General features: G+C 71.8%; 82 protein-coding genes, 1 tRNA gene and 1 pseudogene. 61 read left to right on the top strand and 23 right to left on the bottom strand.

What is annotated here, in order from left to right:
* Positions 1–71: 71 nt before the first annotated feature.
* On the bottom strand, positions 72–917 hold the full coding sequence (locus tag EUA94_RS18975) for a DUF1028 domain-containing protein (RefSeq protein ID WP_129428457.1): 846 nt from the start codon (positions 915–917) through the stop codon (positions 72–74).
* Between the two features lie 176 nt (positions 918–1,093).
* Between EUA94_RS18975 and EUA94_RS18970 the strand changes: the two genes are divergently transcribed.
* Positions 1,094–2,338 carry an MFS transporter gene (locus tag EUA94_RS18970; RefSeq protein ID WP_207210632.1) on the top strand — a complete coding sequence of 415 codons (1,245 nt, stop codon included), beginning with the start codon at positions 1,094–1,096 and terminating at the stop codon, positions 2,336–2,338.
* 9 nt (positions 2,339–2,347) lie between these two features.
* On the opposite strand, the gene EUA94_RS18965 is transcribed toward EUA94_RS18970, so the two are convergent.
* Positions 2,348–3,544 (bottom strand): pyrophosphate--fructose-6-phosphate 1-phosphotransferase, encoded by a 1,197-nt coding sequence (locus EUA94_RS18965; protein WP_129428456.1) that lies wholly within the window; start codon positions 3,542–3,544, stop codon positions 2,348–2,350.
* A gap of 197 nt (positions 3,545–3,741) precedes the next feature.
* Here EUA94_RS18965 and EUA94_RS18960 point away from each other — a divergent pair, with 197 nt between their 5' ends.
* The 4 genes from EUA94_RS18960 (at position 3,742) to EUA94_RS18945 (ending at position 9,212) form a co-directional block, all read left to right on the top strand.
* Complete coding sequence (locus tag EUA94_RS18960) at positions 3,742–5,187, top strand: APC family permease (protein ID WP_129428455.1); 1,446 nt, start codon at positions 3,742–3,744, stop codon at positions 5,185–5,187.
* A 68-nt stretch (positions 5,188–5,255) separates the two neighbouring features.
* A complete protein-coding gene (locus EUA94_RS18955) occupies positions 5,256–6,617 on the top strand; it encodes a metallophosphoesterase family protein (protein ID WP_129428454.1) in 1,362 nt (453 codons plus the stop codon).
* Positions 6,618–6,690: 73 nt separating this feature from the next.
* Positions 6,691–8,028 carry a class II 3-deoxy-7-phosphoheptulonate synthase gene (locus EUA94_RS18950; protein ID WP_129428453.1) on the top strand — a complete coding sequence of 446 codons (1,338 nt, stop codon included), beginning with the start codon at positions 6,691–6,693 and terminating at the stop codon, positions 8,026–8,028.
* 182 nt (positions 8,029–8,210) lie between these two features.
* The gene (locus EUA94_RS18945) at positions 8,211–9,212 is read left to right on the top strand and encodes a threonine aldolase family protein (protein WP_129428452.1); all 1,002 of its coding nucleotides are present in this window, start codon (positions 8,211–8,213) and stop codon (positions 9,210–9,212) included.
* On the opposite strand, the gene EUA94_RS18940 is transcribed toward EUA94_RS18945, so the two are convergent.
* From EUA94_RS18940 to EUA94_RS18920, 6 genes and pseudogenes are all read right to left on the bottom strand, one after another.
* Complete coding sequence (locus EUA94_RS18940) at positions 9,190–10,245, bottom strand: NADase-type glycan-binding domain-containing protein (RefSeq protein WP_129428451.1); 1,056 nt, start codon at positions 10,243–10,245, stop codon at positions 9,190–9,192. The two genes, EUA94_RS18945 and EUA94_RS18940, sit on opposite strands and share 23 nt — an antisense overlap.
* Before the next feature lie 49 nt (positions 10,246–10,294).
* Entirely contained in the window at positions 10,295–11,194 is a 900-nt protein-coding gene (locus EUA94_RS18935) for a DMT family transporter (protein ID WP_129428450.1), read from the bottom strand.
* Positions 11,195–11,212: 18 nt separating this feature from the next.
* Positions 11,213–12,235: a Stk1 family PASTA domain-containing Ser/Thr kinase gene (locus tag EUA94_RS23215; RefSeq protein WP_479724698.1), complete on the bottom strand. Its 1,023-nt coding sequence runs from the start codon at positions 12,233–12,235 to the stop codon at positions 11,213–11,215.
* A gap of 219 nt (positions 12,236–12,454) precedes the next feature.
* Positions 12,455–13,336: pseudogene (locus EUA94_RS23210) on the bottom strand (protein kinase domain-containing protein); the annotation flags it as partial.
* Positions 13,337–13,513: 177 nt separating this feature from the next.
* Positions 13,514–14,305 (bottom strand): lytic transglycosylase domain-containing protein, encoded by a 792-nt coding sequence (locus EUA94_RS18925; RefSeq protein WP_165357041.1) that lies wholly within the window; start codon positions 14,303–14,305, stop codon positions 13,514–13,516.
* A 152-nt stretch (positions 14,306–14,457) separates the two neighbouring features.
* Entirely contained in the window at positions 14,458–15,258 is an 801-nt protein-coding gene (locus EUA94_RS18920) for a glycoside hydrolase family 16 protein (RefSeq protein ID WP_129428448.1), read from the bottom strand.
* 74 nt (positions 15,259–15,332) lie between these two features.
* On the opposite strand from EUA94_RS18920, the gene EUA94_RS18915 reads away from it, so the two are divergent.
* From EUA94_RS18915 to EUA94_RS18905, 3 genes are all read left to right on the top strand, one after another.
* Positions 15,333–15,704, top strand: a complete 372-nt coding sequence (locus EUA94_RS18915) for an Rv2175c family DNA-binding protein (RefSeq protein WP_129428447.1) — start codon at positions 15,333–15,335, stop codon at positions 15,702–15,704.
* Complete coding sequence (locus EUA94_RS18910) at positions 15,704–16,231, top strand: guanyl-specific ribonuclease (protein WP_207210630.1); 528 nt, start codon at positions 15,704–15,706, stop codon at positions 16,229–16,231. Before EUA94_RS18915 ends, EUA94_RS18910 begins: the two co-directional genes overlap by 1 nt.
* A 64-nt stretch (positions 16,232–16,295) precedes the next feature.
* A complete protein-coding gene (locus EUA94_RS18905) occupies positions 16,296–16,730 on the top strand; it encodes a barstar family protein (RefSeq protein ID WP_129428446.1) in 435 nt (144 codons plus the stop codon).
* 33 nt (positions 16,731–16,763) lie between these two features.
* On the opposite strand, the gene EUA94_RS18900 is transcribed toward EUA94_RS18905, so the two are convergent.
* Entirely contained in the window at positions 16,764–17,828 is a 1,065-nt protein-coding gene (locus tag EUA94_RS18900; RefSeq protein WP_242494990.1) for a polyprenyl synthetase family protein, read from the bottom strand.
* A 64-nt stretch (positions 17,829–17,892) separates the two neighbouring features.
* Here EUA94_RS18900 and metF point away from each other — a divergent pair, with 64 nt between their 5' ends.
* Positions 17,893–18,783 carry a methylenetetrahydrofolate reductase [NAD(P)H] gene (gene metF / locus EUA94_RS18895; protein WP_129428444.1) on the top strand — a complete coding sequence of 297 codons (891 nt, stop codon included), beginning with the start codon at positions 17,893–17,895 and terminating at the stop codon, positions 18,781–18,783.
* Here metF and EUA94_RS18890 read toward each other — a convergent pair.
* Positions 18,773–19,117, bottom strand: a complete 345-nt coding sequence (locus EUA94_RS18890; RefSeq protein WP_242494989.1) for a DinB family protein — start codon at positions 19,115–19,117, stop codon at positions 18,773–18,775. The genes metF and EUA94_RS18890 overlap by 11 nt on opposite strands.
* Before the next feature lie 164 nt (positions 19,118–19,281).
* Between EUA94_RS18890 and EUA94_RS18885 the strand changes: the two genes are divergently transcribed.
* Positions 19,282–19,890 (top strand): SIMPL domain-containing protein, encoded by a 609-nt coding sequence (locus EUA94_RS18885; RefSeq protein WP_129428443.1) that lies wholly within the window; start codon positions 19,282–19,284, stop codon positions 19,888–19,890.
* A gap of 15 nt (positions 19,891–19,905) precedes the next feature.
* Here EUA94_RS18885 and EUA94_RS18880 read toward each other — a convergent pair whose 3' ends face one another.
* Genes EUA94_RS18880 through EUA94_RS18870 form a run of 3 tightly spaced genes read right to left on the bottom strand, consistent with a single transcriptional unit; the run spans position 19,906 to position 22,321 of the window.
* A complete protein-coding gene (locus EUA94_RS18880; RefSeq protein WP_129428442.1) occupies positions 19,906–21,207 on the bottom strand; it encodes a phytoene desaturase family protein in 1,302 nt (433 codons plus the stop codon).
* A gap of 25 nt (positions 21,208–21,232) precedes the next feature.
* Positions 21,233–21,823, bottom strand: a complete 591-nt coding sequence (locus EUA94_RS18875) for a DUF4126 domain-containing protein (RefSeq protein WP_129428441.1) — start codon at positions 21,821–21,823, stop codon at positions 21,233–21,235.
* Between the two features lie 12 nt (positions 21,824–21,835).
* A complete protein-coding gene (locus tag EUA94_RS18870) occupies positions 21,836–22,321 on the bottom strand; it encodes a YbaK/EbsC family protein (RefSeq protein ID WP_129428440.1) in 486 nt (161 codons plus the stop codon).
* 47 nt (positions 22,322–22,368) lie between these two features.
* Here EUA94_RS18870 and EUA94_RS18865 point away from each other — a divergent pair, with 47 nt between their 5' ends.
* From EUA94_RS18865 to EUA94_RS18840, 7 genes are all read left to right on the top strand, one after another.
* Positions 22,369–22,836, top strand: a complete 468-nt coding sequence (locus tag EUA94_RS18865) for a hypothetical protein (RefSeq protein WP_129428439.1) — start codon at positions 22,369–22,371, stop codon at positions 22,834–22,836.
* A 176-nt stretch (positions 22,837–23,012) separates the two neighbouring features.
* Positions 23,013–23,330 carry a DUF6504 family protein gene (locus tag EUA94_RS18860; protein WP_129428438.1) on the top strand — a complete coding sequence of 106 codons (318 nt, stop codon included), beginning with the start codon at positions 23,013–23,015 and terminating at the stop codon, positions 23,328–23,330.
* A gap of 12 nt (positions 23,331–23,342) precedes the next feature.
* On the top strand, positions 23,343–23,744 hold the full coding sequence (locus EUA94_RS22460; RefSeq protein WP_207210638.1) for an SAV_6107 family HEPN domain-containing protein: 402 nt from the start codon (positions 23,343–23,345) through the stop codon (positions 23,742–23,744).
* The gene (locus EUA94_RS18855; protein ID WP_207210628.1) at positions 23,734–27,519 is read left to right on the top strand and encodes a DNA polymerase III subunit alpha; all 3,786 of its coding nucleotides are present in this window, start codon (positions 23,734–23,736) and stop codon (positions 27,517–27,519) included. The genes EUA94_RS22460 and EUA94_RS18855 overlap by 11 nt, the downstream gene beginning before the upstream one ends.
* Before the next feature lie 37 nt (positions 27,520–27,556).
* Complete coding sequence (locus tag EUA94_RS18850; RefSeq protein ID WP_129428436.1) at positions 27,557–28,321, top strand: class I SAM-dependent methyltransferase; 765 nt, start codon at positions 27,557–27,559, stop codon at positions 28,319–28,321.
* A gap of 21 nt (positions 28,322–28,342) precedes the next feature.
* Positions 28,343–29,545, top strand: a complete 1,203-nt coding sequence (dinB, locus tag EUA94_RS18845) for a DNA polymerase IV (RefSeq protein ID WP_129428435.1) — start codon at positions 28,343–28,345, stop codon at positions 29,543–29,545.
* A gap of 116 nt (positions 29,546–29,661) precedes the next feature.
* Positions 29,662–30,108 carry a DUF3040 domain-containing protein gene (locus tag EUA94_RS18840; RefSeq protein ID WP_129428434.1) on the top strand — a complete coding sequence of 149 codons (447 nt, stop codon included), beginning with the start codon at positions 29,662–29,664 and terminating at the stop codon, positions 30,106–30,108.
* 250 nt (positions 30,109–30,358) lie between these two features.
* On the opposite strand, the gene EUA94_RS18835 is transcribed toward EUA94_RS18840, so the two are convergent.
* The 3 genes from EUA94_RS18835 to EUA94_RS18825 are packed head-to-tail and all read right to left on the bottom strand — an operon-like array spanning position 30,359 to position 34,992.
* On the bottom strand, positions 30,359–32,725 hold the full coding sequence (locus EUA94_RS18835) for a transglutaminase TgpA family protein (RefSeq protein ID WP_129428433.1): 2,367 nt from the start codon (positions 32,723–32,725) through the stop codon (positions 30,359–30,361).
* Positions 32,726–32,735: 10 nt separating this feature from the next.
* A complete protein-coding gene (locus EUA94_RS18830; RefSeq protein WP_129428432.1) occupies positions 32,736–34,004 on the bottom strand; it encodes a DUF58 domain-containing protein in 1,269 nt (422 codons plus the stop codon).
* Complete coding sequence (locus EUA94_RS18825) at positions 33,997–34,992, bottom strand: AAA family ATPase (RefSeq protein WP_129428431.1); 996 nt, start codon at positions 34,990–34,992, stop codon at positions 33,997–33,999. Before EUA94_RS18825 ends, EUA94_RS18830 begins: the two co-directional genes overlap by 8 nt.
* A 385-nt stretch (positions 34,993–35,377) precedes the next feature.
* Between EUA94_RS18825 and mraZ the strand changes: the two genes are divergently transcribed.
* The 28 genes from mraZ to EUA94_RS18690 all read left to right on the top strand — a co-directional run bounded on the left by mraZ (position 35,378) and on the right by EUA94_RS18690 (position 65,281).
* A complete protein-coding gene (gene mraZ, locus EUA94_RS18820; protein ID WP_129428430.1) occupies positions 35,378–35,806 on the top strand; it encodes a division/cell wall cluster transcriptional repressor MraZ in 429 nt (142 codons plus the stop codon).
* Positions 35,807–36,088: 282 nt separating this feature from the next.
* Positions 36,089–36,247, top strand: coding sequence for a hypothetical protein (locus EUA94_RS22275; protein ID WP_165357039.1), 159 nt, complete (start codon positions 36,089–36,091; stop codon positions 36,245–36,247).
* A gap of 15 nt (positions 36,248–36,262) precedes the next feature.
* Positions 36,263–37,288, top strand: coding sequence for a 16S rRNA (cytosine(1402)-N(4))-methyltransferase RsmH (gene rsmH, locus EUA94_RS18815; RefSeq protein WP_129428429.1), 1,026 nt, complete (start codon positions 36,263–36,265; stop codon positions 37,286–37,288).
* Complete coding sequence (gene ftsL / locus EUA94_RS18810) at positions 37,285–37,884, top strand: cell division protein FtsL (RefSeq protein WP_129428428.1); 600 nt, start codon at positions 37,285–37,287, stop codon at positions 37,882–37,884. Before rsmH ends, ftsL begins: the two co-directional genes overlap by 4 nt.
* Before the next feature lie 91 nt (positions 37,885–37,975).
* The gene (locus tag EUA94_RS18805) at positions 37,976–39,766 is read left to right on the top strand and encodes a peptidoglycan D,D-transpeptidase FtsI family protein (protein ID WP_242494988.1); all 1,791 of its coding nucleotides are present in this window, start codon (positions 37,976–37,978) and stop codon (positions 39,764–39,766) included.
* Positions 39,767–39,783: 17 nt separating this feature from the next.
* Positions 39,784–41,325, top strand: a complete 1,542-nt coding sequence (locus EUA94_RS18800) for a UDP-N-acetylmuramoyl-L-alanyl-D-glutamate--2,6-diaminopimelate ligase (protein WP_242494985.1) — start codon at positions 39,784–39,786, stop codon at positions 41,323–41,325.
* Positions 41,326–41,330: 5 nt separating this feature from the next.
* Positions 41,331–42,722 carry a UDP-N-acetylmuramoyl-tripeptide--D-alanyl-D-alanine ligase gene (locus tag EUA94_RS18795; protein WP_242494992.1) on the top strand — a complete coding sequence of 464 codons (1,392 nt, stop codon included), beginning with the start codon at positions 41,331–41,333 and terminating at the stop codon, positions 42,720–42,722.
* Positions 42,719–43,831, top strand: a complete 1,113-nt coding sequence (gene mraY / locus EUA94_RS18790; protein ID WP_129428426.1) for a phospho-N-acetylmuramoyl-pentapeptide-transferase — start codon at positions 42,719–42,721, stop codon at positions 43,829–43,831. The genes EUA94_RS18795 and mraY overlap by 4 nt, the downstream gene beginning before the upstream one ends.
* Positions 43,824–45,308 (top strand): UDP-N-acetylmuramoyl-L-alanine--D-glutamate ligase, encoded by a 1,485-nt coding sequence (gene murD, locus EUA94_RS18785; RefSeq protein WP_422879908.1) that lies wholly within the window; start codon positions 43,824–43,826, stop codon positions 45,306–45,308. Before mraY ends, murD begins: the two co-directional genes overlap by 8 nt.
* Before the next feature lie 28 nt (positions 45,309–45,336).
* On the top strand, positions 45,337–46,605 hold the full coding sequence (gene ftsW, locus EUA94_RS18780; RefSeq protein ID WP_165357037.1) for a putative lipid II flippase FtsW: 1,269 nt from the start codon (positions 45,337–45,339) through the stop codon (positions 46,603–46,605).
* An 11-nt stretch (positions 46,606–46,616) separates the two neighbouring features.
* Entirely contained in the window at positions 46,617–47,711 is a 1,095-nt protein-coding gene (murG, locus tag EUA94_RS18775; RefSeq protein WP_129428425.1) for an undecaprenyldiphospho-muramoylpentapeptide beta-N-acetylglucosaminyltransferase, read from the top strand.
* Entirely contained in the window at positions 47,708–49,126 is a 1,419-nt protein-coding gene (gene murC / locus EUA94_RS18770) for a UDP-N-acetylmuramate--L-alanine ligase (RefSeq protein ID WP_129428424.1), read from the top strand. Before murG ends, murC begins: the two co-directional genes overlap by 4 nt.
* Positions 49,127–49,876, top strand: a complete 750-nt coding sequence (locus EUA94_RS18765; RefSeq protein ID WP_129428423.1) for a cell division protein FtsQ/DivIB — start codon at positions 49,127–49,129, stop codon at positions 49,874–49,876. It begins immediately after the preceding gene.
* Positions 49,877–50,175: 299 nt separating this feature from the next.
* Positions 50,176–51,375, top strand: a complete 1,200-nt coding sequence (ftsZ, locus tag EUA94_RS18760; protein WP_129428422.1) for a cell division protein FtsZ — start codon at positions 50,176–50,178, stop codon at positions 51,373–51,375.
* Positions 51,372–52,085: a purine nucleoside phosphorylase YfiH/LACC1 family protein gene (locus EUA94_RS18755; protein ID WP_242494983.1), complete on the top strand. Its 714-nt coding sequence runs from the start codon at positions 51,372–51,374 to the stop codon at positions 52,083–52,085. Before ftsZ ends, EUA94_RS18755 begins: the two co-directional genes overlap by 4 nt.
* The gene (locus EUA94_RS18750; protein WP_129428421.1) at positions 52,082–52,786 is read left to right on the top strand and encodes a YggS family pyridoxal phosphate-dependent enzyme; all 705 of its coding nucleotides are present in this window, start codon (positions 52,082–52,084) and stop codon (positions 52,784–52,786) included. Before EUA94_RS18755 ends, EUA94_RS18750 begins: the two co-directional genes overlap by 4 nt.
* Before the next feature lie 61 nt (positions 52,787–52,847).
* Positions 52,848–53,333, top strand: a complete 486-nt coding sequence (locus EUA94_RS18745) for a cell division protein SepF (protein WP_129428420.1) — start codon at positions 52,848–52,850, stop codon at positions 53,331–53,333.
* A gap of 14 nt (positions 53,334–53,347) precedes the next feature.
* A complete protein-coding gene (locus EUA94_RS18740; protein ID WP_242494980.1) occupies positions 53,348–53,638 on the top strand; it encodes a YggT family protein in 291 nt (96 codons plus the stop codon).
* A 118-nt stretch (positions 53,639–53,756) separates the two neighbouring features.
* Entirely contained in the window at positions 53,757–54,494 is a 738-nt protein-coding gene (locus EUA94_RS18735) for a DivIVA domain-containing protein (RefSeq protein WP_129428419.1), read from the top strand.
* Between the two features lie 165 nt (positions 54,495–54,659).
* On the top strand, positions 54,660–55,628 hold the full coding sequence (locus EUA94_RS22785; protein WP_129428418.1) for a TraR/DksA family transcriptional regulator: 969 nt from the start codon (positions 54,660–54,662) through the stop codon (positions 55,626–55,628).
* Positions 55,601–56,200, top strand: coding sequence for a signal peptidase II (gene lspA / locus EUA94_RS18725; protein WP_129428417.1), 600 nt, complete (start codon positions 55,601–55,603; stop codon positions 56,198–56,200). The genes EUA94_RS22785 and lspA overlap by 28 nt, the downstream gene beginning before the upstream one ends.
* Entirely contained in the window at positions 56,200–57,138 is a 939-nt protein-coding gene (locus EUA94_RS18720; protein ID WP_129428416.1) for an RluA family pseudouridine synthase, read from the top strand. The genes lspA and EUA94_RS18720 overlap by 1 nt, the downstream gene beginning before the upstream one ends.
* Entirely contained in the window at positions 57,128–57,826 is a 699-nt protein-coding gene (locus EUA94_RS18715) for a GNAT family N-acetyltransferase (RefSeq protein ID WP_129428415.1), read from the top strand. Before EUA94_RS18720 ends, EUA94_RS18715 begins: the two co-directional genes overlap by 11 nt.
* The gene (locus EUA94_RS18710; protein ID WP_129428414.1) at positions 57,826–58,350 is read left to right on the top strand and encodes a DUF6886 family protein; all 525 of its coding nucleotides are present in this window, start codon (positions 57,826–57,828) and stop codon (positions 58,348–58,350) included. Before EUA94_RS18715 ends, EUA94_RS18710 begins: the two co-directional genes overlap by 1 nt.
* Positions 58,351–58,363: 13 nt before the next feature.
* Positions 58,364–59,326, top strand: coding sequence for a DUF2332 domain-containing protein (locus EUA94_RS18705; RefSeq protein WP_129428413.1), 963 nt, complete (start codon positions 58,364–58,366; stop codon positions 59,324–59,326).
* Positions 59,327–59,504: 178 nt separating this feature from the next.
* Positions 59,505–63,074 carry a DNA polymerase III subunit alpha gene (dnaE, locus tag EUA94_RS18700; protein ID WP_129428412.1) on the top strand — a complete coding sequence of 1,190 codons (3,570 nt, stop codon included), beginning with the start codon at positions 59,505–59,507 and terminating at the stop codon, positions 63,072–63,074.
* A gap of 5 nt (positions 63,075–63,079) precedes the next feature.
* Positions 63,080–63,592 carry a hypothetical protein gene (locus EUA94_RS18695; protein WP_129428411.1) on the top strand — a complete coding sequence of 171 codons (513 nt, stop codon included), beginning with the start codon at positions 63,080–63,082 and terminating at the stop codon, positions 63,590–63,592.
* Between the two features lie 69 nt (positions 63,593–63,661).
* Complete coding sequence (locus EUA94_RS18690) at positions 63,662–65,281, top strand: DUF3352 domain-containing protein (RefSeq protein WP_129428410.1); 1,620 nt, start codon at positions 63,662–63,664, stop codon at positions 65,279–65,281.
* A gap of 3 nt (positions 65,282–65,284) precedes the next feature.
* On the opposite strand, the gene ybaK is transcribed toward EUA94_RS18690, so the two are convergent.
* Complete coding sequence (gene ybaK, locus EUA94_RS18685; protein ID WP_129428409.1) at positions 65,285–65,776, bottom strand: Cys-tRNA(Pro) deacylase; 492 nt, start codon at positions 65,774–65,776, stop codon at positions 65,285–65,287.
* 14 nt (positions 65,777–65,790) lie between these two features.
* Positions 65,791–66,456 carry an LON peptidase substrate-binding domain-containing protein gene (locus EUA94_RS18680; RefSeq protein ID WP_129428408.1) on the bottom strand — a complete coding sequence of 222 codons (666 nt, stop codon included), beginning with the start codon at positions 66,454–66,456 and terminating at the stop codon, positions 65,791–65,793.
* Positions 66,457–66,539: 83 nt separating this feature from the next.
* On the opposite strand from EUA94_RS18680, the gene hisD reads away from it, so the two are divergent.
* Genes hisD through hisH form a run of 4 tightly spaced genes read left to right on the top strand, consistent with a single transcriptional unit; the run spans position 66,540 to position 70,241 of the window.
* Positions 66,540–67,856 (top strand): histidinol dehydrogenase, encoded by a 1,317-nt coding sequence (gene hisD / locus EUA94_RS18675; RefSeq protein ID WP_129428460.1) that lies wholly within the window; start codon positions 66,540–66,542, stop codon positions 67,854–67,856.
* Entirely contained in the window at positions 67,853–68,989 is a 1,137-nt protein-coding gene (locus tag EUA94_RS18670; protein WP_129428407.1) for a histidinol-phosphate transaminase, read from the top strand. Before hisD ends, EUA94_RS18670 begins: the two co-directional genes overlap by 4 nt.
* Positions 68,986–69,594 (top strand): imidazoleglycerol-phosphate dehydratase HisB, encoded by a 609-nt coding sequence (gene hisB, locus EUA94_RS18665; protein WP_129428406.1) that lies wholly within the window; start codon positions 68,986–68,988, stop codon positions 69,592–69,594. The genes EUA94_RS18670 and hisB overlap by 4 nt, the downstream gene beginning before the upstream one ends.
* On the top strand, positions 69,591–70,241 hold the full coding sequence (gene hisH / locus EUA94_RS18660) for an imidazole glycerol phosphate synthase subunit HisH (RefSeq protein WP_422879907.1): 651 nt from the start codon (positions 69,591–69,593) through the stop codon (positions 70,239–70,241). Before hisB ends, hisH begins: the two co-directional genes overlap by 4 nt.
* 49 nt (positions 70,242–70,290) lie before the next feature.
* Here hisH and EUA94_RS18655 read toward each other — a convergent pair whose 3' ends face one another.
* Positions 70,291–70,791 (bottom strand): polyketide cyclase, encoded by a 501-nt coding sequence (locus tag EUA94_RS18655; protein WP_129428405.1) that lies wholly within the window; start codon positions 70,789–70,791, stop codon positions 70,291–70,293.
* Between the two features lie 185 nt (positions 70,792–70,976).
* On the opposite strand from EUA94_RS18655, the gene EUA94_RS18650 reads away from it, so the two are divergent.
* Positions 70,977–72,371 carry an HNH endonuclease signature motif containing protein gene (locus EUA94_RS18650; protein ID WP_165357035.1) on the top strand — a complete coding sequence of 465 codons (1,395 nt, stop codon included), beginning with the start codon at positions 70,977–70,979 and terminating at the stop codon, positions 72,369–72,371.
* A 101-nt stretch (positions 72,372–72,472) separates the two neighbouring features.
* Here the strand turns inward: EUA94_RS18650 and lepB are convergent, their stop codons facing one another.
* Together lepB and EUA94_RS18640 are read right to left on the bottom strand one after the other, a co-directional pair.
* A complete protein-coding gene (lepB, locus tag EUA94_RS18645; protein WP_165357033.1) occupies positions 72,473–73,186 on the bottom strand; it encodes a signal peptidase I in 714 nt (237 codons plus the stop codon).
* 23 nt (positions 73,187–73,209) lie between these two features.
* Positions 73,210–73,773 carry an RNA polymerase sigma factor gene (locus EUA94_RS18640; protein ID WP_129428402.1) on the bottom strand — a complete coding sequence of 188 codons (564 nt, stop codon included), beginning with the start codon at positions 73,771–73,773 and terminating at the stop codon, positions 73,210–73,212.
* 118 nt (positions 73,774–73,891) lie between these two features.
* On the opposite strand from EUA94_RS18640, the gene priA reads away from it, so the two are divergent.
* Genes priA through EUA94_RS18600 form a run of 8 tightly spaced genes read left to right on the top strand, consistent with a single transcriptional unit; the run spans position 73,892 to position 82,056 of the window.
* Positions 73,892–74,638 carry a bifunctional 1-(5-phosphoribosyl)-5-((5-phosphoribosylamino)methylideneamino)imidazole-4-carboxamide isomerase/phosphoribosylanthranilate isomerase PriA gene (gene priA / locus EUA94_RS18635; RefSeq protein ID WP_129428401.1) on the top strand — a complete coding sequence of 249 codons (747 nt, stop codon included), beginning with the start codon at positions 73,892–73,894 and terminating at the stop codon, positions 74,636–74,638.
* Entirely contained in the window at positions 74,635–75,087 is a 453-nt protein-coding gene (locus tag EUA94_RS18630; protein WP_129428400.1) for an NUDIX hydrolase, read from the top strand. The genes priA and EUA94_RS18630 overlap by 4 nt, the downstream gene beginning before the upstream one ends.
* Positions 75,084–75,875 carry an imidazole glycerol phosphate synthase subunit HisF gene (gene hisF / locus EUA94_RS18625; RefSeq protein ID WP_129428458.1) on the top strand — a complete coding sequence of 264 codons (792 nt, stop codon included), beginning with the start codon at positions 75,084–75,086 and terminating at the stop codon, positions 75,873–75,875. Before EUA94_RS18630 ends, hisF begins: the two co-directional genes overlap by 4 nt.
* 9 nt (positions 75,876–75,884) lie before the next feature.
* Positions 75,885–76,778, top strand: coding sequence for an ABC transporter substrate-binding protein (locus EUA94_RS18620; RefSeq protein WP_129428399.1), 894 nt, complete (start codon positions 75,885–75,887; stop codon positions 76,776–76,778).
* Positions 76,778–77,662, top strand: a complete 885-nt coding sequence (locus EUA94_RS18615) for an amino acid ABC transporter permease (protein WP_129428398.1) — start codon at positions 76,778–76,780, stop codon at positions 77,660–77,662. The genes EUA94_RS18620 and EUA94_RS18615 overlap by 1 nt, the downstream gene beginning before the upstream one ends.
* The gene (locus EUA94_RS18610) at positions 77,659–78,393 is read left to right on the top strand and encodes an amino acid ABC transporter ATP-binding protein (RefSeq protein ID WP_129428397.1); all 735 of its coding nucleotides are present in this window, start codon (positions 77,659–77,661) and stop codon (positions 78,391–78,393) included. The genes EUA94_RS18615 and EUA94_RS18610 overlap by 4 nt, the downstream gene beginning before the upstream one ends.
* A 37-nt stretch (positions 78,394–78,430) precedes the next feature.
* Positions 78,431–80,245, top strand: coding sequence for an ABC transporter ATP-binding protein (locus EUA94_RS18605; protein ID WP_129428396.1), 1,815 nt, complete (start codon positions 78,431–78,433; stop codon positions 80,243–80,245).
* Positions 80,242–82,056 (top strand): ABC transporter ATP-binding protein, encoded by a 1,815-nt coding sequence (locus EUA94_RS18600; protein WP_129428395.1) that lies wholly within the window; start codon positions 80,242–80,244, stop codon positions 82,054–82,056. The genes EUA94_RS18605 and EUA94_RS18600 overlap by 4 nt, the downstream gene beginning before the upstream one ends.
* Before the next feature lie 31 nt (positions 82,057–82,087).
* Here the strand turns inward: EUA94_RS18600 and EUA94_RS22270 are convergent, their stop codons facing one another.
* Complete coding sequence (locus EUA94_RS22270; protein ID WP_165357031.1) at positions 82,088–82,522, bottom strand: SsgA family sporulation/cell division regulator; 435 nt, start codon at positions 82,520–82,522, stop codon at positions 82,088–82,090.
* A 208-nt stretch (positions 82,523–82,730) separates the two neighbouring features.
* Here EUA94_RS22270 and EUA94_RS18590 point away from each other — a divergent pair, with 208 nt between their 5' ends.
* Both EUA94_RS18590 and EUA94_RS18585 read left to right on the top strand, forming a co-directional pair.
* A complete protein-coding gene (locus EUA94_RS18590) occupies positions 82,731–83,207 on the top strand; it encodes a PGPGW domain-containing protein (RefSeq protein WP_129428393.1) in 477 nt (158 codons plus the stop codon).
* Positions 83,208–83,265: 58 nt separating this feature from the next.
* A tRNA-Val gene (locus EUA94_RS18585) sits at positions 83,266–83,337 on the top strand.
* 53 nt (positions 83,338–83,390) lie between these two features.
* Here the strand turns inward: EUA94_RS18585 and EUA94_RS18580 are convergent.
* Positions 83,391–84,032: a response regulator gene (locus EUA94_RS18580; RefSeq protein WP_129428392.1), complete on the bottom strand. Its 642-nt coding sequence runs from the start codon at positions 84,030–84,032 to the stop codon at positions 83,391–83,393.
* 207 nt (positions 84,033–84,239) lie between these two features.
* Between EUA94_RS18580 and EUA94_RS23180 the strand changes: the two genes are divergently transcribed.
* Complete coding sequence (locus EUA94_RS23180) at positions 84,240–84,431, top strand: hypothetical protein (RefSeq protein ID WP_207210626.1); 192 nt, start codon at positions 84,240–84,242, stop codon at positions 84,429–84,431.
* Positions 84,432–84,488: the final 57 nt, after the last annotated feature.

Genomic DNA, 84,488 nt, shown 5'->3' with positions numbered 1-84,488 from the left:
GCGCTCCAAAACGTCCTCAACAACACCACCGAGAAAGCGGCCTGAACGGTCAGGGGTAGACACAGGGCAACTCATGCCCCCGCCCCCTCGCCCCGGATGATCGCCAGGATCCGCCGGTCGATCCACTCCGGCCTCGCCCCCGGACCCACACGCATCTCGTAGTTCTCCGAGCCCACCCACATGTGGAAGCTGTCCTTGCCGTCGGCCTTCGCCAGCGTCTCGAGCTCGATCAGGAGCGCGTCGTCGACGGGCACCTGCTCCTCGGGAGTCGAGACGGTGAGGTAGAGCTCGTTGAGGTCGACCAGGCGGGCCAGCTCGGTGACCGGGTCGGCGTGGTCGTCGACGCGGAGGTCCACGGCCACGTCGTCGTGCCCGCCGTAGCCCGCCCCGTCGCGTACGACGAGCAGGGCCGCCGACTGCCGGCCCCGGCTGTCGCCACCAGCGGCGTCGCCGGCCGCGAGGGCCGCGAGCAGGCGCCGTTCGACCGGCTGGTCGACGCCGTCGAGCCAGGCCTTCTCCATCGCCTCGACGACCTCCGGGCCGGTGAGGATGTTGCCCTGGATGGCGTACCCGCCGCTCTCGCCGCTGCGCCCGGTGACGCCACCGGCCCAGGCGAAGCACTCGGCGCCGGTCCACGTCGCCGCGTTGCCGTCGGAGTCGACGATCCCGGCCTGGCGGTGCTCGCGCCCGTCGTCCTCCTCGACCAGCCGGTCGAGCGCGACCTGGGCCGTCGCGCCGTCGTCGAGGTGGGCGAGGCCGAGGTACTTGTAGGCCAGGTTGGCGTCGGCCTGGCTGGCGATCGCGCCGACGCCGGCCGCCGCGGCCGGGACGGCGGAGCCGACCGCTAGGAACTTGGAGGCGACGGCGACGCCCCACGACTCGCCGTCGTCGGACCGGGCCACGATCGAGAACGTCATGAGCCGAAACATAGCGGCAGCGAGGAACGAGCGGTTGCTAGGTGGAAGGCCAGGTCGAGTGGCCCCACGACCGAGCTCGCGAGGTCGTGACGGGCTGTATCGAGACCGCGATCCTTGTGTGCGAGACCGCAGGAACTGGGAGGCGAGGCGTCGTACCCGCGTCCTAGGGTGGCTGCGTGCTCACCCGTCTCGGATTCCCCAGCGTCGGGGAGCACCGCAGGTTCGTCGCGGCGATCGTCGCCGACACCGTCGGCAGTGGGCTCTTCATGCCGATCACGTTGCTCTACTTCATCGCGATGACCGACCTGTCCCTCGTGCAGGTCGGCTCGGCGTTGTCGCTGTCGGCGCTGCTGAGCATGCCCGCGGCGTTCGTCATCGGCACGCTCGTCGACCGCTTCGGCCCGCGCAAGATGATGCTCGCGGGCAACCTCGTGCAGGCGGCCGGGATGATCGCCTACCTCTGGGCCGACTCGCTCCTCGCCGTGGCGCTGTGGACCGCGCTGCTCAACCTGGGCCGCCAGTCGTTCTGGGGGTCCTTCGGCAACGTCGTGACCGCGATCTCGGCGCCGGGGGAGCGCGAGCTCTGGTTCGGTTTCCTGCAGGCGGTGCGCAACCTGGGCTTCTCGGTGGGTGGCGTGCTGGCCGGCGTCGCGCTGCAGATCGGGACCGACGCGGCGTACCAATCGGTCGTGGTGGTCAACGCCGTGACGTTCGTGCTCGCCTTCGTGCTGCTCCTCGACGTGCCCGACCACCGTGTGGCCCAAGCCCACGACGCGCCGGTCGAGGGCTGGGGTGTCGTCCTGCGCGACCGGGCCTACCTCCGGCTCGTGGTCGGACAGTTCGGCTTCGTGGTCGGGATGATGGTGCTCAACTTCGCCCTGCCGGTCTACGTCGCCGAGACGATCGACCTGCCCGGCTGGGTCGTCGGCGCGATCTTCACGCTGAACACCGCGCTCGTCGGGCTCGGCCAGGGACTCGTCGTACGCCGCATGACCGGGCGTGTCCGCGGCCGGATGATGGCGCTCGCCCAGCTGGTCTTCGCCGCCGGCTACCTCCTGTTCGTCCTCGCCGGCTGGCTGCCCGTGTGGCTCGCCGTCGTGGTGATGCTCGTCGGTGCCGCCGTCTACACGGGCGGCGAGCTGGTCGGCGGCCCCGTCTTCAGCGCGACGGCCGCCGAGGCAGCGCCCGACCACCTCCGCGGCCGCTACCTCGGGCTGTTCCAGCTCAGCTGGGGGATCGGCGGCGCGGTGACGCCGATCGCGTTCACGTGGCTGCTCGCCCACGGGCAGTCCACGCTGTGGTGGGTGCTGACCGTGGTGGCGCTCGCCACCGCGGCGTACCTCCGGACGCTGCCGCGCGTCCTGCCGGCCGCTGCCCTGCGGGTCACCCAGCGTACGGAGCCGGTGCCGGCCCCGGAGTGACGGTGCCGGTCAGGCCTGGCCGGTGCCGCGCAGCAGCTCGGTGAACCAGGCCTGCTCGGGGTCGAACGGCTTGTGCCCGGCGATCCGCTCGAACTCGATCGCGCGCAGCTCGTCGCCGCGGTCCTCGTCGTGGCCGATGACGCCCGGCGTGCCCGCGAGCGCGCACGTCACCGCGAGCTCGGCCATCTCCCGGATGAGCGCGAGGTCGGTCTCGTTGGCCGGAGCCGAGCGGGAGTAGTAGCCGGACTTCTGCACCATCCGCTTCTCCGCGCCGATCGCCTCGGAGAACCGGTCGGCGAAGTAGCGACCCGGGTTGACCAGGTCGATCTTCACGTGGCCGAACGGGTCGCGCCCGACCGTCTCCCCGGCCGCCTCGAGGGCCGTGACGATGTCGTCGATCCCCGCGCCCTCGGCGAGGAAGATGTTGACGCAGCCGACCTCGTCCATGACCGTACGCAGCCGGTCGGCCTCGGCGGCGAGGTCGATGCCGCGCTCAGGGACGTAGATTGCGTGGATCGCCCAGCGGCGCGGGTCGAGGCCGATGCCGGGGAGCCACTGCTGCTCGCCGTGCCAGGCCATGTAGTCGCGCGCGGCAGCGGCCGTCAGCCAGCCACTGGCCCGGCCCATCACCTCGTGCACGATCAGCATCCGCGGGTTGGAGCCGTGCTCGGCGAGGACGTGCTGGGCGAAGCGGGACGCCTCCTGCGCGGCGGTCTGCGCGCCGAGGCTCTGCCGGATCGGCACGATGTCGTTGTCGATGGTCTTCGGCAGCCCGACGACGGTGAGCTCCGAGCCCTGCGTACGGAGGTACGCCGCCAGGTCGGCCGCCGCCGTGTTGGTGTCGTCGCCGCCGATGGTGTGCAGGATGTCGACGCCGTCGGCCTGCAGCCGTGCGGCGGCCACGGCCAGTGCGGTCTCGTCCTCGCCGATGAGACCGCGCTTGCGGCAGTCGGCGTCGTTGGTGAGCTTCACGCGGCTGTTGCCGATCGGGCTCCCGCCGAAGCGGTGCAGGAGTGCCGCGCCGGCACGCTCCTCGGGACCGATCACGAGGCTGTTGCCGGTGAGCAGGCCGTGGTAGCCGTGCTTGTAGGCGATCAGCTCGATGTCGGGATCGGTGGCGTCGTAGGTCTCGATCAGGGCACCTACGGCGGAGGACAGGCACGGGGCATAGCCACCGGCGGTCAGGAGCGCAACGCGAGTCGGCATGGGCAGCAGGGTAGTGAGGAAACGGTCCGAGAGCGGAAGGGCGACCGCACTGCGGTCACTCACCCGACCGTGGGCCCGACAGTGACGAAGTGCGTTCGACCCCGTTGTAGGGGTGGGTCGATGGTTGCCCAGTCCCGAAGACAAAGGCCATTGTGAGGCAACGCCGTGCGGTGCACGGACCGACGAGGGGAGTCTCGATGAGCACGACAGAAGCCACACAACCGGATGTCAACGGCCCGGAGGACGCCGACCTCAAGCGCGTCCTCGGACCCAAGCTCCTGCTGCTGTTCATCGTCGGCGACATCCTCGGCGCGGGCGTGTACGCCGTCACCGGCAAGCTGGCCGGGCAGGTCGGCGGCATCGCCTGGCTGCCGTTCCTGGTGGCCTTCGCCGTCGCGACGGTGACCGCCTTCTCCTACCTCGAGCTCGTGACGAAGTACCCGCAGGCCGCCGGGGCCGCGCTCTACACGCACAAGGCGTTCGGCATCCACTTCATCACCTTCCTCGTGGCCTTCACGGTCGTGTGCTCGGGCATCACCAGCGCGTCGACGTCGTCCAACCTGCTCGCCGCGAACCTGCTGATCGGCTTCGGCAACGAGGACCCGAGCACGACGACGACCCTCGTGACCGCCCTCGTCTTCATGCTCATCCTCGCCGCGATCAACCTCCGCGGTGTCGGCGAGAGCGTGAAGTTCAACGTCATCCTCACCATCGTCGAGATGACCGCGCTGGCCATCGTGATCGGCATCGGCGTCTGGGTGATCGGGCGCGGCGACGGCGACCTGAGCCGGATCACCGTCTTCGAGAGCCCGGACGACAAGGGCCTCTTCATGGCCGTCACCATCGCCACCGCGATCGCGTTCTTCTCGATGGTGGGCTTCGAGGACTCGGTCAACATGGTCGAGGAGACCCAGGACCCGCTGAAGATCTTCCCGCGCGTGATGCTCACCGGGCTCGGGATCGCGGTCGTGATCTACATGCTGGTCGCGATCTCCGTCGTCGCGGTCATCCCGGCCGGCCAGATCGCCGAGCCCACCAACGCCGAGGCGGGCATTCTGCTCGACGTGGTGAAGACCGGTGCGCCCGACCTGCCCATCGACAAGCTCTTCCCGTTCCTCACCGTCTTCGCGGTCGCCAACACCGCGCTCATCAACATGCTGATGGCCAGCCGGCTGATCTACGGCATGGCGCAGCAGGACGTGCTGCCGCGCTCGCTTGGCAAGGTGCTGCCGGGTCGCCGGTCGCCGTGGACCGCGATCCTCTTCACCACGCTGCTGGCGCTGGGCCTGATCAGCGTCGTCACCCTCGACGCTGAGTCGTCGGTGGTGGCCGCGCTGTCCGGCACGACGGCCCTCCTGCTGCTGGCCGTCTTCACCATCGTCAACATCGCCTGCCTCGTGCTGCGCCGCGACCCGACCCCGGAACGGGCGTTCCGCGCCCCGACCGTGCTGCCGGTGATCGGCGCCATCTGCTGCGGCTACCTGCTCGGCCCGTGGGCCCGGCTCGAGGCCGACATGGTCCAGTACAAGATCGCCGGCGGACTGCTCGCCATCGGCGTCGTGCTCTGGGCGCTCACCTGGGCCACCAACCGCGGGGTCCGGGCCAAGAAGACCGGCTTCCGCGACATCGACCACCTCGAGTAGCGCACGGCCGGGACGTCCCGGCCGTGTCGAGGACGGCCCGATCGGGATGGCCGTCTACGGTGGGCCGAGTGACACGACGACCTCTCGGAATGCTGTTGGGGCTGCTGATCGCTTCGGCGCTCGGCTGCACCTCGGTCGCCCCCTCGTCGCCCTCGGCGAGCGCCACGCCGGGCGGCGAGTACCCCGCTCCGACGACCTCGCCGACTGCCGACGGAGGCCCGGAGGGAGCCCTGCCCCGAGGTGGCCCGCGCGACCGACCGGCGGTGCCGGCCGCCCCCGAGCTGCGGCGCGCGTACCGGTTCGTCTCGGCCCCCGACTTCCTCAACCAGGACGTCGCCGACCTGACCGCCGACGGGCGCAAGGAGTTCATCGACCCGCGCACGGGGGAGGTCGCCAACTCCACCAACGCCGAGTACGACGCCGGGCTCGACCACGTGATGAGCGAGATGGCGTCGCACGGCACCCGCGACGTGCTCGTCGCGGGTGACCTCGTCGAGGGTCGCTGGGGCCGCGACGACTCTCGCAGCGGCGTCTTCGGACCGGTCCGTACGGAGGCGCAGCGGATGCGCGCGTGGCGCCGGGCGGCCGCGGTCTACTACCCGGCCTATCGCGAGCGCTTCGCCAGCCACGACCTGCGCACCTTCCCCGCGGTGGGCGACCACGAGATCGGCGACGACCCGTGGCGCGCGCCGCGTGACGCCTGGATCGACTTCAAGCGCCGCCACGTGCCGGAGTTCAAGCGGATCTTCGCCGACGAGATGCTGGCGGGTGCCGGCGGACGGTCCCGCTTCTCGAAGCACCCACCCACCGGTCCGGCCCGGCGCACCGCGTACGCCGTCCGCCTCGACGAGGACGTGCTGCTGGTGACCCTCGACGTGTTCGAGCGTCGCGGGGGCGACGTGCACATGTCCGTCGACCCGGCCCAGCTCGCGTGGCTCGAGCGGGTGCTGCGCCAGGCCCGCCGCGACGACGTGCCGTGGGTGATGGTGCAGGGGCACGTCCCGATGACCGGTGACGTCCGCGCGCGCAACTCGAGCCACCTGTCGTACGAGAAGGGGGTGCGCTCCGACCTGTGGCGGGCGATGGTCGACGGCGGCGTCGACGTCTACCTCAGCGGCGAGGTGCACGACCAGACGGTCCACCAGCGCGACGGGATCCTCGAGGTCTCCCACGGGTCGCTGTTCTACCGGGGCGAGGCGTCGTACGTGGTCGGCCAGGCCACTGCCGACCGGCTGGTCCTGGAGAACCACCAGTTCCGCGGTGAGATCGGCTTCGAGGACCGGCTCTGGACCACCTCGCGCCAGGGCGCGCCCGGCCACATCAGCTATCCCGACGCCTCCCTCGTCACCGGCACGCTCGAGGCCAGCCGCACCCGGTCCGGCGGGCTGCGGGTGGACGACGCCGACGGCGTGCTCGCTCCCCGGCCCTGACGGTCCGGCCGGCGTCCGCCCACCGGGCGGTCACGGTTCGGGTCGGGCGGGCGCGGCGCCGTACCCTTGCAGGGTGACCGCCATCCCCACCCTCGAGGAGCTCCACGCGCTCGGGCCCCTGCAGCAGCCGACCTACCCCGACGCGGGAGCAGTCGACACTGCCGTCGCTCGGTTGAGGACCGTGCCGCCGCTCGTCTTTGCGGGTGAGTGTGACGACCTGACCGAGAAGATCGCCGCCGTGACCCGCGGCGAGGCGTTCCTCCTGCAGGGTGGCGACTGCGCCGAGACCTTCTCCGGCGTCACCGCCGACAACGTGCGCAACAAGCTGCGGGTGCTGCTCCAGATGGCCGTCGTCCTGACGTACGCCGCCTCGGTGCCCGTGGTGAAGCTCGGCCGGCTCGCGGGGCAGTACGCCAAGCCGCGGAGCTCGGACCTCGAGACCCGCGACGGCGTGACGCTGCCGGCCTACCGCGGAGACGCCGTCAACGGCTACGACTTCACCCCCGAGTCCCGCATCCCCGACCCGCAGCGGCTGGTCGACGTCTACAACTCGTCCGCGGCGACCCTCAACCTGGTCCGCGCGTTCGTCACCGGCGGCTACGCCGACCTGCGCCAGGTGCACACCTGGAACACCGACTTCGTGCAGAGCTCGCCGTTCGGCCAGCGCTACGAGGCGATGGCCGACGAGATCGAGCGCGCCCTCACCTTCATGAAGGCGATCGGCGCCGACCCCGACGAGTTCCACCGCGTCGACTTCCACTCCAGCCACGAAGCCCTGCTGCTGGAGTACGAGCAGTCGCTGACGCGCATCGACTCGCGCACCGACCTGCCCTACAACGTGTCGGCCCACTTCGTGTGGATCGGCGAGCGCACCCGCCAGCTCGACGGAGCCCACATCGAGCTCCTCTCGCGCATCCAGAACCCGATCGGCATCAAGCTCGGCCCGACGACGACCCCGGACGACGCACTGGCCTACGCCGCGCGCCTCAACCCGGACAACACGCCCGGGCGCCTCACCTTCATCACCCGCTTCGGCGCCCACAAGATCCGCGACGGCCTCCCGGCGCTCGTCGAGAAGGTCACGGCCGAGGGCGTCCAGGTCGCGTGGGTCTGCGACCCGATGCACGGCAACACCTTCGAGGCGTCCTCGGGCTACAAGACCCGTCGCTTCGACGACGTCATCGAGGAGGTCCAGGGCTTCTTCGACGTGCACCGCAGCCTCGGCACCTGGCCCGGCGGCGTTCACGTCGAGCTCACCGGCGACGACGTCACCGAGTGCATCGGCGGCGGCGAGGAGATCGACGAGGCCGGGCTGGCCAACCGCTACGAGTCCGTCTGCGACCCCCGCCTCAACCGGGTCCAGTCCCTCGAGCTCTCGTTCCTGGTCGCGGAGATGCTCCGGAAGGCCTGATCCCTGCTCGAGCGGTGGTCCAGCCACCTTTCCTCGGCCGGAAGTGTGGCTCCACCACCGCCCACGCGCGTGTCGTACGCGGCGCGCCGCCGAGCGGTGGCCCAGCCACATTCGCCTCGCGCGGAGTGTGGGTGGGCCACCGCTCGCCGGAGGACGGGACGGCCCCCGGTAGGTTCGCCACCGTGATCGACCTGCGTTCCGACACCCTGACCCGGCCGACCGAGGCGATGCGCGAGGCGATGGCACGCGCGGAGGTCGGGGACGACGTGTACGGCGAGGACCCGACGGTCCTGGCGTTGCAGGAGCGGGTCGCGGGGATGTTCGGCCACGAGGCCGCGCTGTTCACGCCGACCGGGTCGATGGCCAACGTGCTCGCCGTCGCGTCGGTCGTCTCGCCGGGCGAGGAGGTGCTGTGCGACTCCTCGGCACACATCGCCCGCGCCGAGCTCGGCGCCCACGGGGCGATCAGCGGCATCACCATGCGCACCTGGACCGGCGAGCGCGGTCAGGTCGACCTGGCGGCCATCGAGTCGATGTACGCCCCGGACATGGGCCCGTTCTTCGTCCGGACCGCGGCCGTCTCGGTCGAGAACACCCACAACTTCGCCGGCGGCACCGTCCTGCCGATCGACGACCTGCGCGACCTCCGGGCCTGGGCCGACACCACGGGGACCAAGCTCCACCTCGACGGCGCGCGCCTCTGGAACGCCCACGTCGCGACCGGTACGCCGCTGGCGGACTACGGACGGATCGCCGACGTGCTCGCCGTCTGCCTCTCCAAGGGCCTCGGGGCACCCATCGGCTCGCTGATGATCGGCTCGGCCGACGCCATCGACCTGGCGCGCGTACGACGCAAGCGGATGGGCGGCGGGATGCGCCAGGTCGGCGTGCTCGCGGCAGCAGGGGCGTACGCCCTGGACCACCACGTCGACCGGCTGGCCGACGACCACGTCCACGCGCGGTTGCTCGGCGAGGCGCTCGGCCTCGACCCAGCGACGGTCGACACCAACATCGTCGTGGTGGACCGTCCCGACGCGGCGTCGTTCGTGGCTGCCGCCGCCGACGAGGGCGTACGGATCGCCACGGTCGGACCGCGGGCGGTGCGACTCGTCACGCACCTCGACGTCACGCCGGCCGACGCGGACCGCGCGGCCGTGGTGCTCAGCCGGCTCGCCGCCCGATGACCGCGACCTCGCTGATCGCGGTGTAGTCGCGCCCGAGGTTGCCACTGCCGGGCGGCGTCACCGCCGTGATGGTGATCGTGATCGTCGACGTCTCCACCGGCGGCACCTTCAGCCGCTGCATCCCGGGTCGCTCGGAGAAGGTCTGCTCCACCGACGTGCCGTCGTCGAAGCCCCAGGTGACCGACAGGATCCGCCGGTTGTTGGGGTACCAGTCGACTCCGGCGACCTGCTTGGTGTAGCCGTTGACCAGCCCGACGCGGGAGACGACGCCCGGCTCCGGCAGGGTGATCGTCACGGCCTGACCGGACGCGTCGCCGGCCGTACGCCACGTGGTGCTCAGGTTGCCGTCCTGCATCTGGCTCGCCTCGTACGCCACCAGGTTGCCGTCGAAGTCGGTCGTGGGCGGGGCGGTGCCCGGAACCTCGAAGGTGGCCTGGCCTGCCAGGTTGACGAGCTTGCCGACGCCCTTCGGCGCCTCCTCCGCCTCTTCGTCGGGCTCGGTCGACTCGCCGTCACCGGTGTCATTCGGCGCCGTCGAGGCGCTCGACGTCGGGTCGGACGCTGTGGTGCCGTCCTCGTCGGTCGCGAAGGCCTCGAGCAGGACGACGACCAGGCCGACGAGCAGCACCGCTCCGAGCACCCAGAAGATCCACGCCCGACCCCGCACCGGGTCGTCGGTGTGGAGCGCGTCGACCTCCTCGTACGGGAGCAGGTCCCGCTCGGGGTCCCAGGCGGAGCGGGCAGGAGCCGGTGCCGTGGGCGCCGGGGTCCGCGGGGGAGGAGCAGGCGCCACGGGTGCCACCGGATCGGCCAGAGGATCGGCCACCGGGGCGACGGGTGTCGGGTCGGCTGCCTGGACCGGGAACGCGGTCGGCTCGGGCGGTGCGTCGGCCGGTGCGGGAGGCGGGCCGGGGTCCACCGCGACCGGGGGCGGCGGTGCAGCGACCGGCGCCGGCTCGCCGATGGGGTGCCCGCAGTTCAGGCAGAACCGGCCCACGCCGAGGTCTGCCCCGCACCGCACACAGGTGTCCACGGGGCCACGATAGGGGGAGGAGCCCATCCCGTCCTCCCGTCCCGGGGTCTCAGACCGCGATGTGCGGGACCTCGCCCTCGACCACGCGGCGGGGCGCGAGCTCGACGATGAGCATGGCGCCCAGCACCATCGAGCCTCCGAGGAGCAGGCGGTTCGTGACGTCCTCGCCGCCGAGCCAGACGGCGAAGAGCGACGCGAAGACCGGCTCCATGCTCATGATGAGCGCGGTGCGGGTGGGTGGCAGGTGGGCCTGCGCCCACGTCTGTCCGAGCAGCCCCATGGCCCCGACGATCACGGCCATGTACGCCACCGACACCCAGTCGCTCGTACGCGCCGGCAGGACGATCCCGTCGGGCACGGTCGCGAGGGTGCAGACGAGGGCGATCACCATCACCTGCAGGATCGTCATGCCGACTGCGTCCTGCGCGGTCGACCACGCGCCGAGCCCGACGATGTGGAGGGCGTAGAGCACCGCCGAGGCCAGCGTGATCAGCTCGCCGTAGCCGGTGCTGAAGCCGCGCAGCGCCAGCACGCCGAGGCCGATCGTGGCGAGCACGACGGCGACCCACGTGATCGGCGGGATGCGGGTGTGCAGGATCGCGGCTGCGAGCAGCGGCGTGAAGACGACGTACAGGCCGGTGACGAAGCCGCTGACGCTCGCCGGCGTGTGTGCGAGACCGGTCGTCTGGAGGATCTGGGCGACGCCGTAGAGCAGGCCGAGCACGACGGCGTGCCTGCGGACGGTGGGGGACAGCCGACCCAGCGCCCGGGGTGCGACGAGGAGCAGCGCGGCGGACGCGATGGTGAAGCGGAGCGCCAGGAAGTCGAGGGTCGGCACCCGGTCGAGCAGGTCCTTGATGAGGAAGAACGTCGATCCCCAGCAGGCAGCCAGCGCCAGCAGCACAGCCGCGGCCAGCAGCGTCGTACGACGGGACGGCTCGTGACTCACCGGAGGAAGGCTAGGTCCTCAGACCACCGACAACGTGATCGTCGAGCCCTTCGCGACGCGCTCGCCCTCACCCGGGTCGGAGCTCGAGACGTAGCCGAGGCCGAGGTAGATCTGGGCCTGCTGGGTCTCGACCTCGAACCCGAGTCCTTCCAGCAGCTCGGTGGCTGCCTCGACGCCCATCGCCTCGACGTTCGGCACCTCGACGAGCTCGGGTCCGAGCGAGACCGTGAACGACACCGTGTCGCCGCGGTAGAGCGTCCCCGTCGTGGGGTCCTGCGAGATGACGTCGCCCTCGGCGACGGTGTCGCTGTGGACCTCGCTGGTCACGCTGACCTCGAGGCCGCGTCGCTCCAGGGCCACCTTGGCGTTCGCGAGGGGCTTGCCCGTCCAGTCCTTGATGGTGATCGGCTTGCGTCCGCGGCTCAGCACGAGGTCAACCGTGGCACCGGGCTTGAGGGTCGTCCCGGCCTTCGGCGAGGTGCGGATGACCTGGCCCTCCGGCACGGTCTCGCTCCACCTGCCCGCGCTGGTGCCGAAGGCGAGGTTGGTCGCGGCGAGCGCGTCCTGCGCCTGGTCCTCGGTCTGGCCTGCCAGCTCCGGCACGTCGTAGCGCTCGGGTCCCAGCGACAGCACCAGCGTGACGGTGCCGCCGTCGAGGACCTTGCCGCCGGGCTCCGGGTCGCTGTCGATGACCAGGCCGGCCGCCACGTTCTCGGAGTACGCCGGCTCGCCGGCCTCGGCCTCGAGTCCGGCGTCCTCGAGCTCGGCGCTCGCCGCCGCCTCGTCGAGCCCGAGCACCCCGGGGGTGGTCGTGTAGCGCTCCCAGCCGAACCACCAGGCGCCGAGGGCGATGCCGGCGACGAGCAGGATCGCCAGCAGCAGGGCGACCGGTCCCTTCACCGAGCGGCGGCGGGCGGTCGTGGCGACGGGGGCGGCCTTGGTCGGCGCCCGACCGGGGGCGCGGCCTGGCGCGGAGCGGGACGCCGGGGGAGTCGCTGCGGCGGCAGCCGGTGCCGCGGCCGCAATGGGTGCCGCGACCATCATCGGCTCGGTCATCGGTGCCACCGGCGTCGTGTGGGCCGGCACCGGGTGCCGCTCGATCGCGGTGGTGCGGTCGGGGCTGCCGTCGGCGACGAGGCCCGAGTCGCGGGGGTCGACCTCGGTGAGCAGCGCAAGGGCGCCCGCGTCGAAGGGCTCGGGGGTGGTGTCGTTGCCGGGCTCCGGGACGTCGTCCGCGGGTGTACGGCGGGGGAGCAGGTCGGCGGCCAGCTCGGGGTCGGAGTCGAGCCCCTCGCGCAACGCCTGCTCGACGCGGTGGAGGTGGTGCAGCAGGACGGTGGCGTCGGCGGGCCGGTGGTCGCGGTCGCGGGAGGTGGCGCGGGCGACGAGCGCGTCGACATAGTCGGGGATGCCGGGCTGCACCAGCGAGGGCATCGGGACGTCGTGGTGAACGTGGCGGTACGCCACCTGGATCGGCGACTCGCCCTCGTGGGGCTTGGCGCCGGTCAGCAGCTCGTAGAGGACGACGCCGACGGCGTACACGTCCGCGCGGGCGTCGGCCCGGCCGTCGACGACCAGCTCGGGCGCGAGGTAGGACACGGTGCCGATCAGCACCCCACCGGTCGCGGTGTGCTGGGTGTCGGCGCTGACGGCCTTGGCGAGGCCGAAGTCGGCGACCTTGATCCGACCACCGTGCGCCTCGTCGGCGATCAGCACGTTCTCCGGCTTCACGTCGCGGTGGATCAGCCCGGCACGGTGGGCGGCGCCGAGCGCCGAGACGACCGGCTCGAGGAGCGCGAGCGCGCGCCGGGGCGGCATCGGCGCCTCCTTGCGCACGACGTCGCGCAGCGTGTGGCCGGGGACGTACTCCATGACCAGGAAGACGGTGTCCTGGCCGTCGGAGGTGTCGTCGCCCTGGTCGTACACGCCGACGACGTGCGGGTGGTTGAGCCGGGCAGCGGCACGGGCCTCGCGGACGAAGCGCTCGGCGAACTCCTGGTCGTCACCGAGCCCGGGGTGCATCACCTTCACCGCGACGGTGCGGTCCAGGCGGGTGTCGGTGGCTTCGTAGACACTGGCCATGCCGCCGCGCGCGATGCGGGGGCCGATGCGATAGCGACGCTCGAGCAGACGCCCGACCATGGGGTCGCCAGAGACGCCGGGCGCGGCTGCGCGGGCGTGCTCAGGCTCCACTGTCGACCTCCGCGCCGGATCTTGGAGGGGCACACGGGGAAGGATCCGGCACCCCCACTCTACGAAAGCCGCCGCCTGCGGCGCCGCTCAGGCGTGGTTCCGGCGTGGCGCGCGCTCACGATTCGCTCACGAGGGAGGTCGGCCGTCCTCCAGCCGTCGCTTGATCGCGACCACGTTGCCGACGTACGCCCGGGTCTCCTCGTACAGCCCGTGCTCCCGGACGGCGCCGAGACCCTGGTAGTAGGCGCCGATCTTGTGCGTACGCCGCTGGGTGTGGTGCGAGAGCACGCGGAGCAGCAGGACGCCGGCCCTAGCGTTGTCGCCGAGCGTGTGCAGGCGCAGCCGGCGCCCGGCGTAGTGCTCCATCCAGCGCGCCGTCGCGGGCAGCACCTGCATCGCCCCGATGGCGTTCGCGCTCGACACCACGCCCATCTGCCAGCCCGACTCCTGCCACGCGATCGCGAGCGCGAGCTGCGGGTCGACGTCGTGGTGGCGCGCGGCCCCCGCGATCACCCGTCGCACCTTCTCGCGGTCGCGGTCGGGGTGCTGCCACATCGTCGTCGTACGGCCCTTGCCGCCCTGCTTGCCGCCCTGCTTCGTGCCACCGTCGCCCGACCGGTCGCCCGTGTGCACCACCGGGATGACGATCCGGTCGCCGACGTGCAGGGTGCCGCTCCGGCCGAGGTGGTTGGAGGACACGATCTCCGCCGTCCACGCGTGGAACCGCACCGCGAGTCCCGACGCGGTGTCACCCGGGCGGACGACGTACGACACGAGCGTGCGTCCGTCGGGCGCATCGGCGTGGTCCGCGTGCGCGGGTGCGACGAGCGCGGTCGAGAGCGGGACGGAGAGGCTCGCGGCCAGCACCAGGGCGGTGAGGAAGCGGTAGCGATCAGGTCGGGACACGGGTCGGGACACGGGAGGCACTCCTGCCTCGTCGGCTGCGCCCGAGGACCTGGGGCCCTGCGGGAGGGAAGCGCGCCGAACGAGCATTCGACGGTAGCGAGACCGAGGGGCCCCTCGCGAGGCGAAGGGCCCCTCGGGCGTGTCGCGGAGGCTGGAGCCGAGCCTCAGCAGGCGCCGTTGTAGGTGCTGAGCTCGAGCTGGGGAGCCTTGATGGACTTCTCGTTGGGGGCGCGCATCGACCAGTAGCGCATCCAGTCCATCTGCATCCGGGCCGGGTGCATCTTCTTGCCGCCCGTGGCGCGCAGCTCGAACTTCAGCTGCCGCGAGACCGGGTCGAGGGCCTCGGTGCGGCGCTCGGTGTGGATGACGTGAGCGTCGACGAACCACGACACGTGGTCCGGGGCGACCTCGACGGCGTACGTGTGCCACCGGTCGTTGCGCAGGTGACGGCCCAGGAAGCCGCGGTAGGAGCTGTTGGGCAGCGTGTGGATGTAGGACTTCACCGTGTTGCGGCCGAGGGTGAAGTTCTCCAGGGCGATGTCGCGGCCGCCGCAGTGCTGGTCGCGGGTGCCGCCGGGGACGAGCTCGGTGACGACCTTGAAGGGCTTGCCGCCCTTCACCTTGGACATCGTGCGGGCCCGCATGCGGATCTCCCAGCGGCCGTACGTGTGGCCCTTCAGGTCGAGCGTGGCCGACACGCTGCCCCGCTGGGTGCTCATCAGCGTGAGCATGCCGTTCTGGGTGCGGACGATGCCGCGACCCTTCTGCTTCCAGAAGGCCGGCTTGGGGCCGACGAACTCCTGGCGGAAGGCGCCGAACTGGTACCACCCGAACGTGTTGCCGGCGTGGACGGGCCCCGGGGCGCCGTCGTAGTGGTCGGCCGACGCAGGGGCGACGACCGGGGACAGGGTGAGCGCCAGCAGGCCGACCAGGGCCGCGGCGAGTGCGGAGCGGAGGGGGTGCATCCGCAACACGCTACGGATGCCGTGCGCCCGCGACAACTTCGCGTGGGCCAGCGTCCGCGCCCTAGGCTGCGGTCATGAGTTTCGTACCGCTGGCCGACCGTGACCTGGCCGCCCTGGTCCCCGAGTGGCTCGACTGGAGCCAGGCCGCCGCACTGCTGGGCGTGACGCCCGCCAAGGTGCGCACCATGGTCCGCGACCACGAGCTCGCCGAGGCGGTCTCCGCGCCCGGAGCCGGTCCGCGCGTGCCGGCCGACTTCATCCAGGACGGCCTCGTCGTCAAGGGACTGTCCGGGCTCCTCATGCTGCTCCACGACCACCGCTTCAACGACCGCGAGTGCATCGCCTGGCTCTTCACCGACGACGACCTCCCGGGTCGCCCCATCGACGCGCTGCGCGAGAACCGCGGCAGCGAGGTCAAGCGTCGCGCGCAGGTGCTGGAGTACTGATGGCCTCGCGAGCGGGAGCCGGCCGGGATCGCTACCGGTGGCTGCTGCTGCTCGTCGCCGCCGCGATGCTCGTCGCGTGGCTGGTGACCGGGGGAGGACAGGAGCCCGAGCCCGGCGGGTCGACCGCCACCGAGCCGACGTCCTCGCCGTCCTCGTCGCCGTCGCACGAGTTCACCGAGACCAACACCCCGAGCGCCGAGCCCTCGGCCACGCCGTCGCCCGGTACGGACCCTGAGAGCGGGCTGCCGTACGTCGACGAGGCGAGCCTGCCCGCCGAGGCTCGGGACGTGCTCGACCGCATCGACGCCGGCGGCCCGTTCAAGTACCCCGACAACGATGACGTGACGTTCGAGAATCGCGAGGAGCTGCTGCCCGACCATCCCGAGGGCTACTACCGCGAGTACACCGTCGAGACCGCCCCGCGGGTGCGGGGGCCTCGCCGGATCGTCACCGGTGACGCCGGCGAGTACTACTGGACCGACGACCACTACGACTCCTTCTCACGCATCCAGAGGACGACCGAATGAGGATCACCCCACGACGTTCCTCTCCGCCGCTTCGCTCCCCCGAGCAACGCCGCGGGGACCCCGAATGAGCGGACTGGCGGCCGTCCTGGCCGGGCACGAGGGACCGGGGATCCACCTGTGGCACGGCGCGTTCGACGCCGCCGACGTACGCCACACGGTCGAGCACGCCGGCTGGGGGTTCGGGTACGTCGACGGCTGGACGCGCGCCGACTCCAGGTCCGCGTTCCTAGCGGCGGTGGGCGAGACGCTCGGCTTCCCCGACTACTACGGGCAGAACTTCGATGCGCTCGCCGACTGCCTGCACGACATCGGCGCCGGCACCGACGGGGTCGTGCTGCTGTGGGACGGGTGGGCGACCCTGGCCCGGGCCGACGAGAAGGCCTTCAGCATCGCCCTGAGCGTGCTGGGCTCGCGCGTCAACGCCGACCGCGGCGTGCCGTTCTCCGTGCTGCTCCGCGGTGACGGTCCGCCCGTCCCAGGGATCGCCAGCCTCGACTGACGGTGATCCTCGTACGCCGGGCGGCTGGACCGCTCAGACGGTGCGCTGGGTGGCGGCCGCGGCCAGCTCGGTGAGCACCACGCGGGCCTCCCCGTCGACGTCGGCTGCCCGCAGGGCCTCGACCGCGCGCTCGGCGAGGGAGGCGATGACCTCCTCCACCTGGGCGCGGGCGCCGGAGGAGTCGATGATCGCGCGCAGCTCGTCGACGTCGGCGTCGCGCAACGGCGTACCGAGGGCGTTGTCGAGCCGCTCGGCGTCCGCACGCGGGGCGGAGTCGAGGGCGAGGGCGACCAGGACGGTCCGCTTGCCCTCGACCAGGTCGTCGCCCGCGGGCTTGCCGGTCTCGGCCGGGTCGCCGAAGACGCCGAGCAGGTCGTCGCGGAGCTGGAAGGCCTCGCCGAGGGGCAGGCCGAAGCGGCTGAGGTGCTCGATCCGGGCCTGGTCGGCACCGGCGAGGGCGGCGCCGATGTGCAGCGGCCGCTCGATCGAGTACTTGGCGGACTTGTAGCGCAGCACCGTCATCGCGGTGTCGACGTCGGCGTGCCCGCGGGCCTGGACCGAGACGTCGAGGAACTGTCCGCCGATCACCTCGGTGCGGCACCGCTCGAACAGGTCGAGACCGGGGGCGACCTCGTCCGCGCCGAAGCCGGAGTGGCGGAGCAGGTCGCCGGCCCAGCCCAGCAGCAGGTCGCCGAGCAGGATCGCGGCGGCCGCGCCGTACTGCTCGGGATCACCGCGCCAGCCGGCCGCGCGGTGCTCGGCCCCGAACGCCCGGTGGGTCGCCGGGCGGCCCCGGCGCGTGTCGGAGGCGTCCATGTAGTCGTCGTGGACGAGGGCGCTCGCGTGCAGCATCTCCAGCGACGCGCAGGCGCGGGCCAGCGCCGCGGGGTCCGTCGGCTCCGGTCGGATCGCCCGGTGACCCCAGTGGCAGAAGGCGGCGCGGAACCGCTTGCCCCCGCTCACCGACGTACGCGCCTCGGCGATCAGCCGGCCGGCGTCGGGGCCGAGCGGGGCGAGCTCGGCCTCGCGCTCGTCGAGGAAGGCGTCGAGCACCTGCTGGACCTGGTCGCGGAAGGGTGCGGGATCCCAGGTCGTCACGTCGGCGAGCCTAGTCAGTGGACAGTGCGCCGAGGACATCGTGGTCGTCCGTAGGCTGTTGCGCATGACGCACGGACGGGACCTGAGCATGAGCGAGCGCCTCGCCCGAGGCGACCGTTCCTTCTCCTTCGAGTTCTTCCCGCCCAAGGACGAGGCCGGTGAGGAACAGCTCTGGCGGGCGATCACCGAGCTCGAGCCCTTCGGCCCGACCTTCGTGTCGGTCACCTACGGCGCGGGCGGCACGACCCGCGACCGCACCGTTGCGATCACCGAGCGCATCGCCCGCGACACCAGCATGCTGCCGGTCGCGCACCTCACCTGCGTCGGTCACACGACCGACGAGATCACCTCGATCCTCGACGACCTCCGTGCGGCCGGCGTCACCCACGTGATGGCCCTGCGCGGCGACCCGCCGACCGGTCCGGGCACCCCGTGGACGCCGACCGAGGGCGGCCTGACGTACGCCAACGAGCTGGTGGCCCTGATCCACGAGCGCGACGACATGCGCATCGGCGTCGCAGCCTTCCCCGAGGGCCACGTCGACGCCGCCGACCTCGACACCGACGCGCGCGTGCTGCGGGCCAAGTACGACGCGGGGGCCGAGTTCGCCGTGACCGACATGGTGCTGCGGGCGAGCGACTACGTCGGGCTGGTCGAGCGGGCCAAGGCCGTCGGCGCCGACCTGCCGATCATCCCGGGCATCATGCCGATCCTGAACCTCCGCTCGATGGAGCGGATGGTGGAGTTCTCCCGCCGGCAGCTCCCGCAGGAGATCACCGATCGGCTCTCGCCGCTGGCCGAGGACCCCGCCGCGCTGCGGGCCGAGGGCATCGCGATCGCCACAGAGCTCTGCGAGGCCCTGCTCGACGCGGGCGCGCCGGGGCTGCACTTCTACACGCTGAACCGGTCCAAGGCGACCCGCGAGATCTTCGCGAACCTCCGCATCACCGTCTGAGCTCCGCCGACCCCACCCAGAGGTCCCGCAGCAGGCAGACCTCGGCGCCGTGGTGGATCAGCTCGACGCTCGTGTAGAGCACGACCCTCGCCACGGGCGCGTCCGCGAACGCGGGCGGGCTCCGGTCGCCCTGCGGCTCGGCGAGTCCCGCCTCGCCCAGGCCGCGCACGCCGGCGACCCAGGCGGCGTACTCCTCGTCGAGCCGCGCGAGCGTCGTCGCGGCGGAGCCGGTGTCGTACGTGTCCGGGTCCACCCGCGGACCGCCGAAGTAGACGCCGTTCATGGACGCGAGTCCCTCGACCAGGTGGCCCAGCCGCCAGGCGATCGTGGTCACTCCCGGGGCCGGCTCCTAGACGAGCTCCTCGTCGGTGAGCCCTTCCAGCCGGGGACGCAGCTGCTCGTCCCAGTGGGTCCGGACCTGGTCGAGCACCTCTGCGTTCCAGTCGACGGCCATCGGGCGAGGGTAGTCCCGGGTGGGCGTTGGCTAGGTTGGCTCTCATGTTCACCGTCACCGTGACCGGGACCGGCACGAGCAAGGTCGCGCCGGACAGCGCCGTCGTACGTCTCGCGGCCGTCGGCCGTGGAGCAGGCGTCGCCGAGGCGTACGCCGCCATGACCGCGGCGGCGACCACCCTGGTCGAGGTGGCCGGGCGCCACGTCGAGGAGCGTCGGGTCGGCTCGACCGGCATCACCGTGTGGCCGACGCACGACCGGGAGGGCAGGCCCGACGGGTTCGAGGCCCGCCACTCGTTCGCGATCGGGTGCGACGACCTCGCGGGTGCCGGCACGCTGCTCTCCGAGCTGGCGGGCGAGGTCGGCGACGGGCTGGTGATCGACAGCGTCGGGCTCGAGGTGACCGAGGACCACGGCGCGGACGCGCAGGCCCGCGAGGCCGCGTTCCACGACGCCCGCGAGCGCGCGGCCGCGCTGGCGCGGATGGCGGGGGCCGGCCTCGGCACCGTCCAGACGATCGTCGAGGGCACCGGTGGCGACGGTCCGTCCCCGATGCCCAAGCTCGCGATGATGCGCGACTCGGGTGGTGGGATCGAGCCGGGGGAGGCCTCGGTGAGCTGCTCGGTCACCGTCGTGTGGGAGATCGTCTACTGACGACCTGCTCCGGTGTCACGCCCGGCCGACGACCTCCGCCACCAGCGCGGCACTGAGTCCGGCGAAGGGCAGACCGGAGCCGGTCGTGGCGTGCGCACCGGCCGTGAGCACCCCATCGATCGGGGTGCGCGGACCCAGCCGCGTGCGCGCCGTGCGCGGACCCTGCCAGAGCACGCCGTGCGGCGACCCGCCCCACCGTTCCACCAGGTCGCGCGGGCTGCGGTCGACCCGCGCGACGACCTTCTTCCGGACGTCGAGGCCCTGGCGGGCGAGGGCGGTCAGCACGTCCTCGGCGATCCGGCCCCGCCCCAGCACCGTCCAGGCGGCGGCGCCGTCGGGCGCGCGGCCACCCGTACGCACCACGAGCAGCGGGTCGCCGTGGAGCACGACCTCGTGCGGCAGGTCGGGGACGTCGCCCTCCAGCCCGACGTGGCACACGACCGGCGGGAACGCGGGCATCGTCCGCCGGACGTACGACGCCAGCGCGGGCAGCCGGCGCGGGTCGATCGCGACGACGACGTGGTCGGCGGGCACCTCGCCCTGGTCGGTTCGCACCGCGGCCACGCGCCCGCCGGTCACGACGAGGTCGGTCGCGGCGGTGGAGGTCAGCACGGTGACCCCGCGCAGCACCAGCCGCTCGGCCATGGCCGTCCCGAGGGTGGCGAGCCCGCCCGGCACGGTCCAGGCACCGAACCGCTGCTCGAGGTAGATGTCGACGCCCGCGAACACCGGCACGTCGCGGAGCACGTGGCCGTCCATCACGAGTCGGTGCCCCGCGACGAGGCGCAGCCGCTCGTCGCGGAACGTACGCCGCAGCCGCTTGTCGAGCGACTCGCGGCGCCCGAGGAGCGAGGTGAGCTCGGCCGGCGCGACGACGTCGTCGAAGGGCCGCTCGAACCACTCCTTGCGCAACAGCTCCCACGTCTCGCCGTACGTCGCGACGTGGTCGACCCACTGCTGGCCGAGGCCCGTGCCGAGGCCGTCGACGGCGGCGAGCTGGGCGGCTCGCGAGGCGCCGGGCAACTGGAGGGAGGTGCCGTCGGCGAACCGGTGCTCACGCACGAGGTCGAGCGGCTGGAGGTCGACCTCGCGCTCGAGCGGGCGGCCGGACTTGCGGAAGAGGTCGCGGATCACCGCAGGCAGGAGCGTGCTCGTGGGGCCGGCGTCCCAGGCGAACTCGTCGAGCTCGACCGTCGTCAGTGCGCCACCGAGCTGCGCCGAGCGCTCGAGGAGCGTCACGTCGTGGCCGAGCTTGGCGAGCCGGGCCGCGGCGGCCATGCCGCCGAAGCCGCCACCGATCACCACGACACGAGCCACGGGGGAACCCTAGGTCCCGCGGTGGTCAGGCCGTCTGGTGGATCGGGCCCTTCTTCTTCCAGCGCCGCCAGCCGCGACGGACCAGCCGCCCGACGAAGAACAGCATCACCAGGCCGAGGAGGAGCAGCACCCCGGCGATCGCGGCGGCGGCCTCCGGGTGGTCGAGGGCGAACCACACGACCCCGAGGACAGCCGCGTCCTCGGTCAGGCTGGCCACGATGTTGCTCGCCGGCTCCGGCGAGGAGTTGATGGCGAGGCGTCCGCCGGCCTTGACCAGGTGGCTCAGCAGCGCTGTGCCGCCGCCCACGACCCCGAGCACCGCCTGGTCGAGCGAGGAGGCGTCGCCGGCGAGCAGGACGCCGATGACGGCGCCGGCCGTCGGCCGGATCGCCGTCGAGATCGCGTCCCAGGTCGAGTCGATGAACGGGATCTTGTCGGCGATGAATTCCATCGAGTACAGCAAGGCGGCCACCGCCAGCACGTCCCAGCGCGCGAGCACGTCGGGGACGTCGGTGAACGAGCCGAACCTGTCGGCGAGGCCCATGACGAGGACGACGAGGTAGGCGTTGATGCCGCTCGCCCAGCCGCTGGAGAAGGTGAGTGCCAGTGCGTCCACGGGGTGATCCTCTCAGTCGGCCTTGGGGCCGACCTCGACCTCGACGGCGCCGGTCATCGCGACCAGCTCGTCGTACGTCGTGGAGAAGACCGCGGCCGGGTGGCCGGCGGCGGCCCAGACGACGGGGTGCTGTCGCAGCCACGGGTCGATCCAGGTGCGGACCGGGGCGGGATGGTCGAGGGGGGAGACGCCGCCGATGACCTGCCCGGTGTGCCGGCGTACGAACTCGGGGTCCGCGCGCTTCAACCTGCCCACGCCGATGCGCTCGGCAGCGGCCGCGGTGTCGACCCGGTGGGCGCCCGAGGTGAGGATCAGGACCGGCTCGCCGCCGGCGTCGAAGAGCAGGCTGTTGGCGATCGCACCGACCTCGCAGCCCAGCGCGGCCGCGGCAAGTGCGGCGGTGTGGGCGCTGTCGGGCAGGATGACCACGTCACCCGTCCCACCGCGGCGGGTGAGCTCGCCTCGAAATGAGGTGATGGATGCGTGCTCGGTCGGCATGATGCGAGCCTAGCGACGACAACCGACGATCCTCAGGGAGTGCAGGAATGGCGCGTGATGTGCCCGGGTCCGTGGTCAACAGCGTGCGCATGCTGGGCCTGATCGTCGCCACCTCCGGCGTGATCGCGGTGCTGATCTGGCTGCTGCTCGACGAGGTCGTCCTCGGCTGGGCCGAGGGCAACCCGTCGGCCCAGGAGATCCTGGCCCAGGGCGGCATCGACCAGCTCCGGGACAGCCCGATCGTCCCCGGCTTCGTGGCCCTGGCGATCGTCGCCTTCGTCGGCTTCGGCCTGCTCGCGATGGTCCTCGCCTCGTTCTTCCTCGGCGGCCACGGCTGGACCCGGCTGGTGCTCACCGCCACCGCGGGCGTCGGCGTGCTGGTCGGCGCAGTCTGCATCGACGCCCACCTGCCGGCGGTCTTCGTGGTGCTGTCCGCCCTCATCATCATCGAGGGCCTGGTGCTCTCGTTCTTCCTCTGGCAGCGCGAGACCACGGCCTACCTGCGCGACGTCTGAGCCGCACCCAGCCGCACTTCTCCACATCCGGCCGCCAGCCCTTGACGCGCTGTCGGTAGTCGGTAGTAACGTTCGTGCTGTTCGAACAGATGTTCGATGCGACCCGGGTGGCGGTGACCTCGACCCCCATCCCCGCCCGGGTCGGCCCGGGGTCGGTGATGTGTCGAGGAGGCGCGATGAGGCAGTACGACGACCCCGTCGAGGTGCGACGAGGCGAGGCGGAGGACCCCGACCAGTTCCTGTGGCGGGGCCGACTGTGGAAGGTGCGTGCCGTGGTCGCGCACTGGGTGGAGACCGGCCCGTGGTGGCAGGGCACTGGCACCGACAGCGGGTCCGCCCGCGACGGTGCTGCCGCCGACCTGGTCGCGGAGCGTGAGCTGTGGCGCGTCGAGGCAGGGCGCGGGATCCAGGTCGTCGACACCGAGACCTACGGCGTCTTCGACCTGTCCTTCGACTGGACCGACGGGTGGCAGCTCGTCGGCTGCCAGGACTGAGGGAGTGACGTGATGGGACCCCACATGCTCCCGGCCACCGCCCACTCCTACCTCGAGCGGTCCGCGACCTCGCTGCGCGATGCGATCACGGCGCGCGACGTGCCCACCCGCTATGCCTGCGCCCACGTCGCGGCGCTGTGCGCGGCGGCTGCCCTGCTCGCCGCCCGGGCGCGGCCCGCACCCCGGGGCCGACGCCAGAAGAACGCGTGGGTGCTCCTCGCCGAGGTCGCCCCCGAGCTCTCCGAGTGGGCGAGCTTCTTCGCCGCCGGTGCGGCCAAGCGCGCGGCTGCGGAGGCCGGCTCGACCCGCGCGGTCAGCGAGCGCGAGGCCGACGACCTGGTTCGCGACGCCGATCGGTTCCTGGCCGTCATCGAGCAGGCGCTCGGGCTGGTGCCCCACGCCAGTGTCGCCTGACCCGTTCGTCCATCTCCATGTCGCCTCGGGCTACTCCCTCCAGTACGGCGCGTCCCACCCGCACGCGCTGGTGGAGCGGGCCGCCGAGCAGGAGATGGACACGCTCGCGCTCACCGACCGCGACGGCACCTATGGTGCCGTGAGGTTCGTGCGCGCGGCGCGGCGAGTCGGGATCCGGCCGGTGCTGGGCGTCGACCTGGCGCTGGCGCCGGGTGGCTCCGGACCCGCGCCGGCCCAGCGTCGTACGCCCGTGCGGGGTGGCGCGGTCCGCGAGCCTGCGGACCAGCGGGTGACGTTCCTGGCCAGCGGGAAGGCGGGCTGGGCCGCGCTGTGCCGGATGGTCTCGTCCGTCCACCTCGCGGGCGAGCGCGGGCGTCCGGTCGCCACGGTCGACCTGCTGGCGCCGCACCTGGGCGGTGGCGACGTCGTGGTGCTGCTGGGACCGTCGTCGGATCTCGGCTCGGCCGCGACCCGGCGACGCGACGACCTGGGCCTGGCCGCGATCGCCCCGTGGCTCGAGGTGCTGCCCCGCGACAACCTCGTCGTCGAGCTCGTGTCACACCGGCTCGGCGGCCGGGCGGGGGACTGGGGGCCGGGCACCTCGCCGCACGCCGCCCGGATGGCCGGCATCGCCCGGACGGCGGGGGTGACCACGGTCCTGACCAACAGCGTGCGCTACGCCGACCGGCTCGACGCCCCGACCGTCGACGTCCTCGACGCAGCCCGGCGGCTGGTGCCGCTCGGCTCCTCCCACCTGCGCGATGTGGGTCCCGGCGGGAGTCGGGGCAACGCGGAGGGCTTCCTCAAGTCCGGCAAGCAGATGCACGAGGTCGCCGAGGAGATCTGCCGGCTGGCCGGCCTCGGCGACGGCGAGGTGGAGGCGAGGAGGCTGCTCGCCCGCACCCGGGTGGTGGCCGACCGGTGCGCGCTCGACCCGCGCACCGACCTCGGCATCGGCGAGGTGCACTTCCCCGAGTTCGCCCTCTCCGACACCCGTGCCCCGACCGCCGACCTCGCGCTGCGCGGTCGCTGCGAGGCCGCGATCGGGGCGCGCTACGGCAACGGTCCGATGGCGGTGGTCTGGAAGCGCCTCGACGACGAGCTCGAGACGATCCGCATCCTGGGCTACGCGTCCTACTTCCTCACCGTCGCCGACGTCACCGACCTGATCGGCCGGATGGGCATCCGCCGGGCGGCGCGCGGGTCGGGCGCCGGCAGCCTGGTCAACTACCTGCTCGCCATCTCCGGGGTCGACCCGATCCGCCACGGCCTGCTGATGGAGCGCTTCCTGTCCGTACGCCGCGCCTCGCTGCCCGACATCGACGTCGACGTCGAGTCCGCGCGGCGCGAGGAGGTCTACCGCGCGATCCTCGACCGCTACGGCGGCGAGCGGTGCGCGGCCGTGTCGATGATGGACACCTACCGCGTCCGCCACGCCGTCCGCGACGTCGGCGCCGCGCTGGGCATGCCGCCGGGCGAGATCGACGCCATCGCCAAGGCGTTCCCGCACATCCGCGCCCGCGACGCCCGGCTGGCGCTGCGCGACCTGCCCGAGCTGCGCGTCACCGGCCTCGGCGACGGCGAGCTCGACACCTTCTTCGGCCTGGTCGAGCGGCTCGACGGGCTGCCGCGCCACATCGCGATGCACCCCTGCGGGGTGCTGCTGTCCGACGACACGCTCCTCGACCGCACGCCGGTCGAGGCGTCGTGGGCCGGCTTCCCGATGAGCCAGTTCGACAAGGACGACGTCGAGGAGCTCGGCCTGCTCAAGCTCGACGTGCTCGGCATCCGGATGCAGTCGGCGATGGCCCACGCCGTCGCCGAGGTCGAGCGGGTCGACGGCGTGCGCCTCGACCTCGACGACGAGGCGCAGGTGCCCTTCGACGACCCGACGACCTACGCCATGATCAGCAGTGCGAAGACGCTCGGCGTCTTCCAGATCGAGTCGCCCGGCCAGCGCGAGCTCGTCGGCAAGTCCGGTATCGAGAGCTTCGACGACATCATCACCGACATCTCGCTCTTCCGGCCCGGCCCGGTGAAGAGCGACATGATCACCCCCTATCTCGAGGTCAAGCAGGGGTGGACCACCGCCCACTACCTCCACGACGACCTCCGCCCGATCCTCGAGCAGACCCGTGGCGTGGTGGTCTTCCACGAGCAGGTCATCGAGATGATCGCCTGCTTCGGCGGTGTCTCCTACGCCGAGGGCGACGAGCGGCGGCGCGCGCTCGGCGACACCGAGGGGATGGCGACGACCCGGGCGTGGTTCTTCCCGCGTGCCCTGGCGCAGGGCTACGACCTCGCGCTCGTCGAGCAGGTCTGGAAGGTGCTCGAGGCCTTCGCCTCGTTCGGCTTCTGCAAGGCCCACGCCGCCGCCTTCGCCCTCCCGACCTTCCAGTCGGCGTGGCTCAAGGCGCACTGGCCGGCTCACTTCCTCTCCGGCGTCCTCACCCACGACCCCGGCATGTATCCCAAGCGCCTGATCCTCGACGACGCGCGACAGTTCGGGGTCGGGGTGCTCGGTCTCGACGTCAACGCCAGCGCGGCGTCGTACGTCGTGGAGCGCGGGGAGCGCGAGGAGGCCCACGCGATCCGGCTCTCGCTCACCGACGTCAAGGGCATCAGCGGGGCCGAGGTCGCGCGGATCGTCGAGGCGCGCGGCGGCGGGCCCTACGTCTCGCTCTCCGACTTCTTCCACCGCGCCCGCGTCTCACGGCCGGTGCTCGAGCGGCTGGTGCTCGCCGGCGGGTTCGACGGTGTGTACGCGATCGGGTCGGGCGACCAGGCGGTGCACCGGCGCGGTCGGGTCACCCGGCGCGACCTGCTGCTGCAGGTGGCCGAGCTCGACCTGCTCGCGCGCTCGGTCGACCGCACCTCGCGCGGCCGCGGGCGCGGGCTCTCGAGTCGTCGTACGCCGCTGCCGGCCGCGGCGACTGCCACCGACGCCGCTGCCCGCAACAGCTCCGACCCGGCCGTCCGGTCGGGTTCCGAGCCGACCGAGCGCCACTCCCGGGCCGACGGGGGAGTGTGGGCGCGGGCGGCCGCGCAGTCGCGGGCCGCGCGCCCGGTGGCCGCGGCCGAGTCGGTGCAGCTCACCCTCCGGCTGGGCGACGAGCCCGGCGAGCCGGGGGAGCGTCCCTCCGGCCTCCCCGAGATGACCACCCTGGAGCGGATGCGCGCCGAGCTCGAGATCCTCGGCCTCGACGTGAGTCAGCACGGCATCACCTCCTACGACCCGTTCCTCGACGCACTCGGCGTGACCCGCAGCCGCGACCTCCTGCGCCGCCGCAGCCGGTCCGAGCTGCTGGTGGCAGGGGTGAAGGTCGCGACCCAGACGCCACCGATCAAGTCCGGCCGCCGCGTCGTGTTCCTCACCCTCGACGACGGCACCGGCCCGGTCGACGCGACGTTCTTCGAGGACGCGCAGGGGCCGTACGCCTCGACGGTCTTCTCGTCCTGGCTGCTGGTGGTGCGCGGCGAGCTGCGGCGCACCGGTCCGCGAGGCGTCTCGCTGCGAGCCACCGGCGCCTGGGAGCTGCCCGCCCTGTACACGCTGTGGCAGCGGGGCCGCACCGACGACGAGGGCCTCGAGCTGGTCCGTGCCGAGCTGGCAACGGTGCGCGAGCCCGCCGGGGATCAGCCCGAGCGGCGGCGCGTGCTCGTCCACACCAGCGGGTTCCAGATGTCGCCCTACTCCGACATCAAGCCGGCAGGCGACCCGGCCAAGGACGTCGCCCGCAAGCTGTGGCACCGCAGTCCGGGGAGTCCGGGATGAGACAGGCCTGCCCGCCCCGCCCACTAGGGTTGCTGCCATGTCGCAGACCCCTGCCAGCCCTCCTGCCAGCGAGCGCCGCCAGTCCGTCCGCACGGGCGTGGCGTGGGACGGCGTACGCCGGCTGCTGGACGAGCCCGGCGCCTTCGACGAGCAGGCCCGCATCGTCGACATCGGTGGCGGCACGGGTGGGTTCGCGGTGCCGCTGGCCGAGCTCGGCCACACGGTCCAGGTCATCGACCCCAGCCCCGATGCGCTCGCCTCCCTCGACCGCCGCGCCCGCGAGCGCGGCGTCGCCGACCGGGTCACCGGTCAGCAGGGCGACCTGTCCGACCTGCCCGGTCTGGTCGACCAGGCCGACCTGGTGCTCTGCCACGGCGTGCTCGAGATGGTCGACGACCCCGCGGCCTCGCTGGCGGCCATCGCCGGCGTGCTACGCCCCGGTGGGCACCTCAGCCTGCTCGTCGCCCAGCGGCACGCGGCCGTGGTGGCGCGCGCGATGGCCGGTCACTTCCAGGCCGCCCGCGAGCTCCTCGACGGCGACTCGACCACCGGCTCGCCCGGCACCACCGGCCGGGGCGGACGCCGCTTCACGCACGACGAGGTCGTCGACCTCCTCGCCGCGGCCGGGCTGCAGCCCGCGTCCGTCCAGGGCGTACGCGTCTTCGCCGACCTCGTGCCTGGCAACCTCCTCGACCTCGAGCCGGGGGCGTCCGCTGCCCTCGTCGAGCTCGAGCGAGCCGTGGCCACCCGCCCCGAGTACCTCCCGCTCGCCGCGCAGCTGCACGTCATCGCCCGCCGCTGACCTCCGTCGCGGCGCGCCGCGATGACCGACGACCGGGTCGTCACACCGATCCTGCACGTCGACATGGACGCGTTCTACGCCTCCGTCGCGCTGCGCGAACGTCCCGACCTCGTCGACCAGCCCGTGGTGGTCGGGGGGAGCGGGCGGGGGGTGGTGCTGGCCGCCAACTACATCGCCCGCCGCTACGGCGTCCGCTCGGCGCTGCCGATGACGCGAGTACGCAGGTTGTGCCCGCACGTCGTCGTCCTCGAGCCCGACTACGCGACGTTCACGAGCGTGTCCGCCTCGGTGATGGAGACCTTCCGAGAGGTCACTCCTCTCGTGGAGGCGATCTCGCTGGACGAGGCATTCCTCGACGTGCGCGGCTCCACGCGCCGGCTGGGGTCGCCCGTCCGGATCGCCGAGCGGCTGCGCTCCACCATCCACGACGAGCAGGGCATCACCTGCTCCGTCGGCGTGGCGGCGTCCGTGTCGGTGGCCAAGCTGGCCAGCAGGCGGGCCAAGCCCGACGGCGTGATCGTCGTGCCGCCGGCCGAGGTGACCTCCTTCCTCCACCCGCTCGACGTCGGTGAGCTCTACGGCGTGGGGGAGAAGACGCAGGCGCTGCTAAAACGCTTCGGCCTGATCACCGTGGGCGACGTCGCGCACACCCCGCTCGGCACGCTGCAACGCGCGGTCGGCGGCCACCTCGGCCGCGAGCTCCACCACCTGGCGTGGGGCACCGACCGCAGCGAGCTGGCGCCGCGGGCCGGGCCGTACGAGCCCGAGCGCTCGATGGGGGCGGACGAGACCTTCGCGCGCGACACCGACGACCGCGAGGTGATCGTCCGCGAGCTGCTGCGTCTTTCCGCGCGGGTGGCCGGTCGGATGCGGGTCGCCGGCGTGGCGGGTCGGACGATGACCCTCAAGGTCCGTTTCGCCGACTTCACCACGATCACCCGCTCGCGCACCCAGCCCGAGGCCACCGACGTGACCGTCGAGATCCACCGCGCGGTGACCCGCCTCTACGACGCGCTCGGCCTGCAGCGGGCGCGCCTGCGGCTCGTCGGCGTACGCGTCGAGGGACTGGTTCCGCGCGCCACCGTGCACCGCCAGCTCGTGCTGGGGGAGGCCGCGCACGGCTGGGCCGAGGCCGACCGCGCGGTGGACCGTGCGACCCGTCGGTTTGGCGCGACGGCGGTGCGACCGGCGAGCCTGTTCGGCGGCGGCCGACGTGCCAGATGACGCTCCGAGGACCGTGCCAGCCTTCTACGACCCCCGCATCGGGGTGAATTTCACCAGGACGCCTACCGTAGGCCCCGGCGCGTGCCTAGACTTGCGGTGAGAGGTGAGGAGGAACAGTGGAGCTCTCCGAGGAAGAACTGCGAATGCTCGAGCAGATGGAGCGCGCCCTCGTCGAGGAAGACCCCAAGTTCGCCTCCACCCTCCGCGGCACCTCGTTCCAGCGCACGGCCCGTCGCCGGATGATCCTGGGCGGCGTTGTCCTGGTGGCCGGCATCGGCCTGCTGATCGCCGCCGTCCTCCTCGAGCTGACCGCGGTCATCCAGACGATCGTCGGCGTCCTCGGCTTCGTGGTGATGCTCGGCGGCGCGATCCTCGCCCTCACCTCGGCCCGCAGCCCCAGCGCCGTGACCCCGAAGGTGCGCGCCTCCGGCCGCACCGGCTTCGGCGTGGTCGACGGTGGTCGCCAGCACCGTCCGGGTCGTGTCGGCCGTCAGCGGTCCGGCACCCCCTTCATGGAGCGGATGGAAGAGCGGTGGCGTCGGCGCCGCGAGCGCGGCTTCTGACCCACCGCTGACCGGGCGCTTCCTCGCGCTGGGATGCGCCGACCGGGCACTTCCTCGCGCTACGTGGCGCTGACCTCCCCCTTCGTGCCCGTCCCAACGGGTCACCGGGCACGTCGTCGCAATGACCGAGCGCGCCTGACGGGCACGAAGCGCCCGGTCACCCTGCCTGACGGACACGAAGCGCCCGATCACCGCGCCTGACGGGCACGAAGTGCCCGGTCGGCGTCCTGTAGCGCGAGGAAGTGCCCGGTCAGCCGACGAGCTCGTCGACCGTCCGGCTGGTCTCGGGGTCGACGGGCGTCTGGGTCTGCGTGGCGCGCGCCGCGCGGGGGCGCCAGGACGTACGTCGTCCCACGACCGAGGCGGGCCACCAGGCCGCGCGGCGGACCTCGCGGGGAGTGACGCCGGCGGCCAGGGCCGCCTCGACGAGCTCCGCGTCGCCCGCGAACCGCTCGGCGGTGTAGGTCTCCGGCTCGCGTGAGTAGCGACTGTGCTCGAGGACGCGCACCAGACGGTCGAGGGCGGCTGCCGCCTCAGGGGCCTGGTCGCGTCCGCGGCGGGGACGGTCGGCGCGCTCGCCGCCGGTGACGGGTGCGGCCAGCAGGCGGCCGAGCCACTCGCCGGCCCGGCGCGGGGAGCGGCCGACGGGCCAAGCGTGGCCCAGGTCGCGGGCGACGTCGCGCAGCTCGACCCAGAGGTCCTCGATGTCACCGGCCAGCCGGCGACGGCGTCGCGCCGCGCGCACCAGGCGAGGGGTCAGGAGCAGCAGGGCCACGACCGCGAGGCCGAGGATCCCGGCCAGGAGCGGCACCCACGGGATGGAGGAGGTGTCCTCGTCGGCGGACCCTGCGTCGGCGCTCGGGCTCGCGCCGCGCTCCGGCAGCAGCTCGCTCGACTGGGTCGCGCTCGGCGACGGTGCCTCGGTCACGGGTGCGAAGTCGGCGGTGGTGTAGTCGGGGACCTCGCCTGCCCGTGCCTGCGGGGTCGGCTCGAAGCGCACCCAGCCGGAGCCGGGGAAGTAGAGCTCGGGCCACGCGTGCAGGTCGTGGGCGGAGAACACCCACGCGCCGTTGGTGGACTTCTCCGGCTCGAGGAAGCCCACGGCCACCCGGCTGGGGATGCCGAGGACGCGCGCCATGATCGCCATCGTCGCGGCGAACTGTTCGCAGTACCCGACCTTGTCCCGCAGGAAGGCCAGCAGGTCCGCACCACCGCTGCCGGCCGACTCGACCTGGGCCTGGTCGTAGCGGAAGTCGCCGTCCTCGCGGAACCACTGCTGCAGCAGCTGCGCCTTCTGGAACCGGGTCGGCGCGTCCGCGGTCACGCTGGCGGCCAGCCGGCGGATCTCGTTGTTGAGGCCGGGCGGGATCTCGGTGAAGATCCCCGCCACGGTGCCCGCGCCCGAGACCGCGCTGTTCATCGAGTCGGCGTCGTAGGTCAGCTGGGCACCGGTGAAGTCGTACGTCCGGTCGGCCGTCGTCACGTCGTCGCGGGCGGCGATGAAGTCGCGCGTGTTGACGTCGTAGCGCCAGTCCGCGCCGGCGGCGATCTGCGTGGTCTGCGCCGTGGTCGGCAGCCACGTGGACTCGAAGTCCGGACCGATGCGGACGTCGTACTTGAACTCCTTGCGATCCACGTCGAGCGCCACCCCGTCGAGCGGAGGCAGGGGACCGGTGGCCGTCTGGGTGTCGGGGATCTCGCGGTCGCCGGGCGTCCACTGGGAGCCGTTGAAGCGCGCCAGGACGGAGAGCCGGAAGTACGTCGGCCGCGGGCCGGAGGTGGTGACCGTCAGCAGGTCGATGTCCTCACCGCGGCTGAGGTCGCGGCGCAGGTCGACCATCGGGTCCTTGACCTGGACCTCGCGGGTGCCGGGCCCGTTGCCGTCGAAGACGCTCATCGTCATCGTGGGCACCGACAGGGGCACGACGAGGGCCAGCGCGATCGCCCCCGCGCCGAGACCGAGGGCGGTGTTGCCGATCGCCCCGGTGCGCACCGAGAACGAGCCCTTCTCGCCGTCGGCGGCGCGGCCCCAGCTGGTGACGTGGTCGCTGTGCTGGAGGAAGACGAGGGTCAGGAAGAGGCCGGCGACGACGGAGAACAGCCACCACGAGACGGCCTCGCCGGTCACCGCGACGGGCAGGGTGTACGCCGCCAGCAGGACCAGCCCGGCCACGGGCGCGCGGCGGAGCGTGCAGGCCACGATGTCGACGAGCACGATCACGAGCGCGCCGCCGATGAGCAGCAGCGGGTAGACGGGCGGCACGCCGGCCTGGACCGGGGCGGCGTACGCGCGCGAGCTCGCGAGCGCGGCATCGAGAGCCGCGCGGAAGTCGTCGACGTTGCCGGGCGTCGGGAACGGCGAGCCGGTCGTGGTGCCGAGCACGAGCAGCGCGCCCACCACCAGCTGGCCGGCGATGATCGCGGCGGCCGGCAGTCGGCTCCAGCGCGCGAGGGCGCCGCCGCCGGCGATCACCACGCCGATGAAGAGGAGGGGGAAACCGACCTCGGCGAAGCCGGTGGTCAGCACCCGCCAGGACAGGACGGTCGCCCAGGCCGCGAGCATCGCGATGCCCGCCACGCGCAGCTGGTGAGGGAGGCTGCTCCAGCTTGACTTCATGATGTCGCCTTCATCGTGCCGCTCCTGCCGATGCCGTGGCCCGGCTCTGCATCAGGCCCAGCTCCTGCCAGGCGGTGTCGAGCCGGTCGCGCGGACCGAGGGTGACCGAGCGCCACCCGGTCGAGGTGAGGTGGGTCGCGGAGCTGAGGCCGGGCTGGACCGGCAGGTGCGGCGCCCACGCGTCGGCGTCGAGCGCGATCGCCAGGCTCGACGACGCGTGGTGCTGGAGGCGACGCAGGAACGGCAGGTCCGGCTCGCCGAGTCCTCCGAAGACCCCGACGACCAGACCCCCGTGGCCGGGCTCGGCCAGCCACTGCGTGTCGGGTGCGGGGCGGTGGTCGAGCTGCACGACAGCGAGCGCCTCGAGCAGCGGAACCGTGCTCACCTGGCCGGTCTGGGAGTGCCACTGCGTCTCGCGGCTGTCACCCGAGGCGGTGACCAGGCGCACGGTGTAGCCGAGGTGGGTGAGATGCACCGCGATGGATGCGGCCGCCGAGACGGCACCCTCGAGGGAGCTGGCCGCGCCCTGGCCCCGGTGCGAGGTGCCGCGGTTGTCGAGGAAGACGGTGGCGCGCGACTGCCACGGCTGCTCCTCGCGCCGGACCATGAGCTCACCGACGCGCGCCGAGCTGCGCCAGTGGACGCGGCGCAGGTCGTCGCCCCGGCGGTACTCGCGGACGGTGACGTCCTCGGCGCTGCCGGTCGCGAAGGCACGGGGACGGTTGTCGCCCGACCCGGTCCACGCGCCGCCGAGCGGGATCGTGGGCAGGGTGATGGTGCGCGGCGTGACGGTCAGCCGGGCGGTGGCGTGGAAGGTGCGGCCGAGCTCGACGAGCCCGAACGGGTCGGTCACCCGCACCGACATCGGGCCGATGTCGAACTGGCCGCGCAGCTCCGAGCGCACGACGTACGTCGCGTGCCGCCGCCAGCCGTGGCCGAGCCCCTCCAGCACGAAGCGGGGCCGGGTGCCCAGGACGTAGGGGAGCCGCTCCTCGAGCAGCAGCACGCCCGTCGGCGTCCGCGACTCGTTGGACACCGTCAGCTCGACGGTCGCCGGCTGACCGGCGGCGACGAGCTGCGGGGACACGGTGCGTACGAGCGCGAGGCGGTAGCGCGAGCGGCCGACCCACCAGGCGGTGAGGAGCGGCAGCACGGCGACCAGCACGCCGATGCGCACCACGGAGGAGTGCCCGACGATGATCGCGGCCACGATCGTGGTGATGCCGGCGGCCAGGAACGCCCGTCCCCGGACGGTCAGTGCAGCGAGCGCCTCACGCACGGCTGCCGCTGGAGTCGGACCCCGAGGGGACCGGCACCGACTCCACGATCCCGGACAGGATCGCGGAGGTGGTGCGTCCGCTCATCGTCGCCTCGACATTGGGCAGGAGCCGGTGCGCGAGCACCGGCGAGGTGATGCCGTGGATGTCGTCGGGGAGCACGTAGTCGCGACCCTGGGTCGCGGCGACGGCCTTGGCGGCCCGCACCAGGTGGAGCGTCGCGCGGGGCGAGGCGCCGAGGTGCAGGTCGTTGCTCGTGCGGGTCGCGGTGGTCAGCGCGACGGCGTAGCGGTGGACCGCGGACGAGACGTGCACGCGGCCGACGATCTCGATGACCTTGCGGAGCTCGCCGGCATCGGTGACCGGCTCGAGGTCGTCGAGCGGGTTGTGTGCGGTGTGGCCCTCGAGCATCGCGATCTCGGCGGACTCGACCGGGTAGCCCACGGACACGCGTGCCATGAAGCGGTCGCGCTGCGCCTCGGGAAGGGCGTACGTGCCCTCCATCTCGATCGGGTTCTGCGTCGCGATCACCATGAACGGCTTCTCGAGCATGTAGGTCGCGTTGTCGACCGTGACCTGCCGCTCCTCCATCGCCTCGAGGAGGGCGGACTGTGTCTTGGGGGACGCGCGGTTGATCTCGTCGCCGACCACGATGTTGGCGAAGACGCCGCCCGGGCGGAACTCGAACTGGCGGGTGTCCTGGTTGAAGATCGAGACGCCGGTGACGTCGGAGGGCAGCAGGTCGGGCGTGAACTGGATCCGCGCCACGGTGCAGTCGATGCTGCGTGCGAGCGCCTTGCTCAGCTGCGTCTTGCCGACGCCGGGCACGTCCTCGATGAGGAGGTGGCCCTCGGCCAGCAGGACGACGAGGCAGGCGTTGACCACGTCCGGCTTGCCGGAGATCACGCGCTCGATGTTCTGGCGTACGGCCCCGGTCACCCGTCGCACGGTGTCCAGGTCGGGTGCCTGCCCGGATGCCCCTGTGGTCACGTCTCGCCCATCCCCTCGTCAACCCTCGCCCGCGCCCATCCACGCTGGCACCACGGTATGTGGTGCGCGCAACATACCCGCCTCGCGCGGCCCGTCGAAGGCCCGGATGCGGACCGTTACCTGACTGCGCCCCACTTTCCACCACCCGCGGCGCGGTGATCCCCCACCCGACCCCCACCTCGGCACGCAACGGCGTCGATCGGGCCCGTTCCACGCTCAGCACCCCCACTCGGCACCGGAGAGGGGCGTACGCGTGGCGTGGTGGATCCGTCGAAATTCACGCGGGAAACATGCGCGATTCGATTGACGGTGGAGCGAAGTGGAGTAATGTGGTGCGAAGTGGGGGACAGGGTCGATCTGCCCGCCGAGCAAGGGGAGGTGCCGGATGTTCTTCGGCACCTACACGCCCAAGCTCGACGAGAAGGGCCGCCTCTTCCTCCCGGCGAAGTTCAGGGACGAGCTGACGGAGGGACTCGTGGTGACCAGGGGGCAGGAGCGCTGCCTCACTGTCTGGTCGCTGGAGGACTTCGGCCGGCTCACCGACCGGCTCCGAGAGGCGCCGGTCACGCAGAAGAGCACCCGCGACTACGTCCGCATGCTGTTCGCCGCCGCCAGCCAGGAGGTGCCGGACAAGCAGGGACGGATCAACATCCCGGCACCGCTGCGGGAGTACGCCTCGCTCCGCAAGGAGTGCGTGGTCATCGGCTCGATGAACCGCATCGAGATCTGGGACCCCACTGCGTGGGCGACCTACTCGGAGGAGCAGGAGCAGAAGTTCTCCGAGCTCAGCGACGAGGTCTTCCCCGGCATCTGAGCACCCGCTCCACTTCGCTCCACCGGCACCGACGCACCGACAACTCCACAGCTGACAGACCCGTATCACCAGGTCTCGAGCCCGCTCCCTCGCGTGGCCATCTGGGGCACTTCCCCGGCACCAGAGGGCCCCCCAAGAACGCAGGGAGCGGGCAGGGACCTGGTGCGGCGGCTCACCTCGCGCCACACGACGGGGAGTGTCAGCCGCACCGCCAGCACCGCCACACCACAGCAGCACCGTCAGCAGCACCGAGCAGCAACCAGTAGCAATGGGGTCGAGACCATGAGCACCACCCAGCCCTTGGGACGCACCGCGGCACCGCCGCTGCGGGTGCGCGACCAGGCGCGCGAGGCGGTCACCCTCATCGCGTTCTCCGCGGCCACGGCCTCGGCCCTGGCGCTCGGCCTGCTCCTGCTGACGCACCTGGGATCACAGGGTTGAGCGGGGCCTGACTCGATGCGCACTCCCAGCCACGCCCCGGTGCTCCTCGACCGGGTCGTCGCCCTCCTGACGCCTGCCCTCACGGAGCCCGGGTCGGTCTACGTCGACTGCACCCTCGGCCTGGGCGGCCACAGTGAGGCCGTCCTCGAGCGGCTGCCCCAGACACGCGTCGTCGGGATCGACCGCGACCCCGCCGCCCTCGAGATGTCCCGCGAGCGGCTGGCCGCGCACGGCGAGCGCTTCACCGCCGTCCACGCGGTCTACGACGAGCTCCCCGAGGTGCTCGGCTCCCTCGGCATCGACCACGCCGACGCGGTCTTCTTCGACCTCGGCGTGTCCTCGATGCAGCTCGACGTGCGCGACCGCGGCTTCGCCTACTCCGAGGACGCTCCCCTCGACATGCGGATGGACCCGACGACGGGCCACACCGCGGCCGACCTCCTCAACACCGCGACCCCGCAGGAGCTGACGCGCATCCTGCGGGAGTACGGCGAGGAGAAGTTCGCGAGCCGCATCGCCCGCGAGGTCGTACGACGCCGCGAGACGACGCCGTTCACGACGAGCGCCGAGCTGGTCGAGCTGCTCTACGCCACCATCCCGGCCCCGGCCCGGCGTACGGGCGGTCACCCCGCGAAGCGCACGTTCCAGGCGCTGCGGATGGCGGTCAACGACGAGCTGGCCGTCCTGCGCCGTGCGATCCCTGTCTCGATCGAGTCGATCGGGGTCGGCGGCCGCGTGGTCGTGGAGTCCTACCACTCGCTCGAGGACCGGCTGGTCAAGCGGGCGTTCGCCGACGCGACCCGCCTCGACGTGCCGCACGACCTGCCGTTCGTGCCCGAGGGATCGGAGCCCGCGCTGCGCCTGGTCACCCGCGGCGCCGAGCGGGCCGACGAGCACGAGATCGCCGAGAACCCCCGGGCGGCGTCGGTCCGGCTGCGTGCCGTCGAGCGCGTCCTGCCGACCCGCACCACCTCACGCCCCGACTCCCGCAAGACCTCCCGCCCCGCCTCCCGTCCTCTTCCCCCAGGAGTCGTCAGATGAGCAGCCCCGCCCTGCAGCCCCGGACCCGCGTTAGCCGGCTCGCCCAGGAGGCCGTCGACAAGGCGCGGCTCTCGGTCGTGCCGCGGGTGCGTTCGCGCGCACCGCGGGTGCCCTTCGTGACGCTGGTCAGCCTGGTGCTGGTGGCCGGCATCGTCGGACTGCTCCTCTTCAACACCTCGATGCAGCAGGCGTCGTTCGCCGCGTCGTCGCTGCAGTCCGAGGCCGACACCCTGGCGGCCCGCGAGCAGACGCTGCGCATGGAGCTCGACGAGCTGCGCAACCCGCAGCGGGTGGCCCAGGCGGCTCAGTCGATGGGCATGGTCATCCCGGCCGCTCCGGTCTTCCTCGACCTCGCCACCGGCAAGACGAGTGGCGTCCGTACGCCCGCCACCCGCGAGAACGCCATCCAGCTGCTGCCGCCCGCGCCGGTGATCCCGGCCGTGCTGGCGCCGGAACCGACGATCGTCGAGGTACCGCCGACGACCGAGACGACGACCGAGACCCCGGCCGCCGGCGAGCAGCCGGCCGACGCCAAGTTGCCCGGGACGGGCAAGAACAAGCAGGGCAACAAGCAGGGCAAGAACCGAAACCGCTGACGGCGCGGGCGCATCGATCCGCGCCACGCCACGCATAGATTCGTCGACAGGCCGCCGTCACCAGGGCGACGGCCGGGAATGAGGGAGATCAGTGCCGAGCATACGGGCCACTGGCAACGGCAAGCGCGGCGCCTCGCGGGGCGCCCCCCTGCTGCGACTGCGCATCGGGTTCGTCCTCATCGCGATCGTCCTCTCCTTCTTCGGCGCGCGGCTGGTCCAGCTGCAGGGCGTCGACCCGCGGTCGTACGCCGCCATGGCCGCCGCGGAGGGTGCGGCGCGGTTGCCGCTGGAGGCCGAGCGCGGCGACATCCTCGACCGCAACGGCGTACCGCTGGCCGACTCGATCCGCGGCAAGATGGTGATCGCCGACCCCGTCCTGACGGCCGGGACGGCCCCCGACCTGGCCCGACTGCTGTCCGACCGGCTCTCGATCGACTACTTCAAGACCCTCTCCGCGCTGCGGGGTCGCAACACCGGCAGCCGCTACGAGTACGTCGCCCGACGGGTGCCGAGCACGCTGGCCGGCGACACACTTGCCGCGCTGGACGACGCCGGCTTCGAGGGCATCACGCTCGAGGACGACCCGATCCGGGACTACCCGGCCGGCGACGTCGCGGCCAACCTCATCGGCTACATGGGCACCGACGAGCCGCTCGGCGGTTTCGAGCGCACCTTCGACAAGCAGCTCGCGGGCACCGACGGCCTCGCCACGTGGCAGTCCACCTCGGGCAAGGGCGTACGCATCCCGCTGCGCGAGAGCACGCTCAAGGAGCCGAAGGACGGCACCCCGCTGCACACCACCATCGACCGCGACCTGCAGTGGTTCACCGCGAAGGTGCTCGCGCAGGCCGTGCAGCAGTACCGCGCCGAGAGCGCCTCGGCGGTCGTCCTCGACACCCGCACGGGCGAGACGCTCGCGCTGGTCGACGTGCCGACCTTCGACGCCAACGCGCCGACGGCGCCCGGTGTGAAGAAGGAGGACCGTGGCTCGCGGGCGATGAGCGACACCTACGAGCCCGGCTCGGTGGAGAAGGTGCTCACCGTGTCGTCGCTCATCGACGCCGGCAAGGCCTTCCCGCGGCAGAAGTTCAAGGTGCCGCCGAACCTCGCCCGCCAGGACCGCGTGATCGGCGACTGGTTCGACCACGGGATGATCCGGCTGACGCTGGCCGGGATCATCGCCAAGTCGTCCAACATCGGCACCGTGCTGGCCGCGGACGCGTTCTCGCCGCCGCAGCTCGTCGCCTACCTCCAGCGCTTCGGCCTCGGCCAGAAGACCAACGTCGGCGTCAGCGGCGAGACGCAGGGTCTCCTCAAGTCCGGTGACGTGATGACCTCGCAGGAGAAGGACCGGGTGGCCTTCGGGCAGTCGCTGTCAGTCAACGTCCTCCAGATGGCCGCGGCAGTGAACACGATCGCCAACAAGGGCGTACGCGTCTCGCCGAGCCTGATCTCCGGCAGTGCCGTCACCGACGAGGGCATGACCGTCGGCACCGACGTCGCCACCCGCACCCGCGTCGTCAGCAAGCAGGCCGCGCGAGGCACCGCGAAGATGATGGAGAAGGTCGTCGACCCCGAGGACGGCGTCGCGCCGGCTGCGGCCGTGCCGGGCTACCTGGTCGCCGGCAAGACCGGCACCGCGCAGCGCGTCGAGGCGGAGTGCGGCTGCTACGACGGCAGCACCACGGTCTCGTTCGGCGGCTTCGCGCCGGCCGACGACGCCCGCTTCACCGTCTACGTCGTCGTCCACGCGCCGCGCGTCGACGGCGGCGGCGGCTCGATCGCCGGCCCGGTCTTCTCGCGCATCATGGGCTACGTGCTGGGCCGCTACGGCGTGGAGCCGACCAACGGCAAGCCGTCGCGTCTCCCCGTCGAGTGGTGAGTCGATACGCTCCGTCGGTGCACGAGTCAGCGATCCCGCAGCGTCCGCAGCGGACCTCCGCTACGTCGGCCGCCGACCTGGCCGTGTGGCTCGGCTCCGGCACCGACGTGGCCGTGCACGGCGACCTCGACGTGCCCGTGTCCGGCATCTCGCTGAGCACAGCACGCATCCGCCCCGGTGACCTGTACGCCGCCCTGCCGGGCGCGCGCGCCCACGGTGCCGACTTCGCCGAACGGGCGCTCGCCGCGGGTGCTGTCGGCGTGCTCACCGACCCGTCCGGCCTCCACCGGCTGCCACCCGGCACCCCCGCCCTCGTCGTGGCCGAGCCGCGCCGCGTCCTCGGTCGGCTGGCGGCGAGGATCTACGGCGACCCGGCCGCCCGACTGCGCGTCATCGGCGTCACCGGCACCCAGGGCAAGACCACCACCACGCGCCTCCTCGAGCAGGGACTCACCGCCTCGGGCCTGAGCGCCGCCGTGATCGGCACGGTCGGCACCCGGATCGCGGGCGAGGACGTGAAGACCGAGCTCACCACCCCCGAGGCGCCCGACCTGCACGGCCTCTTCGCGGTGATGGTGGAGCGCGGCGTCGACACCTGCGCGATGGAGGTCTCCAGCCAGGGGCTGGTCCTCGGCCGGGTCGACGGCGTCGTCTTCGACGTGGCGACCTTTCTCAACCTCGGCCGCGACCACCTCGACTTCCATGCCGACATCGACGACTACTTCGCCGCCAAGGCCGACCTCTTCACCCCCGAGCGCGCCCGGATCGGGCTCACCAACGTCGACGACGAGTTCGGTCGCCGGCTCCTGGACGTGGCCACGATCCCGATGTCGACGTACTCCTCCCAGGGGCGGGACGCCGACTGGCGGGCGATCGACGTCGACCTGACGCCCACCGGCGCCGCCTTCACGGTCCGGGGGCCGGGTGTCGAGCTGGTGGCATCGATCCACCTCCCGGGAGAGTTCAACGTCTCCAACGCGCTCGCCGCCATCGCGTCCGCCGCGATGGCGGGGCTCGACCCGCGGGTCGTCGCCGACGGGATCTCCCGTGTCGACGGCGTGCCCGGCCGCCTCGAGCCGGTGGCGCAGGGGCAGGACTACACCGTCGTCGTCGACTACGCACACAAGCCCGACGCGCTCGAGGCCGTCCTCGCCACGCTGCGCCCGCTGACGCAGGGCCAGGTGATCGTGGTGATCGGGGCGGGCGGCGACCGCGACACGATCAAGCGTCCCCTGATGGGCGAGATCGGGGCGCGCCTGGCCGACGTCCTCATCGTCACCGACGACAACCCGCGCACCGAGGATGCCGCGACGATCCGGTCCGCCGTGCTCGACGGCACCGGTGCCGGTCGGGCCGAGGTGCTGGAGGTGGGGGACCGCCGGCTCGCGATCCGCGAGGGCGTACGCCGTGCCGAGCCGGGCGACGTGCTGCTGATCGCCGGCAAGGGCCACGAGAGCGGCCAGGAGGTCGACGGCGTCGTGCACCCCTTCGACGACCGGGTCGTCGCGGCGGAGGAGATCGTTGCAGCCATGCAGGACTCCGGCGGAGTCGCCACGTGATCGAGATGACCCTGACCGAGATCGCCGACGTGGTCGGCGGTGCCGCGCACGGCGAGGCCGTCGTCACCGGCGGCGCCTTCCTCGACACCCGCACTCCCGAGGTGGGCGGCCTCTTCGTCGCGATCGCCGGCGAGCGGGTCGACGGCCATGACTTCGTGCAGGCGGCCGGCGCCGCCGGCGCGGTCGCCGCCCTCGGCGACCGCCCCACCGACCTGCCCACCGTCGTCGTGGACGACGTGACCGCGGCGCTGGGCCGCCTGGCGCGGCACGTCGTGGACCGGCTGCCCGACGTGGTCGTGCTCGCCATGACCGGCTCGCAGGGCAAGACCGGCACCAAGGACTATCTCGCCCACGTGCTGGCCGAGTCGGGCCCGACCGTCGCGACGCGAGGCAACTTCAACAACGAGCTCGGCGTGCCGCTGACGGTGCTGCGGGCCACCGCCGACACGCGTTTCCTGGTGGTGGAGATGGGCGCCCGCGGCGTCGGCCACATCGCCGAGCTCTGCCGGATCGCACCACCGCACGTCGCCGCCGTGCTCAACGTCGGCACCGCCCACATCGGCGAGTTCGGCAGCCGCGAGGCGATCGCGCAGGCCAAGGGCGAGATCGTCGAGGCGCTGCGCACCGACGGCACGGCCGTCCTCAACGCCGACGACGAGCTCGTCGCAGCGATGGCGTCGCGCACCGGCGCGACGGTGACGACCTTCGGCGGCACTGTCAACGCCGCCGATGTCGCGGTCAGCGAGATCACCCACGACGAGCTCGGTCGCCAGTCCTTCGAGCTGGTCCACCGCGGCTCCGGCGCCACGGTGCACCTCGCCCAGGTCGGCTCATTCCAGTGGCGCAACGCCGCCGCGGCCGCCGCGATGGCCCTCGCCGCCGGCCTCGACCTCGACACGGTCGCGGACGCCCTCGGCGACGCCGTACCCGCCAGCCGCTGGCGGATGGAGCTCACCGAGCGCGCGGATGGGCTCGTCGTCCTCAACGACGCGTACAACGCCAACCCCGAGTCGATGAAGGCCGCCCTCGACACGCTCGGTGACATCGGTGCCGGGAGCGGACGACGTACGGTCGCCGTGCTCGGCGAGATGCTCGAGCTCGGCGACGGGTCCGGCGCTGCCCACACCGGGGTGGGGGAGTACGCCGCCGCGGCCGGGGTGGACGTCCTCGTGACCGTCGGCCCTGCCGCAGACGCGATGGCGCGGGGCTTCGAGTCGGCGGCGACGTCGGGTGTGGCCATCACCACGGCGGGGCGTGCCGCGGCGACCGACTGGCTGCGACACAATGTCTCGGCTGCGGATGTCGTCCTCGTGAAGGCATCACGGGGGGCCGCGCTCGAACTGATCGCCGACGAGCTCCTCACCGGGAGCGGCACGGAAGGGAGACGCACCAGATGAGAGCCATCCTGTTCGGAGGAGGACTCTCCCTGTTGATCTCCCTCCTCGGCACGCGCTACGCGATCCGCTTCTTCACCCGGCAGGGATTCGGCCAGCCGATCCGCGACGACGGCCCGACCACCCACCACATCAAGCGCGGGACGCCCACCATGGGCGGCATCGTGATCATCCTGGCGACGGTGATCGGCTACTTCGCCGCCAAGGTCATCACCGGCACCGCCCCCACCGCGTCGGCCCTCCTCCTGCTCTTCCTGCTCGTCGGCCTCGGCGCGGTCGGCTTCATGGACGACTTCCTCAAGGTCAGCCGTCAGCACAGCACCGGGCTCCGCGGCCGGGCGAAGGTCGTCGGCCAGACCGTGGTCGGCCTGGTCTTCGGCGTCCTCGCGCTGTCGCCGGCGCTCGAGGACGAGCGCGGCTGGCGCCCGGCCTCGGACCACATCTCCTTCATCCGCGACTACGAGCGGTTCGCGCTGCCCACGGTCGTGGTGATGCTGCTGTTCTGGGTGATCGTCACCGGCACCAGCAACGCCGTGAACCTCGCCGACGGCCTCGACGGGCTGGCCACCGGCGCCTCGATCCTGGTCTTCGCCGCGTACACGCTCGTCAACATCTGGCAGAACAGCCAGTCGTGCGCCCTCGAGGCCGGACCGAAGTGCTACGAGGTGCGCGACCCGCTCGACCTCGCGGTGGTCGCCGCCGCGATCACCGGCGCCTGCTTCGGCTTCCTGTGGTGGAACGCCTCGCCCGCGCAGATCATCCTCGGCGACACCGGCTCGCTGTCGCTCGGCGGCGCGATGGCCGGCTTCGCGATCATGACCCGCACCGAGCTGCTGCTGCTCGTCATCGGCGGGCTCTTCGTGGTCATCACGCTCTCGGTGATGATCCAGGTGTCCGTGTTCAAGATCAGCCGCGCCAGCGGGCTGTTCCGGAGCATCTTCAAGGTCCAGCCCGGCTACCGCGTCTTCCGGATGACGCCCCTGCACCACCACTTCGAGATGCTCGGCTGGGAGCAGGTCACCATCGTGATCCGCTTCTGGATCGTCACCGGCCTCGCCGTCGCCACCGGCCTCGGCATCTTCTACGCCGAGTGGGTCGCCGGCATTGGGTGACATCGACGCCCTGAGCCGCACCAGCGACTGGTCCGGCGTCCGCGTCGTCGTCGCCGGGTTCGGCGTCTCGGGGTACGCCGCCGCCGACAACCTGCTCTTCCTCGGTGCCCAGGTCACCGCCCTCGACGAGGCCACGAGCCCGGAGAAGGCCGAGAAGGCCGAGCTGCTGGAGACCCTCGGCGCGACCGTACGCCTCGAGGTCGGCGCCACCGCCGAGCTGCCCGCCGACGTCGATCTCGTGGTCACCTCGCCGGGGTGGAAGCCGTCCGCGCCCCTCCTTGCGCAGGCGACCGAGCGCGGCATCCCGGTGTGGGGGGAGGTCGAGCTCGCCTGGCGGCTGCGCGACCCCGAGCACGCCGCACCGTGGCTGGCGGTCACCGGCACCAACGGCAAGACCACCACGGTGCAGATGCTCACCTCGATCCTGCTCGCGGCCGGGCTCCGCGCGGTCGCGGTCGGCAACGTCGGCCTGCCGATCGTCGAGGCCGTGATGGACCCCGAGCCGTACGACGTGCTCGCCGTCGAGCTCTCCAGCTTCCAGCTCCACTACACGCACTCCATGTCGGCGGAGTCGGCCGCGGTGCTGAACTTCGCCGAGGACCACCTCGACTGGTACGACGACGAGCCGGGCGCTCCTGACTGGACGCCGACGGGCATGCAGCGCTACGCCGCCGACAAGGCCCGGATCTTCGAGCGCGTCCAGCGGGCGTGCGTCTACAACCTGGCCGACGACGCCACCGAGGAGATGGTGCTCGAGGCCGACGTGGTCGAGGGTGCCCGGGCCGTCGGGTTCACGCTCGGGATGCCGGGCACCGGGAACCTCGGCGTGGTCGAGGACCTGCTCGTCGACCGGGCGTTCATCGAGGAACGCGCCTCCAGCGCCGCCGAGCTGTGCACCCTCGACGACCTCGCCTCGACAGCACCCCACTTCGTCGCCAACGCCCTGGCCGCCGCGGCGCTCGCCCGCGCCCACGGCGTCAGCCAGCAGGCCGTGCGCGACGGGCTGCGTGCCTTCCGTCCAGACGGCCACCGCATCGCCCTCGTCGCGGAGAGCGACGGTGTCACCTGGGTCGACGACTCCAAGGCCACCAACCCGCACGCCGCACAGTCGTCCCTCGGCGCGTACGACCCGGTGGTCTGGGTCGCCGGCGGCCTGGCCAAGGGTGCGCGCTTCGACGACCTCGTCGTCGCGGTCCGCGAGCGGCTGCGGGGCGTCGTGCTCCTGGGTCGCGACCGCCAGGTCATCGCCGACGCTCTTTCGCGACACGCGCCCGATGTGCCTGTCATCGATGTGGGCGCCGACGAGACTGGTGACCCGATGGAGCGTGTGGTCGACGCGGCCGCCGGGCTCGCCAGGTCCGGGGACACGGTGCTGCTGGCGCCGGGCTGTGCCTCCATGGACATGTTCAGCAACTACGGCGCCCGCGGCGACGCGTTCGCGGCCGCCGTACAGGCACGGATCGCCCACACCGACTGACCATCCGCAACCGAGGGGAGCGCGAGGAGTGACCACCGCGAACCCCGAGGACGTCGCAGCACCGCTCTCCCCGGTGAGCGCTGCGCCGCGGCGCCTCGGCTCGGGCATCGCCTCCGGGTGGCGTTCGGTCCGGGAGGCGGTCGACAAGCCGCTCACCTCCTACTACCTGCTGCTCGGTTCCTCCGCGCTGCTCCTCACCATCGGCGTGATCATGGTGCTCAGCGCGTCGAGCGTGCGCTCGTACGTCATCTACGACGACTCCTACGCGGTGGTGAAGCGTCAGCTGATGTGGGTCGTCCTGGGCGTGCCGGCCGCGTGGGTGGCCTCCCGGCTGCCGATCCGCCACATCCGCCGCCTCGCCTACCCCGGCTTCCTCGTCGCTCTGGTGCTGCTGGGCCTGGTCGCGAAGTTCGGCGTGCTCATCAACGGCAACAAGAACTGGCTGGCCCTCGGCCCGGTGAACATCCAGCCCGCGGAGATCGCCAAGCTCGCGATCGTTCTGTGGGCCGCCAATATCTACGCCCACAAGGAGCGCCGGCTCCGCGACCTGCACCATCTGCTGGTGCCCGTGGTCCCGGGTCTCTTCGCCGTCATCGCGCTGGTCCTGGTCGGCCGCGACCTCGGCACGGCCATGGTGCTGGCCGCGATCATGCTCGGCATGCTGTGGGTGGTCGGGGCGCCGATGCGGCTCTTTGTGCTGAGCATCTCGGTCCTCGGCGTCGCCGCCGTCGCACTCGCCGCGACCGACTCCGAGCGGCTCAACCGCATCACGACCTTCACCGACCCGTTCAAGGACTACACCGACGCCGGGTGGCAGCCCGCCCACGGGCTCTACGCGCTGTCGAGCGGCGGCTGGTTCGGCCAGGGCATCGGCGCCTCCACGCAGAAGTGGGGCGACCTGCCCGAGGCGCACACCGACTTCATCTTCGCCGTCCTGGGCGAGGAGCTGGGCCTGGTCGGCACGCTGCTCGTGGTCGGCCTGTTCTTCACAATCGCGTACGCCGCCGTGCGGGTCGCCCTCAACACCCAGGACCCGTTCGTCCGCTACGCCACCTTCGGCATCGTGGTCTGGCTGCTCGGCCAGATGATGATCAACGTCGGCATGGTCCTCGCCGTCCTGCCCGTCATCGGCATCCCGCTGCCCATCGTGTCCTACGGCGGATCCGCGCTCCTGCCCTCGCTGGTCGCGCTCGGCCTGGTGATCGGCTTCGCCCGACGCGAGCCCGAGGCGGCCGCAGCCCTCGCCGCGCGCCGTCGCAACCGCTCCGCCGGTCTCTCGGCCTCGACCCGCCACTAGCATCAGGACCGATGCGCGTACTCCTCGCCGGCGGCGGATCCGCCGGCCACACCTCGCCCCTGCTCGCCACGGCCGACGCCCTCCGACGGCTCGACCCCGCGACCGCGATCACCTGCCTCGGCACACGTGAGGGCCTCGAGGCCCGACTCGTCCCGGAGGCCGGGCTGCCGCTCGAGTACGTGCCTCGCGTGCCCCTGCCGCGGCGCCCCGGCCCCGACCTGCTGCGTACGCCGACCCGGTTGCGCGCCGCGCGTGCCGCCGCCCTCGAGGTGGTCGACCGCATCCGCCCGGACGTCGTCGTCGGGTTCGGCGGCTACGTGTCGGTGCCAGCCTACCTTGCCGCCCGCAAGCGTGGCGTGCCGATCGTGGTGCACGAGGGCAACACCGTCCCCGGGATCGCCAACCGGCTCGGTGCCCGGATGACCCAGCACGTGGCGACGAGCTTTCCCGACACCGACCTGCCGCACGCGGTGTGGACGGGCCTGCCGATCCGGCGCCTCGTCTCCACCCTCGATCGTGCCGCCCTCCGCGCCGAGGGGCTGGCGACGTTCGGCCTGCGCGACGACCTGCCCACCCTGCTGGTGACCGGCGGCTCGCAGGGTGCCGCCCGGATCAACGCCGCGGTCTCCGGCGCGGCCGCCGACCTGGCCGCCGCCGGCGTACAGGTGCTCCACGTGGTCGGCCCCAAGCACGAGCTCGCCGTCGCAGCGGGTGACGTGCCCTACGTCGTCGTCCAGTACGTCGACCGGATGGACCTGGCCTATGCCGCCGCCGACGCGGTGCTGTGCCGCGCCGGCAGCAACACCGTCACCGAGGTCTCCGGGGTGGGCCTGCCCGCGATCTACGTCCCGCTCCCGATCGGCAACGGCGAGCAGGCGCTCAATGCGCGCCCGGTCGTCGACGCCGGCGGCGGGCTCCTCGTCGCTGACGGCGCGCTGACCCCCGAGTGGGTGGCCGCGAGCGTGCCCGGCCTGCTGACCGACCGGTCCCGGCTCGACGCCATGGGCGCGGCCGCTCGCGGGGTCATCCCGCTCGACGCCGACGAGAAGCTCGCCCGGATCATCCTCGACGCGGGCGCCGCCGGCAGGTCCGGGGGAGCGTCGTGAGGATCCCGGTCCCCGACGAGATCCTGCCCGCCGCCGACCTCGGCCGCGTGCACTGCGTCGGCATCGGCGGCGCCGGCATCTCCGCCATCGCCCGGATCATGGCCGCCCGCGGCATTGCCGTCACTGGCAGCGACGACCACGACACGCCCTTCCTCCCGGCCCTGCGCGAGCTCGGCGTCACCTGCCACCTCGGCTACGACGCCGCCCACGTCGGTGACGCCGACACCCTCGTCGTCACCACGGCGGCCCGCGACGACAACCCGGAGGTGCTCGAGGCCCAGCGCCTGGGCCTGCGGATCCTGCCGCGCTCGGCCGGACTCGCCTCGGTGATGACCGGTTCGCGGGTGCTCGCGGTGGCCGGCACGCACGGCAAGACGACGACCACCGGGTTGCTCACCTCAGCGCTGCTGGCCGCCGGCGCCGATCCGTCGTACGCCGTGGGCGGGGTGCTCACCGCGACCGGACGCAACGCCGACGCCGGCACCGACGACCTGTTCGTCGCCGAGGCCGACGAGAGCGACGGCGCCTTCCTCCACTACCGCCCGCACGCGGCGATCGTGACCAACGTCGAGGCCGACCACCTCGACAACTGGGGCACCGAGGAGGCGTACCACCGGGCGTTCGAGGAGTTCGTCGACACGATCGACCCGTGCGGCTTCGTCGTGTGCGTGGTCGACGACCCCGGTGCGGCCGGGCTCGCCCGTACGGCGCGGGCCCAGGGCCTCGACGTGGTGACGGTGGGGGAGTCCGCCGACGCAGACCTCCGCATCCACGACCTCGCGCTCGACGGCGCGACCTCGACCTGCCGGATCTCGCGCGGTGGCGCCGACCTCGGCGAGCTCCGGCTCCGGATCCCCGGCCGCCACTACGTCCTCGACGCCGTCGCCGCACTGGCCCTGGGTCTGCAGCTGGGGTTCCCCTTCGACGCACTCGCCGAGGGGCTCGCCGGCTTCACCGGCACGGGCCGTCGGATGGAGCTCAAGGGTGAGGCCGCCGGCGTGCGCGTCTACGACTCGTACGCCCACCACCCCGTCGAGATCCGCGGCGACCTCGAGGCCGCTCGTGCGCTCGCGGGCGAGGGCCGGGTCGTGGCGGCCTTCCAGCCCCACCTGGTCTCGCGCACCCGCATCTTCGGCGAGGCGATGGGCGTCGCACTCGGCGCGGCCGACGAGGTGGTCGTCCTCGACGTCTACGTCGCGCGCGAGGACCCCGACCCCGAGGTGACCGGCCTCCTGGTGGCGCGCGCCGTGCCGCTGCCGCCCGAGCACGTGACGTACGTCGACGGCCTGGGCGCGGCGGCGCAGGTGCTCGCGGAGCGCTCGCGACCGGGCGACCTCGTGATCACCCTCGGCGCCGGGGACATCACGGGGGTCGGGCCGTTGGTGCTCGACCTGCTCCTGCCGGGCGGTGCGTGAGTGGAGCGGGAGGACCGCGCCGCAAGGCGCACCCGGCGACGCTTCGCGCGCCGCCAGTGGGCCCGTCGCTGGCTGTCGCTGCGCTACGTGCTCGCCCTGCTGGTCGTCGTGGCGCTGCTCGGCACGTCGATCTGGCTGGTCTTCTTCTCCGCGACCCTGCAGGTGAAGCGGGTCGAGGTCGTCGGCAACTCGCTCCTCAGCGACGGCCGGGTCCGCGAGATCGCCGACGTGCCGCTCGGTGAGCAGCTCGCCCTGGTCGACCTCGACCGGGCCGACGCGCGCGTGGGATCGGTGCCCGAGGTGAAGTCGGTCGACGTCACCCGCACCTGGCCCGACGGCGTACGCATCGAGGTCGAGGAGCGCACCGCCGTCGCGGTCGTCGAGCTGGCCGGACGGCTGCGCGGACTCGACGCTGACGGCGTGGTCTTCCGCGAGTACAAGACTGCCCCGAAGGGGATGCCGCGGGTCCGCCCCGGCGGCGCTGCCGGCACCGACGCGCTCAAGGAGGCCGCGACCGTCGTCGCGGCGCTCCCGAAGGCACTCGCGAGCCGCGTCGACCACGTCGAGGTCGTCACCGTCGACCAGATCACCCTCGTCATGCGCGACCAGCGCCAGGTGCTGTGGGGGAGTGCCGAGGAGTCCGCGCTCAAGGCCGAGGTCGTCGACAAGCTGCTCGCCGCACAGCAGGCGCCGTTCTACGACGTCAGCGTCCCGGGCAACCCGACGTACTGCGCGCAGCCTGCCTGTTGACCTGACGTCCCCGGCGACCATCTCGTCGCCGAGCGGTGCGTGAGGCGGGTTCCGCGGCCCGAAAATCCGCGTGGCTCACCGCGCGACCGGCGTGTCGGCACGGCCCGGGGCCGGACGCTGCCTATGGTCTTGCGAAAGGCGAGGTTGACATAACTATAACCCTCAGGTTCACGGTTACAGTTCCGCGGCCACGAGGGTCAGCAGTCCGAAGCAGCACCTCGTTCCTTCCCCAGCGTGATCCACCAGCACGACCCCCAGAGCAACCCATCCAGCAGTCCCATCAAGGAAGGCCCCGAGCCGTGGCAGCAGCGCAGAACTACCTGGCGATCATCAAGGTCGTGGGCATCGGTGGCGGCGGCGTCAACGCCGTCAACCGGATGATCGAGGTCGGCCTCAAGGGCGTCGAGTTCATCGCGATCAACACCGACGCCCAGGCACTCCTCATGAGCGACGCCGACGTCAAGCTCGACATCGGCCGCGAGCTCACCCGCGGTCTCGGCGCAGGCGCGAACCCCGAGGTCGGCACCAAGGCCGCCGAGGACCACGCCGACGAGATCGAAGAGGTCATCAAGGGCGCCGACATGGTGTTCGTGACGGCCGGCGAGGGCGGCGGCACCGGCACCGGCGGCGCGCCCGTCGTGGCCCGCATCGCCCGTTCGCTGGGAGCGCTGACCATCGGCGTCGTGACCCGGCCGTTCGCCTTCGAGGGACGGCGTCGCGCCAACTCCGCCGAGGAGGGCATCAGCCAGCTCCGCGAGGAGGTCGACACCCTCATCGTCATCCCCAACGACCGCCTGCTCTCGATCACCGATCGCAGCGTGTCGATCCTCGACGCCTTCAAGCAGGCCGACCAGGTGCTGCTGCAGGGTGTCTCGGGCATCACCGACCTCATCACCACGCCCGGCCTGATCAACCTCGACTTCGCCGACGTGAAGTCCGTGATGGCCAACGCCGGCTCCGCCCTCATGGGCATCGGCTCGGCCCGCGGCGAGGACCGCGCGGTGGCCGCGGCCGAGATGGCCGTCTCCAGCCCGCTGCTCGAGGCGAGCATCGAGGGCGCGCACGGCGTGCTGCTCTCGATCGCCGGTGGCTCGGACCTCGGCCTGTTCGAGATCAACGAGGCAGCCGCGCTGGTGTCGCAGGCCGCGCACGCCGAGGCCAACATCATCTTCGGCGCGACCATCGACGACGCCCTCGGTGACGAGGTGCGGGTGACCGTCATCGCCGCCGGGTTCGACGGCGGCATGCCCAAGCGCCGCTCCGACGGCAACGTGCTGCGCCAGAACCAGCCGGCGCAGACGCAGGAGCAGACCCGGGCCGCCGCCCAGCAGCTCGCCACCAAGGCGGCCGCTCCGGCACAGTCGTCGGGCACGCCCGCTCCGACGACGTTCGCACCGTCGCCCACCTCGGACGCGTCGACGCCTGCGGCCCAGCCCCGCCCGGCCCGACAGGTCCAGTTCGACGACGACGAGCTGGACGTCCCCGACTTCCTGAAGTGACCGTCTCTGACGCGACGGGCCTCCTGCGCCACCGCGACCGGATCGAAGGCGACCTCGTGATCGAGGTCGCCTTCACCGACGTCTCCCTCAGCCTCGGCGACGCGGCTGACGACGACGTACGCACGGGCGCCCTGCGTCAGGTCGCGGAGGCCACCGGAGCAACGCCCGCCCTGATGCACCAGGTGCACGGCGCCCACGTCGACCTCGTCGACGACCGCCGCACGAGCGGGCGGGTCCCGGCCGACGCCATGATCACGGCTCAGGCCGGCGTGGCGCTGCTCGCCCGGGCAGCCGACTGCGTGCCGGTCCTGCTCGCCGATCCCGCCACCGGGTGGATCGCCGCCGTGCACAGCGGTCGCCCCGGCTTGGCCGCGGGCGTCGTCCCGGCCGCTGTTGCCGCGTTGCGGGCACAGGGCGCAGACCCGTCCGTGGCCTGGGTCGGTCCGCACGTGTGCGGGTCCTGCTACGAGGTCCCGGCCGACCTGCAGGACGAGGTGGCGATCGTCGTCCCCGAAGCCCGCTCCACCACCTCGTGGGGCACGCCCGCGCTCGACCTCGGTGCCGGCGTACGCGCGCAGCTGGACGCCTCCGGCATCACCGACGTCCGCGTGGTCGACGCCTGCACGCGCGAGGACCCGTCGTGGCCGTCGCACCGCCGCGACGGCGCGGCAGCCACCCGGTTCGCCGGCGTCATCTGGAGCCACCCGTGACCGACGACCGTCGCGACGAGCTCGCCGCCAACCTCGACGCCGTACGCCGGCGCATCGCCGTGTCGTGCGACGACGCCGGCCGTGATGCCGGCGAGGTCTCGCTCGTCGTCGTCACCAAGTTCTTCCCCGCCTCCGACGTACGCCTGCTGGCCGACCTCGGCGTCACCGATGTGGGGGAGAACCGCCACCAGGAGGCTGAGGCCAAGGCCGCCGAGTGCGTCGACCTCGGGCTGCGGTGGCACTTCATCGGGGGTCTGCAGTCCAACAAGGCGGCTGCCGTCGCGGCGTACGCCGACGTCGTCGAGTCGCTCGACCGCGCCAAGCTCGTCGGTCCTCTGTCTCGCGGTGCGCACGCGCGCGGCCACGACGTCGACGTGCTCCTGCAGGTCAGCCTCGACCCGCCCGGAGCCGACCACCGCTCGGGCGCGGACCCGGCCGACCTGGACGAGCTCGCCCGCTCGGTCGAGGAGGCAGGCATGCTCCGGCTGCGCGGCCTGATGGCGGTCGCGCCCCTCGACGACGACCCGCTCGAGGCCTTCGCCCGCCTGGCCGCGATCCACGCCGAGCTCCTCACCGGGCACCCGGAGGCGACGGTCCTCTCGGCCGGCATGAGCGGGGACCTCGAGGCGGCCATCCGGCACGGCGCGACACACGTGCGTGTCGGGTCCGCGGTCCTCGGTCCGAGGCCCACGAACCAGTAATGTCGACATCAGTCACCAGGCGCCCGATCACGGGTGCCCTGTCTAGCGGAGGACAAGTCTCATGAGCGGCGCGATGAGGAAGATCGGCGAGTACCTCGGCCTGCTCGAGGACACCGGCCACTACGACGACTACGACGGCGACACGGAGACCTCGACCCAGGACGCTGTCGACCAGCGACCGGTCGCGAGGGACCGAGGCCCTGCCCCTGTGTCCGACCTTGCCGAGCGCCGTCGTCCGGCCTCGGTCCAGACGGGAGTCGTGGCCGAGTTGAGCCGCATCACCACCCTGCACCCCCGCAACTACAACGAGGCCCGTCTCGTCGGTGAGAACTACCGCGACGGCACGCCGGTCATCATGAACCTCAGCGAGATGGACGACAACGACGCCAAGCGTCTCGTCGACTTCGCCGCCGGCCTGATCTTCGCCACCCGTGGGACGATCGAGCGCGTGACCAACAAGGTCTTCCTGCTCTCCCCGCCCAACGTCACGGTCGCGGCCGAGGACAAGGAGCGGATGGCAGAGGACGGGTTCTTCAACCAGAGCTGAGGCAGTCTTACTCCGTGCAGATCATCGGCATGACCCTCTATCTCATCCTGTTCGTCTTCATCGGCCTGCTCTGGATCCGGTTCATCGTGGACTGGGTCCAGGTGTTCGCGCGCCAGTGGGAGCCGCGCGGCCCGCTGCTGGTCGCCCTCGAGGGGGTGTACTCAGCCACCGACCCGCCGATCGTGGCGCTGCGGCGCGTGGTCCCGCCCCTGCGGCTCGGCTCGGTCGCGCTCGACCTGAGCTTCCTGCTGGTGATGGTGGCGGCATGGCTGCTGCTCAACGTGGTGGCCACCATCTTCCTGTGAGCCCACCCCCGGAACCATCCGCCACACGGGTCACTGTGCCGGGTGAGCCGACGGGCGCTATTGTCTCCTGACAGCCAGAGTCACCGTGTATTCGAAGAGTGAAAGTTTGGGTGAGGTCATGCCGCTGACGCCTGAGGACGTGAGCAACAAGCGCTTTACGCCTGTCCGGCTCCGTGAGGGCTACGACATGGGCGAGGTCGACCAGTTCCTCGACGAGGTCGAGGCGGAGCTCGCGCGGCTCACCAAGGACAACGACGACCTTCGGTCCAAGCTGTCCGCGGCGCAGTCCGGTGGCGACTCGTCGTCGTCGGCGCCCGCGCCGGTGTCGTTCGCCCCCGTGGAGCCCGAGCCGGAGCCCGAGCCGGAGCCGGAGCCCGTCGCCGTGGTGGCGCCCGTCGAGGCCCCGCCCGTGCGCAACATCGCCGATGCGTCCAACGCCGCGGCCCGCCTGCTCGAGATCGCGACGCGCAACGCCGACGAGCTCATCGAGGAGGCCAAGAACGAGGCCGACCGCATCGTCGGTGCCGCGCGCACCAAGTCCGAGCGCCTCGAGTCGGAGTCGAAGACGAAGTCCGACCGCATGGAGGCGGACGCCCGCCAGCGCTCGCAGATGCTCGACTCCGAGACCGCCGAGCGCCGCCAGCAGATGTTCGGCGACCTCGAGAAGGAGCGCGACAAGCTCAACGGCGACGTGGAGACGCTGCGCCAGTTCGAGCGCGAGTACCGCTCCCGCCTGAAGACCTACTTCACCCAGCAGCTGGAGTCGTTGTCCACGGGCAGCGAGAGCCAGGCTCCGGTGGACAGCGGTCACGGACCCAAGCGCCTGCGCTCGGTCCTGGGTGACGACGAGGGCTGAGCCTCTCGCACCACCTGCACCACGCTCGTCACGAGGACGGTCACCCATCAGGGTGGCCGTTCTCGCATTTCGGCGAGCCGAGGTTGGCCTGCTCCGTGCCACCGGATACCCTCCCTGCGACCGTGTGGTTCCCGCCACACCCGATGCATGCGGAGGCCCTCGGACATGGCTGGCACCACGCGCAAGTCCCTCGCTGGCTCCGCCGCGGCCGCCGCCAGGCGGGTCATCGGCCGCAAGACGGCCGTCGAGCCGCCCGCCAAGAAGGCCGCGCCGGCCGCGAAGGCTCCGGCGAAGAAGGCCCCTGCTGCGAAGAAGGCCGCGAAGAAGGCTCCGGCCAAGAAGGCTGCACCGGCCAAGAAGGCGCCGGTAAAGAAGGCCCCCGCTGCGAAGAAGGCATCGGCGAAGAAGGCCACGCCTGCCGCGAAGACCCCGGCCAAGAAGGCCACGCCCGCCGTGAAGGCCCCGGCCAAGAAGGCTGCGCCGGCCACGAAGGCTCCGGCAAAGAAGGCCGCGCCCGCCAAGAAGACCGCGCCAGCCAAGAAGGCCCCCGCCAAGAAGACCGCGCCAGCCAAGAAGGCCCCCGCCAAGAAGACTGCGCCATCCGCGGCGGCCTCCGCTCCGAAGACCCCGGCGAAGAAGACCGCCCCGCCCACCGCCACCAAGTCCGCTCCTGCGAAGAAGGCATCCTCCGTGACGAACTCTGCTCCCGCGAAGAAGGCAGCGCCCCGCAAGTCGACCCCCGCCAAGCTCGTCGTGCTCGATGGCGAGGATGCCTGGACGCGCGGCGAGCTCAACGAGGTCGTCAAGGAGCTCAACGAGCACCGCGAGCGCCTCACGGTCTCCATCAGCCAGGCCGAGGAGGAGCTCGCCCGGTTGATGCGCGACGCCGGCGACGGCGCCGGACACGACCAGGCCGACGTCGGCGCGACGAGCTTCGAGCGCGACCACGAGCTCACCGTCCTGGCCCGCGAGCGCGAGACCCTCGGCCAGCTCGACCGGGCCCTGGCCCACATCGACGACGGCACGTACGGCGTCTGCGAGTCGTGCGGCAACCCCATCGGCAAGAATCGGTTGATGGCAGTGCCCCATGCGACACTGTGCATGTCATGCAAGCAGCGCGAGGAGCGTCGCTGAACCCCAGCGACCAGGCCCATCACGAGCCCACCCGACGACGCCTCGACGCCCGTCTGGTGTTCGCCGCGATCGCCGCGATCGCCTATGCCATCGATCTCGGGTCGAAGCAGTGGGCGCTGGCCTCGCTGGCCGACGGCGACGTCCCCGTGTTCGGTGACTGGCTGACGCTCCACCTGACCTTCAACCCCGGCGCAGCGTTCAGCACCGGCACCGACTTCACGATCGTCTTCACCTGCCTGGCCGCGATCGCGGTCGTCGTCGTCCTGTGGCTCAGCCGCCGCGTGCGCAGCACCGGGTGGGCCATTGCGCTCGGCCTGCTGCTGGGCGGCGTGGCCGGCAACCTCACGGACCGCGTCGTACGCCAGCCGGAGCCGTTCCACGGACACGTCGTCGACTTCCTGATGCTGCCCAACTGGCCGGTCTTTAACGTCGCCGACATGTGCATCAACGTGGCCGCCGGCCTGATCATCCTGCAGACGTTCCGCGGCGTGGCGCTCGACGGAAGCCGCGACGCCGACCACCAGCGCGGGTCCGACTCCCCGGTCGACGACGCAGGCCTGAGCGCCCACTGATGACCTCCCACGCCGAGCAGCGCACGGTCTTCGTGCCCGACGGGCTGGCCGGCGAGCGCGTCGACGCCGCGATGGCCCGGATGTTCGGGTTCTCGCGCACCAAGGCCGCCGACCTCATCGCCCAGGGCCTGGTGCAGGTGGACGGTGCCGACGTCGGCAAGAGCGACCGGGTCCACGGCGGTGCCGTCCTCGACGTGTCCATCCCTGCCACGACTGACCCGCTCGAGGTGAAGCCGGAGATCGTCGAGGGGATCCGGATCATCCACGACGACGACGCGATCGTCGTGATCGACAAGCCCGTCGGCGTCGCCGTCCACCCCTCGCCGGGCTGGCGCGGGCCGACAGTCGTGGGCCACCTCGCCGGCGCCGGCTACCGGATCTCGACCTCCGGGGCGAAGGAGCGCGAGGGCATCGTCCAGCGGCTCGACGTCGGCACGTCCGGCGTAATGGTCATCGCCAAGTCCGAGCGCGCCTACTCGGTGCTCAAGAACGCCTTCCGCCACCGCACCGTCGACAAGACCTACCACGCGCTCGTGCAGGGCCACCCCGACCCGCTCAGCGGCACCATCGAGGCGCCGATCGGTCGCCACCCGCAGCACGACTACAAGTTCGCGGTGATGGCCGACGGCCGCCACAGCGTCACCCACTACGAGACCCTCGAGGCCCACCGGTTCGCGAGCCTGCTCGAGGTCCACCTCGAGACCGGCCGCACCCACCAGATCCGGGTGCACATGAGCGCGCTGAAGCACCCGTGCGTGGGCGACCTCACCTACGGCGCGGACCCGACCCTCTCCAAGCGGCTCGGGCTCGAGCGCCAGTGGCTGCACGCGATGCGCCTGGGCTTCGAGCACCCGGAGACGGGCGACTACGTCAGCTACGAGTCCACCCACCCCGACGACCTCGCGCACGCGCTCGAGGTCATCCGTGATGAGCACTGAGCTGGCGTTGCGCCCGGCCACGGCCGCGGACCTCCCAGCACTCGCCGAGATCCACCTGGCTGCTCGGCGTGCGGCCGGCGCGGCGTTCCCGCCCGGGGTCCACGCCGACGACGAGGTGCGCGCCTGGGTCGGCGGCTGGGACCTGACCACGTACGACGTGTGGCTGGCAGCGAGCGGCGACGAGGTCACCGGCTACGCCCGGTGCACGCCGACCTGGCTCGACGACCTCTACGTCCACCCCGGCCACCAGGGGAGCGGCGTGGGCACCGCGCTTTTCGAGCTGGTCACGTCCCTGCGCCCGGGCGGCTTCTGCCTCTGGGTCTTCGAGTCCAACGCCCCGGCCCGCGCGTTCTACCGGGGTCGGGGGTGCCTGGAGCTCGAGCGTACGGACGGTGCGGCCAACGAGGAGAGCTCGCCCGACATCCGCGTGGCGTGGCCGGGCCCCGACCCGGTGGCCTTCCTGCGGGCGCTCATCGACGACGTCGACCTCGTGCTCGGTGACGTGCTCGCGCGTCGTACGGCGCTGACCCGGGCCGTGCAGTCGGTGAAGCCCAGCGGCGAGCGCGACCCCGCCCGCGAGGCCGAGATCGCCCGGCGGGTGGCGGCGGTGGCGCCGGATCTCGGGCAGGCCCGGGTGGCCCGGATCGTCGACCTGATCATCACCGAGTCGCTCGACGCCTCCCGCTGATGCTGCCGCACCCGGGCGAGCTGCTGCACTTCAGCGAGGACCCGTCGATCCGCGACTTCGATCCGCACGTGGCCGCCACCGCCCAGCAGCCGGAGGCGTACGTCTGGACGGTCGACGCGCTCAACAGCCCTTGCTACTGGTTCCCGCGGCAGTGCCCGCGCGTGTGCTCGTGGGACGCGTCACCGGAGGCCGGCGTGCCCCGCGTGCACACGATCGAGGAGGCCTGGCTGCCGACGCTGCGGGCGACCACTCTGTACGCCTACCGCTTCGACGCCGCCGACTTCGAGCCGTTCGGCGAGCGCCCCCACGCCTTCGTGGCCACCCACGCGGTCTCGCCGCTCGGTCCGCCGGAGCAGGTCGGCGACCTCGTGGACCTGCACGCGGAGCACGGCATCGAGCTCCGGGTGCTGCCCGAGCTGGTCGACCACTTCACCGAGGTGCGGGAGCGCGGCCAGGAGTTCTCCGGCATCCGGATGGGCAACGCCGGCATCGGCCCCGACGGCCCCTTCCCGACCCGGCGCTAGGAAGGATGGGCCCGTGCTGCTCTACGACGACGTGATCGAGGAGTACCGCGACTTCGCGACGTACGCGGCCGGCGACTCGCCGTGCTTCGAGGAGTGGGCGCTCGGGGTCGCCGACGACCCCGAGGTGCTCGCCTGGCTGGGCACGCTGCCGCCGATCAAGCGCCAGCCCAACCTCGTCTTCGCCGCGGCCCGCTGGCACGGCGCCGCCGCGCCCGGGTCGTACGCGGGTCTCCGCCGGCTGCTGCTCGAGCGGGAGCCCGAGGTGCGCGCGACCGTGATGGCGCGGGCGACCCAGACGAATGAGGTCGGCCGGCTCGCCACCCTCGCTCCGGTGTTCGCCCTGGTCGAGGGGCCGCTGGCGCTCATCGAGGTCGGCGCCAGCGCCGGTCTGTGCCTGTTCCCCGACCGCTACGACTACTCGTGGCCGCCGCTGGGCGGGCTGCGGGGGAGCGGCGGCCCGCTCCTGACGGCCGAGGCCACCGGACCGCTGCCGGTGCCGGTGCGGCATCCCGAGGTCGCCTGGCGCGGTGGGGTCGACCTCCACCCGCTCGACGTCGGCGACCCCGACGCGATGGCCTGGCTCGAGAACCTGGTGTGGCCGGAGCAGGACGAGCGGCGCGCCCGGCTGCGTGCCGCGGTCGACGTGGCCCGCCGCGAGCCGCCGGCGCTGCGCCGAGGCGACCTGTTCGACCACCTGCCCGGCCTGCTCGACGAGGCCGCCCCGCACGGCACGCCCGTGGTCTTCCACTCGGCTGTCATCGCCTACCTCGAGGAGCCCGCCCGGCGTCGGTTCCACGAGCTGATGACGAGCCTCGTGGCGGACGGACGCTGCCGGTGGATCAGCAACGAGGGCCGCCGCGTCCTGCCCGCCGTGACGGGCGATGCCGACGTCCCGTCAGGTCGCTTCGCGACGGCCCTCGACGGCACGCCGGTGGCCTGGAGCCACGGCCACGGGCATGCCGTCGACTGGCTCTGAGGGGCCCCGGCGTCGATCCGCTCCGACGCCGATCGGGGCCGTGTGTCTTGTCGGTGGGGCCGGGCACACTGACGTAGGCTGACTGCTCTTCCCCCTCTGGGCACCGCGGGCTGCGCAGCCGGCACGTCCCACGCATCGACTCCCTCAGCGACCCACGAAAGGGGCGGAAGTCTCCTCCATGTCGGCCGGCACCACAGCAAGCTCAACGGGTGACTTCGTGCACCTTCACGTGCACACCGAGTACTCCATGCTCGACGGAGCCTCGCTGCTCGACGGGTTGTTCGCGCGCACCAGCGAGCTCGGCATGCCGGCCATCGCGATGACCGACCACGGCAACCTGCACGGGGCGTACGACTTCTACAGCAAGGCCAAGCGCCACGGCATCAAGCCGATCATCGGGATCGAGGCCTACATCACCCCCGGCACCATGCGCGGCGAGCGCCGCCGGGTGCGGTGGGGCCAGGGCGACCTCGCCGAGGAGGGCGGCAACGACGTCGCCGGTGGCGGTGCGTACACCCACATGACGATGTGGGCCGAGAGCACCGAGGGCATGCGCAACCTGTTCCGGCTGTCGTCCCGCTCGAGCATGGAGGGCTACTTCTACAAGCCCCGTATGGACAAGGAGATCCTCGCCGAGCACAGCGAGGGCCTGATGGTCAGCACCGGCTGCCCCAGTGGTGCGATCCAGACGCGCCTGCGGCTCGGCCAGTACGACGAGGCGGTGCGCGAGGCCGGCGAGCTCCAGGACATGTTCGGGCGCGACAGCGTCTTCCTCGAGCTGATGGACCACGGGATCGACATCGAGAAGCGGGTCCGCGACGACCTGCTGCGCCTCGGCAAGCAGCTCTCGATCCCGCCGATCGCCACCAACGACTCCCACTACAACAACCCCGAGGACGCGGCCGCCCACGACGCCCTCATCTGCGTCGCATCGGGCAAGCGGCTCTCCGACACCAACCGGCTGAAGTTCGACGGCGGCGGCTACTACATCAAGTCGGCCGCGGAGATGCGCGAGCTCTGGGCCGACCGCTTCGGCATGCCCGAGGCGTGCGACAACACGCTCGCGATCGCCGAGCGCTGCGAGGTCGAGTTCACCGAGTCCACCGGTGGCTACATGGCCCGCGCCGACGTGCCGGCCGGCGAGACCGAGGACTCGTGGTTCCGCAAGGAGGTCTGGCGCGGCATCGAGGCGCGCTACCCCGGCGACCGCCTCGACCAGGGCGTACGCGACCGGGTCGAGATGGAGCTCGCGATCATCTCCCAGAAGGGCTACTCGGGCTACTACCTCGTGGTCGCCGACTTCATCAACTGGGCCAAGGACAACGGCATCCGCGTCGGTCCCGGCCGTGGTTCGGGTGCCGGCTCCATCGCGGCGTACTCGCTGCGCATCACCGACCTGTGCCCCCTCGAGCACGGACTGTTCTTCGAGCGGTTCCTCAACCCCGAGCGCCCCTCGATGCCCGACTTCGACATCGACTTCGACGACGCCCGCCGCGGCGAGGTCATCAACTACGTCAGCGACAAGTACGGCGCCGAGCGCGTCGCGCAGATCGCCACGTTCGGCCGGCTGAAGGCCAAGGCCGCCATCAAGGACGCCGCCCGCGTGCTCGACCACGGCTTCGCGATCGGCGACCGGATCACCAAGGCCTACCCGGCCGACGTGATGGGCAAGGGCGTCGCGCTCAAGGACATCTTCAACCCCGACCACAAGCGCTACCGCGACGGCGGCGAGTTCCGCGCGCTCTACGACCAGGACCCCGAGGTCCGCACGATCTACGAGACGGCCGTCGGCCTCGAGGGCCAGATCCGCAACTGGGGCGTGCACGCCGCCGGCGTGATCATGTCCAGCGAGCCGCTGATCGACATCGTCCCGATCATGTCCCGTCCACAGGACGGGGCGGTGATCACCCAGTTCGACTACCCGATGTGCGAGTCGCTCGGCCTGGTCAAGATGGACTTCCTCGGCCTGTCCAACCTCCGGATCCTCGACGACGCGATCGCCAACATCAAGGTCAACCGGGGCGAGACAGTCGTCCTGGAGGAGCTCGGCTTCGAGGACCGCACGACCTACGAGCTGATGGGCCGCGGCGACACGCTCGGCGTCTTCCAGCTCGACGGCTCGGGCATGCGCTCGCTGCTCCGCTCGCTGCAGCCCGACGCCTTCGCCGACATCACGGCCGTCAGTGCGCTCTACCGACCCGGCCCGATGGGTGCCGACTCGCACAACAAGTACGCCCGCCGCAAGAACGGCCGTGAGCCGATCGAGCCGATCCACCCGGCGCTCGCCGACGCGCTCGAGACCGTGCTGGGCGAGACCTACGGCCTGATCGTCTACCAGGAGCAGGTGATGGCCATCGCCCAGGTGCTCGCCGGCTTCACCCTGGGTGCCGCCGACAACCTGCGCCGCGCGATGGGCAAAAAGAAGAAGGAGGAGCTCGACAAGCAGTACGCCGGGTTCCAGGCGGGCATGCTCGAGCGGAGCTACCCGCAGGTCGCGATCGACAAGCTGTGGGAGATCCTGCTCCCGTTCTCCGACTACGCCTTCAACAAGTCGCACTCCGCCGCCTATGGCGTCATCACCTACTGGACCGCCTACCTCAAGGCCAACTACCGCACCGAGTACATGGCGGCGCTCCTCACGTCCGTGAAGGACGACAAGGACAAGATGGCGATCTACCTCAACGAGTGCCGCCGGATGAAGATCCAGGTGCTGCCGCCCGACGTCAACGAGTCCCACGCCGACTTCACCCCGGTCGGCAACGACATCCGCTTCGGCCTCACCGCCGTACGCAACGTCGGTCACAACGTCGTCGCCGGCGTCGTGGCCGCTCGGGAGGAGAAGGGCCGCTACGCCGACTTCAACGACTTCATGGAGAAGGTCCCCGCCCTGGTCTGCAACAAGCGGGTGGTGGAGTCGCTGATCAAGGCCGGCGCGTTCGACGACATGAAGCACCGGCGCCGCGCGCTGGCGGCGGTGCACGAGACGGCCGTGGACCAGTTCGTCGACCTCAAGAAGAACGAGGCGATCGGCCAGGACTCCCTCTTCGGCGGCCTCGGCGACGACGACGCGGGCTTCGGGGTCAGCGTGACCATCCCCGACATCGAGGACTGGGACAAGATGACCCTCCTCGGCCACGAGCGGGAGATGCTCGGGCTCTACGTCTCCGACCACCCGCTCCTCGGCCTCGAGCACGTGCTGTCCCAGGGCACCGACTGCACGATCGGCCAGCTGCTGCTCGACGAGGAGCGCGCCCACGGCTCGACGCTCACAGTCAGCGGTCTCATCACCTCGGTCCAGCGCAAGATCACCAAGCGCGGCGACCCATGGGCCACGATCACGCTCGAGGACCTCGACGGTGCGATCGAGGTGCTGCTCTTCCCGAGCGCGTACACCTTGTCCTCGACGCTCCTCGTGGAGGACGCGATCGTCCGGATCAAGGGCCAGCTCTCCCGTGACAAGGACCAGCCGGAGCTGCGCGCCCAGGAGGTCACGGCGCCCGACCTGACCCACGGCCCGACCGGCCCCGTCGTGATCAGCCTGCCGTCGACGCGCTGCACGCCGCCCGTCGTGGCCCAGCTCCGCGACGTGCTCGGCACCCACCCGGGCATGACCGAGGTCCAGCTGCGCCTGCTGACCCGGAGCTCGACCAAGGTGCTCCGCCTCGACGACAACCTGCGGGTGACCCCGAGCCCGGCCCTCTTCGCCGACCTCAAGCAACTGCTGGGGCCGGGATGCCTGACCGGGTGAGGTCCGTGCTCACGAGAGTCGGCGCGATCGTCGTCGGGTTCGTCGTCGCCGGCGCGGCCGCGGGGGCGCTGTGGGAGCAGCTGTGGACGCCGCCGATGGGCCTGGCCTACGAGGACCAGTGGTTCCTCGAGCCTGCCGGGCCGGACCTCTCCTTCGAGGGGATAGCGCTGTTCGTGCTGATCGCCTTCGCGCTCGGCCTCGTCCTGGCCGTGGTGAGCGGGTTGTGGGGCGGCCACGAGCTGGTGACGGTGGCAGCCGTGGTCGTCGCGTCCGTCCTCGCCGGCGCTGCGATGTACGCCGTCGGCAACGCCCTCGGCCCCGCCGACCCGCAGCTGCTCGCGGCCGGCAGCCCCGACTTCACGCCGTTGCCCAGCGACCTGGGGCTGACCGCCCCCGACCGCGGTCGTACGCAGTGGCACTCCACGGCGTTCGTGGCGCTCCCGGCGGGTGCGATGACTGGTCTGGTCGGCATGTATCTCTTCGGAAGTCGAGGGTTCGTCCGGCGTCCTCGTGGGTAGGCTGGCCGCGACCACAAGTGGGCCGTCCCGAGCTTGTCGGGACACGTGCAGCGGGGGAGCAGAACTGTCATGAGCACCACACCGGGGAGCCCGGAATACCTGGACGGAACGGGACCGGGAGGATCCGCGCACGCGGCCGACCACGGGCCCGACAATCGCAAGCGCCTGGTCGCGCTCGGTGCCCTGGTCGCCGGCGGCGCCGTGGTCGCCGGTGGCGCCTGGGCCGCCACCAGCTTCTTCGCCTCCGGCGCGCAGCCGGCCGAGGCCCTGCCCGACTCGACGGTCGCCTACTTCAGCGTCGACCTCGACCCGAGCGGCGGCCAGAAGATCGAGGCCATCAAGACGCTGCGCAAGTTCCCGGCGTTCACCGACAAGATCAACCTCGACACCGACGACGACCTGCGCGAGCGCTTCTTCGAGGAGATCGTCAAGGCGGGCGAGTGCAAGGGTCTCGACTACGCCGAGGACGTCAAGCCGTGGGTGGGCTCCCGGGCCGCGATGGCCGCGGTCGACCTCGGTGACGACGAACCCGCGGTGGTCGGTGTGGTGCAGGTGAGCGACGCTGGCAAGGCCGAGGACGGCATGGCCAGCCTCGTCGAGACCTGCGGCGGCACGTCCGGGGAGGACACGTCCGAGGGCGGCGGCTGGGTCGTCGACGGCGACTGGATGGTCATCGCCGAGACCGAGGAGATCGCGCAGCAGGTGGTGGACGCCACCGACGGCGCCTCGCTCGCCGGCGACGCGGCCTTCGACCAGTGGACCGGTGAGGCCGGCGACGAGGGCTTCATGTCCTTCTACGTCGCCAAGGCCGCCGCCCAGTACCTCGACGATGCGGCCGGGATGGGCTCGATGCTCGGATACATGCCGCCGGAGGGCGGCGAGGAGGTGCCCGACCAGCTTCAGGGGCTGATCGACGAGTTCGACGGGGCCGCCGCCACCGTCCGGTTCGACGACGGCGCGGTCGAGGTCGAGTACGCCATGTCCAACTACCAGAAGGACCTCACGGCGCTCATCGACAGCGAGACCGGCGTCGACATGGTCGCCGGCTTGCCCGAGGACACCCTCGCGGCCTTCGGCTTCTCCCTCCAGGAGGGCTGGGCCGACGCGATGCTCGACTACGTCAAGGACGCGGTCCCCGACGAGGCCGCGGCGATCGACGACCAGCTCGCCCAGTTCGAGAGCGAGACCGGCGTGGCCTTCCCCGAGGACATCGAGACGCTGCTCGGTGAGGGCGTCACGGTCTCGGTCGGCAGCGGCATCGACCCCGACGCCATCACCAATGGCGGCCCGGGCGAGGTCCCGGCGGGCATCCGGATCAAGGGCGACGCCGACGAGATCCAGGCCGTGCTCGACAAGATCGCCGCGCAGTCCCCGCCCGAGATGGCCGAGTTCATGAAGGTGACGGAGGGCGACGGCTACGCCGTCCTGGCTCTGCAGGACGACTACCGCGGCAAGCTCGAGAGTGGTGGCGACCTCGGCGGCACCGACGACTACACCAAGGTCGTCGAGAGTGACGAGGCCCAGTCGGTCCTCTACGTCAACTTCGACGCCGACGACGACTGGCTGGTGCGGGTCACGGAGGACATACCGGAGGTCAGCGAGAACGTCGCGCCGCTGTCCGCCTTCGGCGTGAGCGGCTGGGTCGACGGTGACGTCGTCCACGGCATGCTCAAGCTGACGACCGACTAAGCCTCAGCGACCGATGGTGGCGGTCACCGCTCCGGTGATCGTCACCAGGTCGGTGGGTGCGAGCTCGAGGTCGAAGCCGCGCCGACCGCCCGAGACCAGGATCGTGGCGTGGTCCAGCGCGCTGGCGTCCAGCACGGTGGGGTGCGCCCGCTTCTGGCCGACCGGCGAGATGCCGCCCGCGACGTAGCCGGTGGCGCGCTCGGCGGCTGTCACGTCGGCCATCGCGGCCTTGCTGCCGCCCAGCGCACGGGCCAGCGCCTTGAGGTCGAGCTGGCCGGTGACAGGCACGATGCCGACGACCAGCCGCCCATCGAGGGAGGCCAGCAGGGTCTTGAAGACGCGGGCGGGGTCGACGTCGAGCGCCTCGGCGGCCTCGGTGCCGTACGACGTCGCCCGCGGGTCGTGCTCGTACGCGCGCACCTCGAAGGCGATGCCCGCCGCGGTCAGTGCGACGGTGGCCGGCGTACCGCCAAGTGCCCGTGCTTTCTTCGCCATCGCAGCGAGAGCCGTCAGTTGGGGGACCAAGCGGTCCGGGCGACCTGCGTGGCGGGGAGCGACGGGATGACGTTGATCGCGCGGAGCTCCTCGGTCAGCAGCCGCGTGACGAGCTGGAGCCGCTCCGTGGCGCCCTCCGCCTCGAGGAGCGACTGGCGCTCCGCCATCGGGAGAGGCGTGAGCGCCGAGAGCGTCCACGCGAGGTAGTCGGGGTCGCGCGGCAGGGTGCCGCTGTAGGGGTCGCCCTGCAGCTCGGTCATCGCCACCCGGAACGCGGTGAACGTGGCACGGGCGCGGTCGAGCACCTCGACCGGCACCTCGATCTCGGGCTCGGGAAGAACCGCGACGACGCCCTGCGGGAAGTCGACGCCGCGCTGCATCTCCTCCAGCATCAGCCGCTCGCGGGCCACGGCCACGATGTCGAACGTCCCGTCGTCGCGCCGGCCGGCCTCGGTGAGCTGCAGAACGCAGCCGACGCGGTAGACCGACTGGGCGCCGTGCTCACCCACCTCGTAGCCCTCGCGGATCGCGACCGTCCCGAACACGCGCTCGGCCGGGTCGTCGACGGCGAGGAGGTGGTTGACCAGCATCCGGTAGCGGTCCTCGAAGACGTGGAGCGGCACGCTCATCCCCGGGAACACCACGGTGCTCAGCGGGAACATCGGCAGCTGGTCGCTCACGTGACCTACCTAACCACCCGCGTCCACGGTGCACCCGCGACCGGAGCCCGACCCGCCGGGGAACCTAGACTGGACGCATGTCCCTGATCCGCCGCATCGACCTGAGGGGCGCCGATCCGGCGTCCGTCGACTACCGCGCGAGCGTGCCTCGCGCCGAGTTCGACGTCGAGGCCGCGACGCATCAGGTGCAGCCGATCCTCGACGCCGTCCGGGCGCGGGGGGTCGAGGCCGTCACCGAGTTCTCGGCGCGTTTCGACGGCGTCGACAGCGACGACATCCGCGTGCCGCGACAGGCGCTGGATCGCGCCCTGGCCGAGCTCGACCCGGCGGTGCGTGCCGCGCTGGAGGAGTCGATCCGCCGGTTGCGCGCGACCAGCGAGGCAGAGCTCGAGCACGACGTCGTCAGCCAGGTCGACACGGGTGCCACGGTGACCCACCGCAAGGTGCCGATCGACCGCGTCGGGCTCTATGTCCCCGGCGGTCTCGCGCCCCTGGTCAGCAGCGTCGTGATGAACGTCGTGCCCGCCCAGGTCGCCGGGGTGCGCTCGATCGCCCTGTCCAGCCCGCCGCAGAAGAACAGCGACGGCCTGCCTGAGCCGACGATCATGGCCGCGTGCGCCCTCCTCGGCGTCGACGAGGTGTACGCCGTGGGCGGCGCCCAGGCGATCGCCATGTTCGCCTACGGCGCCGGTCCGTGCGCACCGGTCAACCTCGTGACCGGCCCCGGCAACATCTATGTCGCTGCCGCCAAGCGGCTGCTGCGCGGCGTGGTGGGCATCGACTCCGAGGCCGGCCCGACCGAGATCGCGATCCTCGCCGACGACAGCGCCGAGGCGGCCTTCGTCGCGGCCGACCTGATCAGCCAGGCCGAGCACGACCCGATGGCCGCGTCCGTGCTGGTGACCGACTCCCTCGAGCTGGCCGACGCCGTCGAGGTCGAGCTCGGCAAGCAGGTGTTCGCCACCCGCCACACCGAGCGGATCCGCACCGCCCTCGGCGGTCGGCAGTCGGGCATCGTGCTGGTCGACGACATGGACCAGGGCGTCGAGGTGGTCGACGCGTACGCGGCCGAGCACCTCGAGATCCACACCCGCGACGCGGCCGAGCACGCCGCCCGAATCCGCAATGCGGGCGCGATCTTCGTCGGTCCGTGGGCGCCCGTGTCGCTCGGCGACTACTGCGCCGGCTCCAACCACGTCCTGCCCACCGCCGGGTGTGCCTGCCACTCCAGTGGTCTCTCCGTGCGCGCCTTCACCCGGTCGGTGCACGTCATCGACTACTCGAAGGCTGCGCTGGCCGCGGTCGCCGACCACGTCGTGACCCTGGCCGAGGCGGAGGACCTGCCCGGGCACGGCCAGGCCGTCTCGGTCCGCTTCGATGCCACCCGGCCGGACCGGTGAGCAGCAGCTTCCCGCCCCTCCGCGACGAGCTGCGGGGGATCGAGCCCTACGGCGCGCCCCAGCTCTCCCACGAGGCGGCTCCGGTCCAGCTCAACGTCAACGAGAACCCCTACGGCCCCTCGCCGGCAGCCGCGGCCGACATCGCGCGCGCAGTCGGCGAGGCCGCGGTGTCGCTCAACCGCTATCCCGACCGCGAGTTCGTCGAGCTGCGGGGCGCGCTGACGGCGTACCTCAACACGTCGGGCGGCAGCGGCATCACCCCCGACATGGTCTGGGCGGCCAACGGCTCCAACGAGGTCATGCTGCAGCTGCTGCAGGCCTTCGGCGGGCCCGGGCGCGTGGCGTTGTCGTTCGCGCCGACGTACTCGATGTATCCCGAGTACGCCCGCGACACCCTCACCGAGTGGGTGGCCGGTCACCGGGCCGACGACTTCTCGCTCGACCTCGACGCGGCCCGCGAGCTGGTGCTGGAGCGCCGCCCGTCCGTGGTGCTGCTGCCCAGCCCCAACAACCCCACCGGGACGGCGCTGCCGCCGGAGGCGGTGACGATGCTCTGCGAGGCCGCCGCGTCGTACGAGCCGGGCGGCATCGTGGTGGTCGACGAGGCGTACGGCGAGTTCCGCAGGGCGGGTACGCCGAGCGCGCTCGAGCTGCTGGGGGAGCACCGCAACCTCGTCGTGACCCGCACCATGAGCAAGGCTTTCGCCCTGGCAGGGGCGCGCCTCGGCTACCTCGCTGCCGACCCGGCGATCTGCGACGCGATCCGTGTCGTGCGCCTGCCCTACCACCTCTCGGCCGTGACCCAGGCGACCGCGCTGGCCGCCCTGCGGCACGCCGAGGAGCTGCTCGGCCGCGTCGACGACCTGCGCGTCGAGCGGGACGCGACCGTGGTCTGGCTGCGCGAGCAGGGCCACGAGGTCGCCGACTCGGACGCCAACTTCGTCCTGTTCGGCCGGTTCGCCGACCGGCACGCGGTCTGGCAGGGTCTGGTCGACCGCGGCGTGCTGATCCGGGAGACCGGCCCGGACGGCTGGCTGCGGGTGTCGATCGGCACGGCGGATGAGATGGCCGCCTTCCGGGCGGCACTCATCGACACAATGGAGACCCACGACCTCACCAAGGAGCCCGCATGAGCCGCACCGCGCGGATCGAGCGCACCACCCAGGAGTCCCAGGTCACGGTCGAGGTCGACCTCGACGGCACCGGGCGCTCCGACGTGTCCACGGGCGTCGGGTTCTACGACCACATGCTCGACGCCTTCGCGCGCCACGCCCTCCTCGACCTCGTGGTGCACACGAGCGGCGACACCCACATCGACGCTCACCACTCCGTCGAGGACACCGCGATCGTGCTGGGCCAGGCGCTGCGCGAGGCGCTGGGCGACAAGTCCGGCATCCGACGCTTCGGCGACGCCACGGTCCCGCTCGACGAGGCGCTGGTCCAGGCCGTCGTCGACGTGTCCGGGCGTCCTTACTGCGTGCACACCGGCGAGCCCGAGGGCCAGGTCTACGTCGCGATCGGCGGCACCGGGGCGGCGTACCAGGGATCCCTGACGCGCCACGTCTTCGAGACGATCTCCTTCCACGCCCACCTCGCGCTGCACGTGCGCGTGCTCGCGGGCCGCGACCCGCACCACCTCGTCGAGGCGCAGTTCAAGGCGTTCGCGCGGGCCTTCCGCGACGCGGTCGCGATCGACCCGCGCGAGACGGGTGTGCCGTCGACCAAGGGCAGCCTGTGACCTCTGGGGTGACCCCTGAGGTCGTCGTCCTCGACTACGGCTCCGGCAACGTGCGCTCGGTCGTGCGCGCGGTCGAGCGGGCCGGCGCCACGGTCACGCTGACCGGCGACTTCGACACCGCCCTCGCCGCCGACGGTCTCGTCGTGCCGGGCGTGGGGGCGTACGCCGCCTGCATGCAGGGCCTGCGCGCGATCAAGGGCGAGCGGATCGTCGGGCGGCGCCTCGCCGGCGGGCGGCCGGTGCTCGGCATCTGCGTCGGCATGCAGGTCCTCTTCGCCGGCGGGGTCGAGCACGGCGTCGAGACCGACGGCTGCGACGAGTGGCCCGGTCTCGTCACGCGGCTGCAGGCGGACGTGGTGCCGCACATGGGCTGGAACACCGTCGAGGTGCCGAGCGACTCGCGGCTCTTCGCCGGCGTGGCGGGGGAGCGGTTCTACTTCGTGCACTCCTACGCCGCGCGCACGTGGGACCTGGCGACCAACGACCGCACCGCGGCGCCGCTGGTGACGTGGTCCGAGCACGGCGGTGACCGGTTCGTGGCGGCGGTCGAGAACGGGCCGCTGACGGCGACCCAGTTCCACCCGGAGAAGTCCGGCGACGCTGGAGCGGAACTGTTGAGGAACTGGGTCGCCAGCCTGCCCCGCTGACCCTGCTGCTCGCCCGCCGCTACCGACGCGAGGTCGCACCGGTCTGGAGCTAGCCCTCGTCGAGCTCCGCGAGCGCCTTGAGGTTCAGCAGCTGTCTGCGGGCCATCACGAGGTCGCCGACCGAGACGGCCGGGGCCAGCCAGCGGCTCGTGCCCATCACGACCTTGAGCACGAGCCTGGCCCCGCCCGCATCCTGCGGGAGGACGGCGTACGACATGTGCGCGCCCATGATGCGCGCCGTGAGCTCGCGCCCGGCAACGACTGCGACCACCCGGCCCTGGTCGCGCCCGAGCGCACGTGTGAACGGGTCGCCGACCGCCGGCTCCGCCACGTCGCGCAGCTCGCGCGGCGAGCGTCGGCCCAGGTTGTCGACGAGGTCGTAGGAGTACGGCGCGAGCCGCAGCTGCCGCACCCGCGCCCACACCGTCGCGGGACCTGCGTGCACGGTCACCGCGCGCCACGCCTCGAGCGTCGGCCGGCTCACCACGTCGTCGCAGCCGTAGTGCCGGGCCACCTCGTCGTCGCGTACGCCCCACCGGTCTCCGATCACGTCTCCACGCTAGACCTGTCTTCAGACCTGTCTTCGCATCCCGGTCGGGCAGTGGCTCACGGCTCCGATCTGGTCGGCGTCCGGTGGGAGAGGCGAGCGGAGGCCTCGAAGCCACGGCTTCTCTTGTCGAAATGTTGCCTGTGTATCGAGGTCGACTGTCGGTGGTATCGCCTATAATCAAACACATGGTCGAAGCGCTGGAGCGGGTGAGGGGGAGGGTCGAGGACGACCTCTCGGCCACCGACCTGCTCGCGCTCGCTCGTGACCGCAAAGCCGCCGAGGACCAGGCCGCAGCCGAGCTCCTCGAGGTCGCTGCCCGCTGGGCCGACCTCCACCCACCCGAGTCCATCCACTCCGCGGCCGCGTTCACGGTCCCCGGCTGCGAGGGCGAGGAGCCGATCGCCGGTGTCGGCTGTCCGCTGGTGGCGGAGTTCTGTGTCGCCGAGCTCGGCGCCGTCCTCGGCATCTCGTCCACGGCGGCGAAGAAGCTCATCGGCCACGCCCTCGAGCTGCGCCACCGCCTGCCGCGGCTGTGGGCCCAGGTGCAGTCCGGCCGGGTCCCGTCGTGGCGGGCCCGACTCGTCGCCGAGACGACCATCCACTCCTCTCCCGCGCTGACGATGGACGCAGCCCGGTGGATCGACGGGCAAGTCGCCGCCGTCGCCGGTCGGATCGGGACCGCCCAGCTCGACCGGCTCGTCGCGGAGACCATCAAGCGGTTCGAGCTCGCTGATCCGGACCCGGCAGCGGATCCGGAGGACGGCTACCTCTCCGTCGACCCACGCCACGTGACGGTCAACAAGGAGGACGTCCACTACGCCGGGACCCTGCATGTAGAGGCCGACCTCGACCTCGCCGACGCCCTCGACCTCGACCAGGCCCTCAGCCACAACGCCGCCGCGCAGAAGGCATTGGGCTCGACCGAGACGTTGGACGTACGCCGCGCGAAGGCCCTCGGCGACCTCGCCCGTACCCAGACGGCACTGGACCTGTTCAGCCAAGGTCACGGAACTGGTCATGGAGAGGACGGTCTGCCGGCCGCCCGGGAGGTCGTCGTCCACGCCCACTTCGACGCATCCACCGTCGGCGAGCAGACGGTCTTCGGGCCCACTGGCCGGATGGAGAACGGCCAACGCCTGGTCCTCCTCGACCAGGTCACGGGCTGGTGCGGCGACTCGCGGACCAAGGTCACCGTCAAGCCCGTCATCGACCTCAACGTCGAGCTGTCGACACCGGCGTACGAGGTCCCCGACCGGATCTGCGAGCAGATCGTTCTTCGCGACCAGACGTGTGTGTTCCCGTGGTGCACCCGACCCGCCCGGGGATGCGACGTCGACCACGTCGTGGAGTTCGACCACGACGCAGCAGTCGAAGGACGACCCCAACCCGGGCCGACCGCCACGCACAACCTGGCCGCGCTGTGCCGCTACCACCACCGACTCAAGACCCACTCCGCCTGGACCTACCGCATGACCGAGCCCGGGATCTTCGACTGGACCAGCCCCCACGGCCACCACTACCGACGCGACCGCACCGGAACCACCCGGATCGACGAACCCGAGCCACCCGAACGACATTGACCCCGCCCCCTGACCGAGTGTCCGAAGCACCGCGCCAGCGGGGCGCCCGGACACTCGCGTCAGGCAATGTCCCGCAGCCCACCGGCGGGGCCACAGGCATGTCAGTCGTCCGTGGTGAAGGCTGGTGGCACAGGGCGCTCGGGATCTATCTCATAGTCGTCCGGCACCGGGTGGCCCGGGGCCCCCACCACAGGGCCGGCCTTGCCGGCGCCGTTGATGACCGCCACCACGACGCCGTTCACATCGGCGAGGTCGACCGGACCGAGGTCACGCGAGTCCACGGACTTGTCTCGCGCGTCTCCCAGCACGAACAGGGCGTCTTCAGGCACCGTCACCCGGTCGAAAGGCAGGGTGTCCAGGCCCGCCACGGTCGCGTCTGCCACGGGTTCGCCGTTCACGGTCACGGTGCACGCGGTCGAGGAACTGGCGGGGCAGGCAACCACGTCCCCCGCCATACCGATGACCCTCAGCAACCCCTGCACCTCACGTCCGTCGATGTGGAGAGTGATCTGGACGACGTCGAGCCGCTCGGGCGCCAGGTCACGGTTGACGACGACCGACGATGCCGTCGGCACGGTCGGTTCCATGACGGCGCTCGGCTGCCGGTACTCGTAGTAGGGCCCGCCGCCGATTGTTGCCGCGGCCGCGGTGCCGATGACCACGGCGCCGACAACGGACCCGCGAACGGCGTTGCGCCGCCGCCGCTGGCGCTGTGCTCGACGCAGGACAATGCTGGCCAGCAGGGGAGTGGTGGCGGACTGGCTGTAGGCCGTCGCCGCCAGGTCGCGCAGCTCCTGTTCCGCGTCGCCACCCATCGTCGTCGCGTTCGTCACGGTGCTCATGTGGAGGCTCCTTCGTACGGGTCCCGGCATGGGGCGGGTCGGTCGTCCGTGACGGGTTCGTCGCGACCGGTCAGTCGTCGAGCGTGGTTGGCCCGGAGTCGCTCCAGGCCGCGAGCGAGGTTGCTCTTGACCGTGCCAGGTGCGCACCTCATCAACGCCGCGGTCTCGGCCTCGGAGCAGCCCTCGACGACCCGGAGCACGACCGCCACACGCTGGCGCGGCGGCAGCCCCTCGAGCAGGTCGTCGATGGCCTCCCGTACGACCACCGCCGACGGACCGTCCACGGCTGACCCGTCCAGCGAACGACCCGAGGTGGTGAGCAGCGGGACGAGGTGGCGTCGACGGGCTCGGTCGCGAGCGATGTTGACCAGCGTCTGCCTGACGTACGCAGTGGGCGCTTCGAGCCCGCGGTGCCAGTGGCGGGTCAGTCGCATGAGCGCGACCTGCAGGGCGTCCTCGGCCTCACCCTGGTCGCCGATGAGCAGCTGGGCGAAAGTCAGGAGTCGAGGGCTGGAGTGCGTGACGAAGTCCGTGAACTCCTGCTCCTCGTCTCTGTTCATGACCCCCTTCAACGAGAGCTCCTCCGGATCGGTTGCATGCCATCGTGCCGGAGCCCCGTCCGTCTCGTCGCACCACCGCGAGCGCGGAGTCAGAATGCGGCGCTCCTAGGATCGACCCATGCCCAGCACTCCCGAGCAGCCCTATCTCGAGCTCCTGCCCGCCGTCGACATCAAGGGCGGGCAGGCCGTCCAGCTGGTGCAGGGCGTGGACGGGTCGGAGAAGCGCTTCGGCGACCCGGTCGAGGCGGCGCTGCGCTGGCAGGAGGCCGGCGCGGAGTGGATCCACCTCGTCGACCTCGACGCAGCCTTCGGGCACGGGCACAACCGCGAGCTCCAGGCCCGGATCGTCGGCACGCTCGACATCCAGGTCGAGATGAGCGGCGGGATCCGCGACGACGAGTCGCTCGAGGCCGCGATGGCAGCGGGGTGCCGCCGGGTCAACATCGGCACCGCGGCGCTCGAGGAGCCCGAGTGGTGCGCGCGGGCGATCGCGACGTACGGCGACCGCGTGGCCGTCGGCCTCGACGTACGGGGAACGACCCTCGCCGCGCGCGGGTGGACCCGCGAGGGCGGCGACCTCTACGAGACCCTGGCCCGCCTCGACTCCGAGGGCTGCGCGCGCTACGTCGTCACCGACGTCAACAAGGACGGGATGCTCCAGGGCCCCAACCTCCAGCTGCTCCGTGACGTGTGCGCCGCAACGGACAAGCCGGTCGTCGCCAGCGGCGGCGTCACCACCCTCGACGACATCCGCGCCCTGATGGGCCTGGTCGGCGAGGGCGTCGAGGGCGCGATCGCAGGCACGGCGTTGTACGAGGGTCGCTTCACGCTCGAGGACGCGCTCGCCCTGACGAAGGGCCAATGAGCATGGAGTTCACCGACTACCACGTCCGGCTGGCGGCGTACGTCCTGCTCGTCGACGAGGTCGACGGGCAGGAGCGGGTCCTGCTCGCGTGGTGGAACGGCGAAGGCCACAGCGATCCGGAGTGGTCCCTGCCCGGTGGCGGCATCGACTTCGACGAGTCGATCAGCGACGGTCTGGTCCGCGAGGTCTTCGAGGAGACGGGGTACCACGTCGCACCGGGCGCGCTACTCGCCGACGACCACTTCACGGCCAGGGGCCGCACCTTCGACGGCTGGTTCCGTTCGCAGCGGTTCGTCTTCGAGGCGACGATCACGGGCGGCGAGCTCGGCACCACCGAGGTCGACGGCTCGACCGACCACGCCGCGTGGGTGCCGCTGGCCGAGCTCGAGGGACAGCCTCGCTCGCACATCGTCGACGTCGCACTGGCCGCATGGAAGGCGAAGAAGTGAGCCTCGCGATCCGGGTCATCCCGTGCCTCGACGTCGACGGCGGTCGCGTCGTCAAGGGCGTGAACTTCGAGCAGCTCCGCGACGCCGGTGACCCGGTCGAGCTGGCCCGGATCTACGACGCCGAAGGCGCCGACGAGCTCACGTTCCTCGACATCTCCGCCTCCCACCAGGGCCGCGCGACGACCATGGAGGTCGTCAGCAGGTGCGCGGAGGAGGTCTTCATCCCACTCACGGTCGGCGGCGGGGTGAGCAGCGTCGACGACGTCGACCGGCTGCTCCGCGCGGGCGCCGACAAGGTCGCGGTCAACACCGCCGCGATCCACCGGCCCGAGCTGGTCGCCGAGATCGCCGACCGGTTCGGCAACCAGGTGCTCGTGCTGAGCGTCGACGCCCGCCGTGTCCGTCCCGATCAACCGGGGACCGACAGCGGCTTCGAGGTCACCACCCACGGCGGACGCAAGAGCGCGGGCCTCGACGCGATCGCGTGGGCCGTACGCGCGGCTGAGCTCGGCGCCGGGGAGATCCTCCTCAACGCGATGGACGCCGACGGCACCACCGACGGGTTCGACCTCGAGCTGATCCGGGCCGTCCGCCGCGAGGTGAGCATCCCGGTCATCGCGAGCGGGGGAGCGGGCGCGGTCGAGCACTTCCCGCCGGCCGTGGATGCCGGCGCCGACGCGGTGCTCGCGGCGACGGTGTTCCACTTCGGGACCCTCAGCATCGGCGACGTCAAGGCCGGTCTGTCCACGGCGGGTCATGCCGTACGCGAAACTCGACCGAAGTCGTAGGATTCCGCCATGCTGAAGACCTCCCGGCCCCTCGCCGTCGCTGCGCTCGCGACCGCGGCGCTCGTGCTCACCGCCTGTGCCCCGACCGACGAGGCCGAGCCGGACACCGCCACCGACACGTCCGAGTCCGCGTCCGAGACGCCGGCCGCCGACGAGTGCACGCCCGACACGATGGAGACGGTGGCGGACGGCACCATCACCATCGCGACCGATGACCCGGCCTACGAGCCGTGGTTCGTCGACAACGACCCCACCAACGGCGAGGGCTACGAGTCCGCCGTGGCGTACGCCATCGCCGAGCAGCTCGGCTACACCTCCGACCAGGTCACCTGGGTGACGGTGCCGTTCAACAAGGTCGTCCAGCCCGGGCCGAAGGACTTCGACTTCGACGTCAACCAGGTCTCCATCACCGAGGCCCGCCGCAAGGCCGTCGACTTCTCGTCCGGCTACTACGACGTCGTCCAGACCGTCATCACCAACAAGGGCAGCTCGATCGACGGCATCACCAGCGTCGCCGACCTCGCCGACGCCAAGCTCGGCGCCCAGGTCGGCACCACGAGCTACACCGCGATCACCGACCTGATCCAGCCGTCGGAGGAGCCCGCGGTCTTCGACACCAACGACCAGGCCGTCCAGGCGCTGAACAACGGCCAGATCGACGGAATCGTCGTCGACCTGCCCACCGCGTTCTTCATGACCGCCGTCCAGCTCGACGACGGCGTGATCGTCGGCCAGCTGCCCCTGCCGGGCGGCGAGCCCGAGCAGTTCGGCGCCGTGCTCGGCCTCGACAGCCCCCTCACCGACTGCATCTCCGGCGCCGTCGACGCCCTGCGCGAGGACGGCATCCTCGACCAGATCAACCAGGAGTGGCTGGCCCAGCAGGGCGCTCCCGAGCTGTCCTGATGTCCGAACGGGTGGCCCCGGCGGCCGCTGAGGACACGCACGCCTGGCAGCCGTCCGACGTCCAGCGCGACCGCGACGAGTGGCGCCGGCGTCGTACGCTGCGCAGCGCCGTCATCGCGGCGGGCAGCACGCTGCTGCTCCTCGGCGCCGTCGGTGGCGCGGTCTTCAGCTCGCCGGGCTGGGACCGGGTGCAGGAGACGTACTTCAGCTGGGACAAGGCGGTCTCGTCGTTCCCTGCCGTGCTCGAGGGCCTCTGGCTCAACATCCGGGTGATGGCGATCTGCTGGGTGCTGATCCTGGTGCTCAGCCTCACCGTCGCCATCGTGCGCACCCTGCGCGGCCCGGTGGCGTTCCCGCTCCGCCTCCTCGGCACGGCGTACGTCGACGTGTTCCGCGGCCTGCCGCTGCTGCTGGTCATCTTCCTGCTCGGCTTCGGCGGCCCCGCGCTGCGCCTCCAGGGCTTGCCGACCTCGCCGCTGTTCTGGGGCTGCTCGGCGCTGGTCCTGTCCTACTCGGCGTACGTCGCGGAGGTGTTCCGCGCCGGCATCGAGTCGGTGCACCCCAGCCAGCGGCTGGCGGGTCGCTCGCTCGGCCTGTCCTACGGACAGACCCTGCGCCACGTCGTGCTCCCGCAGGCGTGGCGCCGCGTGATCCCGCCGCTGATGAACGACCTGGTCTCGCTGCAGAAGGACTCCGGCCTGATCGCAGTCCTCGGCGTCACCGACGCGATCCGCAAGGCGCAGATCGAGACGGCGCTCGACTTCAACTACACGCCGTACGTCGTCGCCGGCGTGCTGTTCTGCTGCCTCACCATCCCGATGGCGCGGCTCACCGACCGCTACGCCCGCAAGAAGGGCTACCACGGGGCAGGAGGGGTTCTATGAGCGAGCTGCTGCGGCTGGCCGGCATCCGCAAGTCCTTCGGCGACCACGTCGTGCTTCGTGACGTCGACCTGACCATCGAGCCCGGGCAGTGCGTCGTCCTCATCGGCGCATCCGGTTCGGGGAAGTCGACCCTGCTGCGCTGCGTCAACCTCCTCGAGGTCGTCGACGACGGCGTCATCACCTTCGACGGACGCGACATCACCGACCCGCGGGTCGACGGCGACGAGGTGCGCTCGCGGATGGGGATGGTCTTCCAGGCCTACAACCTCTTCCCCCACCTCGACGTCATCGGCAACGTCACCCTCGCGCTACGCCTCGTGCACGACGTCTCCGCCGAGGAGGCCAGGGTGCGCGGGCTGGCGATGCTCGACCGCGTGGGCCTCGCCGAGAAGGCGCAGGCCAGGCCCGACGACCTCTCCGGCGGCCAGCAGCAGCGCGTCGCGATCGCACGCGCGCTCGTCGCCAACCCTCGCCTGATGCTGCTCGACGAGGTCACCAGCGCGCTCGACCCCGAGCTCGTCGGCGAGGTTCTCGACCTGCTCACCGAGCTCAAGGGCGAGGGCGTGACGATGCTGCTCAACACCCACGAGATGGGCTTCGCCCGCGACGTCGCCGACCAGGTCTGCTTCCTCCACGACGGCCGGATCCACGAGCGCGGGACCCCCGAGCAGGTCCTCGGCGACCCCCGCGAGGAGCGGACCCGCACCTTCCTGTCCCGGATCAGGGCTTGATTCGGCCGATGTTGGTGCGGAGGCATAGCCTCGCTGGGTGACAGACGATGCGGACTCGAAGGGCACCACCACTGCCGACGGGTTCCGGGTCCTGTGGGTCGGCGTCAAGCGTGAGCCGCGGGTCTTCATCGTCGCCACGCTCGGTGCCGTCCTCTTCGGTGTGCTCACCGTGGCCGACGCCTGGGTGCTCGGCTGGTCGACTCAACACGTCCTGATCCCCGCCTTCGACACGGGCGAGATCGGCACCGACCTGCTCGTCTGGGTCTTCGTCCTCTTCATGTCGGTGGCGATCCTGCGCGCGATCGGCATCGTCGCGCGACGCCTCGGCGGCGGCATCATGTACTACCGGATGCAGTCCCACACGCGACGTGGCGTCACGCGGCAGTACCTCGCCCTCCCGATGGAGTGGCACCAGCGCCACCCGACCGGCCAGCTGCTCTCCAACGCGTACTCCGACGTCGAGGCGGCCTGGTCGCCGATCATGCCGCTCCCGATGGCGCTCGGCACCGTCGTGATGATGGTCGTCGCGGTCGCGCAGATGTTCGTCGCCGACGTGGTGATGGCCATCGTCGGGCTGCTCGTCTTCCCGGCCGTGGTCGTCGCGAACCTGCTCTACCAGCGCTACGCCTCGCCACTGATGACCCGGGCCCAGGGGCTGCGCGCGGAGGTCAGCGAGATCGCCCACGAGTCCTTCGACGGCGCGATGGTGGTCAAGACCCTCGGCCGCGAGGTCGAGGAGACCGACCGGTTCCGCGCCAAGGCGCAGGAGCTGCGCGACGTCAACATCCGCGCCGGACGCATCCGCGCGGTCTTCGACCCGGCCCTCGCCAGCCTGCCCGGCCTCGGCGTGCTCGTCGTGCTGGCCGTCGGCGTCTCGCGCGTGAGCAGCGGGGCGACGAGTGCCGGCGACGTGGTGACGATTGCCTACCTGCTCACCATCGTCTCCTTCCCGATCCGGGCCATCGGCTGGCTGCTCGGCGAGTTCCCGCGCTCGGTCGTCGGCTACCGCCGCGCCAAGGCGGTCCTCGACGCCACCGGCGCGATGTCCTTCGGCCCCGACGAGCTGCCCCGCACCGACGCCGGCGCGCTGCTGCAGGTCGAGGACCTCCACTACTCCTACGACCCCGACAACCCGCTGCTGCGCGGCCTCGACCTTGAGGTCAAGCCCGGTCGCACCGTCGCGCTGGTGGGTGCCACCGCGTCGGGCAAGAGCACGCTCACCAGCCTGCTGAGCCGGCTCGTCGACCCCGACGCCGGCGCGATCCGGCTCGACGGCCGCGACCTCCGCACCCTGCGCAAGGGCGAGCTGCCGCGCGACGTCGCGCTGGTGCCGCAGACCGCCTTCATGTTCGACGACACCGTCCGGGGCAACGTCACCCTCGGCGCCGACGTCCCCGACGAAGAGGTGTGGAGCGCGCTGCGCACCTCGCAGGCCGACGGCTTCGTCGCGGCCCTGCCCGACGGGCTCGACACCAAGCTGGGGGAGCGTGGCACCTCGCTCTCCGGTGGCCAGCGCCAGCGGCTCTCGCTGGCCCGCGCGCTCGTACGCCGTCCGCGGCTGCTGATCCTCGACGACGCCACGTCCGCCGTCGACCCCGAGGTGGAGGCGCGGATCCTCGCCTCGCTGCGCGACGACGTCCACGGCGCCGCCGCGTCCCTCCTCGTCGTGGCCTACCGCAAGGCCACCATCTCGCTGGCCGACGAGGTCGCCCACCTCGAGGGCGGCCGGATCGTCGGGCGCGGCACCCACGCCGAGCTGCTGGAGTCGAGCCCGGCGTACGCCCACCTGGTCAACGCCTACGAGGTCGACCCCGAGGGCTCCTCCGTCGACGCGGGAAGGGACAACGCATGAGCACCACCGCCCCGGCCGCGACGGCCGGCACCAAGATGGACTCCGGCGAGGACATCGGCGCGATCGCGACGATCCGCCTCGGCATGAAGTACTCACCCGAGCTCCGCGAGGGCATTGGCCTCACGATGCTGTTCGCGATCATCTCCTCGTGCGGACAGATCGTCGTCCCGATCGCCGTGCAGCAGACCCTCGACCGCGGGCTCAACGCCCCCGGCGGCCCGCGCCTCGACTACGTCGCATGGATGGGCGTGCTGGCGGCCGTCGCGATCGGCCTCACCAGCTGGGCGTCGTACGCCATGACGACGCGGCTGTTCACCACCTCCGAGCACGGCCTCGCGACGCTGCGCACCAAGGCGTTCCGCCACGTGCACGACCTGCCGCTGCTCACCCAGAACACCGAGCGCCGCGGTGCGCTGGTCTCCCGCGTCACCACCGACGTCGACCAGGTCAGCCAGTTCCTCGTCTTCGGCGGCCTGATCTTCGTCGTCAGCATCGGGCAGATGCTCGTCGCGACCGTGCTGATGCTCGTCTACAGCTGGGAGCTCGCGGCCGTCGTGTGGCTCGCCTTCCTGCCGCTCTTCCTGTCGATCCGCTGGTTCCAGAAGAAGCTCTCGGCCGCCTACACCGTCGTACGCCACCAGGTCGGCGTGCTGCTCGGCGCGATCTCCGAGCCCGTCGTCGGCGCGGCTGTCGTCCGCTCGTACGGCGTCGAGGACCGCACCCAGGCGCGCATCGACACCGCGATCCAGGACTGGCAGAACGCGTACACACACGCGCAGACCTACACGGTCACCTCGTTCTCCCTCGGCGGCCTGTCGGCCGGCCTGGCCAACGCCGGCGTCATCATCATCGGCGTGCTGCTGGGCTTCACCGGCGACATGACGCCGGGCAAGGTGCTCGCATTCGCGTTCCTGGTGTCGCTCTTCGTCGGTCCGGTCCAGATGGGCACGCAGATCCTCACCGACGCCCAGAATGCGATCTCCAGCTGGCGTCGGGTCCTCGGGATCCTGGAGACCCCGGCCGACCTGATCGACCCCGGGCCCGACGGCGAGGTGCTGCCGCGCGGCCCGATCGACGTCCGGTTCGCCGACGTCACCTTCAACTACCCCGACGGCCCGCCGGTGCTGCGCGAGGTCGACCTCGCGATCGACGCCGGCACCCGCGTCGCGATCGTGGGGGAGACCGGCTCGGGGAAGTCGACCTTCGCCAAGCTGCTCACCCGCCTGATGGACCCTGTGGACGGTGCGGTGCTCCTCGACGGCGTCGACGTACGCCGCATCGAGCCGCGCTCACTGCGGCGCAGCGTCGTGCTCGTGCCGCAGGAGGGCTTCCTCTTCGACGACACCATTGCCGCCAACGTGCGCTACGGCCGGCTGGAGGCCAGCGAGGCCGAGATCCGCGAGTCCGCCACCCAGCTCGGCATCGACGACTGGCTCGACGGCCTGCCGCGCGGGCTGCACACGCAGGTCGGGCAACGCGGCGAGTCGATGTCTGCGGGGGAGCGGCAGCTGGTGGCGCTGCTGCGCGCACACCTCGCCGACCCCGACCTGCTCGTCCTCGACGAGGCGACGAGCGCGGTCGACCCGGCGCTCGAGATGCAGATCGGCCGCGCCCTCGAGCGGCTCATGCAGTCGCGCACGTCCGTCACGATCGCCCACCGGCTCTCGACGGCCGAGGGAGCCGACGAGGTGATCGTCGTCGACAAGGGCCGGGTCGTGCAGCGCGGACCCCACTCCGTGCTGGTGACCCAGGAGGGCAGCGTCTACGCCGGACTGCACGCGAGCTGGATCGCTCAGCACTCGCAGGTCTAGCGGCGCCGCCTGCCCGAAGGCCAGGCAGTGCTCAGGCGGTGAGCACCTGGTTGATGAGCATGTCGACGTCGAAGTAGTCGGACTCGGTGCCCGGCGCCACGACGGCGACGGAGCGGGCAAGGAAGTCGTTGATGTCGGAGGAGCTGGCTAGCAGGACCAGGTGGCCGTCGGGGGAGCTGAGCTCGATGCTCACCATCGCGCGGCCGCTGAGGCTGATGGCCGGGGACACGTGTACGTCGCCCTCGCCGACCGGCGACTCGGTGCCGCGCATCAGCAGGTCGCGACCAAAGGTCCACACGAGGTCGCCGTCAGCGGTGATGAACGTCATCGCGACCGCGAACGGGTCGGAGCTGCGGTAGCCGAGCACGGTGTCGATCTCGTGGCGGATGCCACGTTCGTCGGCGCACTCGACCGTGATGTCCAACGTCACATCGGCGAGCGCGTGCCCGCCACCAGACATGTTCATCGTTGCTCCTTGAGGAAGTCTGCCCGAACGGGGGTTTCCGGGCTCGGTGCTCATGAGACGGCATCCACGCCTGCTCGTGATGCGAAACGGCGAAATATGACCCGAACCGGTCCAGACCGGATCTTGATCATGACTCGTGACGAACTTAACGAAACGTTCGTGTTTCGTTCGACCATACCGGGCTGGTGCGGCCCGGTAGGTTCTAGGCATGACGGGGGCAGCCAAACGAATCGTTCTCGAGACCCTCGGCTGGGCGCTCCTGCTCCTGGGCATCGCGGCGATCTTCCTGCCCGGTCCCGGCCTGCTCGGGATCTTCGCCGGGCTCGCCCTGCTCTCCCAGCAGTACGACTGGGCGGAGCGTCGCGTCGAGCCCGTACGACTGCGCGCGATGCTCGGTGCGGCGGAGGGCGTGGAGACCGTGCCGCGGATCATCGCGTCGTGCCTCGGTGCCGTGGTGCTGGCTGCCTTCGGCGTGCTCTGGATCATGGAGCCGCCGGCCCCGGGCTGGTGGCCGCTGTCGGACACCTGGTGGCTGCCCGGCGGCATGTGGACCGGCATCACCCAGGTCGCGTCGGCCTTCATCGCGGTCGGCCTGATCATCTACAGCTATCGCCGCTTCCACGGCGACCCCGACGCCGCCGACGACCTGCGCGCGCAGATCAAGGGCCGCAGCAGCAGCAACTGATCAGGGCCCACCCGGATTGCTCGCGGGCTCCGACCATGGGATATCGTTCCCGCGTCTCGGGCGATTGGCGCAGTGGTAGCGCGCTTCGTTCACACCGAAGAGGTCACTGGTTCGAACCCAGTATCGCCCACCCCGACAATCACCAGAGCCGCGCTACGAGTAGCGCGGCTCTGTCGTCTGCAGTCAGCGGATCAGCTGCGAGGCGAGCACGGCCGCCTGGGTACGTCGCTCGAGCCCCAGCTTGGACAGCACGCTGGAGACATAGTTCTTGACCGTCTTCTCGGCCAGGAACATCACCTCGGCGATCTGGCGGTTGGTCATCCCCTCGGCGATGTGGCCGAGCAGGACCCGTTCCTGGGCGGTCAGTGACGCCAGCTCCGGAGGCGATGTCGGGCCGACGCGGATGCGCTCCAGGAGCGTCGCGGTCATCGACGGGTCGATGAGCGACTTTCCCGAGGCCACCAATCGGACCGCGGACACGAGGTCAGAGCTGCGGATCTCCTTGAGGACGTAGCCGGAGGCGCCGGCCATCACTGCTGCGAGCAAGGCCTCGTCATCGGCGTACGACGTGAGCATCAGTGCGCGGATCGTCGGATCGACGGCGCGAATCGCGCGGCACACCTCGACGCCGGTCCCGTCGGGCAGACGAACGTCGAGGATGGCGACGTCCGGCCTGAGCGCCGGGATCCGATGGGTGGCATCGACGGCGGATCCGGACTCGCCGATCACCTCGACATCGCCGGCGCCCTCCAGGAGGGCGCGCAGGCCACCCCGGACCACCTCGTGGTCGTCGAGCAGGTAGACGCGTATCGGGGTCGTGCTCATGATCCTCCGGCGGTGGACGGCGGGTGCGACCTCCCCTTCGTACGTGGTCGCGGCCGTCCCACACAGGGCCAAAGGTCCCGGGTCCACCGATCCTTGTGTCTCGACCGGCTGGACGGGTCACAAGGGCCTCGGCCACTGGGGACGTTCGGCACTGAGCCGGCAGCACGGACGGACCGACTGGGACTGCCGCAGTCCACCGCGCTGGTCATGGGAAGCATCATCGGCGTGGGCATCTTCAGCCTGCCGTACGCGATCGCCTCGTACGGGCCCATCAGTCTCGCCGCGATGGGCATCGCCACTGTCGGGGCCATCGCACTGGCCATGATGTTCGCCGTCATGTCGCGCCGACTGCCGGCTGACGGAGGTCCCTACGCCTACCCGACTAGGGCGTGTCTCTGAAGTCATGCCAGCCAGAGCATGATCGCGGCCAAGACGACGCCGCCTCGAAAGACCACT

Source organism: Nocardioides zhouii (genome assembly GCF_004137345.1).
Classification (GTDB): Bacteria; Actinomycetota; Actinomycetes; order Propionibacteriales; family Nocardioidaceae; genus Nocardioides; species Nocardioides zhouii.
Note: the sequence above shows the minus strand (reverse complement) of the source record. Positions and strands in the feature narration are given on the sequence as shown.

Bases quoted from the DNA above. Each gene is read 5' to 3' on its own strand.
- EUA94_RS22460 (WP_207210638.1), top strand. From the start codon at position 23,343: ATGGGACCCCACATGCTCCCGGCCACCGCCCACTCCTACCTCGAGCGG.
- EUA94_RS18580 (WP_129428392.1), bottom strand. From the start codon at position 84,032: ATGAGCACGACCCCGATACGCGTCTACCTGCTCGACGACCACGAGGTG.
- dnaE (WP_129428412.1), top strand. From the start codon at position 59,505: ATGTCGGCCGGCACCACAGCAAGCTCAACGGGTGACTTCGTGCACCTT.
- EUA94_RS18885 (WP_129428443.1), top strand. From the start codon at position 19,282: ATGTTCACCGTCACCGTGACCGGGACCGGCACGAGCAAGGTCGCGCCG.
- EUA94_RS18860 (WP_129428438.1), top strand. From the start codon at position 23,013: ATGAGGCAGTACGACGACCCCGTCGAGGTGCGACGAGGCGAGGCGGAG.
- ftsL (WP_129428428.1), top strand. From the start codon at position 37,285: ATGAGCAGCCCCGCCCTGCAGCCCCGGACCCGCGTTAGCCGGCTCGCC.
- EUA94_RS22785 (WP_129428418.1), top strand. From the start codon at position 54,660: ATGGCTGGCACCACGCGCAAGTCCCTCGCTGGCTCCGCCGCGGCCGCC.
- metF (WP_129428444.1), top strand. From the start codon at position 17,893: ATGACGCACGGACGGGACCTGAGCATGAGCGAGCGCCTCGCCCGAGGC.
- EUA94_RS23180 (WP_207210626.1), top strand. From the start codon at position 84,240: ATGGGAAGCATCATCGGCGTGGGCATCTTCAGCCTGCCGTACGCGATC.
- mraY (WP_129428426.1), top strand. From the start codon at position 42,719: ATGAGAGCCATCCTGTTCGGAGGAGGACTCTCCCTGTTGATCTCCCTC.
- EUA94_RS18850 (WP_129428436.1), top strand. From the start codon at position 27,557: ATGTCGCAGACCCCTGCCAGCCCTCCTGCCAGCGAGCGCCGCCAGTCC.
- EUA94_RS18920 (WP_129428448.1), bottom strand. From the start codon at position 15,258: ATGCACCCCCTCCGCTCCGCACTCGCCGCGGCCCTGGTCGGCCTGCTG.
- EUA94_RS23215 (WP_479724698.1), bottom strand. From the start codon at position 12,235: ATGGTCGCGGCACCCATTGCGGCCGCGGCACCGGCTGCCGCCGCAGCG.
- EUA94_RS18650 (WP_165357035.1), top strand. From the start codon at position 70,977: ATGGTCGAAGCGCTGGAGCGGGTGAGGGGGAGGGTCGAGGACGACCTC.
- murG (WP_129428425.1), top strand. From the start codon at position 46,617: ATGCGCGTACTCCTCGCCGGCGGCGGATCCGCCGGCCACACCTCGCCC.
- EUA94_RS18710 (WP_129428414.1), top strand. From the start codon at position 57,826: ATGCTGCCGCACCCGGGCGAGCTGCTGCACTTCAGCGAGGACCCGTCG.
- EUA94_RS18735 (WP_129428419.1), top strand. From the start codon at position 53,757: ATGCCGCTGACGCCTGAGGACGTGAGCAACAAGCGCTTTACGCCTGTC.
- mraZ (WP_129428430.1), top strand. From the start codon at position 35,378: ATGTTCTTCGGCACCTACACGCCCAAGCTCGACGAGAAGGGCCGCCTC.
- EUA94_RS18690 (WP_129428410.1), top strand. From the start codon at position 63,662: ATGAGCACCACACCGGGGAGCCCGGAATACCTGGACGGAACGGGACCG.
- priA (WP_129428401.1), top strand. From the start codon at position 73,892: ATGCCCAGCACTCCCGAGCAGCCCTATCTCGAGCTCCTGCCCGCCGTC.
- EUA94_RS18620 (WP_129428399.1), top strand. From the start codon at position 75,885: ATGCTGAAGACCTCCCGGCCCCTCGCCGTCGCTGCGCTCGCGACCGCG.
- EUA94_RS18745 (WP_129428420.1), top strand. From the start codon at position 52,848: ATGAGCGGCGCGATGAGGAAGATCGGCGAGTACCTCGGCCTGCTCGAG.
- EUA94_RS18640 (WP_129428402.1), bottom strand. From the start codon at position 73,773: ATGAACAGAGACGAGGAGCAGGAGTTCACGGACTTCGTCACGCACTCC.
- EUA94_RS18870 (WP_129428440.1), bottom strand. From the start codon at position 22,321: ATGCCGACCGAGCACGCATCCATCACCTCATTTCGAGGCGAGCTCACC.
- EUA94_RS18600 (WP_129428395.1), top strand. From the start codon at position 80,242: ATGAGCACCACCGCCCCGGCCGCGACGGCCGGCACCAAGATGGACTCC.
- rsmH (WP_129428429.1), top strand. From the start codon at position 36,263: ATGCGCACTCCCAGCCACGCCCCGGTGCTCCTCGACCGGGTCGTCGCC.
- ybaK (WP_129428409.1), bottom strand. From the start codon at position 65,776: ATGGCGAAGAAAGCACGGGCACTTGGCGGTACGCCGGCCACCGTCGCA.
- EUA94_RS22275 (WP_165357039.1), top strand. From the start codon at position 36,089: ATGAGCACCACCCAGCCCTTGGGACGCACCGCGGCACCGCCGCTGCGG.
- EUA94_RS18630 (WP_129428400.1), top strand. From the start codon at position 74,635: ATGAGCATGGAGTTCACCGACTACCACGTCCGGCTGGCGGCGTACGTC.
- lepB (WP_165357033.1), bottom strand. From the start codon at position 73,186: ATGGGTGGCGACGCGGAACAGGAGCTGCGCGACCTGGCGGCGACGGCC.
- EUA94_RS18795 (WP_242494992.1), top strand. From the start codon at position 41,331: ATGACCCTGACCGAGATCGCCGACGTGGTCGGCGGTGCCGCGCACGGC.
- EUA94_RS18905 (WP_129428446.1), top strand. From the start codon at position 16,296: ATGAGCGGACTGGCGGCCGTCCTGGCCGGGCACGAGGGACCGGGGATC.
- EUA94_RS18610 (WP_129428397.1), top strand. From the start codon at position 77,659: ATGAGCGAGCTGCTGCGGCTGGCCGGCATCCGCAAGTCCTTCGGCGAC.
- EUA94_RS18965 (WP_129428456.1), bottom strand. From the start codon at position 3,544: ATGCCGACTCGCGTTGCGCTCCTGACCGCCGGTGGCTATGCCCCGTGC.
- EUA94_RS18715 (WP_129428415.1), top strand. From the start codon at position 57,128: ATGAGCACTGAGCTGGCGTTGCGCCCGGCCACGGCCGCGGACCTCCCA.
- EUA94_RS18590 (WP_129428393.1), top strand. From the start codon at position 82,731: ATGACGGGGGCAGCCAAACGAATCGTTCTCGAGACCCTCGGCTGGGCG.
- EUA94_RS18910 (WP_207210630.1), top strand. From the start codon at position 15,704: ATGGCCTCGCGAGCGGGAGCCGGCCGGGATCGCTACCGGTGGCTGCTG.
- EUA94_RS18975 (WP_129428457.1), bottom strand. From the start codon at position 917: ATGACGTTCTCGATCGTGGCCCGGTCCGACGACGGCGAGTCGTGGGGC.
- EUA94_RS18915 (WP_129428447.1), top strand. From the start codon at position 15,333: ATGAGTTTCGTACCGCTGGCCGACCGTGACCTGGCCGCCCTGGTCCCC.
- hisB (WP_129428406.1), top strand. From the start codon at position 68,986: ATGAGCCGCACCGCGCGGATCGAGCGCACCACCCAGGAGTCCCAGGTC.
- EUA94_RS18960 (WP_129428455.1), top strand. From the start codon at position 3,742: ATGAGCACGACAGAAGCCACACAACCGGATGTCAACGGCCCGGAGGAC.
- EUA94_RS18865 (WP_129428439.1), top strand. From the start codon at position 22,369: ATGGCGCGTGATGTGCCCGGGTCCGTGGTCAACAGCGTGCGCATGCTG.
- EUA94_RS18835 (WP_129428433.1), bottom strand. From the start codon at position 32,725: ATGAAGTCAAGCTGGAGCAGCCTCCCTCACCAGCTGCGCGTGGCGGGC.
- EUA94_RS22270 (WP_165357031.1), bottom strand. From the start codon at position 82,522: ATGAACATGTCTGGTGGCGGGCACGCGCTCGCCGATGTGACGTTGGAC.
- dinB (WP_129428435.1), top strand. From the start codon at position 28,343: ATGACCGACGACCGGGTCGTCACACCGATCCTGCACGTCGACATGGAC.
- lspA (WP_129428417.1), top strand. From the start codon at position 55,601: ATGCAAGCAGCGCGAGGAGCGTCGCTGAACCCCAGCGACCAGGCCCAT.
- EUA94_RS18615 (WP_129428398.1), top strand. From the start codon at position 76,778: ATGTCCGAACGGGTGGCCCCGGCGGCCGCTGAGGACACGCACGCCTGG.
- EUA94_RS18720 (WP_129428416.1), top strand. From the start codon at position 56,200: ATGACCTCCCACGCCGAGCAGCGCACGGTCTTCGTGCCCGACGGGCTG.